Origin of the sequence: Nocardioides bigeumensis (assembly GCF_039531755.1) — a bacterium.
In the GTDB taxonomy this organism is placed as follows: Bacteria; Actinomycetota; Actinomycetes; order Propionibacteriales; family Nocardioidaceae; genus Nocardioides; species Nocardioides bigeumensis.
This window is the reverse complement of sequence record NZ_BAAAQQ010000012.1, coordinates 1-111980: the sequence shown is the minus strand read 5'-3', so window position 1 is coordinate 111980 and position 111980 is coordinate 1. Positions and strand designations below refer to the sequence as shown.

Annotated in this window: 114 protein-coding genes, 4 tRNA genes and 1 pseudogene (1 of these 119 running past the window's edge); 46 read left to right on the top strand and 73 right to left on the bottom strand. The window is 71.4% G+C overall.

Going from position 1 to position 111980, the window contains the following annotated elements; genetic code table 11:
- Positions 1–471, top strand: partial view of a sulfate adenylyltransferase subunit 1 gene (locus ABD295_RS13015; RefSeq protein WP_344304175.1) — the final stretch only. Its footprint begins 852 nt before the window's first position; only the last 471 of its 1323 coding nucleotides appear in the window; its start codon lies off the left edge, out of view; the stop codon is at positions 469–471.
- On the opposite strand, the gene ABD295_RS13010 is transcribed toward ABD295_RS13015, so the two are convergent.
- The 13 genes from ABD295_RS13010 to ABD295_RS12950 all read right to left on the bottom strand — a co-directional run bounded on the left by ABD295_RS13010 (position 455) and on the right by ABD295_RS12950 (position 14764).
- Positions 455–1747 carry a lipopolysaccharide biosynthesis protein gene (locus tag ABD295_RS13010; RefSeq protein ID WP_344304174.1) on the bottom strand — a complete coding sequence of 431 codons (1293 nt, stop codon included), beginning with the start codon at positions 1745–1747 and terminating at the stop codon, positions 455–457. The two genes, ABD295_RS13015 and ABD295_RS13010, sit on opposite strands and share 17 nt — an antisense overlap.
- Positions 1748–1866: 119 nt before the next feature.
- Positions 1867–2982 (bottom strand): glycosyltransferase, encoded by a 1116-nt coding sequence (locus ABD295_RS13005; RefSeq protein ID WP_344304173.1) that lies wholly within the window; start codon positions 2980–2982, stop codon positions 1867–1869.
- Positions 2979–4289, bottom strand: coding sequence for an O-antigen polysaccharide polymerase Wzy (locus ABD295_RS13000; RefSeq protein WP_344304172.1), 1311 nt, complete (start codon positions 4287–4289; stop codon positions 2979–2981). Before ABD295_RS13000 ends, ABD295_RS13005 begins: the two co-directional genes overlap by 4 nt.
- Positions 4286–5542 carry a glycosyltransferase gene (locus tag ABD295_RS12995; protein WP_344304170.1) on the bottom strand — a complete coding sequence of 419 codons (1257 nt, stop codon included), beginning with the start codon at positions 5540–5542 and terminating at the stop codon, positions 4286–4288. The genes ABD295_RS13000 and ABD295_RS12995 overlap by 4 nt, the downstream gene beginning before the upstream one ends.
- On the bottom strand, positions 5535–6671 hold the full coding sequence (gene wecB / locus ABD295_RS12990) for a non-hydrolyzing UDP-N-acetylglucosamine 2-epimerase (protein ID WP_344304169.1): 1137 nt from the start codon (positions 6669–6671) through the stop codon (positions 5535–5537). Before wecB ends, ABD295_RS12995 begins: the two co-directional genes overlap by 8 nt.
- Positions 6668–7786 carry a polysaccharide biosynthesis C-terminal domain-containing protein gene (locus ABD295_RS12985; protein ID WP_344304168.1) on the bottom strand — a complete coding sequence of 373 codons (1119 nt, stop codon included), beginning with the start codon at positions 7784–7786 and terminating at the stop codon, positions 6668–6670. Before ABD295_RS12985 ends, wecB begins: the two co-directional genes overlap by 4 nt.
- Positions 7783–8736, bottom strand: a complete 954-nt coding sequence (locus tag ABD295_RS12980) for an NAD-dependent epimerase/dehydratase family protein (protein WP_344304167.1) — start codon at positions 8734–8736, stop codon at positions 7783–7785. Before ABD295_RS12980 ends, ABD295_RS12985 begins: the two co-directional genes overlap by 4 nt.
- The gene (locus ABD295_RS12975; protein ID WP_344304166.1) at positions 8733–9968 is read right to left on the bottom strand and encodes a glycosyltransferase family 4 protein; all 1236 of its coding nucleotides are present in this window, start codon (positions 9966–9968) and stop codon (positions 8733–8735) included. Before ABD295_RS12975 ends, ABD295_RS12980 begins: the two co-directional genes overlap by 4 nt.
- Entirely contained in the window at positions 9965–10942 is a 978-nt protein-coding gene (locus ABD295_RS12970) for an MraY family glycosyltransferase (RefSeq protein ID WP_344304165.1), read from the bottom strand. The genes ABD295_RS12975 and ABD295_RS12970 overlap by 4 nt, the downstream gene beginning before the upstream one ends.
- A complete protein-coding gene (locus ABD295_RS12965; protein ID WP_344304164.1) occupies positions 10942–11994 on the bottom strand; it encodes a polysaccharide biosynthesis protein in 1053 nt (350 codons plus the stop codon). The genes ABD295_RS12970 and ABD295_RS12965 overlap by 1 nt, the downstream gene beginning before the upstream one ends.
- Before the next feature lie 89 nt (positions 11995–12083).
- Positions 12084–13025 (bottom strand): nucleotidyltransferase family protein, encoded by a 942-nt coding sequence (locus tag ABD295_RS12960; RefSeq protein WP_344304163.1) that lies wholly within the window; start codon positions 13023–13025, stop codon positions 12084–12086.
- Positions 13015–13299: a PqqD family protein gene (locus ABD295_RS12955; RefSeq protein ID WP_344304162.1), complete on the bottom strand. Its 285-nt coding sequence runs from the start codon at positions 13297–13299 to the stop codon at positions 13015–13017. Before ABD295_RS12955 ends, ABD295_RS12960 begins: the two co-directional genes overlap by 11 nt.
- A 4-nt stretch (positions 13300–13303) precedes the next feature.
- The gene (locus ABD295_RS12950; RefSeq protein ID WP_344304161.1) at positions 13304–14764 is read right to left on the bottom strand and encodes a tyrosine-protein kinase domain-containing protein; all 1461 of its coding nucleotides are present in this window, start codon (positions 14762–14764) and stop codon (positions 13304–13306) included.
- A 96-nt stretch (positions 14765–14860) separates the two neighbouring features.
- On the opposite strand from ABD295_RS12950, the gene ABD295_RS12945 reads away from it, so the two are divergent.
- Together ABD295_RS12945 and ABD295_RS12940 are read left to right on the top strand one after the other, a co-directional pair.
- Complete coding sequence (locus ABD295_RS12945) at positions 14861–15685, top strand: hypothetical protein (RefSeq protein WP_344304160.1); 825 nt, start codon at positions 14861–14863, stop codon at positions 15683–15685.
- Entirely contained in the window at positions 15682–15960 is a 279-nt protein-coding gene (locus ABD295_RS12940) for an RNA-dependent RNA polymerase family protein (RefSeq protein ID WP_344304159.1), read from the top strand. The genes ABD295_RS12945 and ABD295_RS12940 overlap by 4 nt, the downstream gene beginning before the upstream one ends.
- A gap of 110 nt (positions 15961–16070) precedes the next feature.
- On the opposite strand, the gene ABD295_RS12935 is transcribed toward ABD295_RS12940, so the two are convergent.
- From ABD295_RS12935 to ABD295_RS12910, 6 genes are all read right to left on the bottom strand, one after another.
- On the bottom strand, positions 16071–16367 hold the full coding sequence (locus tag ABD295_RS12935) for a DUF1416 domain-containing protein (protein WP_344304158.1): 297 nt from the start codon (positions 16365–16367) through the stop codon (positions 16071–16073).
- Positions 16367–17215: a sulfurtransferase gene (locus ABD295_RS12930; protein WP_344304157.1), complete on the bottom strand. Its 849-nt coding sequence runs from the start codon at positions 17213–17215 to the stop codon at positions 16367–16369. The genes ABD295_RS12935 and ABD295_RS12930 overlap by 1 nt, the downstream gene beginning before the upstream one ends.
- Before the next feature lie 9 nt (positions 17216–17224).
- A complete protein-coding gene (locus tag ABD295_RS12925; RefSeq protein ID WP_344304156.1) occupies positions 17225–17743 on the bottom strand; it encodes a DUF4395 domain-containing protein in 519 nt (172 codons plus the stop codon).
- A 211-nt stretch (positions 17744–17954) separates the two neighbouring features.
- Positions 17955–18419: a TlpA family protein disulfide reductase gene (locus tag ABD295_RS12920; RefSeq protein WP_344304155.1), complete on the bottom strand. Its 465-nt coding sequence runs from the start codon at positions 18417–18419 to the stop codon at positions 17955–17957.
- A 34-nt stretch (positions 18420–18453) separates the two neighbouring features.
- Positions 18454–20274, bottom strand: a complete 1821-nt coding sequence (locus ABD295_RS12915) for a polysaccharide biosynthesis protein (RefSeq protein WP_344304154.1) — start codon at positions 20272–20274, stop codon at positions 18454–18456.
- A 188-nt stretch (positions 20275–20462) separates the two neighbouring features.
- Positions 20463–20768: a MoaD/ThiS family protein gene (locus ABD295_RS12910; RefSeq protein WP_344304153.1), complete on the bottom strand. Its 306-nt coding sequence runs from the start codon at positions 20766–20768 to the stop codon at positions 20463–20465.
- Positions 20769–20822: 54 nt separating this feature from the next.
- Between ABD295_RS12910 and ABD295_RS12905 the strand changes: the two genes are divergently transcribed.
- Both ABD295_RS12905 and mshD read left to right on the top strand, forming a co-directional pair.
- A complete protein-coding gene (locus tag ABD295_RS12905; RefSeq protein WP_344304152.1) occupies positions 20823–21551 on the top strand; it encodes a response regulator transcription factor in 729 nt (242 codons plus the stop codon).
- 6 nt (positions 21552–21557) lie between these two features.
- A complete protein-coding gene (gene mshD / locus ABD295_RS12900) occupies positions 21558–22391 on the top strand; it encodes a mycothiol synthase (RefSeq protein WP_344304151.1) in 834 nt (277 codons plus the stop codon).
- 12 nt (positions 22392–22403) lie between these two features.
- On the opposite strand, the gene ygfZ is transcribed toward mshD, so the two are convergent.
- From ygfZ to ABD295_RS12885, 3 genes are read right to left on the bottom strand one after another with little or no spacing between them, the layout of a single operon-like run.
- Positions 22404–23369 carry a CAF17-like 4Fe-4S cluster assembly/insertion protein YgfZ gene (ygfZ, locus tag ABD295_RS12895; protein WP_344304150.1) on the bottom strand — a complete coding sequence of 322 codons (966 nt, stop codon included), beginning with the start codon at positions 23367–23369 and terminating at the stop codon, positions 22404–22406.
- Positions 23366–23788 (bottom strand): Fur family transcriptional regulator, encoded by a 423-nt coding sequence (locus ABD295_RS12890; RefSeq protein WP_344304149.1) that lies wholly within the window; start codon positions 23786–23788, stop codon positions 23366–23368. The genes ygfZ and ABD295_RS12890 overlap by 4 nt, the downstream gene beginning before the upstream one ends.
- Before the next feature lie 7 nt (positions 23789–23795).
- Positions 23796–24287, bottom strand: coding sequence for a heme-binding beta-barrel domain-containing protein (locus ABD295_RS12885; RefSeq protein WP_344304148.1), 492 nt, complete (start codon positions 24285–24287; stop codon positions 23796–23798).
- A gap of 22 nt (positions 24288–24309) precedes the next feature.
- Here ABD295_RS12885 and ABD295_RS12880 point away from each other — a divergent pair, with 22 nt between their 5' ends.
- From ABD295_RS12880 to ABD295_RS12865, 4 genes are all read left to right on the top strand, one after another.
- Positions 24310–24672 carry a DsrE family protein gene (locus ABD295_RS12880; RefSeq protein ID WP_344304147.1) on the top strand — a complete coding sequence of 121 codons (363 nt, stop codon included), beginning with the start codon at positions 24310–24312 and terminating at the stop codon, positions 24670–24672.
- A gap of 91 nt (positions 24673–24763) precedes the next feature.
- Complete coding sequence (locus ABD295_RS12875; RefSeq protein WP_344304146.1) at positions 24764–26965, top strand: RNA degradosome polyphosphate kinase; 2202 nt, start codon at positions 24764–24766, stop codon at positions 26963–26965.
- Positions 26966–27085: 120 nt separating this feature from the next.
- Entirely contained in the window at positions 27086–27706 is a 621-nt protein-coding gene (locus ABD295_RS12870; RefSeq protein ID WP_344304145.1) for a DUF47 domain-containing protein, read from the top strand.
- A 4-nt stretch (positions 27707–27710) separates the two neighbouring features.
- Complete coding sequence (locus tag ABD295_RS12865) at positions 27711–28715, top strand: inorganic phosphate transporter (RefSeq protein ID WP_344304144.1); 1005 nt, start codon at positions 27711–27713, stop codon at positions 28713–28715.
- Positions 28716–28731: 16 nt separating this feature from the next.
- Here the strand turns inward: ABD295_RS12865 and ABD295_RS21200 are convergent, their stop codons facing one another.
- From ABD295_RS21200 to ABD295_RS12840, 6 genes are all read right to left on the bottom strand, one after another.
- A complete protein-coding gene (locus ABD295_RS21200; RefSeq protein WP_425574079.1) occupies positions 28732–28842 on the bottom strand; it encodes a winged helix-turn-helix domain-containing protein in 111 nt (36 codons plus the stop codon).
- Between the two features lie 135 nt (positions 28843–28977).
- Positions 28978–29748, bottom strand: a complete 771-nt coding sequence (pstB, locus tag ABD295_RS12860; protein WP_344304433.1) for a phosphate ABC transporter ATP-binding protein PstB — start codon at positions 29746–29748, stop codon at positions 28978–28980.
- Between the two features lie 125 nt (positions 29749–29873).
- Positions 29874–30785, bottom strand: coding sequence for a phosphate ABC transporter permease PstA (gene pstA, locus ABD295_RS12855; protein ID WP_344304143.1), 912 nt, complete (start codon positions 30783–30785; stop codon positions 29874–29876).
- The gene (gene pstC, locus ABD295_RS12850; protein WP_344304142.1) at positions 30785–31717 is read right to left on the bottom strand and encodes a phosphate ABC transporter permease subunit PstC; all 933 of its coding nucleotides are present in this window, start codon (positions 31715–31717) and stop codon (positions 30785–30787) included. The genes pstA and pstC overlap by 1 nt, the downstream gene beginning before the upstream one ends.
- A gap of 40 nt (positions 31718–31757) precedes the next feature.
- Positions 31758–32711: a PstS family phosphate ABC transporter substrate-binding protein gene (locus tag ABD295_RS12845; RefSeq protein ID WP_344304141.1), complete on the bottom strand. Its 954-nt coding sequence runs from the start codon at positions 32709–32711 to the stop codon at positions 31758–31760.
- Between the two features lie 193 nt (positions 32712–32904).
- Positions 32905–33780 carry an NUDIX hydrolase gene (locus ABD295_RS12840; protein WP_344304140.1) on the bottom strand — a complete coding sequence of 292 codons (876 nt, stop codon included), beginning with the start codon at positions 33778–33780 and terminating at the stop codon, positions 32905–32907.
- A 50-nt stretch (positions 33781–33830) separates the two neighbouring features.
- Between ABD295_RS12840 and ABD295_RS12835 the strand changes: the two genes are divergently transcribed.
- Positions 33831–34892 (top strand): hypothetical protein, encoded by a 1062-nt coding sequence (locus ABD295_RS12835; RefSeq protein ID WP_344304139.1) that lies wholly within the window; start codon positions 33831–33833, stop codon positions 34890–34892.
- Positions 34893–34931: 39 nt separating this feature from the next.
- On the opposite strand, the gene ABD295_RS12830 is transcribed toward ABD295_RS12835, so the two are convergent.
- A complete protein-coding gene (locus ABD295_RS12830; protein WP_344304138.1) occupies positions 34932–35081 on the bottom strand; it encodes a hypothetical protein in 150 nt (49 codons plus the stop codon).
- 242 nt (positions 35082–35323) lie between these two features.
- Positions 35324–35527, bottom strand: a complete 204-nt coding sequence (locus tag ABD295_RS12825; RefSeq protein ID WP_056863399.1) for a cold-shock protein — start codon at positions 35525–35527, stop codon at positions 35324–35326.
- Positions 35528–35831: 304 nt separating this feature from the next.
- Here ABD295_RS12825 and ABD295_RS12820 point away from each other — a divergent pair.
- Positions 35832–35904 (top strand) — tRNA-Lys (locus tag ABD295_RS12820).
- Positions 35905–36024: 120 nt separating this feature from the next.
- Positions 36025–37647, top strand: coding sequence for a flagellar biosynthesis protein FlhF (locus tag ABD295_RS12815; RefSeq protein ID WP_344304137.1), 1623 nt, complete (start codon positions 36025–36027; stop codon positions 37645–37647).
- Positions 37648–37675: 28 nt separating this feature from the next.
- Here ABD295_RS12815 and ABD295_RS12810 read toward each other — a convergent pair whose 3' ends face one another.
- Entirely contained in the window at positions 37676–39142 is a 1467-nt protein-coding gene (locus tag ABD295_RS12810) for an NAD(P)/FAD-dependent oxidoreductase (RefSeq protein ID WP_344304136.1), read from the bottom strand.
- A 274-nt stretch (positions 39143–39416) separates the two neighbouring features.
- Between ABD295_RS12810 and ABD295_RS12805 the strand changes: the two genes are divergently transcribed.
- The 3 genes from ABD295_RS12805 to ABD295_RS12795 are packed head-to-tail and all read left to right on the top strand — an operon-like array spanning position 39417 to position 41132.
- A complete protein-coding gene (locus ABD295_RS12805; protein ID WP_344304135.1) occupies positions 39417–40352 on the top strand; it encodes an ATP-binding protein in 936 nt (311 codons plus the stop codon).
- A 1-nt stretch (position 40353) separates the two neighbouring features.
- Positions 40354–40770, top strand: a complete 417-nt coding sequence (locus tag ABD295_RS12800) for a fluoride efflux transporter FluC (RefSeq protein ID WP_344304134.1) — start codon at positions 40354–40356, stop codon at positions 40768–40770.
- Entirely contained in the window at positions 40767–41132 is a 366-nt protein-coding gene (locus tag ABD295_RS12795) for a fluoride efflux transporter FluC (protein ID WP_344304133.1), read from the top strand. The genes ABD295_RS12800 and ABD295_RS12795 overlap by 4 nt, the downstream gene beginning before the upstream one ends.
- Here the strand turns inward: ABD295_RS12795 and ABD295_RS12790 are convergent.
- The 3 genes from ABD295_RS12790 to ABD295_RS12780 all read right to left on the bottom strand — a co-directional run bounded on the left by ABD295_RS12790 (position 41123) and on the right by ABD295_RS12780 (position 41939).
- A complete protein-coding gene (locus ABD295_RS12790) occupies positions 41123–41470 on the bottom strand; it encodes a metallopeptidase family protein (RefSeq protein ID WP_344304132.1) in 348 nt (115 codons plus the stop codon). The two genes, ABD295_RS12795 and ABD295_RS12790, sit on opposite strands and share 10 nt — an antisense overlap.
- Before the next feature lie 174 nt (positions 41471–41644).
- Positions 41645–41721: transfer RNA gene (locus tag ABD295_RS12785), tRNA-Asp, on the bottom strand.
- Between the two features lie 145 nt (positions 41722–41866).
- Positions 41867–41939, bottom strand: a tRNA-Glu gene (locus tag ABD295_RS12780).
- Between the two features lie 93 nt (positions 41940–42032).
- Between ABD295_RS12780 and ABD295_RS12775 the strand changes: the two genes are divergently transcribed.
- Positions 42033–42109, top strand: a tRNA-Phe gene (locus tag ABD295_RS12775).
- 40 nt (positions 42110–42149) lie between these two features.
- Here ABD295_RS12775 and ABD295_RS12770 read toward each other — a convergent pair.
- Together ABD295_RS12770 and ABD295_RS12765 are read right to left on the bottom strand one after the other, a co-directional pair.
- Complete coding sequence (locus tag ABD295_RS12770; RefSeq protein ID WP_344304131.1) at positions 42150–43379, bottom strand: DUF480 domain-containing protein; 1230 nt, start codon at positions 43377–43379, stop codon at positions 42150–42152.
- Positions 43376–44098, bottom strand: coding sequence for a tyrosine-protein phosphatase (locus ABD295_RS12765; RefSeq protein ID WP_344304130.1), 723 nt, complete (start codon positions 44096–44098; stop codon positions 43376–43378). The genes ABD295_RS12770 and ABD295_RS12765 overlap by 4 nt, the downstream gene beginning before the upstream one ends.
- 77 nt (positions 44099–44175) lie before the next feature.
- On the opposite strand from ABD295_RS12765, the gene ABD295_RS12760 reads away from it, so the two are divergent.
- Complete coding sequence (locus ABD295_RS12760) at positions 44176–44775, top strand: alpha/beta hydrolase family protein (protein WP_344304129.1); 600 nt, start codon at positions 44176–44178, stop codon at positions 44773–44775.
- 193 nt (positions 44776–44968) lie between these two features.
- On the opposite strand, the gene ABD295_RS12755 is transcribed toward ABD295_RS12760, so the two are convergent.
- The gene (locus tag ABD295_RS12755) at positions 44969–46552 is read right to left on the bottom strand and encodes a xylulokinase (protein ID WP_344304128.1); all 1584 of its coding nucleotides are present in this window, start codon (positions 46550–46552) and stop codon (positions 44969–44971) included.
- The gene (locus ABD295_RS12750) at positions 46549–47988 is read right to left on the bottom strand and encodes a pyridoxal phosphate-dependent decarboxylase family protein (RefSeq protein ID WP_344304127.1); all 1440 of its coding nucleotides are present in this window, start codon (positions 47986–47988) and stop codon (positions 46549–46551) included. The genes ABD295_RS12755 and ABD295_RS12750 overlap by 4 nt, the downstream gene beginning before the upstream one ends.
- A gap of 63 nt (positions 47989–48051) precedes the next feature.
- Here ABD295_RS12750 and ABD295_RS12745 point away from each other — a divergent pair, with 63 nt between their 5' ends.
- The gene (locus tag ABD295_RS12745) at positions 48052–50520 is read left to right on the top strand and encodes an SCO7613 C-terminal domain-containing membrane protein (protein ID WP_344304126.1); all 2469 of its coding nucleotides are present in this window, start codon (positions 48052–48054) and stop codon (positions 50518–50520) included.
- 60 nt (positions 50521–50580) lie between these two features.
- Positions 50581–51951, top strand: a complete 1371-nt coding sequence (locus tag ABD295_RS12740) for a hypothetical protein (RefSeq protein WP_344304125.1) — start codon at positions 50581–50583, stop codon at positions 51949–51951.
- Between the two features lie 454 nt (positions 51952–52405).
- Here ABD295_RS12740 and ABD295_RS12735 read toward each other — a convergent pair whose 3' ends face one another.
- Positions 52406–52975: an RNA polymerase sigma factor gene (locus ABD295_RS12735; RefSeq protein WP_344304124.1), complete on the bottom strand. Its 570-nt coding sequence runs from the start codon at positions 52973–52975 to the stop codon at positions 52406–52408.
- A gap of 69 nt (positions 52976–53044) precedes the next feature.
- On the opposite strand from ABD295_RS12735, the gene ABD295_RS12730 reads away from it, so the two are divergent.
- Positions 53045–54019 carry a serine/threonine-protein kinase gene (locus ABD295_RS12730; protein ID WP_344304123.1) on the top strand — a complete coding sequence of 325 codons (975 nt, stop codon included), beginning with the start codon at positions 53045–53047 and terminating at the stop codon, positions 54017–54019.
- A 104-nt stretch (positions 54020–54123) separates the two neighbouring features.
- Entirely contained in the window at positions 54124–55245 is a 1122-nt protein-coding gene (locus ABD295_RS12725) for a Glu/Leu/Phe/Val family dehydrogenase (protein WP_344304122.1), read from the top strand.
- Positions 55246–55523: 278 nt separating this feature from the next.
- Here ABD295_RS12725 and ABD295_RS12720 read toward each other — a convergent pair whose 3' ends face one another.
- The 4 genes from ABD295_RS12720 to ABD295_RS12705 form a co-directional block, all read right to left on the bottom strand.
- The gene (locus tag ABD295_RS12720; RefSeq protein WP_344304121.1) at positions 55524–55718 is read right to left on the bottom strand and encodes a DUF3073 domain-containing protein; all 195 of its coding nucleotides are present in this window, start codon (positions 55716–55718) and stop codon (positions 55524–55526) included.
- 204 nt (positions 55719–55922) lie between these two features.
- Positions 55923–56984, bottom strand: coding sequence for a phosphoribosylformylglycinamidine cyclo-ligase (purM, locus tag ABD295_RS12715; RefSeq protein WP_344304120.1), 1062 nt, complete (start codon positions 56982–56984; stop codon positions 55923–55925).
- A gap of 30 nt (positions 56985–57014) precedes the next feature.
- A complete protein-coding gene (gene purF / locus ABD295_RS12710; RefSeq protein ID WP_344304119.1) occupies positions 57015–58478 on the bottom strand; it encodes an amidophosphoribosyltransferase in 1464 nt (487 codons plus the stop codon).
- Positions 58479–58535: 57 nt separating this feature from the next.
- Positions 58536–59870 (bottom strand): dipeptidase, encoded by a 1335-nt coding sequence (locus ABD295_RS12705; protein WP_344304118.1) that lies wholly within the window; start codon positions 59868–59870, stop codon positions 58536–58538.
- Between the two features lie 35 nt (positions 59871–59905).
- Here ABD295_RS12705 and ABD295_RS12700 point away from each other — a divergent pair, with 35 nt between their 5' ends.
- Together ABD295_RS12700 and rocD are read left to right on the top strand one after the other, a co-directional pair.
- Positions 59906–60745 carry an alpha/beta fold hydrolase gene (locus ABD295_RS12700; RefSeq protein WP_344304117.1) on the top strand — a complete coding sequence of 280 codons (840 nt, stop codon included), beginning with the start codon at positions 59906–59908 and terminating at the stop codon, positions 60743–60745.
- A gap of 52 nt (positions 60746–60797) precedes the next feature.
- The gene (rocD, locus tag ABD295_RS12695; protein WP_344304116.1) at positions 60798–62057 is read left to right on the top strand and encodes an ornithine--oxo-acid transaminase; all 1260 of its coding nucleotides are present in this window, start codon (positions 60798–60800) and stop codon (positions 62055–62057) included.
- Positions 62058–62108: 51 nt separating this feature from the next.
- Here rocD and ABD295_RS12690 read toward each other — a convergent pair whose 3' ends face one another.
- Positions 62109–62471: a sterol carrier family protein gene (locus tag ABD295_RS12690; RefSeq protein ID WP_344304115.1), complete on the bottom strand. Its 363-nt coding sequence runs from the start codon at positions 62469–62471 to the stop codon at positions 62109–62111.
- Positions 62471–63325 (bottom strand): alpha/beta hydrolase family protein, encoded by an 855-nt coding sequence (locus tag ABD295_RS12685; RefSeq protein ID WP_344304114.1) that lies wholly within the window; start codon positions 63323–63325, stop codon positions 62471–62473. Before ABD295_RS12685 ends, ABD295_RS12690 begins: the two co-directional genes overlap by 1 nt.
- Before the next feature lie 50 nt (positions 63326–63375).
- Here ABD295_RS12685 and ABD295_RS12680 point away from each other — a divergent pair, with 50 nt between their 5' ends.
- Positions 63376–64098, top strand: a complete 723-nt coding sequence (locus ABD295_RS12680) for a hypothetical protein (protein ID WP_344304113.1) — start codon at positions 63376–63378, stop codon at positions 64096–64098.
- Here the strand turns inward: ABD295_RS12680 and ABD295_RS12675 are convergent.
- Entirely contained in the window at positions 64095–65045 is a 951-nt protein-coding gene (locus ABD295_RS12675; RefSeq protein WP_344304112.1) for a helix-turn-helix transcriptional regulator, read from the bottom strand. The genes ABD295_RS12680 and ABD295_RS12675 overlap by 4 nt on opposite strands.
- Positions 65046–65107: 62 nt before the next feature.
- On the opposite strand from ABD295_RS12675, the gene ABD295_RS12670 reads away from it, so the two are divergent.
- Positions 65108–66142 carry an ATP-binding cassette domain-containing protein gene (locus tag ABD295_RS12670; RefSeq protein WP_344304111.1) on the top strand — a complete coding sequence of 345 codons (1035 nt, stop codon included), beginning with the start codon at positions 65108–65110 and terminating at the stop codon, positions 66140–66142.
- On the top strand, positions 66139–66912 hold the full coding sequence (locus ABD295_RS12665) for an ABC transporter permease (protein ID WP_344304110.1): 774 nt from the start codon (positions 66139–66141) through the stop codon (positions 66910–66912). The genes ABD295_RS12670 and ABD295_RS12665 overlap by 4 nt, the downstream gene beginning before the upstream one ends.
- A gap of 20 nt (positions 66913–66932) precedes the next feature.
- On the opposite strand, the gene purL is transcribed toward ABD295_RS12665, so the two are convergent.
- Entirely contained in the window at positions 66933–69185 is a 2253-nt protein-coding gene (purL, locus tag ABD295_RS12660; RefSeq protein WP_344304109.1) for a phosphoribosylformylglycinamidine synthase subunit PurL, read from the bottom strand.
- 190 nt (positions 69186–69375) lie between these two features.
- On the opposite strand from purL, the gene ABD295_RS12655 reads away from it, so the two are divergent.
- On the top strand, positions 69376–70722 hold the full coding sequence (locus tag ABD295_RS12655) for a glycoside hydrolase domain-containing protein (RefSeq protein WP_344304107.1): 1347 nt from the start codon (positions 69376–69378) through the stop codon (positions 70720–70722).
- Between the two features lie 107 nt (positions 70723–70829).
- On the opposite strand, the gene purQ is transcribed toward ABD295_RS12655, so the two are convergent.
- Both purQ and purS read right to left on the bottom strand, forming a co-directional pair.
- On the bottom strand, positions 70830–71498 hold the full coding sequence (purQ, locus tag ABD295_RS12650) for a phosphoribosylformylglycinamidine synthase subunit PurQ (protein WP_344304106.1): 669 nt from the start codon (positions 71496–71498) through the stop codon (positions 70830–70832).
- On the bottom strand, positions 71495–71755 hold the full coding sequence (gene purS / locus ABD295_RS12645) for a phosphoribosylformylglycinamidine synthase subunit PurS (RefSeq protein WP_344304105.1): 261 nt from the start codon (positions 71753–71755) through the stop codon (positions 71495–71497). Before purS ends, purQ begins: the two co-directional genes overlap by 4 nt.
- A 32-nt stretch (positions 71756–71787) precedes the next feature.
- Here purS and ABD295_RS12640 point away from each other — a divergent pair, with 32 nt between their 5' ends.
- Positions 71788–72288, top strand: a complete 501-nt coding sequence (locus ABD295_RS12640) for a YflT domain-containing protein (RefSeq protein WP_344304104.1) — start codon at positions 71788–71790, stop codon at positions 72286–72288.
- 59 nt (positions 72289–72347) lie between these two features.
- Here ABD295_RS12640 and ABD295_RS12635 read toward each other — a convergent pair whose 3' ends face one another.
- The 4 genes from ABD295_RS12635 to ABD295_RS12620 are packed head-to-tail and all read right to left on the bottom strand — an operon-like array spanning position 72348 to position 75482.
- Entirely contained in the window at positions 72348–72548 is a 201-nt protein-coding gene (locus ABD295_RS12635) for a hypothetical protein (protein WP_344304103.1), read from the bottom strand.
- A gap of 7 nt (positions 72549–72555) precedes the next feature.
- Entirely contained in the window at positions 72556–74121 is a 1566-nt protein-coding gene (locus ABD295_RS12630; protein WP_344304102.1) for a long-chain-fatty-acid--CoA ligase, read from the bottom strand.
- Between the two features lie 9 nt (positions 74122–74130).
- On the bottom strand, positions 74131–74577 hold the full coding sequence (locus ABD295_RS12625) for an SRPBCC family protein (RefSeq protein ID WP_344304101.1): 447 nt from the start codon (positions 74575–74577) through the stop codon (positions 74131–74133).
- Positions 74574–75482 carry a phosphoribosylaminoimidazolesuccinocarboxamide synthase gene (locus ABD295_RS12620; RefSeq protein WP_344304100.1) on the bottom strand — a complete coding sequence of 303 codons (909 nt, stop codon included), beginning with the start codon at positions 75480–75482 and terminating at the stop codon, positions 74574–74576. The genes ABD295_RS12625 and ABD295_RS12620 overlap by 4 nt, the downstream gene beginning before the upstream one ends.
- Before the next feature lie 76 nt (positions 75483–75558).
- On the opposite strand from ABD295_RS12620, the gene ABD295_RS12615 reads away from it, so the two are divergent.
- On the top strand, positions 75559–76176 hold the full coding sequence (locus ABD295_RS12615; RefSeq protein WP_344304099.1) for a hypothetical protein: 618 nt from the start codon (positions 75559–75561) through the stop codon (positions 76174–76176).
- 48 nt (positions 76177–76224) lie between these two features.
- On the opposite strand, the gene ABD295_RS12610 is transcribed toward ABD295_RS12615, so the two are convergent.
- From ABD295_RS12610 to ABD295_RS12590, 5 genes are all read right to left on the bottom strand, one after another.
- Positions 76225–76662, bottom strand: a complete 438-nt coding sequence (locus ABD295_RS12610; protein ID WP_344304098.1) for a hypothetical protein — start codon at positions 76660–76662, stop codon at positions 76225–76227.
- 166 nt (positions 76663–76828) lie between these two features.
- Positions 76829–78247 carry an adenylosuccinate lyase gene (purB, locus tag ABD295_RS12605; RefSeq protein ID WP_344304097.1) on the bottom strand — a complete coding sequence of 473 codons (1419 nt, stop codon included), beginning with the start codon at positions 78245–78247 and terminating at the stop codon, positions 76829–76831.
- Positions 78244–79029, bottom strand: a complete 786-nt coding sequence (locus ABD295_RS12600; RefSeq protein ID WP_344304096.1) for a ribonuclease FAU-1 family protein — start codon at positions 79027–79029, stop codon at positions 78244–78246. Before ABD295_RS12600 ends, purB begins: the two co-directional genes overlap by 4 nt.
- Complete coding sequence (purD, locus tag ABD295_RS12595; protein WP_344304095.1) at positions 79026–80291, bottom strand: phosphoribosylamine--glycine ligase; 1266 nt, start codon at positions 80289–80291, stop codon at positions 79026–79028. The genes ABD295_RS12600 and purD overlap by 4 nt, the downstream gene beginning before the upstream one ends.
- Before the next feature lie 113 nt (positions 80292–80404).
- Complete coding sequence (locus ABD295_RS12590; protein WP_344304094.1) at positions 80405–81703, bottom strand: adenylosuccinate synthase; 1299 nt, start codon at positions 81701–81703, stop codon at positions 80405–80407.
- Between the two features lie 84 nt (positions 81704–81787).
- Between ABD295_RS12590 and ABD295_RS12585 the strand changes: the two genes are divergently transcribed.
- On the top strand, positions 81788–82699 hold the full coding sequence (locus ABD295_RS12585) for a diacylglycerol/lipid kinase family protein (RefSeq protein ID WP_344304093.1): 912 nt from the start codon (positions 81788–81790) through the stop codon (positions 82697–82699).
- Here ABD295_RS12585 and ABD295_RS12580 read toward each other — a convergent pair.
- Entirely contained in the window at positions 82696–83709 is a 1014-nt protein-coding gene (locus tag ABD295_RS12580; protein WP_344304092.1) for a LuxR C-terminal-related transcriptional regulator, read from the bottom strand. The two genes, ABD295_RS12585 and ABD295_RS12580, sit on opposite strands and share 4 nt — an antisense overlap.
- 190 nt (positions 83710–83899) lie before the next feature.
- Between ABD295_RS12580 and lysS the strand changes: the two genes are divergently transcribed.
- The 4 genes and pseudogenes from lysS (at position 83900) to ABD295_RS12565 (ending at position 87301) form a co-directional block, all read left to right on the top strand.
- Positions 83900–85612 (top strand): lysine--tRNA ligase, encoded by a 1713-nt coding sequence (gene lysS, locus ABD295_RS12575; RefSeq protein WP_344304091.1) that lies wholly within the window; start codon positions 83900–83902, stop codon positions 85610–85612.
- Positions 85613–85684: 72 nt separating this feature from the next.
- A complete protein-coding gene (locus ABD295_RS12570; RefSeq protein WP_344304090.1) occupies positions 85685–86098 on the top strand; it encodes a DUF3151 domain-containing protein in 414 nt (137 codons plus the stop codon).
- Between the two features lie 204 nt (positions 86099–86302).
- Positions 86303–86440: pseudogene (locus ABD295_RS21195) on the top strand (type IV toxin-antitoxin system AbiEi family antitoxin domain-containing protein); the annotation flags it as partial.
- A gap of 78 nt (positions 86441–86518) precedes the next feature.
- Positions 86519–87301 carry a hypothetical protein gene (locus ABD295_RS12565; RefSeq protein ID WP_344304089.1) on the top strand — a complete coding sequence of 261 codons (783 nt, stop codon included), beginning with the start codon at positions 86519–86521 and terminating at the stop codon, positions 87299–87301.
- Between the two features lie 102 nt (positions 87302–87403).
- Here ABD295_RS12565 and fbaA read toward each other — a convergent pair whose 3' ends face one another.
- Complete coding sequence (gene fbaA / locus ABD295_RS12560) at positions 87404–88438, bottom strand: class II fructose-bisphosphate aldolase (protein ID WP_344304087.1); 1035 nt, start codon at positions 88436–88438, stop codon at positions 87404–87406.
- Between the two features lie 135 nt (positions 88439–88573).
- Here fbaA and ABD295_RS12555 point away from each other — a divergent pair, with 135 nt between their 5' ends.
- Together ABD295_RS12555 and ABD295_RS12550 are read left to right on the top strand one after the other, a co-directional pair.
- Positions 88574–89413 (top strand): hypothetical protein, encoded by an 840-nt coding sequence (locus tag ABD295_RS12555; protein WP_344304086.1) that lies wholly within the window; start codon positions 88574–88576, stop codon positions 89411–89413.
- Complete coding sequence (locus tag ABD295_RS12550; protein WP_344304085.1) at positions 89410–89904, top strand: SigE family RNA polymerase sigma factor; 495 nt, start codon at positions 89410–89412, stop codon at positions 89902–89904. The genes ABD295_RS12555 and ABD295_RS12550 overlap by 4 nt, the downstream gene beginning before the upstream one ends.
- 25 nt (positions 89905–89929) lie before the next feature.
- Here ABD295_RS12550 and ABD295_RS12545 read toward each other — a convergent pair whose 3' ends face one another.
- Complete coding sequence (locus ABD295_RS12545) at positions 89930–90613, bottom strand: TrmH family RNA methyltransferase (protein ID WP_344304084.1); 684 nt, start codon at positions 90611–90613, stop codon at positions 89930–89932.
- A gap of 125 nt (positions 90614–90738) precedes the next feature.
- Here ABD295_RS12545 and ABD295_RS12540 point away from each other — a divergent pair, with 125 nt between their 5' ends.
- On the top strand, positions 90739–91482 hold the full coding sequence (locus ABD295_RS12540) for a DedA family protein (protein WP_344304083.1): 744 nt from the start codon (positions 90739–90741) through the stop codon (positions 91480–91482).
- Positions 91483–91564: 82 nt separating this feature from the next.
- A complete protein-coding gene (locus ABD295_RS12535) occupies positions 91565–91741 on the top strand; it encodes a hypothetical protein (protein WP_344304082.1) in 177 nt (58 codons plus the stop codon).
- Between the two features lie 19 nt (positions 91742–91760).
- Here the strand turns inward: ABD295_RS12535 and pyrE are convergent, their stop codons facing one another.
- A complete protein-coding gene (pyrE, locus tag ABD295_RS12530; protein WP_344304081.1) occupies positions 91761–92294 on the bottom strand; it encodes an orotate phosphoribosyltransferase in 534 nt (177 codons plus the stop codon).
- An 18-nt stretch (positions 92295–92312) separates the two neighbouring features.
- Between pyrE and ABD295_RS12525 the strand changes: the two genes are divergently transcribed.
- The gene (locus ABD295_RS12525; protein ID WP_344304080.1) at positions 92313–93479 is read left to right on the top strand and encodes a pyridoxal phosphate-dependent aminotransferase; all 1167 of its coding nucleotides are present in this window, start codon (positions 92313–92315) and stop codon (positions 93477–93479) included.
- Positions 93480–93487: 8 nt separating this feature from the next.
- The gene (locus ABD295_RS12520; RefSeq protein WP_344304079.1) at positions 93488–94618 is read left to right on the top strand and encodes a glycosyltransferase; all 1131 of its coding nucleotides are present in this window, start codon (positions 93488–93490) and stop codon (positions 94616–94618) included.
- Here ABD295_RS12520 and ABD295_RS12515 read toward each other — a convergent pair.
- From ABD295_RS12515 to ABD295_RS12505, 3 genes are all read right to left on the bottom strand, one after another.
- Positions 94608–95687 carry a hypothetical protein gene (locus ABD295_RS12515; RefSeq protein WP_344304078.1) on the bottom strand — a complete coding sequence of 360 codons (1080 nt, stop codon included), beginning with the start codon at positions 95685–95687 and terminating at the stop codon, positions 94608–94610. The two genes, ABD295_RS12520 and ABD295_RS12515, sit on opposite strands and share 11 nt — an antisense overlap.
- A gap of 27 nt (positions 95688–95714) precedes the next feature.
- Complete coding sequence (clpB, locus tag ABD295_RS12510; RefSeq protein ID WP_344304077.1) at positions 95715–98321, bottom strand: ATP-dependent chaperone ClpB; 2607 nt, start codon at positions 98319–98321, stop codon at positions 95715–95717.
- Between the two features lie 113 nt (positions 98322–98434).
- Positions 98435–98701 carry a PKD domain-containing protein gene (locus ABD295_RS12505; RefSeq protein ID WP_344304076.1) on the bottom strand — a complete coding sequence of 89 codons (267 nt, stop codon included), beginning with the start codon at positions 98699–98701 and terminating at the stop codon, positions 98435–98437.
- Between the two features lie 54 nt (positions 98702–98755).
- Here ABD295_RS12505 and ABD295_RS12500 point away from each other — a divergent pair, with 54 nt between their 5' ends.
- Complete coding sequence (locus tag ABD295_RS12500) at positions 98756–99184, top strand: hypothetical protein (protein ID WP_344304075.1); 429 nt, start codon at positions 98756–98758, stop codon at positions 99182–99184.
- Positions 99185–99189: 5 nt separating this feature from the next.
- Here the strand turns inward: ABD295_RS12500 and ABD295_RS12495 are convergent, their stop codons facing one another.
- From ABD295_RS12495 to ABD295_RS12475, 5 genes are all read right to left on the bottom strand, one after another.
- Positions 99190–99621: a heat shock protein transcriptional repressor HspR gene (locus tag ABD295_RS12495; RefSeq protein WP_344304074.1), complete on the bottom strand. Its 432-nt coding sequence runs from the start codon at positions 99619–99621 to the stop codon at positions 99190–99192.
- On the bottom strand, positions 99621–100814 hold the full coding sequence (dnaJ, locus tag ABD295_RS12490) for a molecular chaperone DnaJ (RefSeq protein WP_344304073.1): 1194 nt from the start codon (positions 100812–100814) through the stop codon (positions 99621–99623). Before dnaJ ends, ABD295_RS12495 begins: the two co-directional genes overlap by 1 nt.
- 38 nt (positions 100815–100852) lie before the next feature.
- Positions 100853–101416 carry a nucleotide exchange factor GrpE gene (gene grpE, locus ABD295_RS12485; protein ID WP_344304071.1) on the bottom strand — a complete coding sequence of 188 codons (564 nt, stop codon included), beginning with the start codon at positions 101414–101416 and terminating at the stop codon, positions 100853–100855.
- Positions 101413–103305 (bottom strand): molecular chaperone DnaK, encoded by a 1893-nt coding sequence (gene dnaK / locus ABD295_RS12480; RefSeq protein ID WP_344304070.1) that lies wholly within the window; start codon positions 103303–103305, stop codon positions 101413–101415. Before dnaK ends, grpE begins: the two co-directional genes overlap by 4 nt.
- A 197-nt stretch (positions 103306–103502) precedes the next feature.
- Positions 103503–104054 (bottom strand): hypothetical protein, encoded by a 552-nt coding sequence (locus ABD295_RS12475; RefSeq protein ID WP_344304068.1) that lies wholly within the window; start codon positions 104052–104054, stop codon positions 103503–103505.
- 80 nt (positions 104055–104134) lie between these two features.
- Between ABD295_RS12475 and ABD295_RS12470 the strand changes: the two genes are divergently transcribed.
- Both ABD295_RS12470 and ABD295_RS12465 read left to right on the top strand, forming a co-directional pair.
- Positions 104135–104653, top strand: coding sequence for a SigE family RNA polymerase sigma factor (locus ABD295_RS12470; RefSeq protein ID WP_344304067.1), 519 nt, complete (start codon positions 104135–104137; stop codon positions 104651–104653).
- Entirely contained in the window at positions 104650–105651 is a 1002-nt protein-coding gene (locus ABD295_RS12465) for a hypothetical protein (RefSeq protein ID WP_344304066.1), read from the top strand. Before ABD295_RS12470 ends, ABD295_RS12465 begins: the two co-directional genes overlap by 4 nt.
- Here ABD295_RS12465 and ABD295_RS12460 read toward each other — a convergent pair.
- A complete protein-coding gene (locus ABD295_RS12460; protein ID WP_344304065.1) occupies positions 105648–106733 on the bottom strand; it encodes an SAM-dependent methyltransferase in 1086 nt (361 codons plus the stop codon). The genes ABD295_RS12465 and ABD295_RS12460 overlap by 4 nt on opposite strands.
- Positions 106734–106813: 80 nt before the next feature.
- On the opposite strand from ABD295_RS12460, the gene ABD295_RS12455 reads away from it, so the two are divergent.
- Together ABD295_RS12455 and ABD295_RS12450 are read left to right on the top strand one after the other, a co-directional pair.
- Positions 106814–109741: an ATP-binding protein gene (locus tag ABD295_RS12455; RefSeq protein WP_344304064.1), complete on the top strand. Its 2928-nt coding sequence runs from the start codon at positions 106814–106816 to the stop codon at positions 109739–109741.
- 117 nt (positions 109742–109858) lie between these two features.
- A complete protein-coding gene (locus ABD295_RS12450; RefSeq protein WP_344304063.1) occupies positions 109859–109987 on the top strand; it encodes a hypothetical protein in 129 nt (42 codons plus the stop codon).
- A gap of 225 nt (positions 109988–110212) precedes the next feature.
- On the opposite strand, the gene ABD295_RS12445 is transcribed toward ABD295_RS12450, so the two are convergent.
- A complete protein-coding gene (locus ABD295_RS12445) occupies positions 110213–110647 on the bottom strand; it encodes an SRPBCC family protein (protein WP_344304061.1) in 435 nt (144 codons plus the stop codon).
- 109 nt (positions 110648–110756) lie between these two features.
- Between ABD295_RS12445 and ABD295_RS12440 the strand changes: the two genes are divergently transcribed.
- Positions 110757–111140 (top strand): hypothetical protein, encoded by a 384-nt coding sequence (locus ABD295_RS12440; protein WP_344304060.1) that lies wholly within the window; start codon positions 110757–110759, stop codon positions 111138–111140.
- A gap of 156 nt (positions 111141–111296) precedes the next feature.
- Here the strand turns inward: ABD295_RS12440 and ABD295_RS12435 are convergent.
- On the bottom strand, positions 111297–111980 hold a 684-nt coding region (locus tag ABD295_RS12435), incomplete at its 5' end, for an HNH endonuclease signature motif containing protein (RefSeq protein ID WP_344304059.1).

Sequence of the window (111980 nt, the reverse complement as noted above, 5' to 3'; positions counted from 1 at the left end):
GGCATGACCTCGACCATCGAGGGCATCGACCTGTTCGACCGCGAGGTCGAGGAGGCCTTCCCGCCGATGTCGGTGACCGTGCGGCTCGCCGACGACGTCGACGTCTCGCGCGGCGACATGATCGCCCGGGTCAAGAACGCTCCCAAGCCGAGCCAGGACATCGACGCGATGGTCTGCTGGATGACGACGGCGCCGCTCAAGCCGCGCCAGAAGCTCGCCATCAAGCACACCACCCGCTCCGGCCGGGCGCTGGTGAAGGACATCCAGTACCGCCTGGACGTCAACACCCTGCACCGCGACCAGGACACCAAGGAGCTTGGTCTCAACGAGATCGGGCGCGTCCAGCTGCGCACCACGGTGCCGCTGCTGTGCGACCCCTACTCCAAGAACCGCACCACGGGCTCGTTCATCCTCATCGACGAGGCCACCGGGGTCACCGTCGGCGCCGGGATGATCAACAGCGCCGGCTGATCGCCCACGCCCCCATCGAGACGGCGAGCAGGACGTACGCCGGCGCACCCCAGCCGACGCGTCCGGCGAGGGCCTGCGCCGAGGTCAGCAACGCCAGGGCGGCCAGGACCAGCAGCCATGTCGGGAGCAGCCGGTCGGCGGTGACACGATCCGCCCACGCGATCGCAGCGGTCGCGGTGACGGCGGTGCCCAGCGCGAACCCGCTCGCGACGCCCCCGATGCCGCCTAGATCGCCCAGCCAGGCCAGGCCCCACACCGCGACGCCGACCGCCATCCCGAGCCAGGCCGCCCCCGACATCCTGGCCACCGACCGGTTGGGGCCACTCGTCATGACGGCGACGCTGGGGGCTGCAACCGTGGTCGTCACCGCTGCCAGCGCCATGACGGACAGGGGCTCGACCGCTTCGCGATAGGCCTCACCGAGGACGAGCGGCACGAGCGTGGGCGCGAGCACGAGGAACGCGGCCAGCGCCCAGAAGAGGTACCGCACCAGCTGCCGGAAGACAGACCTGCGCAGCCGGCGCACGCCGGCGTCGTCGGCCCTGCCGACCAGCTGCGAGACGCGGGGGTACAGCGCCATGCTCGTCGCGGCGCTGGCGAGAGTGAGGGTGGACGCGAGGTTCGCGGCGGCGGACAGCACTCCGGCCTCGTGGTCGTCGAACCTCAGCTTGCCCGCGACGACCAGCAGCTGGACGAAGCCCGCACTGGCCAGCGAGCCCACGGCGGCCAGCCAGACGAAGCGGTCGACACCGGGCGGCGCGGCGCCTCCGGCGGGCGCCGACCGGGGCCAGGTCAGCAGCCCGCACAGTGACATCGCGCCGCCGTACACGAGCGCGACGACGCCCGGACCGACGTCGTCGCGGAGCTCGATGATCGCGAGCGCGCTCAGTGCCAGGACCCCGCACGTCGCCTGCAGCACGAACTCGCGCAGCAGCTGCCCCGTGGCGAGGTGCACACCTCGGCCGAAGGTCTGGAGCGAGTAGCCCCACGACATCAGCAGCAGCCCCCAGGCCAGCGCTGCGCCGCTCGAGACGAGGAGGCTGCCTGCCCACAAGAGCGGTGTCACGACAGCCAGGAAGCGGACCAATCGTCCGAGCAGGTGACGCAGCACCGCGGAGGCGTCGGCAGGTCGGTCGCCGCCCCAGGCGATCCGGACGTACTTCACCACGGCCGATCCTGCTGAGGCGGGCCACACGATCGCGACCAGGACCGAGACCGCTAGCGCGACGCCGAAGTCGGCGTAGCCTGCCGGCCCGAGCACCCTGGCCGCTGACACGGTGAATCCCAGCCGGAGAGCGCCCTGGATGCCCAGGCTGGCGACGTTGAGAGCGACACCTCGCCGAAGTGAGCCGGTCTCGGGTGGTCGTGCGACGTCCGGACGCGCGAGATCGTCGATCACGAGCCGACGTCCGTGACGCTCCGGTAGGCCGCCATCCAGGATGTCGCGCTGCGCTCGAGAGAAAGGGCAGGGAGGTCGAGGACTGCACGTCGTGACTCGAGTGGCTGCACCATTTCTCGGACGCCGGAGAGCGCCCTTGCCAAGGCCCCGGGGTCGTGCGCCGGCACGAGCAGCGCCGGACCCGGATCAAGCTCCCGGGTCCCCCCGGCGTCGGTGGCGATGATGGGCAGACCCGCGGCGGTCGCCTCCAACAGGATCACCGGAAACCCCTCCCAGTGCGAGGACTGCACGTAGGCATCCGCTGCCGACAGCACCGCGGGCACGTCGTCGCGCGCGCCCGGCATCAGCACCCGGTGACGGAACCCGCGGCTGACCCTGGCGCTCTCGAGCTCGGGGCGCATCTCACCGTCGCCGACCACGGCGACCACGAGGCGACGACCCGCCAGGTCGAGGTCGCCGCGGGGCGCGACCTGCGACAGCGCGACCAGCAGCGTGTCGTACCCCTTGGCAGGAGTCATGCGACCGACGCTCACGACGAGGACGTCGTCGTCCGACACGCCCCACTCGGCTCGGACAGCAGTGCGTGCGTCGTCGGAGAACCGATGCCCGTCGACGTCCACTCCGTTGTGGATCACCCGGGCGTCGATCACGCCGTGCGCGTCTCGCACCGCCGCGCTGACGCAGACCGTGAGGTCCGCGAGGGGACTGGTCAGGCCGCTGATCCTGGCCTTGAGGGCTCCGCCTTCCCTGACGCTGTGCAGGGTCCTGACGACAGCAGGGCGCGGCGGCGTTCGCCATGCGGTCAGGGCGGTCAGGGCGGCCAGGGCGGCCAGGGCGTTGGCGTGGAAGGCGTGCGCGTGAACCACGTCCGGGTGGAAGTCGACGATCACCCGCCGCAGGCGGCGCCCGCAGCGCCAGGCGTCCCGGCCACGCAGCCCGTCGAAGCCCAGCTCCCAACGTCGCACGGACGGGGGCGTCGCCACCTGGTCCCGTCCCGTGAGGGAGACGACCCCGACGTCGTGCCCCTCCTGGGCAAGCCGCGTCGCGAGGTCACGCACCATCGTCTGGACCCCGCCGACCGACATCGACGTGGTGACCATGAGGACCCTCATGCCGATCTCGACAAGCGTAGGGAGACCCGGCTCGCGGTCCAGATCAGCGCCACGAGGACGACACAGAGGGTGGCGGTCGACACCATCGTCGCGACGGAGCCCCGCATGACGACGAAGCTCAGGTAGCCGATCACCACGAAGTACGACGCAGTGCCGATCGCGACCGTCGATGGAGGTCGCCTCGACTGCGACGGCACCAGCTTGCGCCGTGCGAAGCCGAGCACGATCCCCAGTCCGGTGAACACGATCACCACGCCCAGGGCGCCGTCGGCCTGGTAGCCCTCGGCGACCGGGCTGTAGCCGTAGCCGAAGCCGGGTTCCCAGTTCGGCCAATAGCTCTTGGCGAAGCCGACGCCGAGGTCCTCCACCGCATCGACGGGCCGCAGGAACGAAGGCAGCCAAAGGAACGCTCCCGCGATCGTCGGGTCGAACGAGCCCACGCCCTCCGGTCTCTGCAGCTCGACGGCCAGCACCCCACTGGGCCCTGCGGGATCGATGTTCGTGAACAGACCGTCATAGAGGTACTCGTCCAAGGTCGCCCGGGTCACCTCCTCGCCCGCACGCGACGTTCCGTACGCCGCTGCGCTGATCCCGACGACAGGGAGCAGCACCAAGGCACCCAGCACGAGCCCGCGCCAACGGGCGAACGGCTGCGCCACGAGCTCTCGGAAGCCCCAACCGGTCAGGGCCAACCCGGCGACCAGGAGCGGGTCCTTGTCGTTGGAGTAGATGGACCACGCCAGGAGGGGGACGAGTAGCGGGAGCTGTCGCCACTTCCGCTTGCTGGTGGCGAGTGCCAGGAAGGCGAAGACCCCGTAGCTCAGGTAGGCCCATCGGTTGAGGACGAAGTAGCCGACCGAGCCGCCACTCGTGGTCTGCGCGACGTTGGCGAGGTAGTCGGTCGCGGCGACCACGTTGCTCCGGTACAGCGCGGCGATGAGCAGGACTGCCAGGACGCTCACCAGCAGCGCGGCCCGCGACGCTGCTCGTGCCCCTTCGAGTGAGCCGACGGTGGGGAGCTGGGCGCCTGGACCCGCGACAAGCTGGAAGGCGAGTGCCAGGCACGCGAGGGAGACGACCGCGAGGACGACGACGGTGGTGCCGGTCGCTTCGGGGAGCTGGAACCCGGTGAACCCGATGACGGAGTCACCACGGAGCACCAGCTCGACCGGGACCGTGACGACGTAGAACAGGATCGAGAACACCGCGACGGAGACGGGCGAGAAGCGCCCGTCGAACCGGGAGTGGTGGCGAACCGCCAGGATCCCCACCCCCGCGTAGACCACGGCCCAGATCAACGTGTTCATCGCGGCCCCCTGCTGGTCACGGGGCTCGTCACGGGGCTGGTCACGGGGCTGGTCACGGGACTGGTCACGGGGCTGGTCACGGGGCTCGTCACGAGGGCCCCGTGCTGGTCCTGGAGCAGGTAGTCGAACAGGCTTCTGCCGTCCACGCTGCAGCGCCACGACTCGTAGGCAGCGGAGGCGGCGCGGCCCCGGGCCTCCAGCGCTGCCACCGGTTCGGCGAGCATCCGGTCCAGGGTCTCGCCCCAGGCCTGCGCCGTGGACTCCTCGACGATCTCCCCGCCGCCGCGGAGGACGTGCGCGGTCCATGGGGTCACGTCCATGATCACGACGGGGCAGGAGCTGGCCAGAGCCTCCGCGACGACGTGGCCGAAGTTCTCGCCCGCCGTCGGGAAGCAGGCGATGTCGGCCTCGGTCAATCGTTCGAAGACCTCCTCGCGACTGGCTGGTCCGTGCCAGCGCACGCGGTCGCCGAGTCCGCTCGCGAGTGCCTGCAGGCGCCGGAGGTAGGCAGCGTCGTCCGCGGCGCCGACGATCTCGAGCCGGAAGTCCCGCCGGACGCGGGCGAGTCCCTCGAGGAGGAGCTCGAGCTGCTTCTTGGGCGAGATCCGGCCGACGTAGACGAGCGAACGTGGCTGCGACCTCGGCCTGGCGGGCCTGGGCAGCGCCTGGCGCGGGAGGACCGTCTCGTTCTCCTTGACGAGGATGCGTCGCGCGGACCGGAGCTCCGCAGCGACGAACGTCGCCTCGGTGTCCGTCGACGCGTGCCAGGTCGCTCGCGAGAAGAAGCCCAGGCGTCGGGCCACCGCCAAGTAGGTGCGCTTCTTCGGTGTCTTCAGCCTCAGCGCGCCGGGGTCGAGCTCCCCCCGCGGCGCGATGACGAGCTCGGCTGCTCCCCACGCCCCCAGCCGCTTGAGCAAGATCGGCAGGATCGCGAAGACGGGGTGGAAGACGCTGTTCAGGTACACGTAGCGCGGCTTCAGGCGAGCGGCCTCGCGCATGGTCCGAGCAACCTGCAGGAGACCGCCCGAGGAGTACCACGTCCAGGCTCCCGCGCGCGTCAGCCAGGCGTTGCTCTCCACCGGAAGTGGCGAGTCGGCGCCGTGGTCGCGGTCGGCGGTGACGATCGCGACCTTGGCGGGAGTCGCGCAGGCGTCGACCATGCCCTCCAAGGTGCGCGCCGGACCTCCGCCCAGGACTGCAGGCGGGTAGTGCGCGACGAAGCAGAGGATCTCGACGTCGTGGACGTCAGCCACCTGGGCCGTCCCACGTGCGAAGCCCGAGCCAGCCGGCGTGCCTGCCGACGGTCGACACCATGAAGCGCACGACGCGACGGCTGGTGTCGGCCACCTCGTACCCGAGGGGCATGGTCGCCGGCTCGTCACGTCCGGCGATCACAAGAGGGATCGCTCGCTCCACGTCAGCCGCATCGAGGCTCGTCATCACGATCGCGCCGGCGTCCAGCGCTTCGGGTCGCTCGATCGAGTCGCGCAAGGTGATCGCCGGGAAGCCCAGGATCGAGGACTCCTCGGAGATGGTGCCCGAGTCCGAGAGGACGCACGCGGCTTCGATCTGGAGCTTGTTGTAGTCGTGGAAACCGAAGGGCTCCAGCCAGCGGATGTCCCCCTCGACCTTCCGGCCGAGCGCCTCGATGCGGTTGCGCGTGCGGGGGTGGGTCGACACGACCAGCGGCAGACCCGTCGAACGGTGCGCCCGCTCCAGGCAGTCGAGCAGGTTCTCCAGCCGCGCCGGCGCGTCGACGTTCTCTTCTCGGTGAGCGCTGACCAGGAGGTATCCCCGCGCCGTGAGGTCGAGGCGCTCCAGCACGTCCGACCCCTCGATCCGATCGCGGAAGTGCTCCAGGACCTCACGCATGGGCGAGCCGGTGACGAGGACGCGACGAGGGTGCAGCCCCTCGGCGAGCAGGTTGCGCCGGGCGTGCTCGGTGTAGGCCAGGTTGAAGTCCGCGACGTGGTCGACCAGGCGCCGGTTGGTCTCCTCGGGGACGTTCTCGTCGAAGCAGCGGTTGCCTGCCTCCATGTGGTACGTCGGGATCCGTAGCCGCTTGGCCATGAGGACCGCGATGCACGAGTTGGTGTCCCCGAGCACGAGGAGGGCGTCAGGTCGCTCCTCGAGGAGGACCCGCTCGACGGCGATGAGCACCCCGCCCAGGACGGCACCCAGGCTCGAGGTGTCGACGTCGAGGTAGTGGTCCGGCGCGCGCAGGCCGAGGTCGTCGAAGAACACCTGGTTGAGCCGGTGGTCGTAGTTCTGGCCCGTGTGGACCAGGACGTGCTCGATCCCCTCGGTCGTCTCGAGCCGGTCGATCACCCGGGCCAACCGGATGATCTCCGGACGGGTGCCGACGACGGTCATCACCTTCATGGCAGGTCCTCCCCCGCGACGAGCTCCGGATACTGGTCGGGGTCGTTCGGGCCCAGCAGCTGGTCGCTCCAGAAGACCGTGACCAGCTCGGTGTCGCCGACGTTGCGGATGTTGTGCACCCACAGGGTCGGCATGTCGACGAACTCCGGACGATCCCCGCTGAGGCGGAAGGTCACGACCTCGTCGTGCAGCAACCGGCGCACCTCGATCTCGGCATCGCCGGCGACGACGACGAACCGCTCCATCTTGTGCAGGTGGTAGTGCTCGCCGCGCTTCTGCCCCGGCAGGGTCGTCGACGCGTACGCCATGCCGGTGCCGCCATGGGACCGGACCGTCTCGAACAGGCGGCCGCGCTGGTCCGCGTGCACCTGCGAGCCCATCGGCCACAGCTGCGGGAACGTCGCAGCACGGTAGGTGTTGAAGAGGTTGAGCTCGAAGGACGACGTGAGCGGAGGCACCTCGCCCCGCGTGGCGTAGAGCCGGTGCGTTCGCTCGAGCAGCTCGGCGACCTCGCTGATCGAGTGGGGCTCGCCCGACACGACGGTCCGTCCGTCGTCGCCCATGGCGGCGATCAGGAGCGCGGCGGCTTCCTGCGCATGCAGAAGGGGGATCTCCCGGTCGTTCGTGACCGAGGGCGTCCCGCCGCAAGCGACCTCATGGACGAACGTGGCCACGAAGGAGTTGTGGTGCGGACGTCCGTGCTCTCCGAAGATGTTGGGCAGCAGCAGGTCCTGGAAGCGTCCGCCCCTGGCGTGGACGGCGTCGGCGAGCAGGTCAGCGGCGCCGGCCTTGCCCCGACCGTAGGCGTTGTCGAGCTCGGCCTGGACCGAGTTGGCGTAGACGAGGTCGACCGGGCGATCCGCGGGCAACGCCCCGACGAGGGTCCGCGCCAACGAGACGTTGCCCTGCTCGACCTCGGCGTCAGTGTGCGCCCGGTTGACGCCGGCGACGTGCAGGACGACGTCGACGTCGGCCAGTGACCTGGCCAGGCGTGCGGGATCGGCGTAGTCGTCCCGACCGACGCGGAGCGGTTCGATGCCGTGCTTCGCGCGCAGTCGGCACGCCAGGTGCCAGCCCAGGAAGCCGAACCCACCGGTGATGGCCACTCGTGTCATGCCAGCTCCTTCCATGCCGTCTCCTTCCACGCCGCCTCCTTCCATGCCGCCTCCTTCCAGGCCTGTCGGCCGGCCGGAGCCGTCCACCGGCCGTCGAGCCAGCCACGCTGTTGCGACTGGCCGAACCACAGCAGCTCCAGTCGCCGGGCCACGCCGGCGGCGGGGGCGGACCAGCGGCCGACCACGCGACCAGCGCCCACGACGACCCGCGCGGCCGGCGTCGGGATCCTGCGGGGCTCGCGCCCGCCCAGCAAGCGGACCAGCTCGGCGGTGGTCAGTCCCTCGCTGGGATGGAGCACGACGGACGGCGGCTGCTCGTCGACCAGGGCCAGGAAGGCACAGGCGTCGGCGACGTTCTGGACGAGCACCTGGGGGGTCGGCCGGTCACCCCGTCCGGCGACGGAGGCGAGGGGCGAGGCGAGGACCCGGACGAGCTGCTGCGTGACCGGGCGGCCCGGGCCGTGCACGGACGTCGGTCGGAAGCAGACCGTGCGCTCGTTCACGGCCGACGCCAGCCGCTCGCCGAGGCTCTTGGCCTGTGAGTATGGGCTGAACGGGTGGTGGGCGCCCGCCTCGTCGAGCACGGCGATCCGTCCCTGCACAGCGGCCGAGCTGACGTGCACGAAGCGTGCGGGGTCCGGCGTCGCAGCGGCGACGACACCCGGCAGCAGCGCGTCGGCTCCGAAGAGCTCGTCACCCGACGCGGTCGCGTCCGCTCGGCCCGCGGCGTTGACCACGGCGCTGCAGCCCGCGAGCTCGTCGGCAAGCCTGTCGCGCTCCCGCTGGGACCCGGGGCTCTGCAGGTCCGCAAGGAGCGCCTCCAGGTCACGGCCTCCCGTGCTCAGGCGCGGCGCCGGGACCGGGTGCACGGTCGCGCCCCTGCCGACCAGCGCGCGTGCGACGCGCTGGCCGAGGAAGCCCGAGGCGCCGAGCAGGCCCACGATGGTCATCGCCGGCGCCTTCGTACGGCGTCCACCAGGACCGCCTCCAGACGTGCGCTCCCCGCCGCCGCCGACAGCTCGTCGGCGTAGGTCCGCCTGCCGGCCGCAGCCCAGGCGTGCCGCTCCTCGAGGCTGAGCCCCACGACACGCTGGAAGGCGGCCGCGAGCTCGTCGGGCGACTCAGGTCGCACCACCAACCCGCAGCCTGACCGTCGGACCAGGTCGGCCGCATCTCCGGCGACGGCACACACGACCGGGGACCCGGAGGCCATCGACGCCTGCAGCTTGCTCGGGATGGTGCCGCGGAAGAGGGGGAGGTCGCGCAGCGAGACCAGCTGGGCCGCCGACTCGGCCATCAGCGCGGGCATGTCCTTCAGGGGACGGCTGCCCAGGAAGATCACCCGGTCCTCGAGTCCCAGGTCGCCCGCCAGCCCTTCCAGCCTCGGACGTGCGACACCGTCCCCCACAAGCACCAGGCCTGCGGTGCTCTCCGACGGCAGGAGGGACATGGCCCTGACGGCGTGCTCCAACGCCTGGACGTCGCCGATCCCGCCGGCGTACATCACCCAGTCCCGGCCGGCGGGAAGCAGGCCCGACGCGGCGGCCGGGGTCGGCTTGAACACCTGCTCGTCGACCCAGTTGGGGATCGACACGGGGCTGACGCGGCTGCCGCGGCCGGCGATGGTCGCCGCCATGGTCGGACTGATCGCGGCCACCCCGGACGCCCGCGCGTAGAGGCGCTTGAGCAGCACCGCGAGACCGCGCTCGATCACTCGCGTCGAGTGGCTGCCGCGGACGAAGCCGCTCGCGGTGACGGTCTCCGGCCACAGGTCCTGCACGTAGAGCACATAGGGCACGCCCGCGAGCCGCTCGAGGGTCCACGCGGCCAGCCCGACCGTCGCGGGGGTGAGGTAGGTGAGCACCGCGTCGGCGTCACGCAGGACACCGGCGTTCGCGGTGGCGGACGCCGCGAACGAGCCCAGGCTGAGCGCGCGGTGCAGCGGGCTCTGATCGTGGCTGGGGACGTCGGGGACCCGGATGACCTCGATGCCGTCCCGTCGCTCCCGCAGCCGCGGCCGCATCCGGTAGCCGGGATGGATACGACCCGTGGGATAGCTGGGGAACGCGGTCAGCACCCGGAGATCGTGGCCACGCTCCGCGAGGGCGCGAGCAATCGCCGTGGGATGGGCGGCCGCCCCGGGCTCGGGCTCGTACCACTGGCTGAGCATGCCGATCTTCATGCGTGCACCGCCTTCTGGCGCGTCGCGAGCCGGGGCAGGCTCAGGTACGCCGCCGCCACGGCGACCGCGACGGTCACGGACAGCACCGGCACGTCCCGGCCGAGCCACGCGGCGAGGCAGACCAGGGCGCTGGCCAGGGCAGCGGCGGTCGCCGCACCCAGGTGGCTCCACCCCAGCCCGTCGACCAGGCGCTGGTAGACGTGCTCCCGATGCGCCTCCATCAAGGGGCGCCGACCGCGTGCGCGCTTGACCAGGACCCACGCGGTGTCGGCGCCGTAGACGACCAGTGGAGCGACCGCGAGCGGCAAGGCGGCGCCGCTCACCCAGGCCCAGGCGCACATGGACGCGATCACCAGGCCCACGCCATAGCTGCCGACGTCGCCGAGGAAGACCCGCGCCCGCGGCGCGTTCCACGGGAGGAATCCGAGCAGTGCGCCGGCCAGGGCCAACCCGAGGGTCGACAGCCCGGGCTCGTCGACCCGCCCGCCGACGTACCCGAACCACAACCCCGCCACGGTCCCGCTCAGCGCCGAGATCCCGTTGACGCCGTCCATGAAGTTGAACGCGTTGACGAAGCCGACCACCAGCACGACGATCGCCGTCAGGGTCACCCACCTGCCCGCGGTCGCCTCGACCGATTCGGCCGCCCAGGCGGCGACGCCGATGCCGGCCAGGACCTGGAGGACCAGCCGGGTGGGTCCGCTGAGTCCCCGCAGGTCGTCCACGAGGCCGACGACTGCCAGGCCCAGGCCCACCAGGAGCGGCACCCGGCCGACCTCGCCGCCCACCGCGGCTGCGACCCCGCAGGCGACCAGGAGGGCGGCGTAGACACCGATCCCTCCGCCGCGGGGAATCGGGGCAGCGTGCGAGGAGCGAGCGTTCGGCACGTCCATGACGTCGGCGCGGCGCAGGACCGGGAGGAGCACGCCCGTGAGGCCCAGCGCAGCGAGGAGCGCGACCAGGAACGGCGACATCAGCACTGCTCGAGGAGGCGCCGGAACGCCGGCATCCCCGTCAGCAGGGCCACGACACCGTCGGTGTCGAGGCGTTCCGTGTTGTGCGAGTGGTAGTCGTCGATCACCGAGTCGTGCTGGTCGTCCCCATCGAAGCCCCCGTCGAAGCCCCCGTCGAAGTAGGTCTCGTAGTTCAGGTCGCGCGCGTCGACCGCGACCTTGAAGTAGTCGCCCTGGTCCTGGCTGCGGGCCAGCTCCTCGCGCGTGGCCAACGTCTCGTAGAGCTTCTCCCCGTGGCGGGTTCCGATCACCCGGATCTTCGGCTCGGCGCCCATCGCCGATGCGACAGCGACCGCCAGGTCGGCGATGGTGCTGGCCGGCGCCTTGCGGATGAAGAGGTCGCCCGGCTGGGCGTGGAGGAACGCGTGCTCCACCAGCAGCACGGCCTCGTCCAGCGACATGAGGAACCTCGTCATGCCCGGGTCGGTCACCGTCAGCTCACGACCCTCGCGCAGCTGCTCGACGAAGAGCGGGATGACGGAGCCCCTGGACATCATCACGTTGCCGTAGCGGACGGTCGAGACGGTCGTGGCCGCCGTCGGGTTGTTACGGGCGAATGCCTGCGCGACCTTCTCCATCATCGCCTTGCTCATGCCCATGGCGTTGATGGGGTAGGCCGCCTTGTCGGTGCCGAGGCAGACGACCGACCTGACGCCGTTGGAGTTGCTCGCCTCGATGACGTTGGCCGAGCCGAGGATGTTGGTGCGGACCGCCTCGAGGGGGAAGAACTCGCAGCTCGGGACCTGCTTCAACGCGGCTGCGTGGAAGACGTGGTCGACGCCCCTGGTCGCTCGATCGACGCTGTCGTAGTCGCGGACGTCCCCGATGTAGAAGCGCATCCGCGCGTCCTTGAGCTCCCGGCGCAGGTGGTCCTGCTTCAGCTCGTCGCGCGAGAGGATCCGCACCTCGTCGACGTCTGTGTCCAGCATTCGGCGGACCATCGTCGAGCCGAAGGAGCCGGTTCCACCGGTGATCAGCACCGTGCCCTCGTTGATTGCGCTCGACGTGGCCAAGGCGTCCCACTTCCGCTCCACAGAGGTTGCTGCTTGCAAGGGCGACGATGCGCCACCGACTGCCGAACCCGGCCTGTCTCCGACGGACGTCACGTCGGTCTCCAGACCCTCAGGACCCACTCGCGAGCCTTCTGTCGCCAAAGGTCGAACGCGGCGCGCGGCACGCTGCGAAACCCTCGGCGGAGCCGCCTGACGCGTGCTCTCAGCAGGCTCTCCCCGTCGCCCCCGTGAAAGGTCCGGATCTCGTCGTCGCTCAGCAGGACGGCGCGCCAGATCAGCTGGGGCCACCGTCGCAAGGGCGAGCTACCGAGCTGGTAGATCCACGTGGACGAGCGAGGGGAGCTGACGCGCTTGTTCCACGACGCCAGCTGAGCATGGTGACCCGGCCCGGTGACCGTCCCGCTGGGCCGGCCGAGCGCCTCCAGGAACGGTCCGAGGGTCACCGCAGCGCCCGTCACCTCGGCGAAGTCCACGAGCTCGTCGAGGTCGTGCACCGACAGGGTCCGCGCGGCCCGCTGCACCAGCAGCTCCAGCTCGAGATCGTCCGTCTCCGGTCGCTTCTCACGCAGCAGGTGCAGGGCAGCGATCGCGGCGTGCGCGACACGATCGGGAGTGAGCACGGGAGCGCCCGCCAGCTCGACGGTGGTCCGGCGGCACCACAGCGCCTCGAACACCGCGTCGGGCGGCGCCAGGAAACCCGGGAAGTAGTGGTGGGCGTCGATGGAGAGGGGCCACCAGTCGTTCAGCAGGTTGACCGAGTGCGCGGGCAGGAGCGTGGGCGCCGTCGACTCCAGCGCTCGACGCCAGCCGATCTCCTCCATCATGGCGACGACCGCGTCCAGGTCCGAGGGCGCCGCCAGGACGTCGATGTCGGCGTGCGGGCGAGGGTCCCGGAGCCCGAGCACCGCGAGCGACGGGCCCTTGATCGCGAGCACGCGGAGCTGGTTGGCCTCTGCCTCGTGGTGCACGACCGCCTGCAGGAGGGGAGCCCCCTCCTCCAGCGTGATGCGGGCTGCCAGGTCAGGGCTCACGGGTCAGCACGCCTTCGTCCTCGAGCCGGTGGAGGAACCGGCTCACCTCGTCGGCGATCACGTCGGGGGCGCCGTCGAAGCGCTCGACCAGCGCGGCGACGATCGCCTCGGCCGACCGGCCGCCGTCCGTCTCGGACCAGATGGCGGCCGCCGTGCCGTCGAGGATGCGCGGAGGCTCCCCTGGCGAGGTCAGCCTGACGATCGCGACCCGCTCGCCGGAGGACACGACGGCCAGGTGTGCCTGCCGCCGCCACGTGGTCGTGTCAGCTGTCATCAGGTCACCCGACATCGGCTCTGAGCCGGGATGCCCGGCGCTTGCCCTGAGCGCGGCGCCCCAGGGAACGGCCCGGCTGCTCGGTGGTCGACGAATACCCGTAGTAGCCGCCGTACGTCCCCTGGTCGCGCCGCGAGACCTTGTTCAGGACCACACCCAAGGTGGTGGCGTCGACGGCGTCCAGGTGGTCGAGCGCCTGGCGCAGCTGCTCGTCGAGGGTGCGTCCCGCCGAGATCACGACGAAGGCACCGTCCGCGCGGGCGGTGAGCACGGCGGCGTCGGTGACCGGGAGGAGTGGTGGTGCGTCCACGACGACCAGGGCCCCGGCCGCGAGCTTCTGCAGCAGCTGCCGCATCGACTTCGAGCCGAGCAGCTCGCTCGGGTTGGGAGGGATCGAGCCGGCTGCCAGCACCGCGAGGTTGGGATGGCCGGCCGCCTGCTGGACCGCCTCGTCCAGGGCGATCCGGCCGGCCAGGACGTCGGACAGGCCGGCGCCCTCGGCGAGCCCGAAGGACGCCGCGACCGTGGGCCGACGGAGGTCGCCGTCGACCAGGACGACGTCCTCCCCCGACGTCGCCACCGCAGCCGCCAGGTTGGCGGCGACGGTGGACTTGCCGTCACCGGGCAACGGGCTGGTGACGACGACGACGCGAGGCGGGTTGTCGACGTTCATGTACATCAAGTTGGTGCGCAGCTTGCGGAAGGCCTCGGACGACGACGCCTGCTCGACGGTCGGGCCACGAAGGCCAACGGCGAGCTCGGCCCGCTGCTGCGCCTCGCGGTCCAGGCCTGGGGAGGAGGGGATCTGACCGACGACGTTGACCGAGAAGTGCTCCTCGACGCCCTCCTTGGTCCGCAGCCTGCGGTCGCTGCTGTGCCTGATGCGGGCGTAGCCGAACCCCAGGAGCACGCCCACCCCTGCCCCGAGCACGAGATTGCGGGGCGGGTTGGGCGAGACGGGTGCGGTCGGGAGCGCGGCGGTCTCGACGGGCCGCACCCGCAGGGTGCCGGCGGCCTGCTTGCCGTCGGGGTCCTCGATCGCCTGCACCTGGTTCGCGATCCCGCGCACCCACGCATCTGCCAGGCGCTGAGCGTCCTTGGGCGTGCCGGCCCGTGCGGTCACCTCGAGGTTGACCGTGTCCAGGGGCTGCTCGACGGTGATGCTGCGGACGAGTGTCGACGGGCTGACGTCCAGCCCGAGCTCGTCGATGACGTCCTGCGCAGTCGCGCGGCTGGTGGCGATCCGGACGTACGACGTCGCCCGCGACTTCGCCAGCGAGTCGTTGATCGACGCCGAGGCGGCGTCCATGGCGGGTCCGGACGAGACCAAGCCGCTGGAGTTCGCGGCGTACACCTTCGGCTGGGTCCAGGTGTAGATCCCGGCCAGGACCACGGTGGCCGCGACGATCGCTCCCACGCCGACCCAGTGCGCCCGGAGGATGCGCCAGTACTCACGCAGTTCCATGATGGCGAGGGTTCTCCTGACAGGCGTAGGGCGAACAGGTAAATAAGACGGGCGTATCACACTATAAGTCGGTCACAGGTCCTTACACTGCGACTTGTGCCGATCTCCGCGGTTTGTTCGGTCTCCCTCTCCCTGCTCGGCACACCAGTGGTCGTGCAGGTGCTCGGAAGCGGCGCGGAGGGCCTGGCCGCCGGGGTCGAGCGAGCGTGGCGGCGGTGCGTGGCGGACGCCCCTCCCGGCGTCGAGCCGCACCCCGTGACAGCGGTGCTCGACGAGGATCCCGGCGTCGTGGCCGCGGCCCAGAGCGAGGGGCACCTCGCCGGCTCCGACGAGCTGTCGATCCTCGACTGGCTGTCGAGCCGGCTCACCCTCGAGGCGATCGAGTCGAGGCTCGGCCAGCTGTGGATGTTGCACGCGAGCGCCGTCGCCGACCCAGCCACCGGCAGCGCCATCGTGCTGGTGGCACCGTCCGGCACCGGCAAGACGACGGCGGCGCGCGCGCTGGGTCAGCACTTCGGCTACCTGACCGACGAGACCGCGGCGATCGCGGCCGACGGGACCGTGCTGCCCTACCCCAAGCCCCTCTCCGTGCTCGTCGACGGCCACCGGCCCAAGCGCCAGCTCTCGCCCGACGAGCTGGGCCTGCTCCCGACGCCGACGACGGCGAGGGTCGCCGCCGTGGTGCTGCTCGATCGGCGCCGGGAACCCACCGCACCCGAGGTGACCCACGTCCGGACGATCGAGGCCCTGCCGGCGCTGGCGGAGCAGACCTCGGCCCTCAAGCGACTGCCGCGCCCCCTGCACCTCGTCGCCGAGCACCTGCACGCCGTGGGCGGGCTGCGCCGGCTCACCTACTCCGACGCCGAGGACCTGCCCCCGGTGGTGGGCGAGCTGCTCTCGGCCGGACCGGACCGCTCGTGAGGTACTCCACGACAGCCGTGCACGACGTGTACGACGACGGCGACGAGTGCGTGGTCTTCGTGGGAGACGACGTGCTCGCCCTGTCCGTCCGGGCGACAGCGGCGTACCGCGCGGTGAGCGGTGGCCATGGTTCCGTGGAGGGCGTCGCCCGGGCCTTGCAGGAGGCCCTGGGTGAGCCACCGCCGGACGTCGCCCTCCTGGACGTCACGAACGAGACGCTACGCGAGCTCGCGGAGATCGGGCTGATCAAAGGAAGCGGCCGAGGAAGAGGCTGAAGACGGGCCTGAAGCAGGGTCCGTCCGCACGAAGCCGTGCACGACAAGGGCCCGACCACTCCTCTCGGAGTGACCGGGCCCTGTCGTCCTTCGGGTGGCAGTCGTGGGCCTCAGAGGCTGACCGTCACCTCCGCGATCTCACCGACGGCCGCGTCGACGGCCGTGTCGACCGGGTCCGCCTTGGGCGCCAGTGTGCGCAGGGTCCAGGAACCGTCCGCGGCGAAGAACCGGAAGTGCCCGGTCGCCGAGGTCGGGACCTCGGCGGTGAACTCACCGGTGCGGTCGAGCAGGCGCACGTAGGCGTTCGGCACCGGCTCGCCGTCGCGCACGACCTGGCCCTGCACGACGGCTTCCTTCTTGGTGTCGACGCCGTCGAGCGACAGCCCACCGCGCGTCACGCCGCACATCAGGCCTCACCGCGCTCGTCGCCGAGGGCGATCGGGACGCCGACGAGGGAGCCGTACTCGGTCCACGAGCCGTCGTAGTTCTTCACGTTGTCCTGTCCGAGCAGCTCCTTCAGCACGAACCACGTGTGCGACGAGCGCTCGCCGATGCGGCAGTAGGCGATGGTGTCCTTGCTCCAGTCGACGCCAGCCTCGGTGTAGAGCTCCTTGAGCTCGTCGTCGGAACGGAAAGTCCCGTCGTCGTTGGCGGCCTTGCTCCACGGCACGCTGGCCGCCGTCGGGATGTGCCCGGCGCGCTGGGCCTGCTCCTGCGGCAGGTGCGCCGGAGCCATCAGGCGCCCGGCGTACTCGTCGGGGCTGCGCACGTCGACGAGGTTCTGGGTGCCGATCGCGGCGACCGTCTCGTCGCGGAAGGCGCGGATCGACAGGTCCTGCTCCTGCGCGGTGTACGACGTCGCGTCACGCGACACGGCGTCGGCCACGAGCTCGCGCGAGTCGAGCTCCCACTTCTTGCGGCCGCCGTCGAGCAGGCGGACGTCGGCGTGCCCGTAGAGCTTGAAGTACCAGAAGGCGTAGGCGGCGAACCAGTTGTTGTTCCCGCCGTAGAGGACGACGGTGTCGTCGTTGGCGACGCCGCGCTCGGAGAGCAGCGCCTCGAACTGCTGCTTGTTGACGAAGTCCCGGCGGACCTGGTCCTGGAGGTCGGTCGTCCAGTCGAGCTTGATGGCGCCCTTGATGTGACCCTTGTCGTAGGCGGTGGTGTCCTCGTCGACCTCGATGAGGACGACCTTGTCGTCGTCGAGATGGTCCTCCACCCACTGGGCGGTGACGAGTGAGCTGTCTCGGGACATGCGGTTCTCCTAGGTGGTGGTGCTGGTGCGGTGGACGGGCGGCGTCAGGCCGACCGCTGAGCGAGTACGGGTCCGGGCGCGGACGGCCAGGAGGTAGATCTCACAGCCCAGGCAGAAGCCGAAGACCGCGTTGAGCAGCGCCGCGACCAGGGCCAGGCCGGTCGCAACCAGGCCGACGATGTCGGCGCCGGCGATGAAGCCGATCAGCCCCACCACCGCGAAGCCCAGGCCCACGGCCTGCGCGAACTGCGGCGGCGTGGCGTCCTCGAGGTGGTGCGGCGCCCTGAGCCGCGGGCGGACGAGACGGCGGAACAGCCAGGCGTGCGGCGTCCGCGTCACGCCCAGGGTCGCCCCGATCCCGAACAGCACGGCCTGGATCCCGAGGAGCGCCACGGCCCAGGGGCCGGGCGCGGTCAACAGGACAGCGGCGAGCACGAGGGACGTCAGCCCCGCCGCGAGCTGCGGTGCGCGCGGGTCGATCTGCCCTCGCGTGGCCGCGGAGGCTCCCACTTGTGACAAGGGGCTCATGAAAGTCCTGACGTGAGAAGTCGAGTAATCCACTCGACAATAGCAACGGGAAACGTGGCTGCTCAGACGGACATGCGACACAGCGACGAGCGCACGCGGCAGTGATCCACCGCGCGGCGCTTGGTCAGCCAGGTCGTCGACATGACAGCCAATGTAGGGCGCGGAGTCTCCCCCGTCCGCCGGACGTCCCAAATGGTGGGACTCTTGTCCATCATCCGAGACCCGCAACGGACTCGAGCGCCACCAGCACCTGCTCACGGCGGGGGGCACCCGTCGCGCGGGTCGACTCACGCCCGTGCGCGTCGAGCACCAGCGTCGTCGGGGTCCGGACCACGCCGAGCCGGCGGACCAGCTCGAGGTGGTGCTCGGCGTCGATCTCGACGTGCGCCACTCCAGGGACGCGCTCCGCCACGAAGGCCAGGGTCTGCCGCGCAGCCCGGCAGGGAGCACAGAACGCCGTCGAGAACTGCAGCAGCGTGGCCCGCTCGCCCAGCGCATCGGCGTACTCCGTGCTGGCGAGCACGTTGACCGAGGGCCCCGGAGGAGCGCCCTCGTGAGCGCTCGCACCGCGGACCTCGTGCGTCCCGCGGAACCGTCCGTCCGACCACGCCCGCCACAGCCCGAGCGCCACCGCCGCCGCGACGGCGACGACCAACACCCAGCCTCCAGTGGTCACGCCGGTTCGAACGCTCGCGGGGCCTCGGAGATTCCTAGGCCAGGACGGACACCTCGCCCTGCGACAGCCGGGCCAGCGCCGACGTCACGACGTGGGCGTGGCCCGCGTCGGGGAGCAGGTCGAGCTCATCGAGCGCGACGTCCGGAACCGGGACGTGGTTGATCAGGGGGTGCACGGTCCGCACCGACCGGGGCTCGTCGTCGCCGAAGAGCTCCTCCTCGAGCTTCTCGCCCTGGCGCAGGCCGGTGAACTCGATGCGCACGTGCTCGCCATGCATCTCGATCAGCTGGTGCGCGACGTCGAGGATGCGCACGGCCTCGCCCATGTCGAGCACCAGCGCCTCCCGTGAGGAGCCGATCGCACCCGCCTGGACGACGAGCTGGCAGGCCTCCTCGATCGTCATGAAATAGCGAGTCACATCGGGGTGCGTCACGGTCAGCGGGCCGCCGTTCGCGATCTGGCTGGCGAACGCGGTGAGCACGGAGCCGCGGCTGCCGAGCACGTTGCCGAAGCGCACCGAGACGCTCGTCATGTCGGGCGCCAGGGCGGCGTAGGAGGCGGTGATGCGCTCGGCGAGCCGCTTGGAGTAGCCGAGCACGCTGACCGGGTTCGCCGCCTTGTCGGTGGAGATGTTGACGAAGCGCTCGACGCCGGCGGCACGAGAGGCGTCGAGGACGTTGCGGGTGCCGATGACGTTGGTCTTGACCGCCTCGGCGGGGTACTGCTCCAGCATCGGGAGATGCTTGAGCGCCGCTGCATGGAAGACGACCTCGGGACGGCGGTCCTCGAAGATCCGCGTCAACGTCGCCACGTCGCGGATGTCGCACAGCACGACCCCGTCGTCGTCGAGCAGGGCGCGCCCGCTCAGCGAGAGCTGCACCGCATGGAGAGCGGACTCGTCGCGATCCAGCATGATCAGCTGCTCGGGGGAGAAGCGGGAGATCTGCCGGCAGAGCTCGGAGCCGATGGAGCCGCCGGCGCCCGTGACCAGGATCCGCCGGCCGGTGAGATAGCCGGCGATGCCGTCGATGTCGGTGTCCAGCTGGTTGCGGCCGAGGACGTCGGTGAGGTTGAGGTCGCGCACGTCGCGCACGCCGACGCGGCCGGAGATCAGCTCGGTGCTGGCGGGGAGCACCTTCAGGTCGACCCGCAGCTCGCTGGCGACGCTGCTGATCTCGCGGACGAGAGCCTGTCCGGCGCTGGGCATCGCCAGGATCACGGTACGGACCTGGTGACGGCCGACGACGCCGCGCAGCTCGTGGGTCGACCCGCTGACGGGGACGCCGCGGATGCGCAGGTGCCGCTTGCGCGGGTCGTCGTCGACCATGGCGACGGGCTGCCAGCGTCCGTCCGGGTCGCGCAGCATCGAGCTGATCAGCTCTCGGGCGGCCTCCCCGGCGCCGACCAGCACGACGGGTTCGCTCGCGCCGCGCCCGCGGCGTACGTTCTCGGCGCGCCGCTCCGCGAGACGCCGCACAGTGGCCCGGCCCCAGCAGGCGAGCACGACGAAGCAGAGCGTGGCGATGGCCGGGACGCTGCGCGGGACGTCGATGGCGACGAGGTTGACCGCGAACACCAGGCTCCCGGCGACAGCGGCGACGGTACCGATCAGCAGCATCTCGTCGAGACTGGCCAACCGGGCACGGCCCTCGTGGAGCCGCGGTGCCATCCCGGCGACGAGGTAGACCGCTGCGATGACCACACCGACCAGCAAGGTCGGCTGCCAGCGGATGTCCGAGAGCTCCTGCATGCGCAGCACGACGGCGCTGCTGACAGCCAGGACCCACATGGCGACGTCGAAGCAGATCAGCATCGCGGTCTGCCACTGCCGCAACGTGAGCAACCTCTGCCTCATCGGGAACTCTCTAGGACGGAACGGTTCGATCGGGTGGTCCGTCACCGTCCCGAGCCGACGTTCGAACCGCTCATCACGGTAGGGGCGAGGGGGAGCGCGCGTAGCGTGCGCGGTTCATCGAGGTGAAAGTCAGTACTTCGGCTCCCACGTCCATGGAGTACTGATGCACTAGGCCCCGCGCAGGGCGCTCAGCCGCCGGCGAAGGGCGGCAGGAACTCCACGGTCTGCCCGGGAGCGACGAGCACGTCGGCGGGGTCGCGGGTGGAGACCGGCTGGTCACCCAGCAGCACCGAGCAGCCGGCCAGGACGGCTCCCAGCCGCTCCGGCCTCCCGACCAGCACCCGCTCGACCAGCTCCGCCAGCGTGAGCGGCTCGGAGGCCTCCACCCTCACCTCCGCAACGCCTGCGGCGGCTCGCGCAGCAGCCCAGAAACGGACCGAGACGGCCGTCGCAGCGGTCTCATGTTCGTCGGGCGCACGGTCGGTGGAGGGCATCGCCGGATATTCTTGCCCATCGCGCCTGACGACTAGCAGGGACCGAGGAGGCACATGAGCACGCTGCTGCTGCTCACCAGCGCCCTCCAGCCGTCGGTGGAGGTGCTGCCCGGCCTCGCGCTGCTGGGGCACTCGGTCAAGATCCTCCCGGCCCAGGGCAGCGCCCTCCTCGACGCCCCTGACAGCGACCTGCTCCTCGTGGACGGCCGTCAGGAGCTCGCCCACGCGCGCGACCTGTGTCGCCTCATCCGCACGACCGGCACCGACGTCCCGGTCCTCCTCGTGGTCACCGAGGGCGGGCTCGCCGTCGTCGCGCACGACTGGGGGATGGACGACGTCGTCCTGCACACCTGCGGGCCTGCCGAGCTCGAGGCCCGCATCCGGCTGGCCATCGGTCGCCTCAACGCCCGGCGCGACGCCAACGACCCCGAGTCGCACGTGATCCGGACGGGCGAGGTCACGGTGGACGAGGCGACCTACACCGCCAAGATCAGCGGCCGCCCGCTCGACCTGACCTTCAAGGAGTTCGAGCTGCTGAAGTTCTTGGCCCAGCACCCGGGCCGGGTGTTCAGCCGTCAGCAGCTGCTCTCCGAGGTCTGGGGCTACGACTACTTCGGCGGCACCCGCACCGTCGACGTGCACGTCCGGCGCCTGCGCGCCAAGCTCGGCCCCGAGAACGAGACCCTGATCGGCACCGTCCGCAACGTCGGTTACCGCTTCGTCCTGCCGGCCAAGGAGCGCGCGGACCAGCCGGCCGTCGCGACCGAGCACACCGACGCCTGACCTGTCGTGACCAGCTCGATGCCCGACCTGCGGGCCGTCGCCGAGATCTCGGCCGCGGCGGCCGCCACCGACGGCGTCGAGCCTCTCGATGAGGCGACGTGGCTCGCGCTGCGCCACCCCGAGCAGCACGAGATCGACCTGGTCGTCACCGAGCACGGCTTCGCCGTCGTCCTCGACGGCTCGCTGAGCGTGGTGGTGCGGCCCGGCTCACGCCGCCAGGGGTACGCCGCCGCGCTGCTCGACGCCGTGCTCCCCCGCCATCCGGGGCCGCTCGACGCGTGGTCGCACGGCAACCACCCGGGTGCCGCGGCCCTGGCCGCCCACCACGGCTTCGACAGGGTGCGTGACCTCTGGGTGATGCGCAGGCCGGCGCGGCCGGCGCCCGCGCCCCACCTCCCGCCGGGCGTGACGATCCGCGGCTACCACCCCGGCGACCGCGACCAGCTGCTCCGCGTCAACGCGGCGGCGTTCGCGAGCCACCCCGAGCAGGGCGCCATGGACAGCGCCGACCTGGCCGCCAGGATGGCCGAGCCGTGGTTCGACGCCGACGACCTGCTCGTCGCCGTCGACCCCGACGGCGTCCTCCTGGGCTTCCACTGGACCAAGGTGCACTCACGCGAGGTCGGGGAGGTCTACGTCGTCGGCGTGGCCCCCGAGGGCCAGGGCCGCGGCCTCGGCCGGCTGCTCACCGCCGAGGGCCTGCACCACCTCGCCGAGCGCGGGGTCGACGAGGTGCACCTCTACGTCGAGTCCGACAACGCGCCGGCCATCGCGGTCTACGAGAAGGCCGGCTTCACCCACACCCCCGCCGACACCCACGTGATGTACGCGCGGAGGTAGGGCACTGTCGACCTAGCGAAGCTTGGGCCGCACGTGCAGCCCGACCTCGGGGTCGACCAGCACCTCCTGCGCCGCAGGCAGCCCGTCGACCTCGAGCTGGACGTCGAGCGGCACGTTGCGCTTGACCAACGCCAGTGCGATCGGGCCGAGCTCGTGATGGCGTGCGGAGGTGCCGACGAAGCCGACGCTGCGACCGTCGTGGAGCAGCTCGGCCCCGACGGCGGGCAAGCGGTTCTCCGAGCCGTCGAGGTGCAGCAACGTCAGCCGGCGCGGCGGCCGGCCGAGGGTGTGCACCCGCGCCACCGTCTCCTGCCCTCGGTAGCACCCCTTGTCGAGGTGCACCGCGGGGCCGATCCACCCGGCCTCGTTGGGGATCGTGCGATGGTCGGTGTCGAGCCCCAGTCGCGGCTCGCCGCGGGCGATGCGCAACGCCTCGAAGGCCCACAGCCCGGCGGCCGGGCCGGCTGCGGCGGCGTACGTCGCCAGCTGGTCGCGCGGGACCAGCTCGTACGCCGCGTAGGGCCCGCCGTCGACCGGGTCGGTCCCGTCGCGCGGGCGCCACGTGACGGCGAGCTCGGACGTCGCCTCCGCGACCTCGACGCGCATCATGAAGCGCATCCGGTCGAGGAACTGCACCAGCGCCGCGGCGGCGCCGGGCTCGGTGTGCGCGAGGAACGCCTCGCCGTCGTCGTACCCGTAGAACGCGTGCTCGACGTGGCCCTGCGGGCTGAGCACCAGCACGCCGGTCCACTGCCGTGGTGGCAGGTCCGTGAGGTGCTGGGTCGTGAGCGAGTGCAACCAGGTGAGCCGATCGGGCCCGCTCACCCTGATCACGTCGCGGTGGGAGAGATCGACGAACCCCTCACCCCGGGCCAGCGCTATCTGCTCGCCGTAGAGCGATCCGTAGTGCGCGGCGACCCCGGCGTCGACGCCCTCGGCGGCGACGGCGCCGGGCAGGGAGAGCAGGGGGCTCGTCACGACCCGTCCTCCGAGGAGCAGTCCGCGCAGTGACCGAAGACGGTCAGGTGACCGACGTCGACGACGAAGCGGTGCTCCTGGCGCAGGGCTGCAGTCAGGGTGGCGAGCATGTCCGGGTCAACAGACACGACCTTCTGGCAATTCCTGCAGACGATGTGGAAGTGCTCGTGGTCGGTGACGGTGTGGTACGTCGGCGCCCGGTCGCTGATGTGGGCGTGCCTGACCAGCCCGAGCTGCTCCAGCACCTCGAGCGTGCGGTAGACGGTCGAGGCGTTGACGGCGTTCGAGTGCTTGCGCACCTCGGCGAGCACGGCGTCGGGGGTGGCGTGGCCGAGCGTGTCGACGGCCGCCAGGATCAGCTCGCGTTGCGGCGTGAGGCGGTAGCCGCTGCTGCGGAGCTTGGCCTGCAGGTCGCTCATCGGCTGCTCACGCTCGCTGGAGTCGCGCCCAGAGGTGCGGTTGGAGCGGCTGGCCGACGGCCGACATGTCGTAGGCGTAGAGAAGGTCGCCCTCGACGTTGCCGTAGAGCCGGTGGCCCGCGGTGACCTCCTTGGCCGACTCGGTGCGGGCGATCGCGTCGGTCGCCAGCTCGAGCTTGCCGTCACCGGCCTCGCCGTACCAGATCTCGGCGAAGCCGGTGTGGTGCGCCAGCACGAGCTCCATCTTGCCCTCGGGACGACATCGCAGGAAGCCGGTCTCGATGGCTGCCTCGCGCACCTTCTCGTTGTTCTCGTCGACGATCCAGGCGCGCGCCATGTAGTGGAAGAACGGGCGGCCGTCATGCGCGAAGATCAGCTCCTGGCCGTACTCGTAGGGCTCGATCGTCGGGTAGTCGCCGCGGCCGTTCCCGCGCCACGTGCCGAGCATCCACGCGACCGGCCCGCAGTCGGGATGCAGGTTGTCGGGCAGCTCGAACATGGCTCCACACTAGTGTCACGGGATGGTTCGTTCACTCGTCGTCAAGGTCACCTGCGGGACCGAGGAGCCCGAGCGGCTCAACCAGGCCTTCACCGTCGCCGCCGCGGCGGTCGCCTCCGGGGCGGAGGTGTCGCTCTGGCTCACCGGGGAGGCCGCCTGGATGGGCGTGCCCGGTCGGGCCGAGGAGTTCTCGCTCCCGGAGGCCGCCGCGCTGGCCGACCTCCTCTCGGCCGTGGTCGGGGCCGGACGCGTCACGGTCTGCACCCAGTGCGCGGCCCGCCGCGGCATCGGGGAGGGCGACCTGCGCGAGGGCGTCCGCATCGCAGGGTCGGCGGCCTTCGCCGAAGAGGTGCTGGCGGACGGAGTGCAGGCGCTGGTCTACTGACCGCGTCGCTGGTCGAGCGGCGAACGGAGCGAGCGTTCAGTCAAGGCCGACGATCATCCGTCGTTCACGTTCCAGTGCCACACTCTCTGGCATGCCGGAGAGCCTCGACCTGCAGCACCGCGCGTCCAGCACGCGCGACGACGGCCCCGAGGGCGACGCGCTCTACGGCCATCCGACGGAGACCTTCGACGTCGAGCCGCCCTACGAGCCGGACGACGCCGAGCTGGCGGCGGTCGAGAAGTACGACGACCGTTTCCTCGACCGCGAGCTCTCCTGGCTGCAGCTGAACCAACGCGTCCTCGAGCTGGCCGAGGACGAGACGCTGCCACTCCTGGAACGGGTGCGCTTCCTGGCGATCTTCGCCAGCAACCTCGACGAGTTCTTCATGGTCCGGGTGGCGGGTCTCAAGCGCAGGATCGCGGCCGGAGTGGCCGTGCGGGCGGCGTCCGGGCTGCTCCCCCGTGAGATCCTCGAAGGACTGTGGGCGCGCAGCCGCGAGCTGATGGAGCGGCAGTCCGCGCTCTTCCGCGAAGGGATCGTGCCGGCCCTCGCCGAGCAGGACATCCGCCTGGTCCGCTGGGCCGATCTCGACCGCGACGAGCAGAAGATGGCCAAGCGTCACTACAAGGAGCGCGTCTTCCCCGTCCTGACGCCGCTCGCCGTCGACCCGGCGCACCCCTTCCCCTACATCTCCGGCCTGTCGCTCAACCTCGCCGTCCTGGTGCGCAACCCGAAGACCAAGACCGAGCACTTCGCACGGGTGAAGGTGCCGCCGATCTTCGACCGGTTCGTGCCGCTGGGCAACCAGCGCTTCGTGCCGCTCGAGGACGTCATCGGCGAGCACCTCAAGCGCCTCTTCCCCGGCATGGAGGTGCTCGGCTCCCACACCTTCCGGGTCACCCGCAACGAGGACCTCGAGGTCGAGGAGGACGACGCTGAGAACCTCCTCAAGGCCCTCGAGAAGGAGCTGCTACGACGCCGCTTCGGCCCGCCGGTGCGCCTCGAGGTCGAGGAGTCCATCGACCAGCGGGTGCTCGACCTCCTGATCTCCGAGCTCGGCATCCGTCCGGAGGAGGTCTTCAAGCTCCCGGGACCTCTCGACCTGACCGGGCTGCACGTCATCGCCGACCTGGGCCGCGAGGACCTCAAGTACCCCGCCTTCGTGCCGACCACCCACGCCCAGCTCGCCGAGGTCGAGTCCGCCTCACCGGTCGACGTCTTCGAGGCCGTACGCCGCCACGACGTGCTGCTGCACCACCCCTACGACTCGTTCGCCACCTCCGTGCAGCGCTTCATCGAGCAGGCGGCTGCCGACCCGCACGTGCTGGCGATCAAGCAGACGCTCTACCGCACCTCCGGTGACAGCCCCATCATCGATGCGCTCGTCGACGCGGCCGAGTCCGGCAAGCAGGTGCTCGTGGTCGTCGAGATCAAGGCGCGCTTCGACGAGCAGGCCAACATCCGCTGGGCGCGCAAGCTGGAGCAGGCCGGCTGCCACGTCGTCTACGGGCTCGTCGGCCTCAAGACCCACAGCAAGCTCTCCATGGTGGTGCGGGACGAGGCGCTGTACGGCGCCGGCATCCGGCGCTACACACACATCGGCACCGGCAACTACAACCCCAAGACGGCGCGCCTCTACGAAGACCTCGGACTCCTCACCGCCGACGACGCCATCGGCGAGGACGTCGCCCACCTCTTCAACAACCTCTCAGGGCTCTCGCTCAACACGACCTACGACTCGTTGCTCGTGGCGCCGGAGTCGGTGCGCGACGGGCTCGTCGACCGCATCCACCGCGAGATCCAGCACCACCAAGCAGGTCGGCCGGCGCGCATCCGCTTCAAGGCCAACGCGATCGTCGACGAGGGGGTCATCGACGCGCTCTACCTCGCCTCGCAGGCGGGCGTCCCGGTGGACCTCGTCGTCCGCGGCATCTGCAGCCTGCGCCCCGGCGTACCCGGTCTCTCCGAGACGATCCGGGTGCGTTCGATCCTGGGGCGCTTCCTGGAGCACAGCCGGGTCTACTGGTTCGCCAACGGCGACCCGGAGCATGTAGCCGAGAGCTGGATCGGGTCGGCCGACATGATGCACCGCAACCTCGACCGCCGCGTGGAGGTGCTGGTCCGGATCCCCGGTGAGGACAACTCGGGAGAGATCGGCCGCCTGCTGGACCTGCTCCTCGACGAGGAGACGGCGGCCTGGGAGCTCCAGTCCGACGGAGGCTGGGTGCGCAATGACGGCACCCGCCACCTGCACGAGGCACTGATCGCCGAGCAGCGCCGCCGCCGATCCTGAGGCTGTCCGGTCCGGTCCGGTGACCGGACGGCGTACGCCGACCCAACCGCGAGTTGCCGTCCGGTGACCCGATGGCCCTAGGCTGTTCGCGGCCCTGACCCCTTGACCTGGAGTTCCCCTGTGGCTTTTCGGTTCCGACCGGTCGATGCCTCGTTCTACGACCTCTTCCGCGAATCTTCCGAGCACCTCGTGGTGGGTGCTGACCTGTTGGCCGAGATGCTGGCCGCCGAGGATGTCGACCGCGAGGACGTCGCCCGCCGGATGCGCGAGGCCGAGCACGCGGCCGACGAGACCATGCACGCGATCGTCAAGCGGGTGAACTCCACCTTCGTGACGCCGTTCGACCGCGAGGACATCTACTCGCTGGCGTCCGGGCTCGACGACATCATGGACATGATGGACGAGGCCGTCGACCTGATCCTGCTGTACGAGGTCAAGCACATGCCGGCCGAGCTCTCCAACCAGGTCGAGGTCATCCAGCGCTGCGCCGAGCTGACCCGCGAGGCGATGCCGCGGCTGCAGTCGATGGGCGCCCTCGAGGAGTTCTGGATCGAGATCAACCGCCTCGAGAACCAAGGCGACAAGAGCTACCGCCGCACGCTCGCCAACCTCTTCAGCGGCGACTTCAAGGCCATCGAGGTCCTCAAGCTGAAGGACATCGTGACCTCGCTGGAGGGCGCCATCGACGCCTTCGAGAAGGTCGCCAACATCATCGAGCAGATCGTGGTCAAGGAGTCCTGACCCGATGGAATTGGCGATCGTCATCGCCGTGGTCGTCGTCGCCCTGGTGTTCGACTACACCAACGGCTTCCACGATGCCGCGAACGCCATCGCGACCTCGGTCTCGACGAGGGCGCTGACCCCGCGCGTCGCGCTGGCCATGGCCGCGGTGATGAACTTCGTGGGCGCCTTCCTGGGCCAGGAGGTCGCCAACACTGTCGGGTCGGTCATCTCGCCGCCGTCGGGCACCCACGGCCTGGTCGTCGTGATGGGCGGCCTGATCGGCGCGATCACGTGGAACCTCATCACGTGGTACTTCGGGCTGCCGTCGTCGTCGTCGCACGCCCTGATCGGCGGCCTGGTCGGCGCGGCGGTGGCGTCCGGCACGAGCGTGGCCTGGTCGACGGTGGTCGACAAGGTGCTGCTGCCGATGATCGCCTCGCCGCTCTTCGCCTTCTCCGCCGGCTTCGTGCTGATGCTGGCGATCATGTGGGGCTTCCGGCGCGCCAACCCGCACAAGGTGGGCCGGGGCTTCCGGATCGCCCAGACGGTCTCCGCGGCGGCCATGGCGCTCGGCCACGGCCTGCAGGACGCGCAGAAGACGATGGGCGTGATCTTCCTGGCGCTCCTGACCGGTGGCTTCGTCGGAGCTGACGACGACCTGCCGTTCTGGGTCATCTTCGTGTCCGCCGCCGCGATCTCGCTCGGCACCTACTCCGGCGGCTGGCGCATCATGCGCACCCTCGGCCGCCGCATCATCGCCCTCGACCCGCCGCGGGGCTTCGCGGCCGAGACGGTCGCGGCCGGCGTCCTCTACACCACGGCCTTCGTCTACGAGGCCCCCATCTCGACCACCCATACCATCACCTCGGCCGTGATGGGCGTCGGCGCCACCAAGCGCTTCTCGGCCGTCCGCTGGGGCGTCGCGCGGTCCATCCTGACCGCCTGGGTGCTGACCTTCCCCGCTGCCGGTCTCGTCGCTGCTGCGGCGTACTGGGTCTGCCACTTCCTGCTCGAGGTCGTCGGCTGACCGGCCACGGTCAGCGTCAGTCGAGCGCCAGCGCGTAGCCCCGGCCGCGGACCCTCCTGATGCGCGCGGTGCCCTCGAGCCTGCAGCGCAGCCGCGCGACGTGCACCGCGAGGGCGTTGTCGAGGATCAGCCCTCCCCCCGGTCGCCGTGCACCTCACGGCGAACGCACGTGCGTCGAGCTCCAAGGGACCGACGACGACGAGCGCGGCGTCGTGCAGCGGGTAGCAGGTGGCTTGGCCCGAGCGCTCCGCCCATGTGGTCCTCAGCCGAAGCGGCCAGAGATGTAGTCCTCGGTGCGTCGATCGCTCGGGTTGGAGAAGAGCGTCTTCGTCCGGTCGAACTCCACGAGGAGCCCGGTGCGGTTGCCCGTGGTCTCGTCGGCCTTGGCGGTGAAGAAGGCGGTGCGGTCGGAGACGCGCGCCGCCTGCTGCATGTTGTGCGTCACGATGATGATCGTGTAGTCCGAGCGCAGCTCCATCATCAGGTCCTCGATCCGCGAGGTGGCGATCGGGTCGAGTGCCGAGCACGGCTCGTCCATCAAGATCACGTCCGGCCTGGTCGCGATGGTGCGGGCGATGCACAGGCGCTGCTGCTGACCGCCCGACAGGCCGTACGCCGACTGCTTGAGCTTGTCCTTCACCTCGTCCCACAGTGCCGCGCCCCGGAGCGCCTGCTCGACGAGGTCGTCCATGCTGTCGACCTTCATGCCCGTCACGCGCGGGCCGTAGGCGATGTTGTCGAAGATGGACTTAGGGAACGGGTTGGGCTTCTGGAACACCATGCCGATGTGCGTCCGCACCGCGATGGGGTCGACGCCGCGGTCGTAGATGTTCTTGCCGTGGTAGGTCACCTCGCCCTCGACGCGGGCGCCGGCGACGAGGTCGTTCATCCGGTTCAGGCATCGAAGCACCGTCGACTTGCCACAGCCGGAGGGTCCGATGAGGGCGGTGATCTCGTTCTTGCCGAAGCGGAGGTCGACGTCGTGGACGGCGTGGAAGTCGCCGTAGAAGACGTTGAGCTTGTTCGCCTCCATCACGGGCTCGGGCGGGAGCTCCGGGAGCGTGCCCTGGTCCTCGCCGGCGACCGACGTCATCAGGTCCTCCTGGGGGTCCTTCGGCCGCGTGCTGAACGTCGCGGGGGTGGTTGCCACGGGTGCTCCTACCAGGATCTCTGGAACTTGTTGCGGATGAAGATGGCCAGGGCGTTGAGGCCGAGGATCATGACGAGCAGCACGATGATCGCCGCGGACGCCGCCTCTCGGAGCTCGGCTTGGGACTGCGACGTGAGCGAGTAGATCTGCATCGGCAGGGCCGTGATCGGGCTCAGGACACCCGTCGGGCTGAAGAGAAGCGAACCCGCGAGGCCGACGACGATCAGGGGTGCGGCCTCACCGATGGCGCGCGACAGGCCGAGGATCGTGCCGGTGGCGATGCCCGGGACAGCTGATGGAAGGGTCTGCCGCCAGGTCGTCTGCCAGACGGTCGCCCCCAGAGCGAGCGATCCCTGCCGGATGTCCTGAGGGACCGAGCGGACGGCCTCCCGCGTGGTGATGATGATGACCGGGAGGATCAGCAGGGCCAACGCGATCGCGCCCCCGAGCACGATTCCGGTCTGCTGGAAGCCGATGAGCGCCATCACGGCAACCGCGAGGAGTCCGTAGATGATCGACGGCACGGCGGCGAGGTTCTGCAGGTTCAGCTCGATGAGCCGGTTGTACCAACGGTCCTTGTCGGCGAACTCCTCGAGGTACAGAGCTGCCGCGATGCCGAGCGGCACCGCCATCAGGGCGGTGAACGCCATCAGCCACAGCGACCCGATGATGCCGGCTCGGAAGCCGGTCGTCTCGGGGCGCACCCGGGAGGAGTAGTCGGTGATGAGAGCGGCGTCGAACCGGCCGGCGCCCTGGATCGCGGTGTCGACGATGAGCGCGACCAGGACCATGACGCCGAAGAAGAGGGAGAACCACAGCAGCGCCAGGAAGATCAGGGACCGAGGCGTCCGGTCCCGGCTCCTTCCCGTGGCGACCACGCTCGCTGTGACCTCGCGGGCGGTGGTCGAGGCGACACTCATCAGTAGACCTGCCTGTAGCGACGGACGAGCGCGATGCTCACGATGTTGATGACCAGGGTCATCACGAACAGCAGCAGCCCGACGGCGAACAGCGCGTTGTACTCGACCGAGCCGACGGGGTTCTCACCTCCGGCGGTCTGCGCGATGAACCCGGTCATCAGCTGCATCCCCTCACGCGGGTCGGCACTGAGGTTCTTCTGTGCCCCCGACGCGAGCGCGACGATCATGGTCTCCCCCACTGCTCGCGAGAGCCCGAGGACGATCGCGGCAGCGATCCCCGACAGGGCAGCGGGAAACACGACACGCAGGGTGGTCTGCATCCGGTTGGCACCCATCGCGAACGATCCCTGCCGCATCGCCTGCGGAACGGCCGACATGGCGTCCTCGGCGAGCGACGCGATCGTCGGGATGATCATCACGCCGAGCACGAGACCCGCGGAGAGCGCGTTGGTGAAGTTGACGTCGAGGTCGAGGATGCCTTGCAGCAGCGTCGGCGTCACGAAGGTCAGCGCGAAGAAGCCGTAGACGACCGACGGGACACCGGCCAGCAGCTCGACGGTGGGCTTCAGGAGCTTCCGGGCCCGCCGGGACGCGTACTCGGACAGGTACATCGCAGCACCCAGGCCCAGCGGGATGGCCACCAGCAGCGCGATGACGGTGACCATCAGGGTTCCGGCCACGAGCGGGAGGACGGCGAACCGACCCCCGGTCGCGAAGAACTCGCCGAACGGAACCTGACCGAAGAAGTGCAGCACGGGCTCGATCAGCGCGATGAGGATCCCGATCGTGATGACCACGGACAGCATCGCCGAGAGCATCAGAACCGTCTCGATGACCCGTTCGCCCGGGCGCGACCTGCCACCGAGGTTGGGCGCCGCAGACGGGCCCGTCCCGGAGGGCGAGCCCGCTGCGGCAGTGCTGATGCTGCTCATGGCGGCGTCAGGAGTCCTTCTGTCGACGTGCGGCGGTGCTTCAGGACGCGATGCCCTCGAGGTTCGACTGCGTCTCGGCGTACAGGTCGTCGCTCAGCGGGATGAACTGGCCGACCTCGGCGATCTCGGCGAGGTTCTCGATGTAGAAGTCGACGTACGCGGCGACCGCAGGGTTGTCGTTGTACTTCGCGTTGTTCACGTAGATGAACAACGGCCGCGCCAGTGGGGTGTACTCGCCTGCCTGAGCGGTCTCGGCGGACGGCTCGATGCAGCCGTTCCCGTTGTCGATCGCGAGAGCCTTGAGGCTGTCGGCGTTCTCCTCGTAGTAGGTGTAACCGAAGTAGCCGGTGGCGCCCTCGGTGCCGGCCACGCCCTGGACCAGGACGTTGTCGTCCTCAGAGGCCTCGTAGTCGTCACGGGTCGCCTCCTCCTCGGAACCGATCACGTCGTTGGCCATGTAGTCGTAGGTGCCGGAGTCGGTGCCGGGGCCGAAGAGAGCGACCTCCTGGTCGGGGAAGCTCGGGTCGAGCTGGTTCCAGTTCGTGACATCGGAGCCGGGCTCCCACAGCTGGATCAGCTGACCGGTGGTCAGGCAGTCGACGGCGAGGTCGGGGTGGACGACGACGGTCAGGGCGTCGGTCGCGACCTGGAGCTCGGTGTACTCGATGCCCTTCTCCTCGCACGCCGCGACCTCGTCGTCCTCGATGGGACGAGAGGCGTCGGAGATGTCGGTCTCCTCGTTGCAGAAGCGCTCGAAGCCTCCGCCGGTGCCGGCCTCGGAGACGGCGACCTTGACGTCGGGGTTCTCCTCGTTGAGGAGCTCTTGAGCGGCGCTGCTCATCGGGAACACGGTCGACGAGCCGTCGACGACGACGTTGCCGCTGGCGCCACTCGAGCCGTCGTCGTCGCCGGCGTCCGCGCCACCGCAAGCGGCCAGGGCGAGCACGGCGACCATCGCGATCGGCGCGAGGAAGATCTGGGTCTTTCGCTTCACAGGGAAAGTGCCTCTCGAGTAAGGGCGCACCGCAGACGAGCGCCCAACTGTCCTGTTGACATCAGTGACGCTAGGGAGCCCCGATGGCCGCGAGACCTGTCGACCCTGAACGGAAAGTGAACAAACATGAAGCAGTGCGCGGTGGCGCGTATCTCAGGTCACACCCGCACCGGGGGCGCGCCCGCGGGGAGCCTCAGGGACGGTGCTGCTCGACCGCCGTGACGCGACCCTTGCGGTGGTGCACGACGATCAGTCCGCCGGGCTCGAGCTTGACCTTCTCCAGGCCCAGCGCCTCGAAGACATGGGGCAGGACCGGCCGGTGTGTGCACAGCACTGCGCCGGCGCTGGCGTCCAGCAGGTCCTCCACCACCTCGTCCACGCTCGACTTGGTCGCGTCCTCCTCGGACAGCCCGTCGTGGAGGCCGACGTCGAAGCCGGTGAGCGCGGCGTACGGCGCCACGGTCTGCACGCAGCGGATGCTGCTCGAGCTGGCGACCGTCGTGACGTCGTAGGCCGCCAGCAGTGGCACGAGCCGCTCCGCCTGCACCGTCCCCGTCTTGAGGAGCGGCCGCAGCCGGTCGTCCTTGCGCCAGGACTTGCGGGCGCGGGCGTCGCCGTGCCGGAGCACGAGCAGTGCCTGCGTCTTCTCGCGTCGCTTCACCGCCTCGTCGAGGGTGTCGCGGTCGAACGAGTAGGTCAGCTTCTCGGCCGCCTCCCGCACGGATATCCAGACGAGGTCGTCGATCTCGGCGTTCACGAGGTAGCCGCTCACGTCGTCGTCGCCGACACACCGGCCGACCCAGTAGTGCACGACCTTCGTGCGCCCGCCCGCCACGAGGTAGGACTGCGGGGTCAGCGGCGCGCCGAGCCGGACGTGCAGCCCGGTCTCCTCGGCGGCCTCGCGCACGGCAGCGGCGGTGATGTGCTCGCCGGGGTCGAGCTTGCCCTTGGGGAAGGACCAGTCGTCGTAGCGTGGTCGGTGCACGAGGAGGACCTGCTGCCCTCTGCGCAGGACCACGGCTCCCGCGGCGATCACGTCGCGTGTCCGCGGGCTCGGCGGCTCGGGCATGATCCGTAGTGTCACATCACGCAGCCCGAGACGGGAGAGGCGGTCCGCCGATGGTCCTGGACCGACCGACGGTCAGGTCCCGGTCGCGGCTGGTCGTGGCTCTTGTGACGGTCACCCTCGTCCTGGCTGCCGCGGCGCTCGTCGCGTGGCGGACCCTCGAGCGCGGCACCGACTTCTCGGAGGCCGTCGCCCTGGCTCCGGCCGGCACCGAGCGGGTCGGCTGGACCGACTGGGCGGCGGTCCGGGACGGCGACGAGCCGGGGTCTGCCGCCGACCTCGACCGGATGCTCGAGGCGGCGTACGACTCCGACCTGGACGCCGCGTCGGCCCTGGTGACCTCGGCAGAGACGCTGCGCGACCGCTTCGAGGTGTCCCCCGCGAACCTGGACTGGGAGCTGTTCACGCAGTCGGCCGAGGGTGCCGCGCTGCTGCTGCGGCTCCCGGAGGGCTATTCCTTCGACGACCTCGGCGACCGGCTCGCGTCGCTCGGCTTCACCAGGCCGCACTCCGAGACCGGCGTGTGGCGGGGCGGTGCCGACGTGGTGGCCACGATCGGGGCGCTGACGCCACAGCTCCAGCACTGGGTCCTGCTCGAGGACGACGGACTCGTCGTCACGTCGGACACCCCGGAGTACGCCGCCGCGGCGGCCGCCGCGGCCCGCGGCGAGGGGGAGCGCGTACAGGGGCTCGAGGACGTGGTCGACGCGACCGGTGCGCCGGTCTCGGCGCTGGTCTACGCCGCGGCGTACGCCTGTGAGCGGCTGGCGATGGCGCAGGCCGACGGCCGCGACCAGGACCAGGCGGCCGAGCTGGTCCGCGCGGCCGGCGGGGTGAACCCGCTGACCGGGTTCGCGCTCTCCACGCAGCCCGACGGCGACGTGCGCGTGGTGATGTCGTTCGAGACGGAGGACCAGGCGCGCGCGAACGCGGACTCCCGCGCGATCCTCGCAGCCGGGCCTGCGCCCGGTCAGGGAGGCGACTTCACCGATCGGTTCTCGGTGTCCTCGGCGACCGCCGAGGGGCGGGTGGTCGTGCTCGCGCTCCAGCCGGTCGACGGCGTCTCGGTCGTGTCCGACCTGGGTGCCGGTCCGGTGCTGTTCGCGACGTGCTGAGGACGATGATCGGGCCGCGGGGGGGTGCAGGGGATACCGTCAGTCGACGCCGATGCCGAGGATCTTGTCGATCTCCTCGTCGGTGAGACGCCCGTCGGCCTCGCTCGCGGCGATGATGAGGTTGGTGGTCAGCTCCACCTCGCCCAACAGGTCGCTGTCCTCGAGCGTGACGTCGAACTGGTCGTGCACGCGGACTCCCTCACTTCGCGGCGGACTCTGCTCTGGGTAGAGCACCGTTCACCATCTTCCCACTTGAGCGACTGCTCAAACCCCCCGGTTCACTGACGATGGTAGGGAGATTTGCCTTCGTTCGGGAGGTTTGGCCGAGGTCCGGTTGTCGGCGTGCCGTCCCGGGCGCCGCGTCGGAGCCGCGGGGGACAAATGGGACGAGGCCCCATCCAGTCGGACGGGGCCTCGTAGGTGTGGCGAGATCAGACCGGGCGAACGTTCTCCGCCTGCGGGCCCTTGGGGCCCTGGGTCACGTCGAACTCGACCTTCTGGTTCTCGTCGAGGGACTTGTAGCCCTGCGTCTGGATGGCCGAGTAGTGCACGAAAACGTCGTCGCCGCCGTCCTCCTGCGCGATGAAGCCGAAGCCCTTCTCAGCGTTGAACCACTTCACGGTGCCTTGAGCCATGTTGCTCTGTACTCCTGTTTTCGGAACGAGAGCCGCCACTTCGGCGACCCGCACCAGATGCGGTGACACGTCGCTCCGACTTGCGTACTGGCTTGCACACGAGAAGAAACGCCGTTGGCTCACAAACTCCGCGGGCGTCGACCTGCTGGAACTTGCACCTGCTGCGGTCCAGACATTACCAAGAACCGGCCCGTCGCCAAGGATCGGTGAGAAGTTGTTCTGCGGTAGTCCACTCCTCGGCCGCCCGGCCGTGCCTTCGCTAGGCCCGGCGAAGCCTCGGCGATACTGTCCAGGGCTGACGTGCGGGCCTCTAGCTCAATTGGCAGAGCAGCGGACTTTTAATCCGTTGGTTCAGGGTTCGAGCCCCTGGAGGCCTACCGATCACGGGATTTCGCCTCGGGCGCGCCCGCGGAGACGTCTCCCACGTGTCCAGACGTGCGGGGAGCCATATTGACGAACTCGCCCCGAGGCGGCCCTCGCGGGTCTAGATTTTACGTGTGAGTGATCGCTCGGGAAGCAGCGAGCCTGCTTCTGACCTCTTCGACCGCTGGATGGCGAGTCGACCTGCGCCGGCTCCGGAGGAGCCGGCCGAGGAGAGCGCCCCCGCACCGGCGGCTGACACGAACGGTCAGGAAGCCGCGGCCCCGGGGTCGTTCAGGTCGCGCCTGCTCGGCCGTCGGGACCCCTACGACGAGGCGTACGAAGCGCTCGCGCTGGAAGCGCCGACCCCGGCCGGAGCCGCCATCAACGCGCCCGCAGCCCGCGTCGCACCGCCCGAGCCCACCGTCCCTCGCCCGATGCCGGCGCCCGACCCGGTGGCCCGGTCCGTGGAGCCGGAGCCTCTTCCCACGCGGCCGACCGCCCAGCCCGAGCCGGAACCGGAGGGGCAGTTCACCTCGTGGCTCCAGCGTTCGGTGCCGAACCCGTCGACCATTGAGGTGCCGGCGGCCGACCCGCTCCCCGTCGCGGCGACCGAGCCCGAGGTCGAGGCAGTCGTCGACACACCGGTCGAGCCAGCCGTCGAAGCGGAGCCCGAACCCACCGCTGTGGTGGAGCCCGAGCCGGAGCCGGAGCCGGGGCCGGAGCCTGAACCCGAGCCGGAGCCGGAGCCTGTCGAGGCGGCCCCGGTCGCCAGGAAGGCGCCCGCCAAGCGGCGACGTCGCAAGGCCGACCCCCTCGTGGAGGCGGAGCCCCAGTCCGAGTCCGAGCCCGAGCCAGCCGCCGAGACGGCTGTGGAGCCGGAGCCCGTTGTCGAGCCCGAGCCGATCGCTGAGCCGGAGCCGGAGCCCGAGCCGCTCGCTGAGACCTTCGAGCCGGAGCCCGAGCCGGTCGCTGAGACCTTCGAGCCGGAGCCGGAGCCCGAGCCGGTCGCGGAGACAGTGGCCGCGGAGCCGGAGGCCGTCGTCGAGCTCGAGCCGGAGCCCGTCGTCGAGCCGGAGCCCGCGCCTGAACCGGAGGTTCACCTGACCCCGCCGTCCGGGCTGACCGAGGCGTTGCTCGCGGCTGCGAAGGAGCCGGCCCGGACAGCGACGCCGGCCGTTGCCAAGAAGACCGGCCGCCCGGGTCAGTCCCGCCTCGACGACGAGGAGCTCGACGCTGTCGACGTGGAGCCGGAGCCGGCCCACATCACGGCCGCCCGCGCCGGGTTCGTGGCGACGGCCAAGCCCAGCCAGCCGCCGAAGGCGGACAACTGGCCGGCCGTGACCGAGTTCGAGCCCCGCCAGGGCACCCGCGTCATCGCCGGCATCCTCTTGCTGGCCGCCCTGATCGCTGCGGCGATCGCGGGTTATCTCGCGTGGTACGAGCAGTCGTCGGCGACGTTGGGCATCCTGATCACGCTCTTCATCCTCGTGCTGGTGATCTGGGCGAGCCGCGCGAGCAGCGCGCCGACGCACCTCAAGATCAACAGCGGGCACCTCACGGTCCAGCAGACCAGTGGGATCAGGCACTTCGACCTGGCGAGCAAGTACACGCCGGTCACGGTGAAGGGCCGGCCCGGCCTGCCGGGGTGGAAGGTCATCATCGAGCAGCGCGAGCACGACCCGTTCGTGATCAACTCCTCGATGGTGGAGCCCAAGGCCTTCATGCGGGTGCTGCGCTACTACCGCCCCGACCTCTGACGCAGCGCCGCGGCCACCCGTCCCGGGGTCAGCGCTCTTCGGTCTTGACGCCGCGCTCTCCGGCGTCGGTGAGCCGCGCCTCCTCGGACGCCCGGTCCTCCAGCTCCTGCTGGCGCCGAGAGATCTCGAGCATCGCCTGCGCCGCGTCGTACGCACCGGGCGACGACACCAGGTCGGCCGCGCCGCCCTTCAGGCGACCCAGGGCCGCGCGGGCGTAGACCTGCTGCTCGGTCGTGGTGCGCTCGGAACGGCCGCGTCCCAGGAACGACACGAACCAGTGCAGCAGCGCGGTGACGCGGCTCTTGAAGCCGGTGATGTAGATGAGGTGCAGCGCGAGCCACATCAGCCAGGCGATCACCCCGGTGAGCCGCAGCTTGCCGATGAGCGCCACGGCCCGGAAGCGGCTGATGATCGCCATCGAGCCCTTGTCGAAGTACTTGAAGGGCTCGAGCGGCTGGCGCCCCTTCAGGCGGCCGTCGATCGTCTTGGCGGCGTACTTGGCGCCCTGGATCGCCACCTGCGCGACCCCGGGCAGGTTGTCGAGGGCGATCATGTCGCCGACCACGAAGACCTCGGGGTAGCCGGGCAGCGTGAGATCGGGGTTGACCGCGATCCGCCCGGCCCGGTCCAGCGGCGCCCCGGACTGCTCCGACAGCGTGCGGCCCAGGGAGGAGGCCTGAACGCCGGCCGCCCAGATCTTGGTGGCGCAGACGATGCGCTCAGTGCGGCCGTCCTTGTGCTGGACCGTGATCGCGCCCTCGTCGACGTCGGTGACCATCGCCCCGAGGACGACCTCGACGCCGAGCTTCTCCAGCTCCTGCTGTGCCTTCGCACCGAGCTTGACGCCGAAGGGCGGCAGCACCTGCGGCGCGGCGTCCAGCAGGATCACGCGCGCGCTGCGGGTGTTGATGGACCGGAAGTCGCGGCGCAGCGTGCGGTGGGCGAGCTCGGCGATCTGGCCCGCCATCTCGACGCCCGTCGGGCCCGCGCCCACCACCACGAAGGTGAGCAGGCTGTCGACGTCCTCACCGCGATTGGCCCCCAGCTCGGCCATCTCGAAGGCGCCGAAGATCCGGCCGCGCAGCTCGAGGGCGTCGTCGATCGACTTCATGCCGGGGGCGTACTCGCTGAACTGGTCGTTGCCGAAGTACGACTGCTTCGCCCCGGCGGCCACGATCAGGGAGTCGTACGCCGTCACCGTCTCGCGGCCGAGCACGTGCGAGGTGACCGTGCGCGCGTCGAGGTCGATGCCGGTGACGGTGCCGAGCAGCACCTGGGCGTTGCGCTGGCTGCTGAGGATCTCGCGGGTGGGCGGAGCGATCTCGCCCTCGGAGAGGATCCCGGTCGCGACCTGGTAGAGCAGCGGCTGGAAGAGGTGGTGGGTCGTCTTGGCGACCATGGTCACGTCGACATCAGCACCCTTGAGCGCCTTGGTGCCGAACAGCCCTCCGAAGCCTGATCCGACGACGACGACGCGGTGGCGCGGGGCGGCCATGGGCTGGTTCCTCCTGAAGGTCCCGGGGACACGTGGGCGTTCTATTGAATGAACGCCTCCGCTCGGGGCCATCATCCCCTGCCGCGCGTGAGGGCCGACACGTGGGCGGGAACGCGGACGGCCGCGCATCGGGTTGCGGACACGCGCGGACGGAGCGAAGCGACGGACACGCGACACGTCTCGAAATACTTCGCGTTTCGCAGTTTGGACCCGCTAAGAACGGGGTAGACCCACCGAGAGAGGTCTGCCCGCCCACCGATTCCGCAGGGGACTTGTGCCGCTGAACGAGCCCGCCCTGGCCCTCGACCCCGACCCGCGCTCCGTGCAGGAGGCGCGTCGCTGGGTGGGGTCGGTGTGCCGTCGGCTCGGCCGCCAGGACCTCCAGGAGTGCGCCGAGCTCGGCATCTCAGAGCTGGTGACCAACGCTCTGCTCCACGCCGACGCGCCGATCTCGGTGCGGCTGCGCGGCACGAGGGAGCACCCCCGCGTCGAGGTGTCCGACGGCACCGCCCAGATTCCTGTGCTGACCCGGCACGGCGCGGACGGTGACGACCTGGACGAGCTGATGGCGACCGTGGGTCGCGGGCTCGACATCGTCGCGATGTGTGCGGTGGCCTGGGGAGTCACCGTCGAGACGTCGGGCAAGTGCGTCTGGTTCGAGCCGGCCCAAGTCCCGCACGCCGACATGGGTCCCGAGGCGCTGCTCCCCAGCGACGAGGAGCTGGACCCGCCGGACGACGTGGCGGACGACGGCCGGGTGCGCATCGTGATGCACGGCCTGCCGATCTCCCATCTCACGGACTTCCGCAGGCACTACCAGGAGCTGCGCCGCGAGCTGCGGCTGCTCTCGCTCGCACACCAGGACGACTACCCGCTCGCGTCGGACCTGACGGAGGTCTTCCAGCGCTTCGAGGCGTCCTTCCCGCTGAGCCTGCGCACGCAGTACCTCGACGCCGTCGACCGGGGGTTGCCGGCGTTCGACCTCGAGACGAGCCTCGACCCGGCGGCAGCCCTCGTGATCGAGCAGATGCTCGAGCTGCTCGACCTCGCCGACGAGTTCTGCCGGGCCAAGCGCCTGCTGGCGCTGGCCCGCACGCCCGCCCAGCGGGAGTTCCAGCAGTGGTACTTCGGGGAGTTCGTCCGCCAGGCCCGCGGCGAGGCACCCACCGCCTGGCCACCGTCTCGGCCCGGCGCGCAGCACGTGTCGTGAGGTGACGGTGGCCAGATCGTCGGCGGTGCCCGTCACCGCGACGCAGCTGACGGCCGTGGCGGCCGGGGGCGCTGTCGGAGCGGTGGCGCGCTGGGGCCTGACCGATGCTGTTCCCGACGGCGCCGGCTTCCCCTGGACGACGTTCGCGATCAACGTGCTCGGCGCCGGCCTGCTCGCCCTCCTGCCGGCGATCGCGGAGCGCCGGCACCCGCTCCTCGCCCTGGTCCTGGGTCCCGGCGTGCTCGGCGGCTTCACCACCTTCAGCCTGTACGCCGAGCAGGCACGCGCCCTCGTCGCCGACGGGTCGGTGCTGCTCGCGGCGGCGTACGCCGTCGGGACGCTGCTCGCCTGCCTGCTGGCCGTCCACGGGGCGACCGCGCTGGTGCGCCGGCGCAACGAGCCGGACGTGCTCTCGTGACCGCGCTCCTGGTGGCGCTGGGCGCGGCGGTGGGGGCACCGCTGCGCTTCCTCGTCGCCCACCATCTCGACAGGCTCGGCGCACCCCACCCGGAGCGGCACTGGCCGCGCGGGACGCTGCTGGTCAACCTCGCGGGTTCGGCGGTGCTCGGCTTCTGCGCGGCTCGCTCCCTCGACGGGAACGCACTGGCGCTGGTCGGCACAGGTTTCTGCGGCGGCCTGACGACCTACTCGGCCTTCGCGGTGCAGGTGCATGACGTGGGTCGGCTCCGCGGGGCGGCGTACGCCGCCGTGTCAATCGTCCTCGGCGTGGCCGCGGCGGCCCTGGGGTTCGTGCTAGGTCAGGCCCTTGGTCAGGCGTAGCCGAGGTCGTGGAGGCGGGTGTCGTCGATGCCGAAGTGGTGCGCGACCTCGTGCACGACGGTGATCCGCACCTCGTCCTCGAGCTGCTCGAGGGTGTCGCAGAAGTCGAGCAGGGGCTCGCGGAAGAGGAAGATCCGGTCCGGCAGCTGAGCGGCGAAGTTGGACTCGCGCTCGGTGAGCGCGACGCCGTCGTACAACCCGAGCAGGTCGGGGTCGTCGGGCGGCGCCTCGTCCTCGACGAGCACGACGACGTTGCGGATCAGCGCCGCGATCTCGTCGGGGATCTCGTCGAGAGCACGGTCGACCAGCGCCTCGAAGGCCTCGCGGTCCAGGTCCACGGACCCATCCAACCCGACCGCTCGGTCAGAGCCAGCGCTGGTCGCCGATCACGATCTCGATCTGCGGCTCGGCCAGCGCGGCGCACTTGGGGTCGCGAGCACCTCCATGGGTGGACGGGGCGAGAAAGCAAACAGCCCCTGGATCGCGTTTCCGCTGTCCAGAGGCTGTTGTCGTGGCGACCCCGACGGGACTCGAACCCGCGGCCTCCGCCGTGACAGGGCGGCGCGCTAACCAACTGCGCTACGGGGCCAAAGGTGCTTCCACGACTCAGTGTGCCGCGTGAAGCGTGGGAACTCTAACGCACGCGGGGAGACGTCTCCCAATCGAGGCTCGGGGACCCGGCGTCAGACCCCTGCCAGACTCGCTGGACGCCGCGCAGGCGGGAACCGGCTGAGCACCCCCAACGGGATTCGAACCCGTGCTACCGCCGTGAAAGGGCGACGTCCTAGGCCGCTAGACGATGGGGGCCTGAGAGGGATCAGCATAGGGCGACTCCCCGCGGACACCGATTTCGGACGTCGTCGCGGTGACCGGTATGGTGTCCGCTCGCGTAGGAAACACGGCCAGGTAGCTCAGTTGGTACGAGCGTCCGACTGAAAATCGGAAGGTCGGCGGTTCGACCCCGCCCCTGGCCACCACACTTCTGGTCTCGGAGCAGGTCTCAGGGCAGCGCCAGGATCAGGAGGCGCGCCGGGCCAGCACGTACAACCGTTCGGTCTCGACCTCGACGTCCTCGTAGGCACCGCGGAGGTACCACTCCACGTCGACCAGGCCGGCGGCCCGCACGGCAGCGAGCACGTCCGCCGGGTCGTGCAGCACGAAGTCGACGTCGACCTGCTGCTCCCACCACTCCTCCACATGGCGCACCTCGGCCCCTGCGTGCAGCGCCAGGGCGAGGCGGCCACCGGGGACCAGCACCCGCGCCAGCGACGCGACGGCAGGACCCAGCTCCGAGGCCGCCAAGTGGACCAGCGAGTACCACGCGGTGATCGCCGACCAGCCCGCCGCGTCCGGAGGTCGCAAGAGGGTGTTCAGGTCACCCACGGCGAACCTCAGCTCCGGGTAGCGACGCCGGGCCTCCTCGACCATGGCCGGCGAGAGGTCGACACCGGTCACGGTCGCGCCGGCAGAAGCGAGGTACGCCGCCACCTGGCCCGGTCCGGTGCCGACGTCCACGACGGGACCGGCGCCTGCTTCGGCTGCCACCCGCTCCAACACCCAGCGGTCGAACGGCTTGCGGGTCAGCTCGGCGTCGAGCCACTCGGCGTACGACGCGGCCACGGTGTCGTAGGTCGCCACGACCCTGGCGTCCCGCGCGGCGCGACCCCCTGCCAGCACGGCCTCGCGGTCGACGCCCGGGGGCACCGCTGCCGCGGGGCCCGCCTCGACCGGCACCGGCCCCAGGAGATGCACCCAGCGGTTGTCGTGCTGTCCCGGTCGGCGCTCGAGCTCGCGCACCAGTGGCGTGGGGAGTGCCGCGAGCCGGCGCAGGACCGCCTCGACCTCGCCACGGTCGGCGAAGGGGTGCAGGCGCTCGGTCCGGGTCTTCAGCTCACCGGCCGCCTGCGGTCCGCGCAGCAGCAGCACGGTCAGCACCGCGCGCTCGTCCGGATGGAGGGACAACCGCTCGTCCAGGAGCTGGTGGTACTTCAACGTCCGCGGTCCGCGGTCGGCCCACACCACGCGCACCAGCCCGCGGTCCTTGAGGCCCTTCACGGCCGCGTGGAGCGTGGGTTCGTCGTAGTCGGAGACTGGCTCGCGGCTGTTGCTCTGGTTGCACGCCGTCCGCAGGGAGTTGAGGGTCAGCGGGTACGACGCCGGGACCGTGCGCTGCTTCTCCAGCAGGCTGCCGAGGATGCGTTGCTCGATCTCGTCGAGCTCCAGCTGGTCGGCTGCACCGGTGGTCATGCCGGCTCCACTAGCCGCCCCCGCAGCGCGTCGAGCTGGGCGTCGGTCAGGCCGCCGCGGCGCAGGTAGGCCTCCGCGCCGCCGTACCGCTCGTCGAGGTGCCGCAGCACGACGCGCAGGTTCTCCGGAGGCGTCGCCTGGTAGGCGCGCGCCCGCTCGCGTTCCTCGTCGCTCTCGAGGCCGTCGAGGTGGCGCCGGAAGTGGTCGGCGAAGCGCTCCTCGGTCAGCGCGTAGTCGGCGGCCACCTCGTCCGGCTCGACGCCGGCGACGGTGAGCGCCAGCCCCACGACCAGGCCGGTGCGGTCCTTGCCGGCCGCGCAGTGCACGACGACCGCGCCCGGCGGGGCCTCGGCGATCGCCGCGACAGCCGCGGCGAAGAGGTCGGGTCGCACGTCGAGCATCTCGAGATAGAGGTCGAGCATCGTCGAGCTGACGTTCTTGGGGTCGGCGGGGTCCTCGACGGGGAGGTTGACGTACGTCGCGTCGTCGTCGGCGAAGGGGTGCTCGTCGGGTGACTCCCCCGGCCGACGCAGGTCGAGCACGCGGCTGACGCCGGCCGAGCGGAGGACGTCGGCCCCGCCCTCGTCGAGACGCGTCAACGACTCAGAGCGGATCAGCGCGCCCTCGCGGATGCGCCGACCGTCGCTGGTGGGCAGACCGCCCAGGTCGCGGGCGTTGTCGAGGCCGGGCCAGTCGAGGTGGAGGGGTGTGTAGGCCACGGACACCAGCCTACGTAGACGAGCGCGCCCACGTAGCCGAGCGGGCCCGAGATAGGCGAGCGGCCATACTGGGGCGCGTGCCGGGCATCGAGGTCGCGACGCCGTCCGGGCCGGCGCGGATCCATCCCGCCCCCGTCGACGACGCGCGCGCGGTGCTGCTGCTGGGCCACAGTGCCGGCGGCGGCGTCGACGACCGCGCCCTCCAGGCGGCGCGCACCGGAGCGGCCGCCGCCGGCGTCTCCACCGTGCTCCTGGAGATGCCCTACCGGGTCGCGGGGTCCAAGCGCCCGCACGGCCCGGCCGAGGCGGACGCCGCGTGGCTGGCCGTGGTCGCGCACCTCCGCGAGCACGTCCCGGACCTGGTCCTGGTCAGCGGCGGTCGCTCGTACGGCGGCCGCATCGCCTGTCGGACGTCGGCGGCGGCCGGCGCGGCCGGGGTGCTCTGCCTCGCCTTCCCGCTCGACCCGTCGTACGGCAGCTCGCGGCAGCACGAGCTCGACGCGGTGTCAGCTCCGATGCTGGTGGTGCAGGGCGAGCGCGACCCCTTCGGCAGGCCCGCGCCCGCTCCCCCGCTGCGTGAGGTCGTCCTGGTCCGCGGCGACCACTCGCTGCGCACCGCCCTGCCCGACGTCACCGCCCACGTCCGCGAGTGGCTGGCTGGTGTGCTGGGCGGCTGAGGTTTGCGGGTAACGCCCCTTGAGGGGTGCTCCCGCCCCGCCATATCGGGGCGGGAGCGACCTCAGAGGGGCGTTACCCAGAACCCACCCGCACCCTCAGTGGGTCCGGGCGGCGGTGGTGGGTAACGCCCCCTCCGGGACCCTTCTGGGCCGTCGTGACGGGCCAGGAGCGCATCCCAGGGCGCGTTAGCCATCACCCGTTCAGCCGCGCGAACATCCGCTTCTGGCGGCGGTAGAGGCGCGGCAGCTCGGCGGAGAGGGCGTCGTACGTCGCGCGGGTGGCGGGGTCGGGGGTGAAGACCCGGTCCACCGGCACCAGGGCGCGCAGCTCGTCGGCGCGTACGTCGCCGAGCGCGAGACCGGCGTAGAGGCCGGCGCCGCGCAGCCCGCCCACCAAAGGGTGCTCGACACGCTCGAGGGTGCGGTCGAGCACGTCGGCGACGACCTGGCACCAGAGGTCCATGCGCGCGCCGCCCCCGAGGACCCGGATCGGGTCGAGGCGGGACTTCGTGAAGTGCTCGGCGCCCTCCAGGAGCCAGCGCAGGTTGTGCGCGACGCCTTCGAGGACAGCACGCGCGAGGTCTCCCCGCGAGGTCGACAGCGACACGTTGTGGAAGCCCGCGCGGGCGTGCTTGTCGTCGACAGGGCTGCGCTCGCCGGTCAGCCAGGGCGTGAAGAGCACACCGCCGGCGCCCGGCGGCGCGGACGAGGCCAGCGCCTCGAGGTCGTCGTACGACGCCTCCGGCAGCACCGTCTCCCGGAACCACTCGAGCGCCCGGCCGGCGTTGTCCTGGTTGTTGCCGAGCAGGTAGGGCCCGGCCCCTGACGAGCGGCCCAGAGAACGGCCCAGAGAACGGCCCAGAGAGCGGCCCAGAGAGGGGCCCAGCCCCGGCAGCGACGCCATCTGCCGCACCACGTCGGACTTCTTCGCCGGCACCGGGCAGCTGATCCACGCGGTGGTGCCGAGCGTCAGGTGGGCCTCGCCCAGGCCGACGCAACCGGACCCCACCGCGGCGTTGTGCAGGTCCGGCGTCCCGGTCACGACGACGGCCGAGGCCGGGATGCCCAGCTCTGCAGCGACCTCCGGCAGGACGGTGCCGACGACCGAGCCGCCCGGCACCAGCGGGGGCAGCTTGGACGCGTCGACGCCGGCTGTGGCGACCAGGCGGTCGTCGTACGCCATCCGGTCGAGGTGCCGGTTGTCGGTGAGCCAGGCGGCGGTCATCGACATGTGCGTCGCCGCGGCCACGCCGGTGAAGCGCATGGTGAGGTAGTCGACCGGCTCGAGGTACCACCGCGCCACGGCCGCCACCTCGGGCCGGTCCCGCGCGAGGTGCAGCATGTGCGCCACCGGGTCGCAGCCGTGTGGACTGGGGATGCCGCCGGTACGCCGCAGCCACAGGGCGAGCGGGCCGGGCGCGTAGCCCGACACCGGTCCCCCGAAGACCTCCTTGGAGTACGCCGCCCCGCGGGTGTCGCTCCACATCAGGCACTCGGCGACGGGGCGGCCCGAGGCGTCGACCGGCACCGTGCTCGCCCACTGACCGGTGACGGCGACGGCGACGACGTCCGCTCCCGAGACCCCTCCTTCGGCCTGCCCGCGCAGCGCGGCCGAGACAACGGTCCGCCACCACTCCTCGGCGTCCTGGGTGGCCACCGACTCGAGGGCGTAGGCGCGTTCGTACCACCACCACACGGGGTCGCCCCGGGTGGTGACGTAGCCGATCTTGGGGCCGCCGCTCCCGAGGTCGACGGTGAGGACGAGTCGGCGACTCACTGCGGTGGCAGGCTCATCTGGGCGTCCAGCATCGAGTCCATGATCTGTTCGATGAAGTCGGTGACGTCGTCGGTGAGGCCCGCCAGACCACCCGGCACGCCGCCGTAGATCGCGCCGGACTCGGCGGCCACCCCCGCCGCGGACCGCTCGCGCGCGTAGGCGATCGCCTCGACGAGGTCGGCCTCGAACGCCTCGACCACACCCGGCTGGGTCTGCGGCCGCGTGACGGCCATGTGGATCGCGTCGGGGTACTGCTGCCCGTTGAAGCGCCAGCCCTTCGGGCGCATGTGGTCGGCCACGTGGTAGATGTCGAGCTCGTCGCTGGCGAAGGAGAAGCAGAACGTCGGCGAACCCATGATCCGCAGGTCTTCCTGGGCCCGCACGACCTTCATCATCGCCTCGGCCGTGCTGAAGATGTCGGCGGCGTACCGGCGGTAGCCGTCGCGACCGAGGTGCACCATCGACGCCCACGTCGCGGCCAGCAGGCCACCGGACCGTGACCCCTCGATCGAGGGCGACATGTACTTGCCGCCGCTCCACGAGACCTGGTGGAAGTACTGCCCGGCGCGGAGCGCCTGGTCGCGGAAGAGCAGCACCGACGTGCCCTTGAGCGCGTAGCCGTACTTGTGGGTGTCGGCCGAGATCGTGGTCACTCCGGGGACGCGGAAGTCGAACTCGGGGACGTCGTACCCCAGCTCCTCGCCGAAGGGCAGCACGAAGCCTCCGAGGCAGCCGTCGACGTGCAGCCCGATGCCCCGCTCGAGGGCGAGCTCCCCGAGCGACGCGATCGGGTCGATGGTGCCGTAGGGGTAGTTGCCGGCCGAGCCGACCAGGGCGATGGTGTGCTCGTCGATCGCGTCGGCCATCGCGGCGGCGGTCACCAGCGTCGTGGCCGGGTCGACGGGCACCACGCGCAGCTCGACCCCCAGCAGGTGACAGGCCTTGTCGAAGGCGACGTGGGCGGTCTCGGGCTTCACGAGGTTGGGGCTGCGGTTGCCGGCGGCGTACGCCTGCTCCCTGTAGGCGAGCACGGCATGCAGGATGCTGCCCGACCCACCGGTGGTGACGAGGCCGCCCGGCTCGGTCCCCGTCACGGCCTCGCCGTGCATCAGGTCGAGCGTCATGGCGATGATCTCGCCCTCGAAGCGAGTCATCGACGGGCAGATGTCGCGCTGCAGTGCGTTCACGTGGGCGAACCTGCCGAACGCCTCGGTGAGGTAGGCGTAGTGGTCGTGGTCGCCGCAGTACATCGTCCCGGAGACCTTGCCGCCCTCCCAGGCGCGGTCCTCCTCGGTGGCGATCTGCTCGAGCTCGGCGAGCACCTCGGCGCGCGGTCGGCCCTGCTCGGGCAGCCTGCGGTTCACGGGGAAGCGGTCGGCGTAGGGGTGGTCGCTGGACGCTGTCCCTGAGTGGTTCGGGCCTGATTCGTTCGGCACGGATGCCAGTCTTGCGCACGCGTACTCAGGCATCGAGGGTCTCCGAAGGCCGACCCTGGGTGCATGGCCGTCTACGCCGACCCGACCCGCTGCCCCGACTGTCGTACGACGCTCCCCCCGTCGCCCCCCACCTGCCCCACCTGCGCCCTGCCGTTGACCGGCCCGGTCGTCGAGGACCTCTTCGCGACGCTCCAGAAGGCCGACCGGCTGCTCGCCGACGTCCGCGCCTCTGCAAGCCCCGCTCCGATGGCCGCGACGCCCGGCGCCGTCCCCGCTCCCCACCCCGTGATCGCGTCCCTCGAGCCGCGACGCCGTGGCCTCAGCGCCCCGTCGGTGCCGGTGATCCTGCTCGGCCTCGGTGCCGTCTGCCTGCTCGTCGCCGCCGTGACCTTCCTCGCCTTCGCGTGGGCGTGGCTCGGGGTGGGCGGCCGGACGGCCGTCCTCGTCCTGCTCACCGCGGGCACGGGCGTCGCCTCCGAGCTGTTGCGCCGACGGCGGCTGCGCGTGGCCGCGGAGTCCCTGTCCCTGGTGGCCCTCGGCCTTCTCGTCCTCGACGTGCTGGGTGCCGAGAACGCCGGGTGGCTGGGGGACCCGGGCGCTGCGGGCGTCCTCGTCGCGCTCGGAGTGGCCGTCGCCGTGCCGTCCCTGACCTGGACGCTCGCGACGCGCGGCAGTGCGCCGCTCTCGACACCACAGCTGGCCTCGGCCGTCGCGCTCTCCCTCGTCGTGGCGGGCTGGATGCTCCGCACCGAGGAGCCGTACGCCGGTGCCGCGATCGGCGCCGCGCTGCTCCTCGCCGTCACCGCGGCAGCCCGTCGGCTCGGCCTGGCGCCGCTGGTCGTCGCCGCGACCGCCTCGGCGACCCTGTGGTGGCTGCCCCTGACCTTGAGCGCCTTCGTCCGGGCAGCGGACCACGCCACGCTCGCCGAGCTCGTGGGCCAGGTCGAGGCCTGGCCGCTCGTCGTGTCGGCCGCGACCTTGGCGGCGGGCTCGTGGCTCGTGCGCGACTCGACCGCGGTCGCCGGCGCCGGCTTCGGCGGGGCAGCGACACTGGCCACCCTCCTGCCCGTCATCGCCGCGGCCGACAACAACGGAGCCGACCTGGCCCTTGTGCTGGTCGCGGCCACCCTCGTCTGGAGCGTCGCACTGGTCCGGCTGCGGTCCGGCCACCGGCTCGCGGCGGCCGTCCCGCTGTCGGCGGTGACCGCCGGCACCGGGTTGCTCGCGACGGCGCTGGTCGCCGAGGCGGCCACGGCGGCGGCAGACCTCTTCGCCGACCCGTGGACGCACCCGTGGGCGGTCCGCCTCGGGCCCGTCGAGAGCATCGAGCCGACGGGTGCACCCGCCGCGATGCTGGCTCCGCTGGTCGTCGCCGCCGCCGTGGCGGTGCTCGCCGGCCGGCTCGCCTTCCGCGGCAGGTCCCCTGCGGTGCCGAACCTGCTCGTCCGCGCGGCGGCCGGCGGAATGCTCGTCGTCGCCGCCGTCGCGGCAGCGTCCGAGGTGCCGCTGGCGGTCGTCCTCGCCCTCGCGGTGGCGGCCGGGGTGGGGCTGGTCGCGTGGGGCGTGCGCCGCGGGGACCGGACTTCTGTCCCGGACGTCGCCGTCGGCGCCGCGACGCTGGCGACGGCGCTGCTGTGCGCCCTGGCCAGCGCCGGCCTGACCGCCGTCGTGGCCGGTCTGCTGCTCCTGGTGGCGGTGGGTGTCGTGCTGCGCCCGGCCCGCGACGACGTGGCGATGCTGGCTGTCCTCGTGGCACCGCCGCTCTTCGCGCTCGCCGGCTGGGCGGGGACCGAGCTGGCCCCGGTCCCCGACGCGTGGCGCGCGGCGCCGCTGGTGCTGGCGCTCGGGCTGGTGATCACCCGCTTCCCGATGCCCGAGCTGGAGATCACCGCGATCGCCGCCGGGGCCACGGTGGCGGCGCTCAGCGTCGTGTCCGCGGTGCACCCGGAGGACGCGCTGGCGGCGTACCTGACCCTGGGCGGGGCGCTGCTCGTGGCCTCGTCGATCGTCAACGTCGAGCGCCGCTTCCTGGCCTGGGCGGGTGGTGCGCTGCTGGCCGCGGCCACCTGGGTGCGGTTGTGGGACGCCGGCGTCACGACGCCGGAGGCCTACACGATGCCCACGGCCCTCGCGCTCCTCGCCGTCGGCGCGACCCGCCTGGCGCGGGACCGGGCCGCCGACACCTGGTCGACCATCTCCGCAGGTCTGCTCCTCGCCACCGTGCCGTCGCTGGTGACGGTGGTGACAGCAGCGACAGGAGGACCGGTGTCGCTGCGCTCCCTGCTGCTCGGGCTCGGCTGCCTGGCCCTGGCCCTGGCCGGCGCGGCCATGCGCTGGAGTGCGCCGTTGCTGGTCGGCGCCGGCGTCGGGCTGGTGCTGGTGCTGCGCGAGTGGGGTCCGTACGCCGCTGCCGTTCCGCCGTGGGTGGTCATCGGCGTGGCCGGCTCGCTGCTCCTCGTGGTCGGCGTGACCTGGGAGGCACGACTCCAGGAGCTGCGCCGCGGCGCGGCGTACCTGGCCCGGCTGCGCTGACACCCCGCCGCCCGTCCACCACCCTCCGCCCGCCCACCGCCCGCGCGACATAGTGGGCGGGTGCACGGGCTCGAGGTCACCTTCACCGAGGTCGCCCGGCATCGTCCCTTCGAGCTGCTCGCCCCCACCGCGCCCGCCGTCCCGGTCGGTGCCGACGAGACGCCGGCGCCCCAGCCCGCGCCTTACGTGTCGCTCGTCGCCGACCTGCTCGGCACCGACGCCCGGCTCACCCTCGCGTCGGGAGCGACGAGGTTCACGGCGGCCTACGACGCCGAGTCACGACGGGTCTGGCTCGAGGTGGGCGACGGCCCGAGCAGCACCCTCCACCGCAGCCGCCGGTTCGGCCGCTGCCCGGAGCCTCCTGCGCGACTGGCGCTGACGCTGACCGGACTGCACCTGACCGCCTTCGTGCATGACGGCGAGCGTTGGCTCGCGCGCAGCCGGGTGGACCTGCGAGACCGCCTCGAGACCCGCACCGACGGGTTCGTGGCAGCACTGACCGCGTCGGCGGACGGCGTCGCCGGGGCCGTCGTCGGCCCCTTCGGCCAGCTGGGACTGCGCGACCTGCGCTTCGTGACGACCGCCGACGGCGACCCCGTGTGCGACGACGGAGCCTGGCTGCTCACCGCGACCCACGCCGGTCCGGGCTTCTTCGACGCCGCGCACACCGGCGTATGGTCCCTCGCCCCGCAGACGCTCGAGTGGCAGCACCGGGCCGACCTGTTCTTCCGGCGCCCGGGCGAGGTGGAAGGTGGGGTGTACGGCGACCACGCCACGCACCTGGTCCGCGACGGCTCGCGCTGGCTGGTCGCCACCTCGACCTGGGGCGACCTCGACGTCACCACGCCGCAGCGCCGGCGACGGGCGACGGTCTCGGTGGTGCTCGCCGAGTCGACCGCCGACCTCACCCAAGGGCCGCACGTGCTCGACGCGCACCCGCTGCCGCTCCCCACCGACGGGTTCGCCTCGGTGGCGACCTGGGACCCGCACCTGGTCCGCGACGCGACGCCTGACGGCCCGCGCTGGCTGGTCGGCTTCGTCAGCTCGCCCAAGCTGTTCCGCTTCCACCCCGCCCTCGCGGCCGGCCCCTCGCTCGACGACCTCACCCTGCTGGCGGCCGACCCCGACCGGCGCGCCACCGAGGGCACCACGCTGGTGCGCACCGACATGGGCTGGCGGGTCGTGGCCAGCGACGGCCGGGACGGCCGCCGCGGCCAGCGCCGGGCCTACCCCGTCTTCGACGTCGACCTGCGCCAGCTCGGCGCCCTCGACGCGGCGTACCTCACCAACCTGCCGTGGCCCGCCCTCGCCCGCGACCCCGCCCGCCCCGGGACCTGGTGGCTGGTCGCGTTCAACGGCCGGCGCGCCGGCGGCGAGGTCCTGGGCTACGGGACCCACGGCGACGTCGTGGTGATGCGGGGCGGCTCGTGAACCTCTCAGCTCGACGAAGCGTCTGATCCGACGTGGACCGAGAGCTCGCCGCGTGGTTGATCGCAGCTGCGCTGCTTGGCGTCCTCTCCGGCGCGCTTCTTGCTCTCCTCACTCGTTGACCCCTGCGGGGGGCTTCTGCGTTTCCCGTCGGGTCGGTTGTCTGTGGGGTCCTCGCTCTTGCGCTGTGCGCCGGGCCCTGTCGAGATAGGCCCCGACAGAACCCGGCTTCGCGCAGCAGCGAGGACCAACGCTGGCGGCCGACTTGCGGGTCCGCGCGTGGGAGGAGCACGCACCAGGCCGGGCACGGCGAGACGCCCGTCGGCGGCTGGCGGGCAGCCGCCAACGGATGTGCGCGCGGGGCCTTGGTGGGCCGGGGCCCGGCGCACAGCGCATCGACGAGGACCCCAGAAGACCACCCGACCCGACGGAAGACGCAAAGCCCCCCGCCGGGGAATCAGTCGGTGACCCGCAAGAGGGGCCGGACGACCTGGCGTGCCTGGTGGATGCGCGACTTCACCGTGCCGAGCGGGATGTCGAGCAGCTCGGCGATGTCGGAGTACTCCAGCTCCTGGACGTCCCGCAGCACGAGCGCCTCGACGAGGTCGGGGTGGGTGCTGCCGACCACCTCGAGGGCGTCGAGCAGGTCGAGCCGGGAGCCGGCGATGACGCTGGTGGTGCGCGGGTCGGCGTTGACGGGCAGCTCGTCGGTGGTGCGTTCGGCAGAGCGCCGCTTGAGCGTGCGGTAGGTCGAGCGGGCGCTGTTGGAGGTCACGGCGTGCAGCCAGGTGGTGAACTTCGACCGGCCGGCGAAGCCGCCGATCTTGGTCGCGACCAGCATCAGCGCGTCCTGCGCGGCCTCCTCGGCGTCCTCGGGATAGAGGAGCATCCGCCCGCAGATGCGCTGCACCCGCGGCTGGATGGCGGCCAGCAGCTGCTCCAGCGCCTCACGGTCGCCCGCCGCCGCCTGCTGGGCCAGAGACTCCAGGTCGGGCTCGCCCGATGGGTCCGGCGTCAGGTCTGCCACGACGTCCTCTCCGGCCGCCCGGGTCGGGCGACCGCGTTGCTCCAGCGGTCCTGCGGCACAATACCGAGGGTGTCCCTCCCGGAGCGCCTTGGCCGTCTGCGCCGGGTGGACCGACTCGGGGAGGGCGGCTTCGCCACCGTCTGGCTCTACCACGACGACGACCTCCGCTCCGACGTGGCGGTCAAGGCGCTGGCCGAGAACTGGGCCCAACGGCTCGACATCCGGGAGCGTTTCCTGGAGGAGGCACGGATCCTGCGCGCCGCCGACTCCGACCACGTGGTGCGCGTCTACGACATCGGCGAGGAGGACGGCACGCCGTACTTCGTCATGACGTACGCCGACCAGGGCTCGCTCGCCAAGCTGGTCGCCCCCGGCGAGCCCGTCCCCACCGAGCGGGTGGTCGACCTGCTCTGCCAGGCCTGCGACGGCGTGGCCGTGCTGCACGCCAACGGGGTGATCCACCGCGACATCAAGCCGCCCAACCTGTTGCTGCGCAGCAAGGGTGACGACGGCACCCGCCTGCTCGTGGCCGACCTCGGCGTCGCCAAGGCGGTGCTGCACGCGAGCGGTCTGACCCAGGTGGTCGGGACCCCGGCGTACATGGCCCCTGAGCAGGCGGGCGGTCTCGGCGTCGACACCCGCGCCGACATCCACGCCCTGGCCGCGGTGGCCTACCAGCTGTTGACCGGCAAGCCCGTCCGCGAGGGCACGTTCGCCGCGCTTGCCGACGCCACGCTCCCGCCGGCTCCCTCGGAGCTCGCCGACGTGCCCGCCGCCCTCGACGACGTGCTGCTGAGGGCGCTGCAGCCCGACCCGGACGACCGGTACGCCGAGGTCGGGGACTTCGCGGCAGCGCTGCGCCAGGCCGTCCCGACGCCGGAGGAGCACACACCGACACCGCGGCCGACGAGCGTGCGCGGGGATGGCTGGGGCGGACAGCCGGCCCCTGGCGGCCGATCGTCCCTCCGCGTCGCCGCGCTGTTCGTGCTGGTGCTGGCGGTGACTTTCGCGGCGGCGTACGTCGTCGTGGGATTGCTGCTCTGAGCGCCGACCGCACGCGTTACGGTGGGAGGGTGGCCTCCACACCCTCGGCGGCCCGCCCGACCTCGTCGCCCACCCGCGTGACGAACCGAACCGAAGGAACCGCTGTGAGCATCGACCCCCTCGCCGGGAGCGCATCCACCGACGTCTTCGAGCTGGCCTCGGAGCACGAGCAGGTCGTCTTCTGCAACGACCCCGCCACCGGGCTGCGCGCCATCGTCGCGATCCACTCGACCGCACTCGGACCGGCGCTGGGCGGCACCCGCTTCTATCCCTTCGCGTCGACGGCGGCGGCGCTGACCGACGTGCTGAACCTCTCGCGCGGGATGTCCTACAAGGCCGCGCTGGCCGGGCTCGACCTCGGCGGCGGCAAGGCCGTCATCATCGGCGACCCTGCGAAGGACAAGAACGAGGCGCTGCTGCGGGCCTACGGCCGGTTCGTCCAGTCGCTCGGCGGGCGCTACTACACCGCTTGCGACGTGGGCACCTACTCCCCCGACATGGACGTCATCGCCCGCGAGTGCTCCTACGTCACCGGCCGCTCCGCCTCGCACGGCGGAGCCGGCGACTCGTCGGTGCTGACGGCGTACGGCGTGTTCCAGGGCATGCGCGCGGCCGCCGAGGTGGCCTGGGGCGAGCCGACCCTGGCCGGTCGGACCGTGGGTGTCGCGGGCGTCGGCAAGGTCGGCCACCACCTGGTGCGGCTGCTCGTCGAGGACGGCGCCTCGGTCGTGGCGACCGACGTGTCGCCGGCCGCGATCGCCCGTGCAGTGGCCGAGAACCCCGCACATGTGCGCGTCGTCGGCAGCACCGAGCAGCTGGTGGGCGCCGAGCTCGACGTCTACGCGCCGTGCGCGCTCGGCGGTGCACTCACCGACGGGGTGGTCGAGGTGCTCTCGGCCAAGATCGTCTGCGGCGCCGCCAACAACCAGCTCGCCCACCCCGGCGTCGAGAAGATGCTCGAGGACCGCGGCATCCTCTACGCGCCCGACTACTGCGTGAACTCCGGCGGTCTGATCCAGGTCGCCGACGAGCTCGAGGGGTTCAACTTCGAGCGGGCCAAGCAGCGCGCCGCGGGGATCTTCGACACCACGCGCGAGGTCTTCCGCCTGGCCGCGGCCGACGGGGTCGCCCCCGCCATCGCAGCCGACCGCCTGGCCGAGCGCCGGATGCGCGACGTCGGCCGTCTGCGCGGGGTGTGGCTGCCTGATGAGACGCGCAGCCGATAGCGAGGAACGAGCTGTCGGCGTGGGCGCGGCCAGATTGAGTAGCCCTCGCGCCTGAGGAACGAAGGCGCGAACAGGGCGTATCGAAATCCGGTGAGCCAGGAAGCGATAGCGGGGACGCCCCAGAGCACCTCGCCGGGTTTCGAGACGCTCGCTAGCGCTCGCTCCTCAACCACCGGAGTGGGATCGGTCGCTCCTCACGACCGGAGGAGGCCCTCAGGGCGCGCGGAAGCGCGCCAACGACCCCGGGAAGTCAGGGCCGGCGTGACCTCGGCGTGGGGTCAGTCTCGACGGCTGTCGGCGTACGCCGACCACTCGTCGTCGTCGTCATCGGGCGCAGGGGCGTCCGGTGGCGTGTCGTCTCGTTCGTCGCCATGCAGCTCGCGTGCCAGCGCCCCGAAGTCCGTCTCGTGAGTGCGGTACTTCAGGTCGCGGGCGACCTTCGTCTGCTTAGCCTTCGCTCGGCCGCGCCCCATAGGGTCCGACCCCCTCGCACTTGGCCGGGGCACGGCGTGGCAACAGCCTCTGCCGCGGAGCCCGGTCTGATCGGTCACATATCGTGAGGGCAACGCTACCTGTTGGGTGGGTGTTCCCGCACACCACCTGGCCGGATCGGGACCAATCTCACTCAGGGCTCACTCACGGGTCACCCAGGGCTCACTCACGGCTCACCCAGGGGCTCACCAGCCGGGGTGCTGACCGACCAGGCGCACACGACCCTCGTCGCCGCTCGGAGCCGCGCTGACCTCGCCGCACGCCCACGCGTCGACACCGTGCTCGGCCAGCAGCGCGAGCGCGCGGTCCGCGCCGGCGGGGTCCAGGATCGCGACCATGCCGACCCCGCAGTTGAGGGTCTGCTCGAGGTCCTGCTGAGGCACCTCGCCGACCTGGCGGACCAGGTCGAAGACAGGGTGCGGCGTCCAGGTCGCCCGCGCGATGGTCGCGGTCAGCTCGACGGGCAGGACCCGCTCGAGGTTGTTCGCCAGCCCGCCGCCGGTCACGTGGGCCATCGCGTGGGCAGCACCGGTCGCCGCGAGGGCCAGGCACGCCTTGGCGTAGATCCGGGTCGGCTCGAGCAGCTCCTCGCCGAGGGTGCGGCCGAGCTCGTCGACGTGGCGGTCCAGGGACCAGCCGGCGTCGCGGAGCAGGACGTGCCGCACGAGCGAGTAGCCGTTGGAGTGCAGGCCGGACGCCCGCATGGCGACCACCAGGTCACCGGGACGCACCCGTCCCGGACCGAGCAGCCGAGCACCCTCGACCACACCGGTCGTGGACCCCGCGACGTCGTACTCGTCCGGCTCCAGCAGCCCTGGGTGCTCCGCGGTCTCACCGCCGATGAGCGCGCAACCTGCCTCGACGCACGCCTCTGCGATGCCCTTGACGATCGACGCGATCCGCTCGGGCACCACCCGCCCGGTCGCGATGTAGTCGGTCAGGAAGAGTGGTTCGGCACCGCACACCACGAGGTCGTCGACGAGCATCCCGACCAGGTCGAACCCGATGGTGTCGTGCTTGTCCATCGCCTGCGCGATGGCGACCTTGGTGCCCACGCCGTCGGCGGACGTCGCGAGCAGCGGCTGCTTGTACTCCTTCAGCGCGCTCGCGTCGAAGAGCCCCGCGAACCCGCCGATGCCGCCGATCATCTCCGGGCGCCGGGCCTTCTCGACCCAGGTCCTCATCAGCTGGACGGCTCTCTCGCCGGCCTCGATGGACACGCCCGCAGACTCGTAGGCGTTCGTCATGTGACTCCTCAGGTGGGCGGGCTGAGACAACTAGGGGTTGTTCAGGACGGGCAGGGCCTTGCCGTACGCCGGCGACTGCAACGACACCTCGAGCAGGTGCTTGCCCAGGAGGCTCTCGTCGGGGAGCTCGACGGGGTACTCACCGGTGAAGCAGGCGGTGCAGAGCCGGTCGGCCGCCTGCCCGGTCGCCTCGACCATGCCCTCGAGCGAGATGTAGCCGAGGCTGTCGGCGCCGACACTGGCGGCGACCTCGTCGACGTCCAGGCCGTTGGCGATCAGCTCGGCGCGGGTCGCGAAGTCGATGCCGTAGAAGCAGGGCCACTTCACCGGCGGGCTGGAGATGCGCACGTGCACCTCGAGGGCTCCGGCCTCACGGAGCATCCGGATCTGCGCCCGCTGGGTGTTGCCGCGCACGATGGAGTCGTCGACGACGACGATCTTCTTGCCGCGGATCATGTGCTCCAGCGCGTTGAGCTTGAGGCGGATGCCGAGCTGGCGCAGGGTCTGGCTGGGCTGGATGAACGTGCGGCCGACGTACGCGTTCTTGACGAAGCCCTGGCCGAAGGGGATCCCGCTCTCCTCGGCGTAGCCCGCCGCCGCCGGCGTGCCCGACTCGGGGACGGGCATGACGAGGTCGGCCTCGACGGGGTACTCGCGAGCCAGCCGGCGGCCCATCTCGACGCGCGCCTCGTGCACGCTGCGGCCGCTGATGGTGGCGTCGGGGCGGGCGAGGTAGACGTACTCGAAGACGCAGCCCTTCGGCTCCGGCTCGGCGAAGCGGTGCGACCGCAGCCCGCCGTCGTCGATGACCAGCATCTCGCCGGGCTCGACCTCGCGGACGACGCTCGCGCCGATCGTGGCCAGCGCGGCGCTCTCGCTCGCCACGACCCAGCCGCGGTCGAGGCGGCCCAGGACGAGCGGACGGATGCCCTGGGGGTCGCGGGCGGCGTACAGCGCGTCCTCGTTCATCCACACCAGGGAGAAGGCGCCTCGCAACGTGGGGAGCACCTCGAGGGCTCGCTGCTCGAGGGTCGTGTCGGGGTGGTGGGCGAGCAACGCGGTGAGGAGGCCGCTGTCGTTGGTGGAGCTGGCCTCGAGCTCGCGGGCGTGCAGGTCGAGCTCGCCGGGGTCGCTGGGCAGCGCGGCGACGGCCTCGAGCAGCTCGTGGGTGTTGATGAGGTTGCCGTTGTGGCCGAGCGCGATGGAGCCGGCGGCGGTCGGACGGAAGGTCGGCTGCGCGTTGTGCCAGGTCGACGCGCCTGTCGTGGAGTAGCGGCAATGGCCGATCGCGACGTGCCCCTTGAGGGCGTCGAGCGTCGACTCGTCGAACGCCTGCGAGACCAGGCCCATGTCCTTGTAGACGAGGATCTGCCGGCCGTTGCTCACCGCGATGCCGGCCGACTCCTGACCGCGGTGCTGAAGGGCGTACAACCCGAAGTAGGTGAGCTTCGCGATGTCCTCACCAGGGGCCCACACGCCGAAGACGCCGCACACGTGGCCGAGTCTACGGACCGGTCCGTCGTACGCCGCATCGACGCGCACCTGGTCGGGTCAGGACCCCAGCTTCTGCAGCAGCAGCGCCTCGGCGAGCACCACCCGCTCGAACTCCGCCAGGTGCAGACCCTCGTTGGCGCCGTGGGCGCGGGTGTCGGGGTCCTCCACGCCGGTGACCAGGACACTGGCCGAGGGGAACGCCTCCAGGAACTCCGCGATGAAGGGGATCGACCCGCCCACGCCCATGTCGATGGGGGCGGTGCCGTCCCAGGCCTCGGTGAAGGCGGCGCGCGCGGCGTCGTACGCCGGTCCGGTGGCGTCGATCTGGGTGGCCTCGCCGGTGTCGACGACGGTCATGGAGACCTCCGCGCCCCACGGCGTGTGCTGGTCGAGGTGGGCGCGGAGGCAGTCGAGGGCGTTGGCGGTCGTGTCGCCGGGCGCGAGACGCAGCGAGATCCGCGCCCGGGCGGACGGAACGAGGGTGTTGGACGAACCGTCGACCTTGGGTGCGTCGAGGCCGATGATCGACAACGACGGCTTGGTCCAGAGCCGCTCGACGGCCGAGCCGTCGCCGATCCACTCGACGCCGGCCGTCGCTCCGGACTCGGCCCGCAGCCGCGCCTCGGGGTAGTCCACGTCGGCGGCGGGTCCGCTGTGCAGCCCGGCCACGGCGACGTTGCCGCGGTCGTCGTGCAGGCTCGCGATCAGGCGGCTCAGGGTGATGAGCGCGTCGGGCACCAAGCCGCCCCACATGCCGGAGTGCACGGCGTGGGTGAGGGTGCGCACCTCGACGTTGACCCGCACCAGCCCGCGCAACGACGTGGTCAGTGCGGGGACCCCGATGTCCCAGTTGCCGGAGTCGGCGATGACGATGACGTCGGCACGCAACCGGTCCTTGTAGGCGTCCAGGAACGGGACGAGGGACTCCGAGCCGACCTCCTCCTCGCCCTCGACGAAGACGTTGAGGTGGACCGGCAGGTCGTCGCCGAAGACCCGCGCCGCACCGAGGTGCGCGACGATGCCGGCCTTGTCGTCGGCGGCGCCGCGGCCGTAGAGGCGTCCGTCGCGCTCGGTCGGCTCGAAGGGCGGGGAGTCCCACTCGGCGTGGTCGTTCTCGGGTTGCACGTCGTGGTGGGCGTAGAGCAGCACCGTCGGGGCGTCGGCGTGCTTGCTGCGCTTCGACGCGACCACCGCCGGCGCACCACCCGCCGCGAGGATGTCGGCCTCGAAGCCCTCCGCCGCGAACAGGTCGCGAACGGCCTCGGCGCTCCGCTGCACCTCGGACAGGCGCTCGGGATCCGCACTGACGGACTGGATGCGGACCAGGTCCTCGAGGTCGCGGCGTACACCGGGGAGCACATCCTGGACTCTGGCGCGAAGGTCGTCGGTCATGGCGCTCACCCTAGGACGGTCCCTAGGGTCTTGAGATGACGGTCGAGCGGTTCGAGGTCCTGGTCGAGGGTGGCGCCCTCGCGGGCACGGTGCAGGGCGAGGGGCCCCGGGTGCTGCTGCTGCACGGCGGGCCGGGACTGCCCGACTACCTCGACGGTCTGCTGCCGGAGCTCGACGGCCTCCGGGTGGCGCGCTACCAGCAACGTGGGCTCGCCCCCTCGACCGCGCGGGAGCCCTTCGACGTCGCCGTGCAGGTCGCCGACGTCGTCGCCGTGCTCGACGAGCTGGGTTGGGAGAGCCCGGCGATCGTCGGGCACTCCTGGGGCGGCCACCTGTTGATGCACGTGCTGGCCGCCGAGCCCGGACGGGTCGGGGCGGCCCTGGTCGTCGAGCCGTTGGGAGCCGTCGGTGACGGCGGTGGCGAGGAGTTCGGGGCCGAGCTCGAACGCCGCCTCCCCGAGGACGTCCGCGCCCGCGCCGTCGAGATCGACCAACGCGCGATGGTGGGCGAGGCCAGCGCCGAGGAGGCGCTCGAGTCGTTGCTGCTGATGTGGCCGGCGTACTTCTCGGCTTGGGAGGCCGCACCTCCGGCGCCGGACATCCACATCGGCGCCGAGGCGTACGCCGGCACGATGATGTCCATCGCCGCCGAGCTGCCCCACCTGGCCGGGCGGCTGACGGGCTGCCGAGTCCCGACCCGGTTCGTCCACGGGGCGATGAGCCCGATGCCTCTCACCGCGTCGACCGACTCCGCAGCCGTGCTCGGAGCAGAGGTGGACGTCGTCGATGGGGTCGGGCACTTCGTGTGGATCGAGGCACCCGGCGCCGTACGCCGCAGCCTGGACGCGCTCCTGGCCGACGCAGGCCTCGGCTGAGGCGTTCGGAAGGGATTGGAGTTCCCCCGGGGGCGGTGCGACGATGCGGCGCATGAGCAACACCGAGACGACCGGCCCCGACCTGACCCACCTGGGCATCCCCGAGGCCGAGTCCGAGACCGAGACCCACATCGGCCTGACCGAGACGTACGCCGCGCACAACTACCACCCGCTCCGCGTGGTGCTCGCCAAGGGCGAGGGCGCCTGGGTGACCGACGTGGAGGGCCGGCGCTACCTCGACTGCCTGGCCGGCTACTCGGCGCTGAACTTCGGGCACTCGCACCCGCGGCTGGTCGCGCGGGCGCACGCCCAGCTCGACAACCTGACGCTGACGTCGCGGGCGTTCTACAACGACCAGCTCGGCCCCTTCGCGAAGGCGCTGGCCGAGCTCACGGCCAAGGACATGATCCTGCCGATGAACTCCGGCGCCGAGGCCGTCGAGACCGCGATCAAGGTGTCGCGTCGCTGGGGCTACTCCGTCAAGGGCGTCCCCGAGAACCGCGCCCACATCGTCGTCATGGAGGGCAACTTCCACGGGCGCACCACCACGATCGTGTCCTTCTCCAACGACCCCGACGCCACGCAGGGCTACGCGCCCTACACGCCCGGCTTCACGATGGTGAAGTACGGCGACCTCGACGCGCTCGAGTCGGCGATCAACGAGCACACCGTCGCCGTGCTGCTCGAGCCGATCCAGGGCGAGGGCGGCGTGGTCATCCCGCCCGATGGCTTCCTGCGGCAGGTGCGTGAGCTGTGCTCGGCGCGCGACATCCTGATGGTGGCCGACGAGATCCAGTCGGGTCTCGCGCGGACCGGCAAGACCTTCGCGTGCGACCACGAGGGCGTCGTGCCCGACATCTACATCCTCGGCAAGGCGCTCGGCGGCGGGCTCTACCCCGTCTCCGCGATCGCCGCCGACACTCGCGTCCTCGGCGTGATCACGCCGGGCTCGCACGGCTCGACCTTCGGCGGCAACCCGCTCGCGGCGGCGATCGGCCACGAGGTGGTGCAGATGCTGCAGACCGGTGAGTTCCAGGAGCGGGCGACGGTGCTGGGTGAGCGGCTGACGGCCGGGCTCGAGGCGCTGGTCGGCCACGGCTTCGACGCCGTCCGCAGCCGCGGGCTCTGGGCGGGCATCGACATCGACCCGTCGCTGGGCACCGGCCGCCAGGTCACCGAGGCGCTGCTCGCCGACGGCGTCCTCGCCAAGGAGGCGCACGGCCAGACCGTCCGCCTCGCGCCCCCGATCGTCGCCTCCGAGGACGACATCGACCTGCTCGTCGGGGCGTTCGAGAAGATCTGTCGCGGCTGAGGTCTCGACTTCGCTCGACCACGGTGGTCGAGCAGCGAGCGAAGCGAGCGATCAGTCGAGACCGCCGCCGGTGAGCGGCAAGAAGGGCGAGAGGTCGGCGCGCTGACCGGAGGCGCGGACCCGTCCGGCGGACTCCGCGGCCGACCAGGTGAGGTCGCCGGTCGCGAGGGCGACCCAGGTGTCGGCGTCGAGCTCCACCACGGCCGGAGGGGTGCCCCGGGTGTGCCGGACGCCGGGGACGACCTGCACGGCGGCGAACGGCGGCACCCGCACCTCCACCGACGTGCCGGGCGCGCGCTCGGCGAGGAGGGCCAGGAAGTGCTTGGTCAGCAGCTTGAGGTCGGCAGTGGATCGCTCCCCGGCGAGCGCCGCGGTCACGGCCGCGGGATCGGCCACCCGGAGCCGGGCGGGCATCAGCCCAGCCCGTCGAGGATCGTCACGATGCGGGACCACGGGTCGGAGCCGGTGTCGATGACGACGAAGTGGTCGCCCTCGACCTCGACCAGCTCGGCCTGCGCGCCCGCCGCCGTCGCCCGCGACACGTAGTCGGCCGACTGCGACAGCGGTACGACGTCGTCGTCGCGGCCGTGCACGCACCAGACCGGCACGTCGAGCGGCAGCTGACGGGCGGGGTCCACCTGGTCGTACGCCGGCCCTGGAGGCGAGCCCACGAAGGCCTCGACAGCCCCCGAGCCCAGCCCCGCGTCGTACGCCGCCTCCAGGTCCAGCACGCCGGCCTGGCTGATCACCGCGGTGACCGGGACGCCGCCGGACCAGCGGTCGAAGCGGGTCCGGGCCGCGGCCCACGTCGCGAGGTGCCCTCCCGCAGAGTGACCGAGCGTGACGACGCGCGTGAGGTCCACGTCGGCGGAGCGCAGGACGTCGATGGCCGCGGCGACGTCGTCGAGGGTCTCGGGGACGCCGCCGCCGTTGCCGACCCGGCGGTACTCGACGTTCAGCGTGGTCCAGCCGCGTGCCGCGAGGTCGGCGGCGAGCGGGGCACCGAGCTCGGCGCCGTACGCCGCCTTCCAGAAGCCTCCGTGGACGACCACGACGACGCCACGGGAGTTGCTGTCGGGGCGGGTGAGCTGGACGAGCTGAGAGGGGTCGTCGCCGTACGTGATCGTCTCGCTGCCCGGCACGTCCGCCACCTCTCCCTCGACCGGCTCGTCGACCGGCTCGTCGACCGGGTCATCGTCAGCGCAGCCGGTCGCGAGCATGGCACCGCCCGCGACGCCCACGCCGAGGAGGGTCCGCCGGGTCAGCACCCGCCCATCATCCCCCGCCTGCCCCGACGACCGGTCTACGCTGCGGTCGCATGACGGGGCGCATGACGGGGACGGGCTCCTTCGAGCGCCTGGACGTCGCGCCCGTGCGGGAGATGGTCGGCCAGCTGGAGACGCGCATCGCGACCCGCTTTCCCGAGCGCGGCTTGCGCAAGGTGGCAGGCGACCTGGTGCAGATGGCCGACGAGGTCGCCGACAACGCCCTCGAGACCCAGCGGCGGCTGCGTCTCGTGCAGACCGTCGCGCGCGCGTCGATCGTGCTCATCGTCGTGGCCACGATCGTGGTGCTGCTGGTCGCGCTGAAGGACGCGGTGCAGCACGACGAGCTCGCGTCCTTCGAGTGGGTGCCCCTGATCGAGAGCATCATCAACGACCTCGTGTTCGCGGCCATCGCGGTCTTCTTCCTCTACGCGTTGCCCGGGCGGATGGCCCGCGAGCGGCTGCTCGCCCAGCTCCACCGGCTGCGGTCGCTCGCCCACATCGTCGACATGCACCAGCTGACCAAGGACCCCGAGCGGCTGCGCCCCGGCTTCCGGTCGACGCACGACTCGGTGGATCCGCACCTGGATCGCGACGACCTCGAGCGCTACCTCGACTACTGCTCCGAGCTGCTCAGCCTCATCGGCAAGGTCGCCGCCCTGTGCGCGGAGGAGTCGCAGGACGCGGTCGTGCTCGACACGGTCTCCACCATCGAGACCCTCACGACGTCGATGTCGCGCAAGATCTGGCAGAAGATCTCGCTGCTGCCGGACTAGCGCGACGTGCTGAGCCGGGCGGCGAGCGAGCGGACCTGCTCGGCCAGCTCGGGCGGCGAGAGCACGGTGAAGTCGGCCTCGACCGCCGTGATCCCGAGGATCGGCCAGCCCAGCCAGTCGGTGCTCATGCGGAAGTACGACGCCTCGGCGTCGTCCGGGTCGGGCGTGACGGTCGCCCAGCGTCCGACGGCGCGCTCGACGACGTCGGCGGGTGCGGCGAACCTGATGTGGACGTCGTACGCCTGCGGCATCTGCTTGATGCCGGCCTGCACGAAGGCGAGCGCGTCGGCGGCGGGCAGCTCGCGCGGGCGGTAGCGGGTCCCGGTCAGCTCGGGGGTGGACATCCGGTCGACGCGGAAGGAACGCCAGTCCTGGCGAACGCGGTCGTAGGCGACGAGGTACCACCGACGGCTGAGCGACACGAGCCGGTGCGGCTCGACGTGCCGCTGGGTGGCCTCACCCTCCCGCGCGGTGTAGCCGAACCGCAGCGTCTCGTCGTCGCGACAGCCGGCCGCGATCGTGGTGAGCGTCATCGCGTCGACCGTCGGGCCGTACGACGGCGCGGCGACCGTCGCGCTCTGCAACGCGTCCATCCGGCGCCGCAGCCGGGGCGGCATCAGCCCGACGACCTTGGTGAGCGCCTGGAGCGACTGCTCGGCGCCGTCGACCGCCGAGGCCGCCGCCGTCCGCAACCCGACCGCGATCGCCACCGCCTCCTCGTCCTCCAGCAGCAACGGCGGCAGCGTCGACCCGGCCCGCAGCTGGTAGCCGCCGGAGACCCCGCGCACCGCGTCGACGTCGTACCCCAGGTCGCGGAGCCGGTCGATGTCGCGGCGCAGCGTGCGCGCGCTCACCTCGAGGCGGTCGGACAGCTCCGCGCCGGGCCAGTAGCGGTGCGTCTGCAGCAAGGAGAGCAGTCGGAGCATCCGCGAGGAGGTGTTCGCCATGTTTTCCAGACTAGATGCGATTGCGGACAGAAAGTGACCGCATGCTTCGGGAGGCTCGATCCATGACGACCACAAGAGACGCAGCACCAGCGATCGTGACCCGCGGGCTGACCCGCCACTTCACGGTCAAGAAGCAGACCGTCGAGGCAGTCCGCGGCCTCGACCTCGAAGTCGGCGCGGGCGAGCTCGTCGCCTTCCTCGGGCCCAACGGCGCGGGCAAGTCGACCACGCTCCGGATGCTCACCACGCTGATCGCACCGACGGCGGGCACCGCCGAGGTGGCGGGGCACGACGTGGTGCGCGACCAGCGCGCGGTCCGGCGCAGCATCGGCTTCGTCGGGCAGGGCAACGGCGCCGGCCTCCAGCAGCGCGGCCGCGACGAGCTCGTCAGCCAAGGGCGCGCCTACGGGCTTTCCAAGGCCGACGCCATCGACCGGGCCGACCTCCTGGTGCGCGACCTCGACCTCACCGAGGTCGCCGACCGCGTGGTCTCGACGCTGTCGGGCGGTCAGCGGCGGCGGCTCGACATCGCGTTGGGGATGGTGCACGAACCGGGTGTGCTCTTCCTCGACGAGCCGTCGACCGGTCTCGACCCGCAGAACCGCGCCAACCTCCAGGAGCAGATCCGCCGCCTCCACGAGGAGCGCGGCACCACGATCGTGCTGACCACCCACTACCTCGAGGAGGCCGACGCCCTCGCCCGGCGGGTGATCGTCATCGACCACGGACTCGTGATCGCCGACGACACCGCGAGCCGGCTCAAGTCCGAGCTGGGCGACCTGGTCACCCTCGGCTTCGGCTCGTCCGACCACGCCGCCGTCGCCGCCGAGCGCGCGAGCCGGCGTACGCCGGACGCGACCGTGACCCGCGACGGCGACGTCGTCTCGCTACGGGTCGCCCGGGGGGTCGAGCTGGCAGCGGGCATCGTCACCGACCTGGCGGCGACCGGCGTTCCCGTCAGCCGCATGCAGGTCGTCGGGCCGACCCTCGACGACGTCTTCCTCCACCTCACCGGCCGCAGCCTCCGCGAGGACGGCGGCGCCGAGCAGGCCGAGGCCACCGAGAGCAGCACCGTCCTGGAAGGGGCAGCAGCATGAGCACCGTCACCACCACCCGCACCGGCAGCTTCATGTCCGACACCGCCAACGTGCTCACCCGCGAGCTGAGGCCGCTCCTCCGGGAGCCGTTCGGCATGGTCATCTCGCTGATGCAGCCGCTGGTCTTCCTTGCCCTCTTCGCGCCGCTGCTGCCCGACCTGGGGCCGGGGATGTCGGCGCTGCAGTGGTTCGTGCCCGGCATCGTGGCGATGTCCTGCCTGATGGGCAGCTCGATGGTCGGCGCCTCCTTGATGCAGGAGATGGTGTCCGGCTCGCACGAGCGGCTGCTGGTCTCGCCGCTGTCGCGTTCGTCGCTGCTGGTCGGCCGGGCGCTGCGCGAGATCGTCCCGACCATGGCGCAGACCCTGGTGATCCTCGCGATCGTCACGCCGTTCTCCTTCGACCTGCACCCGGTCGGCGTGCTCGTCGGCATCGCGGTGCTGGCGGTCTTCTGCATCGGCGTCGGCGGGCTGTCCTTCGCGCTCGCGCTCGCGTCGAAGGACCAGGACTGGCTGTTCTGGACCGTCCAGCAGATCTTCATCTTCCCGACCCTCCTGCTGGCGGGCATGCTGCTCCCCGTCAACGACGGCCCGGGCTGGCTGCGGTTCCTGTCGCAGCTCAACCCGCTGACCTACGTCATCGAGGCCGAGCGGGCGCTCTTCGCCGGCAGCTTCCCGGCGGGCACGGTCCTGGCCGGGGTCGCCGCCGCAGCGGTCGTCGCGGCTGCCGGACTGACGATCGGGCTGCGGTCGATGAAGCGCTCCAGCTGAGGCGCGATGGCGCCGCGCCGTCAGCCCAGCGCGGCCGGTAGCGTCGAGGACCAGGCGGCGCGCAGCTCGGCGAGCGGGATGCCGAACTCCCCCTCGACCACCAGCTGGTCGCCACCGGTGCGGCCGATCTCGCCGACGGGTACGCCGAGGCTGCCCGCCATCAGCAGGAACTGCTCGACGTCACCGTCGGGGACCGTCACGATCGCGCGCGGCGCGGACTCGGCGAAGAGCCCGACGAACGGGTCGCCCTCGAGCCGCACCGAGACCCCGATGTCGCGGCGCAGGCACGACTCCACCAGCGCCTGGGCCAGGCCGCCGTCGGATAGGTCGTGCGCCGAGGTGATCAGACCGGCCCGGCCGGCGTCGATCAGGAGGCGGGCGAGGTTGCGCTCGTCGGGGAGGTCGACGCGCGGCGGCGTACCTCCGAGGTGGCCGTGCACGACGTGGGCCCACTCCGAGCCGGAGAGCTCCTCACGGGTCTGCCCGAGGTGCAGCACCCGCTCGCCGGCCGCCACGAAGCCGGTCGGGGTGCGCTTGGTGACGTCGTCGATCACGCCCAGCACGGCGACCACGGGGGTGGGCAGGATCGCGGTCTCGCCGGTCTGGTTGTAGAGGCTGACGTTGCCGCCGGTGACCGGGATGCCGAGCGTCGCGCACGCGTCCTTCAGGCCCCGGCAGGCCTCGGCGAGCTGCCACATGACGTCGGGGTCCTCGGGGGAGCCGAAGTTGAGGCAGTCGGAGACCGCGATCGGGGTCGCCCCGGAGGTCGCGACGTTGCGGTAGGCCTCCGCGAGGGCCAGCTGCGCGCCGGCGTACGGGTCGAGCTTGGCGAAGCGGCCGTTGCAGTCGGTCGAGACCGCCACCCCGAGGCCGCTCTCCTCGTCGACGCGGATCATCCCGCTGTCGCTGGGCTGCGCCAGCACGGTGTCGCCGCGCACGTAGCGGTCGTACTGGTCGGTGATCCACGACTTGTCGCAGAGGTTGGGGCTCGCCGCGAGCCGCAGCAACGTCGCCCGCAGCTCGTCGCCTCCGTGCGGCCGGGGCAGGGCCTCGGCGCCGTCCGCCTGCAGCGCGTCCTGCCACTCCGGCCGGGCGAAGGGCCGTTCGTAGACGGGGCCGTCGTGGGCCACGGTGCGCGGGGGTACGTCGACGACCCGGTCGCCGTGCCAGTCGATCTGCAGGCGGCCGGTGTCGGTCACCTCGCCGACGACCGTCGCGTCGACCTCCCACTTCGCGCAGATCGCGAGGAACGCCTCCACGTCGGCGGGCTCGACGACCGCCATCATCCGCTCCTGCGACTCGCTCATGAGGATCTCCTCGGGCGCGAGCGTGGAGTCGCGGAGCGGCACCCGGTCGAGGTCGACGTGCATGCCGCCGTCACCCGCGCTGGCCAGCTCGGACGTCGCGCAGGAGAGGCCGGCGCCGCCGAGGTCCTGGATGCCGGCGACCAGCCCGGCGGCGAACAGCTCGAGGGTGCACTCGATGAGCAGCTTCTCCATGAAGGGGTCGCCCACCTGGACGCTCGGCCGCTTGGCCGGCCCGTCGGCCGCGAACGTCTCGCTCGCGAGGACGCTGACCCCGCCGATGCCGTCGCCGCCGGTGCGGGCGCCGTAGAGCACGACCTTGTTGCCGACGCCCGACGCCTTCGCGAGGTGCAGGTCCTCGTGGCGCAGGACCCCCACGCAGAGCGCGTTGACCAGCGGGTTGCCGACGTAGGTCTCGTCGAAGACCGCCTCGCCGCCGATGTTGGGCAGGCCGAGGCAGTTGCCGTAGCCGCCGACCCCCGCCACGATCCCCGGCAGCACCCGGTGGGTGTCGTCGGCGTCCAGCGGCCCGAAGCGCAGCGGGTCCATCACCGCCACGGGGCGCGCACCCATCGCGAGGATGTCGCGCACGATGCCGCCCACGCCGGTCGCCGCGCCTTGGTAGGGCTCGACGTACGACGGGTGGTTGTGGCTCTCGATCTTGAAGGTGACGGCGTAGCCCTGGCCGATGTCGATGACGCCGGCGTTCTCGCCGATCCCGGCGAGCGTCTTGCCGACCGGCGTCTCCTGGGACAGCTCGCCGAACTGCTTGAGGTGCACCTTGGACGACTTGTAGGAGCAGTGCTCGCTCCACATCACGGAGTACATCGCCAGCTCGCTGCTGCTCGGGCGGCGGCCGAGGATCTCGCGGATGCGGGCGTACTCGTCGGCCTTCAGCCCGAGCTCGGCCCAGGGCTGCTCGCGGCCCGGGTCGGCGGCGGCCGCGGCGACGGTGTCGAGATCAGGCACGGCAACAACCTATCGGCGCAGGTCAGGTCGAGTGCGCAGGTGGTCGCCGGAGCGAGCACTTCAGCACTCGACTTGGTTGTCCACAGCTAATTACACACCTGTGATTACACGAATGACCTGTTACTTGTGTGATTCATGGTTCTAAAGTGACGCTCGCTCGAGTTCTTCCCTGACCCTGGAGCCCTTCCCGATGCCACGACCGGTACGCCGATTCGCCGCGACCCTCGCGATCGCCCTGGCGACCACGCTGGCCGCGCCCACGTCCTCGCCCGCGGCGGCACCCGTCGTGGCCGCTCAACGCGAGGGCAACCCGGTCACTCCCGGCGACCTGACCGGCTACGGCTTCGACCAGTGCCTGGCACCGACGCAGAGGTCGATGAACAAGTGGATGAAGCACTCGCCGTTCCTGGCCGTCGGCATCTACATCTCCGGCAAGTCGCGCGCCTGCCGCTCGCAGCCCAACCTCACGCCCGAGTGGGTCAGCACCCAGCTGGCCAAGGGCTGGCGGCTGCTGCCGATCACGCTGGGCCCCCAGGCCAGCTGCCAGCCGCGCTTTCCCCGCTACTCCGACGACGTGAAGATCGACCCCACGCCGGGCGCCGACAAGACCTACGCGATCGCCCGGGCGCAGGGGTACGCCGAGGCGGGCACGACCGTCACGGACGCGCAGGCGCTCGGCATCGTGCCCGGCAGCACGCTCTGGTACGACCTCGAGGGCTTCGCCCTCGGCAACACCCACTGCCGCGAGTCCGCGCTGCGCTTCCTCGACGGCTGGACGGTGCGGTTGCACGAGCTGGGCTACGTGTCCGGCGTGTACTCCTCGGTCGGCAGCGGCATCAAGATGCTCGACGACGCGCGGGTGCTCCGGCCGGGCACGTTCACGCTGCCCGACCGGATCTGGCTGGCCCGCTGGGACGGGATCGCGAACACGTCGTCGTCGTACATCCGCGAGGACGGGTGGCGTCCCGGCGGGCGGATGAAGCAGTACCAAGGTGGTCATAACGAGACATGGGGCGGGGTGACCATCAACATCGACCGCAACTACCTGGAGCTCGGCCAGGGTTCGGTCGCGACGCCGGAGACCCACTGCGGAGGCGTCCGCGTGGACTTCCGGAGCTACGGGCGACTCACGGCCGAGTCGTCCGGGCGACGCATGGAGGCGCTGAAGTGCCTGCTGAAGGAGCAGGGCTACCCGGTCGGACGGTGGACGAAGGCGAGCCGCGGGTCCCTCCCGCCCGCGGTCCAGAGCTGGCAGACGGCTCACGGCTTCGCCGCGACGACGACCTGGCAGCGCCAGCACTGGATCGCCCTGCTCTCGCAGGGAGCCCGGCCGGTGCAGAAGGTCGGATCGGCGGGTGAGGGCGTCTTCAGGCTGCAGAGAGCCTTGAACGCCGCCGGTTCACGCCTGAAGATCACCGGCGTGTTCGACGCGTCGACCGAGGCTGCTGTGCGAGCCTGGCAGCAGCAGGCAGGACTCCCGGCGACGGGAGTCATCGCCCCTCGCAGCTGGAAACAGCTGCAGACCGGGGGGCGATAGGACAGCTTGCTCCCCCTCCCCCCACGAGTCGGCGCGAGTCAATCTGAAACGGCCTCGCACCCCCCGGGACCGGGGACTCGCGCCGACTCGCCCCCTTCGGGCGGGCGTCAAGCGGTGGCGGCGGACTCGAGCAGGCTGGTGAAGAAGCCGATGCCGTCGGTGCCGGGACCCGTGAGGTCCTCGACGGCGTGCTCGGGGTGGGGCATCAGACCCACGACGTTGCCGCGCTCGTTGGTGACGCCGGCGATGTCGCGCAGGGAGCCGTTGGGGTTGCCGACGTACCTCACCACCACGCGGCCCTCCCCCTCGAGGCGGTCGAGCGTGACCTCGTCGGCGACGTAGGCGCCCTCGCCGTTCTTGAGGACGATGGTGAGCTCCTGGCCCTGCGCGTACGACGACGTCCACGGCGTCGACGTGTTCTCGACGCGCACGCGCTGGTCGAGGCAGCCGAACTTGCGGTGGTCGTTGCGGATCAGCGCACCGGGCAGCAGGTGGGACTCGCAGAGGATCTGGAAACCGTTGCAGATCCCCAGCACCGGCATCCCGCCCTGGGCGGCGGTGAGCACCTCGCTCATCACCGGCGCGAAGCGGGAGATGGCGCCGCAGCGGAGGTAGTCGCCGTACGAGAACCCGCCCGGCAGCACGACGGCGTCGACGCCCTTGAGGTCGTGGTCACCGTGCCACAACGAGACGGCGTCGTGGCCGGCGAGCCGAGCGGCACGAGCCGCGTCGACGTCGTCGAGCGAGCCGGGGAAGGTGACGACCCCGACCTTCACTCCGCGGCCTCGTCGGATTGCGCGTGCACCTCGAAGTCCTCGATGACCGGGTTGGACAGCAGCGTCTCGGCCATCGCCCGCACCTGCTCGAGCAGGGCCTCGCTCGACTCGCCCTCGACCTCGAGCTCGAAGCGCTTGCCCTGGCGCACCTCGGTGACCCCCTCGAAGCCGAGCCGGGGCAGTGCGCCGAGCACCGCCTTGCCCTGGGGGTCGAGGATCTCGGGCTTGGGCATCACGTCGACGACGAAGCGGGGCACGGCACCATCCTAGGGTCGGGCAGACTCGTCCCATGAGCGCGACTCCCCTGCCGGGCACCAACCCTCTCAAGCTCCAGTTCCCCCAGTCGCTGGCGGTGTACGACGACTACGCGGCCGCCCAGAAGGCCGTCGACTTCCTCGCCGACGCGAAGTTCCCCGTCGAGCAGCTGATGATCGTCGGCACCGACCTCAAGCGCGTCGAACGCATCACCGGCCGGCTCACCACCGGCAAGGTCGCGCTCGGCGGGCTGGTGTCGGGCGTGTGGCTGGGTCTCTTCGTCGGCCTGATCTTCAGCATCTTCACCGAGGAGGGGGTGCTCGCGGTGATCGGGTCGACCGCTGCGCTGGGTGCGGTCTTCGGCGTGGTGTGGGCGCTGATCGGCTACGCGTTCACCCGCGGCCAGCGCGACTTCTCGTCGGTCACCCAGGTGGTGGCCACCAAGTACGAGGTGCTGGTCGAGCACAAGTCCGCGGCGCAGGCCCGCGAGCTGCTCGCCACGCTGCCGGGCGCCCTGCCCGACCCGTTCGCCTGAGTCGCCCGGTCTCGTGGCGGTCGCTGCGCGACCTCCTCGACCACCGATGTAGCGAGCGATCAGTCGGGACCGCCGCCGCGCACGCCGACGAAGACCAGCGCGACGCCGAAGCCGGCGATGATCGGGCCGACGATGGCCCAGAAGGTCTCGTCGGTCATCACGGACCCGCCGACATACCCGAGGCCTTGCAGGGTGAACAGCCCGCCGGCCAGCACGAGCACCAGCCCGACGACGACGGCGATCGAGCGGCCCGCGTTCAACGACGCCTCACTTCAGCTCGCGCTTGAGGATCTTGCCGGTGGCGGTCATCGGCAGGGCGTCGACGAACTCCACGATGCGCGGGTACTTGTGGCCCGCCATCTGCTCCTTGCCCCAGGCGACCAGCTCGTCCTCGGTCATCGAGGCGCCCTCGACGAGGATGACGACGGCCTTGACCTCCTCGCCGTGGCTCTCGTGCGGGACGCCGATGACGGCGGCCAGCGACACCGCCTCGTGGGTCATCAGCACCTCCTCGACCTCGCGGGGGTACACGTTGAAGCCGCCGCGGATGATCAGGTCCTTCGACCGGTCGACGATGTAGTAGTTGCCGTCCTCGTCGCGGCGGGCCAGGTCACCGGACCGGAACCAGCCGTCGCGCAGCACCTCCGCGTTGGCGTCGGGCCGGTTGAGGTAGCCCTTCATGATGTTGTGGCCCTTGATGGCGATCTCGCCGATCTCGTCCGCGCCCTCGACGGTCTTCCACTCGGTGTCGCCCGGGCCCTCGGCGGCGATCAGCTTGACCTCGACGCCCCAGATCGGGATGCCGATCGAGCCGGGGACCGGTGGCCGGTCCGGGTCGGAGAAGGTCGCGACCGGCGAGGTCTCCGAGAGGCCGTAGCCCTCGAGGATCTGCACGCCCAGCTTGTCCTGCACGTCCTTGATGATCTCGACCGGCAGGCTCGAGCCACCGGACGCGCCGACGCGCAGGTTGCCCGCGATCTTCTTCACGTCGACGCTGTCGTCGATCGCGTGCAGCAGCCCCCACCACATCGTGGGGACGCCGGCGAAGAAGGTGATGTCCTCCTTCTGCATCAGCGCGACGGCCTGCTGCGCGTCGAAACGCGGCAGCAGCACCAGCGTGGCCGCCGTCGAGAACCCGGCGTTCATCTGCACCGTCGAACCGAACGAGTGGAAGAGCGGCAGCGTCACCAGGTGCGTGTCGGACGCCGGCTCGTTGCCGAAGAGCCGGTTGCAGGTCAGCGCGTTCATGACCAGGTTGCTGTGTGAGAGCTCGGCACCCTTCGACCGGCCGGTCGTGCCGCTGGTGTAGAGGATGACGGCGGTGTCGGTCTCGTCGGTGACGGCGCTGTCGTACGTCGCCGGCTGGTCCTTCACGGCCTCCGCGAAGGTCGTCTCGCCCTCGATCGAGGCCGGCGCCGACGGGTCGGCCATGATCAGGAAGAAGTGCTCGCAGCTCTCGGTGGCGTCGTACCCGGCCTTGCCCTCGGCGCCCATCGCGAGCTCGGGAGTGCCCTGGAAGCAGAAGTAGGCCTTGGCGCCGGAGTCCTCGAGGAAGTAGGCGTTCTCACGGCCCTTGTTGAGCACGTTGAGCGGGACGACGACCGCGCCCGCCTTGAGGATGCCGTAGTAGACGATCGGGAAGTACGGCAGGTTCGGGCAGGTGAGCGCCACCTTGTCACCGCGACCGATCCCCCTCGACGTCAGCAGGTTGGCCACCTGGTTCGCCGCCGCGTCGACCTGGCCGTAGGTCAGCCTCGTCTCGCCCAGGACCAGGGCGACACGGTCGGGATATCGGCGGGCGCTGTCCTCGAGGAGGACGGAGAGATTGAGCATGCAGCCAACCTAGGCGCGTGGTCCCCGGTCGGCCAGCACTCGGGACGCCCGTTCGAGGTCGGACCTGATCGATCGCCCGGCGAGCAGGGCCGCGGCGCGGGCGGCGTACTTGAAGGGGCCGGAGGCCTCGACGTGTCCCTCGCACGTGAGGCGGGTGCCCTTGGGAATGCCGACGAACCGCATCCGCAGGAACCCCTCCACGCCGCCCCAGCGACCGCGCTCGGCGAAGATCCGGTACGGCTCCAGCTCGGTGATCTCCATCGCCGGCTTCACTCCGACGACCGTGGTGTCGTGCCACGTCAGACCGACCGCCGGCTCGGCGTCGCGGTCGTCGAGGCGCACCGACAGGAGGGAGGCCTGCCACTCCGGGCGGTTGCGTGGCTCGACGAGATAGGTGAAGAGCGCCTCGGGCGGGTGCGGCAGGTCGACGCTGACCGTGAAGGGGTAGCGCGTCATCGGAACGAGTCGCCCGTCAGCAGCTCGTAGGCCTCGACGTACCTCGCTCTCGTGCGCTCGACGACCTCCTCGGGCAGGGCGGGGGGCGGACCGCCGGCGGCCCGGTCCCAGCCGGACGCCGGGGAGAGCAGCCAGTCGCGCACGATCTGCTTGTCGTACGACGGCTGCGCGCGACCCGGCTCCCACTCGGAGGCCGGCCAGAAGCGGGACGAGTCGGGAGTGAGCACCTCGTCGCCGAGCACGACCGTGCCGTCGGGCCGGGTGCCGAGCTCGAGCTTGGTGTCGGCCAGGATGATGCCGCGCTCGCGGGCGATCTCGTGGGCCCGGCCGTACACCGCGAGCGTCAGGCCACGCAGCGTCTCGGCGGCCTCCGCGCCCACGGTCGCGACGACGGTCGCGAAGTCGACGTTCTCGTCGTGCTCGCCGAAGTCGGCCTTGGCGGCCGGCGTGAAGATCGGCGTGGGGAGGCGGTCACCGTCGACGAGGCCGGCGGGCAGCGCGTTGCCGCAGACCTCTCCAGTGGCGCGGTAGTCGATCAGCCCGGTACCGGTGAGGTAGCCGCGGGCGACGCACTCGACGGGATACATCTCGAGCGCCTCGCAGATCACCGCGCGGCCGCGTACGCCGTCGGGCACGTCGGTCGAGACGACGTGGTTCGGCACCAGGTCGGCCAGCTGGTCGAACCACCACAGCGACATCCGGGTCAGGAGCTCGCCCTTGTCGGGGATGGTGCTGTCGAGGACGTGGTCGAACGCCGAGATCCGGTCGCTCGCGACCATCAGCAACCGGCCGGCGTGCTCGCCCGACTCGATGCGATAGAGGTCGCGCACCTTGCCCGAGTGGACGTGGGTCGCACCCTCGATCGGCGGGGCCTCCGGGAGCGTCGCGGGCTGCTGTCCGGCCATGCGGGAACACTATCCGCCCGCGCCGCGGCGTCGACCCGGCGGCGCTGCGCGCCGGGGCGGATGTTGGGATGTGGCCATGCCGGAGTCTGCCGAAGAGGTCTACGCCAGGGTCGTCGCGGCCGTCGGGGAGGACGGGCGGCTGCCGATGCCGCCCGTCGGGGAGTGGGACATCTTCCCGTGGGAGATGGTGGACGGGGAGCTGAAGCCCAAGGTGCTCCAGGCGCCCGGTGACGAGCCGGTGCGCTGGGGCGAGGCACCCGACAAGCCCTGCGGGGCGTGCTCGGCCGATCACGAGCACCTGAGGATCTGGGCGAACGAGCGGTGGTACGTCACCCGGGGCGAGAAGCCGACCGGCCTGCCCCTTCTGCTCTGGCTGCACCCCGTCGAGCACGTCGACCTCACCGACCTCTCGGACGCCATGGCCGCCGAGCAGGGGGTGATCTCGACCAGGCTCGCCCGGATCATGTCGCACCTGCCGAACATCGGGCGGGTGCACGTGTGCCGCTGGGGCGACGGCGGCTCGCACCTGCACTGGTGGTTCATCGCGCGGACCGCGCGACTCCCGCAGATCCTCGGCTCGATGGCGGTCGAGTGGGACGAGATGCTCCCGCCGGTCCCGGTCGACGTGTGGGAGGCCGACTACCGCGAGGTCGCGAGGCGGCTCGCCACCCACGACGGCCGGGCCCTCGTCTGAGCCCTCCGGGCCAGGGTCCTACTGGGTCCTACTGGGTCCTACTGGGTCCTACTGGGCGTCACTGGGATAGACCGTGTACTGCATCAGCGGCGCCGGGACGCTGCCCGTGACGACCACGAACCAGTCATCGGAGGTGAAGTCGGCCGTCGAGCTGTCCGGTCCGGCGCTGATCACGTCCTTGCCCATCTCGAACCCCGCGCCGGTGAGCTGGGCGGTGGCGTCGGAGAAGGCGACCTGGAAGCTGGTGTCCGGCTTCACCTCGATCAGATAGCTGCCCAGGCCCTCGTTCTCGAGCACCTTGGTCACCTCGCCGCCGACCAGCGGCACCTCCTCGGTCGGGAAGCCGGCCGGGAGCTCCTCGCCCCGCAGCGCTTCCGTCGAGCTGTCGCTCGGGGTCGGGTCGGCCGTCGGCTCGTCGTCCCCGCTGCACCCGGCGAGGGCGAGGAGCAGCGAGGCGGCCAGTGCGGCGGCGTACCGAGACGTCATGCCCCCATCCTCTCCGACCGTCCCACCTTGAAACGCAGCGCGGCCTCGTCTCCGGACATGTGACCACGAAAGGCACGTGTTGCCTCGACCAGAATCGTGCCTTTCGTGGTCAGGTAGCGACCGGCCGGACGTCGACGGCAGCCATGACCGATCTAGGGACCAGGCCTCAGAGGATGCCGCCCGGCGAGTACGCCGCCGCGTCGGGATGCGCCGCGACCACGGCCTCGACCCGGCGCACGACCTCCTGGGTCTGCGCGACCGCCGCGCCGGTGAAGGTGATCGGCTCGTCGAGCAGCCCGCCGAGGTCCGCGCGCGACAACCCGAGACGGGAGTCGGCGGCGAGTCGGTCGAGCAGGTCGTTGTCGGCCTGGCCCCGGCGCATGTCGAGGGCGACGCCCACGGCCGCCTCCCTGATCGCCTCGTGCGCGGCCTCGCGCCCGACACCCGCCCGCACCGCCGACATCAGCACCTTGGTCGTGCCGAGGAAGGGCAGGTAGCGGTCCAGCTCGCGCTGGATCACGGCGGGGAACGCGCCGAACTCGTCGAGCACGGTGAGGAAGGTCCGGAACAGCCCGTCGGCGGCGAAGAACGCGTCGGGCAGCGCGACCCGGCGTACGACGGAGCAGGAGACGTCGCCTTCGTTCCACTGGTCGCCGGCGAGCTCGCCCACCATCGACAGATAGCCGCGGAGCACGACGGCCAGGCCGTTCACGCGCTCGCAGGAACGCGTGTTCATCTTGTGGGGCATCGCCGACGAGCCGACCTGGCCCTCTGCGAACCCCTCGGTGACCAGCTCGTGTCCCGCCATCAGGCGGATCGTGGTCGCCAGGTTGGACGGCGCCGCGACCAGCTGCACGAGCGACGACAGGACGTCGAAGTCGAGCGAGCGCGGATAGACCTGGCCGACGCTCGTCAGCACCCGCTCGAAGCCGAGGTGCGCGGCGACCCGCGACTCGAGCTCGGCCAGGTGCGAGGCGTCGCCGTCGAGCAGGTCGAGCATGTCTTGGGAAGTGCCCATCGGGCCCTTGACGCCGCGCAAGGGGTAGCGGGTCAGCAGGTCCTCGACCCGCTCGACACCGATCAGTAGCTCCTCGGCGACCGTCGCGAACCGCTTGCCGAGCGTGGTCGCCTGGGCGGCCACGTTGTGCGATCGCCCGGCCAGCACGGTGGTCTCGTGCTCGCTCGCGAGCCGAGCCAGCCGCGCCAGCGTCGCCACCGCGCGGTCGCGCAGCATCGCGAGCGAGGCCCGCACCTGCAGCTGCTCGACGTTCTCCGTCAGGTCGCGCGAGGTCATGCCCTTGTGGATGTGCTCGTGGCCGGCCAGTGCGCTGAACTCCTCGATGCGCGCCTTCACGTCGTGGCGGGTGACCCGCTCACGGGAGGCGATCGAGTCGAGGTCGACCTTCTCGACGACCGCCTCGTAGTCCTCGACGACACCGTCCGGCACAGCCACACCGAGGTCGCGCTGGGCGCGGAGAACCGCGATCCACAGCCGGCGCTCGAGCACGATCTTGTGTTCCGGGGACCAGATCGCGGCGAGGTCGGCGCCGGCGTACCTCGTGGCCAGGACGTTGGGGACGCTCACATCTCCATCGTCCCACGCGGGAACGTGAGCGGATCGTCCCAGCCCGGCGGCGGACGCCAGGTCTCCCAGCCCTGGTCGAGCGGCCAAGCGCGCGGCGCGATCAGCTCGTGCCTGGCCTGCTCGGCGACCTCGCGGATGATCCCTGCCTGCTCACGCGTCTTCGCGCCGCCGGTGACGGCCGCGTCCAGCTCGTCCTCGTCCTTGAGCCATACGTCGCCGTCGGCATCCACCCAGATGTCGAGGGTCAGGTCGCGCGTGAACGTGCGCGGACCTCCGTCGGCGGCGCGCAGGTGCGGCAGCTCGAGGTTGACGTAGTGGCCCTCGAACGTGCCCCCTTCGTCGTAGAAGTACCAGATCGACCACGGCTTCCCCGCGGGCGCGACCCGGAGGATGCCCGGCCCCTGCCAGGGCTTCACCACCATGTCGTAGTCGCGCTGGATCGACAGCCGCACCCGATCAGCCAGCGGCCGGTCGCGCAGTCCCAGCCCGTCGCGCGGGGTCGCCACCTCGGTCTCCGAGCCGGCCGGCAGCCACGCGACCAAGCCGCGCTCGTCGTCGCTGACCACCCGCAGCAGCTGCACGAACAGGCCGTAGCGCCAGGTGACCACGTCGCCTGGGGACAGGTACGCCGCCGCACCCACCGGGACGGTCGGCTCGTCCACCGGGAGCCGCATCGGCTCGAGCGCCGCCAGGTCGGGGGCGGCGGATCGGGTCGGACCGTCGAGCCGGACCATCGTCCCGCCGCTCTCTGACACCTTCGTGTCGTCGTGCTCCGAGGTCACGGCAGCCCGGCGGCGGGCGCGGCGATGTCCCGGCGCCACTGGGCCCCGGGGAACGAGATGGTGGCGACGCCCTCGTAGGCCTTGGCGCGGGCGTCGGCGACGTCGGTGCCGACGGCGGTGACGGCGAGGACCCGCCCTCCAGCAGTGACCAGGCGGCCGGCCGCGTCGCGCGCGGTCCCGGCGTGGAGGACGGCGACGTCGCTCTCGCGGTCGAGGGTCTCGGTGCCGACGATGACGTCGCCGGACGAGGACGACGCGGGATAGCCGGCCGACGCCATCACGACCGCGACGGCGGCTCCGGACTTCCAGGCCGGAGGCGGCACGGACGCGAGCGTCCCTGTCGCGGCGCCCATCAGCAGCGGCGAGAGCGGCGAGTCGAGGAGCATCAGGAGCGGCTGCGTCTCGGGATCGCCGAAGCGGGCGTTGAACTCGATCACGCGGACGCCACGCGAGGTGAGTGCGAGCCCGGCGTACAACAGGCCGACGAAGGGCGTCCCGCGCCGCGCCAGCTCGTCGACCGTCGGCTGCAACACGTCGCGCAGCACCTCCTCGACCAAGCCGGCGGGTGCCCACGGCAGCGGGGTGTAGGCGCCCATGCCACCGGTGTTGGGGCCCTGCTCGCCGTCGTGGATGCGCTTGAAGTCCTGGGCCGGCTGGAGGGGGTAGACGGTCGCGCCGTCGGCCTCACTCCATCCACACAGCGCGAAGAGCGAGACCTCGGGGCCGTCGAGGAACTCCTCGATCACGACGCGCTCGCAGGCGACGGCGTGGGCGAGCGCCTCGTCGCGGTCGTCGGTCACCACGACCCCCTTGCCGGCGGCGAGGCCGTCGTCCTTGACGACGTACGGCGCGCCGAGCTCGTCGAGCGCGGCGGCCGCCTCCTCGGCGGTCGTGCAGACGAAGGCCCGGGCGGTCGGGACGCCGGCGGCGTTCATCACGTCCTTGGCGAAGGCCTTGGACCCCTCGAGCTGCGCGGCCTCCGCGCTCGGTCCGAAGACGGCGATGCCCCGCGCGGCGACAGCGTCGGCGACGCCGGCGACCAGCGGGGCCTCGGGGCCGACGACGACGAGGTCGACGCCGAGCCGTTCGGCGAGGTCGGCGACCGCCTCGCCGGAGAGCGGGTCGACCTGGTGGAGCGTGGCGTGGGCGGCCATGCCCGGGTTGCCGGGAGCGGCATGGACCTCGGTCACGCCGGGGTCGCGGGCCAGCGACTCGACGAGCGCGTGCTCACGACCACCGGTGCCAATGACGAGGGTCTTCACGTCGGCCAATCTAGAGAGCGGCACCCTCGCGAGGGTCACGGGCCTGCTTGCGGAGGAAGGTCAGCGCGGCATCGGCGACCTGGGGGTCGAGCACGCCCGGAGACCAGGCCGTCTCAGTCGTCGTGGACGAGGACCGTCTCCTCGCGGCCAGGTCCGACCCCGACGCCCCAGATGCGGGTGCCCGACATGTCCTCGAGCGTCTTCACGTAGTTCTGCGCGTTGACCGGCAGGTCGGCGAAGGTCCGGCAGGCCGACAGGTCCTCCCACCACCCGGGCAGGTACTCGTAGATCGGCTTCGCGTGGTGGAAGTCCGTCTGCGTCATCGGCATCTCGTCGTGGCGCACACCGTCGACGTCGTAGGCCACGCACACCGGCACCCGCTCCCAGCTCGACAGCACGTCGAGCTTGGTGAGGAACAGGTCGGTCAGGCCGTTGACGCGGGTGGCGTAGCGGGCGATCACGGCGTCGTACCACCCACAACGACGGTCGCGGCCGGTCGAGACCCCGACCTCGCCGCCGATCTTCCAGAGCTTCTCGCCGTCCTCGTCGAACAGCTCGGTCGGGAACGGTCCCGACCCGACACGCGTCGTGTAGGCCTTGATGACCCCGATGACCCGGTCGATCCGGGTCGGGCCGATGCCCGCGCCCGTGCACACGCCGCCCGCGATGGCGCTCGACGACGTCACGAACGGGTAGGTGCCGTGGTCGACGTCGAGCATCGTGGCCTGGGCACCCTCGAAGAGCACGGTCTCGCCACGGTCGAGCGCGCCGTTGATCAGGAGCGAGGTGTCCTGGACCATCGGGCGCAGCCGGTCGGCGTACGACAGCAGCTCCTCGACCACCGCGTCGACTTCGACGGCGCGCCGGTTGTAGACCTTCGCCAGCAGCTGGTTGCGCACCTCGAGCGCGCCCTCGACCTTCTGCCGCAGGATCTTGTCGTCGAAGAGGTCGGCGACGCGGATGCCGAGGCGGTTGACCTTGTCGGCGTACGCCGGCCCGATGCCGCGACCGGTCGTGCCGATCTTGTTCTTGCCGAGGAACCGCTCGGCGACCTTGTCGATCGTCGAGTGGTACGACGCGATGACGTGCGCGTTGGCGGACACCACCAGGCTGGCGGAGACGTCGCGACCGCGTGCGGCGAGCGCGTCCACCTCACGGAAGAGCGCCTCCGGCGAGACGACGACGCCGTTGCCGATCACGCTGGTGACGCCGGGCGTCAGCACGCCGCTGGGCAACAGGTGGGTGGCGAACTTCTCCCCGTCGATGACGATCGTGTGGCCGGCGTTGTGACCGCCGCTGGTGCGCACGACGTAGCCGATCTCGCCGGCCTCGCCGGTCTGCGCCAGCAGATCGGTCGCCTTGCCCTTGCCCTCGTCGCCCCACTGGGCGCCGAGGATGACGATGGCGGGCATCGAGTCTCCCTCTATGTCTGCGCTGTCCTGCGGCGGCCCCGAGCGGGGCCGAGGCTATCGCACCCCGTGACATAGGCTCCCCGCGTGGACCCGCTGCTGGTGATCATGAATGCCGACGCCGGCACCGCCGAGGAGGAAGCGCTCGAGCGCGGCCTCGCGATCCTGCGGGAGCACACCTCGGTCGAGCTGGCGCAGACCTCCAACCCCGGCGAGCTCGACGGTGTCCTGCACCGTGCCGGCTCGCGCCGCATCGTGGTGGCGGGGGGCGACGGGAGCCTGCACGCCGTCGTGGCGGCCCTGCACCGCCGGCACGACCTGGCCGACGCGGTGCTCGCGCTGCTGCCCATGGGCACCGGCAACGACTTCGCGCGCGCCATGGACGTCCCGCTCGAGATCGAGGACGCCGCCAGGCTGGTCCTCGAGGGCGAGGTCCGGCGCGTGGACCTGATCCTCGACGACACCGGCCAGGTCGTGGTCAACAACGTGCACGTGGGCGCCGGCGCGCAGGCATCTCGCCGGGGCGCCCGCTGGAAGGAACGCCTCGGCTCGATCGGGGTCGGCAACGTCAACCTCGGACGCATCGGCTACCCGATCGGTGCGGTCCAGGCGGCCTTCAAGCCGCCGTCGCTGCACCTGCGCGTCGAGGTGGACGGCTCGGTCGTCAACGACCTCGACCAACCCGTGCTGATGGTGGCCCTCGGCAACGGCACCAGCGTCGGCGGCGGCGCCGAGCTCACGCCGGAGGCCGACGCGGAGGACGGGCGCATCGACATCATGGTCAGCCGCTCCATCGGGCCGCTCGCCAAGCTGGGGTACGCCGCCCAGGTGCTGCGCCGCACCCACCTCGAGCGCGACGACGTCCTCCAGGTCCGCGGGACCCGCGTCTCCATCTCCGGCGACGAGTTCTACTGCGCGGCCGACGGCGAGATCAGCGGGCCCGAGCGTCAGCGTTCGTGGCGGATGGAGCCGGCGGCGTACTCGATGGTGCTGCCCTAGATCCACCCGCGCCTGATCGCCTCGACGCCGGCCTGGAACCGCGAGTCGGCACCGAGCTCGGACATCACGTCGGCGATCCGGCGGCGTACCGTCCGCAGGCTCATGCCGAGCGTGCGCGCGATCTGCTCGTCCTTCTGACCGGCCGCGAGGAGCTGCAGCAGGAAGCGGCGCAGGTCGGGACGCGCCTCTCCGCCGGCGAGGTTGTCCATCTCGGGCACGGGCGACGCGCGCGCCCAGAGCTCCTCGAAGAGCAGGATCAGCGACTCCACCAGCGCCCCCTGGCGCACCAGCAGCCGCGGCTCGTCGGCGTACCCCAGCGGCTCCGGCACCACCGCGTGCGTCGTGCCGATCACCATCAGCCGGGTCGGCAGGTCCGGCAGCAGCCGGATCTGCTCGCCGGCCCTGGCCCGTGCGCGCAGCACGTCGGGGGCCTCGCTCAGTGCGACCACGGGGTAGATGGCCCGCGAGCGGCGTCCCTTCGCGATCGCCGCCGTGATGACCTCGACCATGGCGCCCTCGCGCGGCATCCGCCACGCGTCGGGACGCAGCCACAGCAGGTCGCCGCGGCTCTCGCTGATCAGGTTGGAGAGCAGCTGCAGCGCGTTGCCACCAGAGCTGACCTCCCCCTCGATGGGCACCACGTCGTCGACGTCACCGGTGCCCGGCCGGCTGACGGACGCGGCGAGGAGCGGGACGGCCTCGGCCAGCCGGGTCAGCCGCGCCTCGGCCGAGGCGGCCCGCGCGGCCTCGCGCCGGATCAGCAGGGACAGGGCGTCGGCGAGCGCGAGCACCACGAGGTGGCCGTCGTCGATCCGGCAGATGCCGAGCCGGGACAGCGGCTCGATCTCGGCGGCGAGCTCGCCGGTGGGCAGGTTGAGGGCGGCGGCCACCGAGGCCACCGACCCGCCGGACAGGGGGAGCAGGCGGGCGTACAGCCGCTCCTCGGCGCCGGACAGCCCGAGCGAGGACAGCGGGGTGGCGAGCGCGCTCGCCGGGGAACGGGGGGGCATCCTGGCAGGTTAGTGCCACCGGCATCGGAGGGCCAGGTGGCAGGGAGTTGACATGGGACACTGGACGAGCCCGAAGCCGGGCCACATCGAGGGCTTCGGAATCGCCACAGGGGACGATTCCGAAGCCCTCGTCCTTTGTCGCTAGCCTTGCCGCTCCGGACAACACAACAGCGGCGAGGAGGCGAGAGCGGTGGCACGTGGCAAGGGTGGCGAGGACAAGCACGGCGAGAAGCCGCTGGTCGACTGGGTCTCCAAGGCCGCCGACGACGCGATCCGGCACGCCGGCCCCGATGCGCAGGTCGTGACGTGCTCCTCGGGCGTCTCCCCGTCGGGCCGGGTGCACCTGGGCAACATGCGCGAGTTCATCACGGTGCACTTCGTGGCCGACGAGCTGCGCCGTCGTGGCGTGCCGGTGCGGCACCTCCACGTGTGGGACGACTACGACCGCTTCCGCAAGGTCCCGGTCGGCACCGACCCGTCGTACGCCGAGCACGTCGGCAAGCCGTTGAGCGCCGTCCCCGACCCCGAGGGCTGCCACCCCTCGTGGGCCGAGCACTACAAGGTGCCCCTGCGCGACGCCCTCCACGCGATGGGCATCGACATGGAGGAGGTGTCCCAGACCGAGCGCTACCGCAGCGGCTTCTACCGCGAGGACGTGCTGCACGCCGTTCGGCACCGCCACGAGATCGAGGAGGTGCTGGCCCGCTACCGCACCAAGAAGCCGGTGGCCCCAGCGTCCGACCAGGAGGCCGCGGCGCTCGCCGACTCGGTGGCCGACGCCGACGAGCAGGCGACCGGCGGCGGCGACCTCGCCCGGTTCCCCTTCAGGCCCTACTGCCGGGGCTGCGGACGCGACACGGTGACGGTGACGGCGTACGACGACGAGACGACCGACCTCACCTACACCTGCGAGTGCGGCGACACCCACACGACCAACCTCGCCACGCAGGACGAGGGCAAGCTGGTGTGGAAGGTCGACTGGCCGATGCGGTGGGCCAAGGAGCACGTCGACTTCGAGCCCGCGGGCATGGACCACGCCACGCCCGGCTCGTCCTTCACGGTCGGGCACGAGCTGGTCGAGAAGATCTTCGGGATGCCGCGGCCGGCGTGGTTCGGCTACGCCTTCGTCGGCTTCGCGGGCGTGCAGAAGATGTCGTCGTCGGCCGGCGGCGCCCCCACCGCGAAGGACGCGCTGCGGATCCTCGAGCCCTCGATCCTGCGCTGGCTCTACGTCCGTCGCAGCTACAAGCAGGCCTTCGACATCGACTTCGGGCCGGAGGTCGTGCGGCTCTACGACGAGTGGGACGCCCTGGCGCGCAAGGCGGGCGACCCGGCCAAGCGCGACCTGCAGGTACTGGCCTACGAGCGGGCGTCGGCGACGGCCGCCGGGCCGCTCCCGACCGCCGAGGTCGTCGTCCCCTTCCGGACGCTGTCGTCGGTCGCCGACGTCACCGCGGGCTCGGCCGAGCAGATCAGCCGGATCATCGGCGACGTCGGCTACCCGCACGAGCGCGTCGACCAGCTCGAGCCCCGGCTGGGCAAGGCGATCGCGTGGACCAGCGAGTACGTCGCCCCCGAGGACCGCACGACGGTCCGGTCCGCCCCCGACGCGGAGCGGCTGGCGGCGCTCACCGAGCAGGAGTCGGCGTGGCTGACCCTCTTCCTCGACCGCCTCGGCGACGCGAGAGACCTCGACGACGTGACCGCCCTGGTGTACGGCGTCCCCAAGCTCGCCCTCGGAATGTCGCTCGAGGACAAGCCGACCGACCAGGTGAAGGCGGACCAGAAGCAGTTCTTCGGGCTGCTCTACCACCTTCTCGTCGACGCCGAGCGCGGGCCGCGGCTGCCCACGCTGGTGATGGCGCTCGGCGCGGACAAGGTGCGGTCGCTGCTCACACCGTGACGGGCGCCGTCCCTGCGGCGTGCGCCGAGGCGTCCGCGCCCGGGCCGACCGTGCGGTGAGAGGGTGGGGCTCATGAGCTCCCACGTCGACCTGATGGCCGGACCCCCGCCCACGCTGCTGCCCGAGGACCCGGCGACGGACGCCCTCGCCACGCAGCCGCCCGGCGCGGTCGTCCGGGCGTTCCCGTCGTCCCCCACCGCCTGGGCCGCCCTCGCCGACGCCGCCCGGGCCGAGGGCGCCGACGACGTGACCGTCTACGCCTACTCTCGGGTCGGTTACCACCGCTCCCTCGACCTGCTGCGCCGCAACGGCTGGAAGGGCCACGGGCCCGTCCCGTGGGAGCACGAGCCCAACCGCGGCTTCCTGCGCTGCCTCGCCTCACTCGCCCTGGCCGCCCGCGCGATCGGCGAGACCGAGGAGTGGGAGCGCTGCGCGGCCTTCCTCCGCGACAGCAGCCCCGCGGCGTACGACGCCCTGCTGGCCTGACCTTGGTGCGGCCACTTTTTGGGTAACGCGGACCTTCTGGCGCTCCTGCCCCCGTATATCGGGGCAGGAGCGGGAGCAGCCCCGCGTTAGCCACAACATCTGACCTGGCCCACCAAACGTCCACACTCCGGCACTCCGAAGAGCTGTCCACAGGTCTCCTCGGCGGAGAGGACGCGGCGGACCACGGCGGCCGAGGGTGGCCGGATGATCGGACATGCCGCCGCTCGGATGCGGAGCCAGCACGGGCTCATCACCTTCGCCCAAGCCGTGGACTCCGGACTGCGTCCTGCGCAGATCAACGCGCTGCTCAAGCAGGGGCGGTGGGTGAGGGTGAGGCCAGGTGTCTACGCAGAAGCAGACCTGTGGGCGAGTCTCGACCCGTGGATCGGTCAACCAGCGCTGAGAGCGAGGGCCACGCACATGGTCGTCCGCATCCAGCATTGGCTCAGCCACGACTCCGCCATTGCGCTCCATGGACTGTCGCTCATCGCACGCAAGCACGAGCGGGTGCACCTGACTCGTCCCGACCGGCGCGGTCGGCAGGTGCGTGAGGGCCTCACCCAACATGGCGCCAAGGTCCACGAGACCGAGATGGCAGACCTGGACGGGCTCCCAGTGTTGTCCCTCGCGAGGACCGCGCTCGATGTGGTCAGAGAGCACGGCTTCGCTGTCGGGCTGGGCGCCTGCGATCAGGCGCTGCGAGCTGGCGTGACGCGCGACGAGCTCGAGCACGCGGCAGCGATGATGTGGGGTTGGCCATTCTCCGTGTCCGTGCGCGAGGCGGTGCTGTTGGCGGATGCGCAGGCCGAGAATCCGTTCGAGTCGGCCGCACGTGCGCTCGTCCTGGAGCTCGGCATCGGGATTCCCGAGACCCAGTTCGGACTGTCCGACGGGAACCGCTCGGTGTACTGCGACATGCGTGTCGGCCGGCACGTGTTCGAGGCCGACGGCAAGGTCAAGCTCACCCCCGTAGCGCTGGGGGGATACGCGCCAGATCCCACCCGGGCACTCTGGGAGGAGAAGAAGCGCCAGGACTTGGTGACCGGGTTCAAGTTGGGCATGTCACGGATCACCTACGCCGACCTGTTCTCGCAGCGCGACGTCGCGAAGCGGCGGCTCACTCGTGAGTACGACGACACGGTCGCACGCTTCGGCACCTCGATCGCCGATCTGGCGCCGTACATCCTGCGCCGCGCCGCCTAGGCGTGGGCATCTAGGGGTAACGCGGGGATTCTGATCCTTCTGCCCCCATATATCGGGGCAGAAGGACCACCCGCCGCGCGTTACCCAAGAACCCCGGCGACCTCAGCCAGCGAGGGAGTGCCCGGTGGAGCGGAGGTTCTCGCAGGCCTCGACGATGCGGGCGGCCATGCCGGCCTCGGCGGCCTTGCCCCAGGCGCGGGGGTCGTAGGCCTTCTTGTTGCCGACCTCGCCGTCGACCTTGAGCACGCCGTCGTAGTTGCTGAACATGTGTCCGGCGACCGGGCGCGTGAAGGCGTACTGGGTGTCGGTGTCGACGTTCATCTTGACCACGCCGTAGTCGACGGCCGCGCCGATCTCGTCGGCGGTGGAGCCGGACCCGCCGTGGAAGACGAGGTCGAAGGGACGCGCGTCGGCGCCGAGACCGAGCTCGGACGCGGCGGCGGCCTGGGCCTCGCGGAGGATCTCGGGGCGCAGCTTGACGTTGCCGGGCTTGTAGACGCCGTGCACGTTGCCGAAGGTCAGCGCGGTGAGGTAGCGGCCGCGCTCCCCTGAGCCGAGGGCCCTGATCGTGGCGATGGCGTCCTCGGGCGTCGTGTAGAGCTGGTCGTTGATCTCGTTGGCGACGCCGTCCTCCTCGCCCCCGACGACCCCGACCTCGATCTCGAGCACGATGTGCGCGGCGGCCGCCTTGGTCAGCAGCTCCTCGGCGATCTGGAGGTTCTCCTCGAGGGGGACGGCCGACCCGTCCCACATGTGTGACTGGAAGAGCGGGGCCTCGCCGCGCGCGACCCGCTCGGCGGAGATGTCGAGCAGCGGCCGGACGAAGCCGTCGAGCTTGTCCTCTGGGCAGTGGTCGGTGTGCAGCGCGACGTGGACGGGGTAGTTCTTGGCCACCTCGGCGGCGTACGCCGCGAACGCGACCGAGCCGCTCACCATGTTCTTCACCGTGGGTCCGGAGAGGTACTCGGCGCCGCCGGTCGACACCTGGATGATCCCGTCGGAGCCGGCATCGGCGAAGCCCTTCAGGGCGGCGTTGAGGGTCTGCGACGACGACACGTTGATGGCCGGGAAGGCGAAGCCCTTCTCCTTGGCCGTGTCGAGCATCTGCGCGTAGATCTCGGGGGTGGCGATGGGCATGGCGGGAACTCCTCAGGGAAGAACAGGATGAGGTCTGGGGTGACTCGGCAACGACCCTAGTCGCTGACAACCGATGCGCCGCCCGTCCCGTCTCAGTGGACAAGAGGCACCACTGCCGGCTCGAGGAGGGATCACGTGGACGTCACCGCCGAACTGGAGCGGGCGCTGTCGGCAGCCCCCGACGAGCCGCCGCACCGCGACCTCGGCGGGCTCCTCGACAACGCACACGGGGCGCTGCGCCGCCGGCGACTTCGCCTCGGGGCGGTCGCGGCCGCGCTGGTGCTCCTCGTCGGTGTGGGCGCCGCCGCCACACTGTCCCCCGAGCCCGACGCCAGTCGCTCGATCGCCACCGACCCGACGCCGTCACCCTCCGAGTCGGTGTCGACGCCGGGGGCGCCTGGGCCGCCCTACGCGAGGTACGACGCCGGGACGCTCGCCCTCGACGAGGGCGTGGAGGTGCTCGACCAGGTCGACAACCCGCTGGGCTACGCGCTCCCTGACGCCTCCGTCGCCCTTCGACTCGACGTCCAGGGCCAGGAGCGTTGGGAGCTCGCGACCTGGGACGGTGACAACGACACGAGCTTCGGTGTCCACGTCTCGCCTCGCGAAGTGGAGCAGCGGACCTTCGACGGCTGGGTCGAGGTCCAGCAGCTCATCTACGGCGACGCCGACTGGCTGGTGGTGTCGAAGCCTGGCCCCGGCGGGAGGGTGCTCGTGCCCCGCGAGGGCGCCACGATCGTCGAGCAGCGCGGTGACCTCTACATCGACGACGAGTTCACGCCGGAGGGGTGGCTGGCGCACGTCGCCGTCGCGGACGACGCCAGCGGCGAGCGGTACTTCGTCCTCGTGCGGACATCGGAGCAGACTGAGGAGACTCACTACTTTCCGGTCCGCGCGAACCAGATCGACGCCGACACCATCGACGAGTTCCTGACCTACGTCAGAGAACGTCTCGAGCTCAGGCAATTCCCGTGAGCACCCGCGACGAGCAGTTCTCGACCTTCGTCACCGCTCGGCGCACCCACCTGCGCCGGGTGGCGTACGCCGTGTGCGGCGACTGGCACAAGGCCGACGACATCCTCCAGACCGCATTGCTCAAGGCGTACGTCGCCTGGCCGCGCATCCACAACCGCGGCGGCGAGGAGGCCTACGTGCGCCGCATCATCGTGCGGACCACGATCGACGAGTCCCGCCGGCCCTGGCGCCGCGAACGGCCGGGCCTCCCTGCAGAGGAGCGGCCGACCAGGGAAGGCCTCGCACCCGAGGAACGCGACGCGCTGATCGACGCCCTGCAGGAGCTGCCCGAGATGCAGCGCAAGTGCGTGGTCCTGCGGCATTGGCTTGGCCTCTCCGTCGAGGAGACCGCCTCCGAGCTCGGGGTCGCCACCGGGACGGTCAAGAGCCACACCTCGCGCGGGGTCGCCCGGCTCCAGGACCTGCTCGCCACACCCGGAGGAGCATCTTGACGGAGGCGTCGGGTGGGGGCTGCTCTCAGCCTCGCCAGGCGGCTTCGCCGCGGAGGTCGGCGTGCGCACGGATCCAGGTGTGCATGGCGATCGCCCCGGCCGCCGAGGCGTTGATCGAGCGGGTCGACCCGAACTGCGCGATCGACAACGTGCCGTCGCAGGCCTCGCGAGCGGCGCCGGAGAGGCCCGGGCCCTCCTGACCGAAGAGCAGGCACACGTGGCGCGGGAGCGTGGTGGTCTCGAGGTGCTCGCTGCCCGGCAGGTTGTCGATGCCGAGCAGCCGGACCTGCGGGGCGAGCTGGTGCAGGTACGCCGCCAGGTCGGCCGGCGTCGCGTGGTGCCGGACGTGTTGGTAGCGGTCCGTCACCATCGCACCCCGGCGGTTCCACCTCCGGTTGCCGACGATGTGCACCTCTGCGGCAAGGAACGCGTTGGCGGTCCGCACGATCGTGCCGATGTTGAAGTCGTGCTGCCAGTTCTCGATCGCGACGTGGAAGTCGTGCCGACGGGTGTCGAGGTCGGCCACGATCGCCTCGAGCGACCAGTAGCGATAACGGTCCACGACGTTGCGCCGGTCGCCGTGCTCGAGCAGCTGGGCGTCGTACTCCTCCCCCTCCGGCCACGGACCCTCCCACGGCCCGACGCCCACTTCGGCGGGACCGTGCGGCATCGGGTCGTACGGCGCCCGCTCGTCGTCGGCGCTGGCCATCGACTCAGAACGCCGAGATCGAGGCGGGCGCCAGGAACGGCTCGGCGATCGGGAGGCTCATGCCCGGCAGGCTAGCCCTGCACGCCACCAGGCTCGCCCTCATGTCCGGCGGCTAGGGTGGCGTCGTGACGGGGCCGCTGCAGCTAGTGCCCGTCCAGCCCCTGCTGCTGGGCATGGACTGGATGGACCCCAACTGGCTGCTCGACCGGTTCGACAGCCAGTTCTTCTGGATCAGCCTGCTGATCATCTTCATCGAGTGCGGGCTGTTCTTCCCGTTCCTGCCGGGCGACACCCTGCTCTTCGCGCTCGGGCTCTTCATCTCGGCCGAGAAGGTCAACCTCTTCCCGGGCGGTCCGCACGCGGAGATCGCCATCGCCGCGGTGCTGCTGACCGGCTCGGCCTTCCTCGGCAACGTCGTGGGCTACGAGATCGGCCGCAAGATCGGGCCACCGATGTACGAGCGGGACGGCCGCATCCTCAAGCGGAAGTACTTCGACCAGACCCGGGTCTTCTTCGACAAGCACGGCAACAAGGCGCTGGTGATCGGCCGGTTCGTGCCCTTCGTCCGGACGTTCATCACGGTCGTCGCCGGCGTGACGCGGATGCCGCGGCGCCGCTTCTTCTTCTGGAGCTTCGTCGGTGCGGTGCTCTGGGTGTTCAGCATCCTGCTGCTCGGCTACTTCCTCGGCAGCGCCTTCCCGTCCCTGGGCGAGAACATCGACAAGGCGATCATCGTGATCCTGGCCTTCTCGGTGATCCCGATCGCGTACGAGTGGTGGCGGCACCGGCGTACCTCGTCTCAGGCTGCTGAGGACAACGACCTCGACGGCCGTCCCGACCGCGACGTCATGGGGATCGACGCCGACTAGAGATTTGACCTTGTGCCTCTATCCCCAGGCGCAGGGCGGCCCTAACTTAAGTAGGGTCCGAGCGAGCCGGGGGGCCGAGCCAATGACGAACGTGACCATCGCGAACATCTTCTTGTTCATCACGATCCTGTGCCTCGCCGTCAGCGCGCAGCTCGGCAGCATCATGTTCTTCTTCTACTCCTTCGCCGCCATCGTGCTCGCCGGCATGATGCGTCACACCGAGCTCGAACGCGTCCAGAAGGCCCGCCCCCGCAGCTGAGCGCCGTCGCGCCGCGCGGCTACCGCGCGCGCGCCGCGTCGAGGTCGGCCTTGGTGAGCACCGGCCGCACCTCGAGGCCCACGTCGGCGAGGGGGTTCTCCCCGGCCGGGCTGCGGTCGATGGCGCAGACGACGACCTCGACGACCGCACCCGCCTCCCGCAGCGCCCGCGTCGCGTCACGGACGGCGCCGCCGGTCGTGATGACGTCCTCCACGAGCGTCACCCGGCGCCCGGCGACGTCAGGGCCTTCGGCCAGCTTGCAGGTGCCGTACTCCTTGGCCTTCTTGCGGACGAAGAGCGCCGGCAGGCCGGTGCGGGCGCTGACCATGGTGGCGATCGGGATGCCGCCCAGCTCGAGACCGCCCAGCAGCTCGGTGTCCGCCGGCAGCAGCGACTCCATCTGCTCGGCCACCCGGACGAGCAGTGCCGGCTGGGACTCGAAGAGGTACTTGTCGAAGTACTCCGACGACACCTGGCCAGACCGGAGCGTGAACTCGCCGGTCAGCCGGCAGATCGCGTCGATGTCGGAGGCGAGGTTGGGGTCCGGGATCACGCGCGTAGTCTCGCAGCCGTGCTCGCCAAGCGACTCGAGGGCATCGCGCCCACGATCTTCTCGCGGATGTCGGCCCTCGCGATCTCGACGGGATCGGTGAACCTCGGCCAGGGGTTCCCCGACGTCGACGGCCCACCGGACGTGATCGCCGCCGCCGTGGCCGCCCTGCACGAGGGCCGCAACCAGTACGCCCCCGGCCTCGGCGTGCCCGAGCTCCGGCACGCGGTCGCCCGGCACCAGCAGCGCCACTACGGCATCGAGCTCGACCCCGACACCGAGGTCGTCGTCACCACCGGCGCGACCGAGGGCGTCGCGGCCGCGCTGCTCGGACTGGTGGACCCCGGCGACGAGGTGGTCGTCCTTGAGCCCTACTACGACTCCTACGTCGCGATGATGCAGATGGCGGGCGCCGTACGCCGCCCGGTGACCCTGCGCGCACCGGACTTCCGCCTCGACGCCGACGAGCTCCGTGCGGCGGTGACGCCACGCACCCGCTTCGTGCTCCTCAACAGCCCGCACAACCCGACCGGCACCGTGCTGACGCGCGCCGAGCTGGAGGCCGTCGCGGCGATCGCGGTCGAGCACGACCTGGTCGTGATCACCGACGAGGTCTACGAGCACCTGGTCTTCGACGTCCACGAGCACGTGCCGATCGCGACGCTGCCGGGCATGCGCGAGCGGACGCTGACGCTGTCGAGCGCCGGCAAGTCCTACAGCTTCACCGGCTGGAAGGTCGGTTGGGCGACCGGCCCGGCCGCGCTGGTCGGCGCGCTGCTGGCCGCGAAGCAATGGCTCACCTTCACGTCGGGCTCGCCCCTCCAGCCGGCGATCGCGCACGCGCTCGACCACGAGCCGGACTTCCCGCGCGAGCTCGCACGAGACCTCCAAGGGCGGCGCGACCTGCTCTGCGCCGGCCTCGGGAAGGCCGGCCTGACGCCCCGGATCCCGGAAGGCACCTACTTCGCCGCCACGGACGTGGCCCCTCTCGGCTGGGACGACGGCCTGGAGTTCTGCCTGGCGCTGCCTGATCGGGCCGGGGTGGTGGCGGTGCCGGCGCAGGTCTTCTACGACGACCCGGACGCGCCCGGCGCCGGACGGCACCTGGTCCGTTGGGCCTTCTGCAAGGACTCCGCGGTGATCGAGGACGGCGTACGCCGTCTGCAGGAGGCGGACCTGCGGAAGTAGATGGCACGATGACCGGCGTGAAGGTGCTCTTCACCTCGTGCCCCGCGTACGGGCACGCACTCCCGATGCTGCCCCTGATCCGCGCCGCGATGGCAGCGGGCGCAGACGTGCGGGTCGCCACGGGTCCCGATCTGGTCGACCCGCTGCGCGACCGCGGGCTCGACGCACGGCCGGCCGGGCCGCCGTGGACCGAGAGCTGGGCCGAGCACAACCGCATCTGGGCCGACCCGGGCCACCCGGGCGACAAGATGCTCGACGGGGTCATCGCGCTCTTCGGGTCGCCTGCGGGACGACGGCTCGACGACCTGACGGCGATGGCCCGTGACTGGCGACCTGACCTGGTGGTCCACGAGGTCCTCGAGCTGGGCGGCTCGATCCTCGCCGGGCGCCTCGGCGTGCGCAGCGTGGTGCACGGCTTCGGGCCGATGTTCCCGTTCTACGCCCATCTCGCCGGACCGGCCGGGGCCGCCGCCGGTGACGACGACCTGTGGGCGACCCTCTCCCAGGAGACCTATCTCGACATCTGCCCGCCCGCACTCCGGCCCGACGGCCCACCCGCGTGGACGGCGAGCCTGCCCCTGCGACCGAGCTCGGGCGAGCGCGGGCCGGTCTCTCCCGACGTCGCCGAGCTGTTGCGCCGTGAGAGGTCGCTGGCCTACTTCACCCTCGGCACGGTGAAGAACGAGGACGCCGCCGACCTGGCCACCGGGCTCGCGGGACTGGCGGAGTACGACGGCCACGTGCTCGCGACCACCGGGCGGCCGGTGGACCCCGACGAGCTGGGCCCCCTGCCAGCCAACGTCACGCTCGCCGCCTTCGTGCCCCAGGGTTCCGTGCTGCCCCACGCCGACCTCGTCGTGTCGCACTCGGGGTCCGGCACCATGCTCGGCGCCTTTCGCCACGGCCTCGCTCAGGTCGCCGTCCCCCGCGGGACGGACCAACCGGAGAACGCCGCACTGATGGCGAGGACTGGAGCCGGGGTAGTCGTCCCTCCCGAGAACTACACCGTGGAGGCGGTGCGCGCGGCCGTCGAGACGGTGACCTCGGGACCGGAATGGTTCGCTGCCGCCCAGCGGGTACGTGACGAGATCGACGTGCTGCCCGACGCGGACGAGGTGTGGAGCAACCTCAGCGGTTGACCGGCGGGCGATCGACGGGCGGGCGGTTGACGGGCGGGCGGTTGACCCAGGCGGCCGACTCGGGGCGGAGCAGCATCGAGAAGGTCAACGCGGCCGCGACGAACGGCACGATCAGCGCCCACTGGGTCAGCGCACCGAAGGCCAGCAGGCCGACCGCGCCCCCGGTCGAGATCAGCAGCACCAGCCGGGACCACGAGACGCCGCGGTAGAAGAGGAAGGCGAGCACCATCGCGGCCATCGCCCACACGATCGCCGCGAAGCCGATCAGCAGGGTCGCCGCCACGATCATGTCGTCGGTGAGGCCGGCTTCGCCGACCTCGGGATTCTGGGCGCGGATCTCGGCGAGCATCGGGTCGCTGTTGGCGACGAAGTAGACCAGCCCGATCGCCATCAGCACGATGCCCAGGCCGGAGAAGAGCCAGGTCAAGGAGCACGCCCACACGACCGACTGCGGGCGGGTGCTCGACGGCGCCCAGAACGGCGTGGTGGAGGACGCCGGAGAGCCGCCGGCCTGCGCGCCGAACCCGCTCATGGGGCGCGGCTCGCCGGTCTGCGGGGCGATCGCGGACGACTGCTGCTCACCTGCCGACCCGCCGGGCGGCGCCAACGCCGGATGCACCGGCTTGACCCGCTTCGGCGGCTCGCGCCCCTCGAACCAGTCGCGCGCGGGCGGCAGCCAGAGCAGGAAGGCCGAGGCCGCCACCAGCGACGAGAAGAAGCCGCCGGTGACCATCCCCGTGACCAGCAGCGGGACGGCGAGCACGGTCAGCGCGATCCGGGCCGGCTTGTGCCGCCGGAGCACGTGGTAGCCGAGGATCCCGGCCGCCGTCGCGCACCCCGCCGCCACCATCGCGAAGGTCCTCATCACGGTCAGCGCGCTCTCGACCGAGATGCCCAGGCCGTCACCGGGGGGCTCGTCGAGGAAGGTCTGCACCGACTCCCGTGTCTGCAGGGAGTGCAGGTTGCTGATCAGCTCGACGGTGAGCAGCAGGACGATGAAGGAGCCGCCCATGATCGTCCACGCGGCCAGGGTCACCTGGCGCGGGCGCTCGGGAACGGCTTCAGTCACGGGGTCCTCACATGGTCATTGCATCATTTAGGTGGTGAGCGTGAGACCGTCGCCGGCCCCGGGCTCCTGGGAGCGATCGACGGTGACGCTCCCGCCGTCGCCGACCTTGCCGCCGATCAGCAGCTTGGCCAGCGGGTCACCGATCGCGGTCTGGATGAGGCGGCGCAGCGGCCGAGCGCCGTACGCCGGGTCGTAGCCGGTGTCGGCGAGCCAGGCCCGCGCGGCGTCGGTGACGGTGATGACGATCCGGCGGACGGCCAGCCGCTTCTCCAGCAGCGCGAGCTGCAGGTCGACGATCTTGGCCAGCTCGTCCCTGGTGAGGGCGTCGAAGAGCACGACCTCGTCGAGACGGTTGAGGAACTCGGGCTTGAAGCTCGCCCGCACCAGCGCCAGCACCGACTCCTTCTTCTTCTCCGGGTCCAGGGTCGGGTCGACGAGATACGCCGAGCCGAGGTTGCTGGTCAGGATCAGCAGGGTGTTGCGGAAGTCGACGGTGCGGCCCTGTCCGTCGGTCAGGCGGCCGTCGTCGAGGACCTGGAGCAGGATGTCGAAGACCTCGGGGTGGGCCTTCTCGACCTCGTCGAGGAGCACCACGGAGTACGGCCGGCGCCGGACGGCCTCGGTGAGCTGGCCGCCCTCGTCGTAGCCGACGTAGCCGGGAGGCGCCCCGACCAGCCGCGCGACGGCGTGCTTCTCGGAGTACTCGCTCATGTCGATGCGGACGATCGCCCGCTCGTCGTCGAAGAGGAAGTCGGCCAGGGCCTTGGCCAGCTCGGTCTTGCCCGTGCCGGTCGGACCGAGGAAGAGGAACGAGCCGGTCGGCCGGTTGGGGTCGTTGATGCCTGCGCGCGAGCGGCGTACGGCGTCGCTCACCGCGTTGACCGCGGCGGACTGGCCGATCAGCCGCTTGCCGATGACCGACTCCATCTCGAGCAGCTTGGCGGTCTCGCCCTGCAGCATCCGGCCGGTGGGGATGCCGGTCCAGGCCTCGACGACGTCGGCGATCTGCTCGGGGCCGACCTCCTCGCCGACGAGCTTCTCGAGCGTCTCGGCCCCGACGTCGGCCTTCTCGACCTCGGAGATCTTCTTCTCGAGCTCGGGGATGCGGCCATAGCTGATCTCGCTGGCGCCGGCGAGATCGCCTTCGCGGAGCTTGCGGTCGGCCTCCATGCGCAGCTGGTCGAGCTGGCGGCGCAGCTCTCCCTCGCCCTCGAGCGAGGTCTTCTCCTGCTCCCAGCGGGCGTCGAGGGCGCGCAGCTCCTCCTCGGCGTCGGCCAGGTCGGAGCGCAGCTTGGCGAGCCGCTCGACCGACGCGTCGTCGGTCTCCTTGAGGAGCGCGAACTCCTCCATCTTGAGTCGGTTGATCGACCGTCGGAGCTGATCGATCTCCTCCGGCGACGACTCGATCTCCATGCGCAGCCGGGACGCCGCCTCGTCGATGAGGTCGATGGCCTTGTCGGGCAGCTGCCGGCCGGTGATGTAGCGGTCGCTCAGGGTCGCGGCGGCCACCAGGGCGGCGTCGGTGATGCGGACACCGTGGTGTGCCTCGTACTTCTCCTGGATGCCGCGCAGGATCTGGATGGTGTCCTCGACGCTGGGCTCGCCGACGAAGATCTGCTGGAAGCGGCGCTCGAGGGCGGGGTCCTTCTCGATGCGCTCGCGGTACTCGTCGAGCGTGGTCGCGCCGATCATGTGCAGCTCGCCGCGGGCCAGCATCGGCTTGAGCATGTTGCCCGCGTCCATGGCGGAGTCGCCGCCGGCACCCGCTCCGACCACGGTGTGCAGCTCGTCGATGAACGTGATGACCTGGCCGCCGGCGTCCTTGATCTCCTCGAGGACGGCCTTGAGCCGTTCCTCGAACTCACCGCGGTACTTCGCGCCCGCGACCATCGCGGCCAGGTCGAGGCTCAGCACCCGGCGGCCCTTGAGGGAGTCGGGCACGTCGCCGGCGACCACCCGCTGGGCGAGGCCCTCGACGACGGCGGTCTTGCCGACGCCGGGCTCGCCGATGAGCACGGGGTTGTTCTTGGTACGCCGCGAGAGCACCTGGATGACGCGGCGGATCTCGGCGTCGCGGCCGATGACCGGGTCGAGGCGGCCGTCCTCGGCGGCCTTCGTGAGGTCGACGGAGTACTTGTCGAGGGCCTCGTACGTCGACTCCGCCTCCGGGCTGGTCACCCGGCGGTTGCCGCGCAGGGCGCTCAGCCCGTCACGCAACCCGTCGGCGGTGAGCCCCGCGTCGGTCAGCACCTTGCGCGCCGTCGACTCGACGGTCGCGAGCGCGATGAGCAGGTGCTCGGTGGCGACGTAGTCGTCCTTCATCGAGCTGGCCAGGTCGAGAGCGGCGGCCAGCACCCGGGTGAGGGCGGCGGAGGCGGCGGGCTGCTGGACGGTCTGGCCGGTGGCGCTCGGCAACGCGTCGAGCGCGGTCTGCGCCTTCGCGGTGAGCGCGTCGGCGTCGACGCCGGCCTTGGCGACGAGCGCGCGGGCGGTGCCCTCGACCTGCTTCAGCAGCGCGACGAGCAGGTGGATCGGCTCGGTGTTGGTGTTGCCGCCGGTCGTGGCGGACAGCTGGGCGGCCTCGATCACCTCGCGGCTGCGGGTGGTGAACTTCTCGGCTCCGAACTGGCTCAACTCAAGATCCTCCCTGGTTCACGGTGGTCGAGCGAAGTCGAGACCACTGTTGTGTCTGAGAGGAGAACACGCCAGAAGTTGAGTCGATTCCCCTCAACTCTGGGAATTCGGGATCAGCGGCGCACCGTCACGACGACGGTGTCGCTGGCCGAGCCGCCACGCCCGTCGGTGACCGTGAGGGTGAACACGTACTTCCCGGCCGCACGCTGCAAGGAGACCTGACTGGTGGTCCCGACCACGGCCCCGGTCGACGAGCGCCAGGTGTAGCCGAGCGGGTCGCTGTCGGCGTCGCGGTAGAGCCCGCCGTCGAGCACGAACGTCGCGAGCTTGGTCTTCCTGGCCAGCTGGACGTTCTGATCCCCGGGGCCGTGTAGAGACAAATCGTGGCTGGTACAGACAACCGACCGACCCCGCTTCGCGATCACAATGGGGTCATGGACCCCGTCGACCTGACGCCCGACTGCGACAGCTGCTTCGGCCTGTGCTGCGTGCTGCTGCCGTTCCGGACGCAGGACGGGTTCGGCGCCGACAAGGTTGGCGGAGAGCCTTGCGCCAACCTCGAGCTCGTCAAGGGGGCCGACCGCTGCCGGATCCATCACCGGCTGGAGGAGTCCGGCTGGCCGGGCTGCGTCGCCTTCGACTGCCGAGGCGCCGGCCAGCAGGTCGCGCAGGTGACGTACGGCGGGGTGTCCTGGCGTGAGCGCGACGAGCCCTGGCTGCGCGCCGAGATGGGCGCGGTCCTGTCGGTGATGGTCACCCTGCACCGCCGGCTCGCGGACCTCGACAGCGACGACCCGGCGTACGCCGAGATCGCGGCCTTGCGGGACGGCAACCCCGAGGAGCTGCTCGCCCTCGAGCTGTAGTCGCCCTAGGAGTGCTGGCGGCGCCAGACGACGACCGACTGGCCCGGCGAGGGGTCGCGCAGCATCGGCAGCCGGCTGGCGGGCAGCACCGGCCCGCTGCCGGAGAGCGCCTGGCGCAGCGCCTCACGGGTGGCGTCGAGCTCGGCGACCAGCTCGCCGTTGCGCCGCTGGAGGGCCGCGACCTGGTTCTCGAGGTCGAGGATGCGGCGAACGCCCTCGAGGCCGATGCCGGCCGAGGTGAGGTCGGCGATCAGCCGGAGCAGCTCGAGGTCGCGCAAGGAGTAGCGACGGCCCCCACCGCCGGTGCGGCCGGGGGTGATCAGGCCCATCCGCTCGTAGGCCCGGAGGGTCTGTGGGTGCAGGCCGGTGAGCTCGGCGGCGACGGAGATGACATAGACGGCCGACTCGGGGTCTGGCGGCGACCCGAAGCCGGACATCACGACGCCTCGCCGCTGCTGGCCGAGAAGAGGTTGGCCCGCAGCGGCTTGGCAGACGTCGCGGCACGGTAGGCCTCGACTGCTTGGCGGGCGGTCGTGTCGAGCTGTGCGGGCACCTGCACCTCGACGGTGGCGAGCAGGTCGCCCTTGGTGCCGTCGGACTTCTGGGCGCCCTTGCCCCGCACCCGGAAGGTGCGGCCGTTGGGGGTGCCGGCGGGCACCTTCAAGGTCACCGGCGCGCCCCCGAGCGTCGGGATGCGCACCTCGGCGCCGAGGGCTGCCTCGTCGAAGCTGATCGGCACGTCGAGGGTGAGGTTGTCGCCCTTGCGTCCGAAGAGGCGGTGCGGCGTCACCTTCACCGACACGTAGAGGTCGCCGGGCGGACCGCCGTTCTCCCCCGCCGCGCCCTTGCCGCGCAACCGGATCCGCTGCCCGTCCTTCACGCCGGCCGGGATGCGGGCCTGGATGGTCCGCGACGACAGCCCGCGCCCGGACCCGTGGCAGGTCGGGCAGGGCTCGTCGTACACCAGTTGGCGGCCACCGCAGCCGGGGCAGGTCTCGTTGACCTGGAACGCGCCGCCCATCGAGGCCACGACGAACCCGGCGCCCTCGCAGGTCGGGCAGATGTGCGGCTTGGTGCCGGGCTTGCCGCCGGTGCCCTTGCACGTCTCGCAGGGCGCGTCCGAGCTGAGCCGGAGGCTGATGGTGACGCCGTTCATCGCGTCGGTGAAGGAAAGGGTGGCGCTGGTCTCGACGTCGCCGCCCCTCGTGGGACGAGCCGCCTGGGGCCGCGAGCGCCCCCCGCCGAAGAGGTCGCCGAACATGTCGCCGAACCCGCCGGACCGGTCGCGCAACAGGTCGTTGATGTCGAACCCCGGACCGGCGTTCCCGCCGCCGCCGCGATAACCGCCGAACCCGCCGCTCATGGCCGGACCCAGCGCACGCATCTCGTCGTACTTCTCGCGCTTGTCGGGGTCGCCGACGACGTCGTAGGCCTCGGCCACGGCCTTGAACTTCTCGTGCTTGGCGGTGTCACCGGGGTTGGAGTCGGGGTGGTTGGCGCGCGCCAGCTTGCGGTAGGACTTCTTGATCTCCTCCGCGCTCGCCTCCTTGCCGACACCGAGAACCTTGTAGAAGTCCTTGGTCAGCCAGTCGTTGCGGAATCCCGACCCGTCGGAACCACCGTCAGCCATGCGCGTTCACCTCCCCTCGTCCTGTCGTTGCGTGGTGCTCACTCCTGCGGGGGGTCGACCACCAGGACCTGTGCGGCCCGCACGACGCGGTCGCCGATCTTGTAGCCGGCCTTGGCCACCACCTTCGCCGTCGGCACGCTCACCTCGGGGTCCTCACCGATGTGCGAGAGCGCGTCGTGCAGCGTCGGGTCGAACGGATCACCGGGCTCCCCGAACTTGGTGAGCCCGAGCCCGCCGACGATCCGCTCGAGCTGCTCGGCGACGGCCTTGAAGCCCTCGTCGAGCGGCCCGTGCTCCCGTGCCCGGTCGATGTTGTCGAGCACGTCGACGATCGGCGTGAGCACGGCGTACGTCGCGTTCTCGCGGATCAGGTCACGGTCGCGGTCGACGCGGCGCTTGTAGTTGAGGTACTCCGCCTGCAGCCTCTGAAGGTCGGTCGTCCGCTCCGCCAGAGCCTGCTCGAGCTGGGCCGTGTCGGGAGGCTCGACGCCCTCGAGCGCCGAGTCCTCCACGACCTCTTCGACCTCTTCGACCCCTTCGACCTCGGTCTCGTTGGCCATCTCGGCGGCGGCGTCCCCGAAGGATCCGTCGCGCTTGGTCACTTGTCCGAGCCCTCGCTCTTCTGGTCGTCACCCGCGTTGTCAGCGGCGTCACCGGCGGCGGGCTCGTCGACGATCTCGGCGTCGACGACGTCGTCGTCGGCCTCCCCCGTCGCGCCCGTGGACCCACCGGCGGCGGCCTGGTCGGCCTCGGCGGCGGCGTACATCGCGGCGCCCATCTTCTGGCTGGTCTCGCCGAGCTTGGTCGTCGCAGCCTGGATCTCCTCAGGCGTCGCGTCGTCCTTGGCGAGGACCGCCTTCAGGGCGTCGAGGTCGGCCTGCACCTCGTCCTTGACCTCCGACGGGATCTTGTCGGTGTTGTCGGTCAGGAACTTCTCGGTGGTGTAGACCAGCCCGTCGGCCTGGTTGCGCGACTCGACGGCCTCGCGGCGCTTGGCGTCCTCCTCGGCGTACTGCTCGGCCTCGCGGACCATCCGGTCGATCTCGTCCTTGTTGAGCGCGCTGCCGCCGGTGATCGTCATCGACTGCTCGCGGCCGGACGCGTGGTCCTTGGCGGAGACGCTGACGATGCCGTTGGCGTCGATGTCGAAGGTGACCTCGATCTTCGGCACCCCGCGCGGCGCCGGCGGGAGGCCGGTCAGCTCGAAGTTGCCGAGGGGCTGGTTCTCCGACCAGATCGCGCGCTCGCCCTGGGCGACCTTGATCTCGACCGACGGCTGGTTGTCGTCGGCGGTCGTGAAGATCTCGGACCGCTTGGTCGGGATCGTGGTGTTGCGCTCGATGAGGTTGGTCATCACGCCGCCCTTGGTCTCGATGCCGAGGGAGAGCGGGGTCACGTCGAGGAGCAGCACGTCCTTGACCTCACCCTTGAGCACGCCGGCCTGCAGCGCGGCGCCGACGGCGACGACCTCGTCGGGGTTGACGCCCTTGTTGGGCTCCTTGCCGCCGAGCAGCTCCTTGACGACCTCGGTCACGGCGGGCATGCGGGTGGAGCCGCCGACGAGGACGACGTGGTCGATCGCGCTGACGTTGACCCCGGCGTCCTTGAGCACGGACTTGAACGGCTCGCGGGTGCGGTCGAGCAGGTCGGCGGTCAGCTTCTGGAACTCGGCGCGGGTGAGCTTCTCCTCGAAGTGGAGGGGGCCGGACTCGCCGTGCGTGATGTAGGGCAGGTGGACGGTGGTCTCGCTCGAGGACGACAGCTCGATCTTGGCCTTCTCGGCGGCCTCCTGGAGGCGCTGCTTGGCGATCTTGTCGGCCGCCAGATCGACGCCGTTGCCGTCCTTGAACTTCTTGACCATCCAGTCGACGACGCGGTTGTCCCAATCGTCGCCACCGAGGTGGTTGTCACCCGAGGTGGCCTTCACCTCGACCACGCCCTCGCCGATCTCGAGCAGGGACACGTCGAAGGTGCCGCCACCGAGGTCGAAGACGAGGATCGTCTGGTCGTCGCCCTTGTCGAGGCCGTAGGCGAGCGCGGCGGCGGTCGGCTCGTTGACGATGCGCTGGACGTTGAGGCCCGCGATCTCGCCGGCCTCCTTGGTCGCCTGGCGCTGGGCGTCGGAGAAGTACGCCGGCACGGTGATCACCGCGTCGGTGACGGTCTCGCCGAGGTAGGCCTCGGCGTCGCGCTTGAGCTTCTGCAGCACGAAGGCGCTGATCTGCTGAGGGGTGAACTTCTTGTCATCGATCTCGACGGACCAGTCCGTGCCCATGTGGCGCTTGACGGAGCGGATGGTCCGCTCGACGTTGGTGACGGCCTGGCGCTTGGCGACCTCACCGACCAGCACCTCGCCGGACTTGGCGAACGCGACCACCGACGGGGTGGTGCGGGCGCCTTCGGCGTTGGCGATGACGGTGGGCTCGCCGCCCTCCAGGACGGACACGACGCTGTTCGTCGTGCCGAGGTCGATGCCGACGGCTCGTGCCATGAGTGGTTCCTCCAGAACTGGGACTGTGGGAGTTGCGAGCGCCATCCTGCGCCGGGCACGGCGAGTCTGGCAAACAAGTTGAGCCAACTCAACTCAACTTCGTTCATGGGCTCTAACGCAAGTCTTCCAGCGGGTGTTCCCGGGTCAGCAGAAAGTTCTGCGAAGTCACCGGCGCCGATCGTCGCCGGACTCGGGACTCACTCGTCGGACTGCTGCTCGTCGACCTTGCGCTTCATGCGGCCCAGGCCGGGGACCTTGCCGAGCATCGCGTTGAGCTCACGAGTCAGGTCGAGGAGGTCGTGCACGTCGGGGGCGACGCTGGAGAGCGAGCGCATCACCGGGAGCACGTCGCCCTCGACCTGGCCGGCGAGCACCGGGAGCGTGTCGATCAGCGCGACGAGGGCGTCGACCTCGGCTGGATCGGTGGTGTCGGCCAGTCGTTCCAGCGTCGGCTGCAGACGCTCGAGCGGGCCGAGGTGCGGCTCGAACGCGGCGACCAGCTTGTCGGCGCGCAGACGGGTGTTGTCGGTGAGCCGGACCACGCGCTGCGCCTCCGCGCGGGTGGTCTCGATCCGCTGCACCAGCCCGTCGGCCTCACCGACCAGCCGGTCGATCTCCCGCACCAGCCGGTCGGCCTGCGCGAGCAGCGCGGCCAGCCTGGGTCCGGCCGCGAGCACCTGCTCGACCAGACCGGTCAGCTCGGCGACGCCGGGGACGTGGGAGACGGCGGGGATCGAGGGCAGGCGCACGCTCTCAACCTAACCAGCCGCCCCTGCGTACTTGAGACTGTGGAGGTGAGTCCAGGGATGAGTCCAGGATGAGTCCCGGCGTGAGCAGGCAGCCCGACGGGTTCGACGAGTTCGCGGTCGCCGCGTGGCCGCGGCTGCTGCGCTCGGCGTACCTGCTCTGCGGCGACCACCACCTCGCCGAGGACCTCGTGCAGACGGCGCTGGCGCGGACCTACGCCCGTTGGCGGCACGTGCGCCGCGACGACGCGATGGCCTACGCCCGCACCGTCCTGGTCAACCTCAACATCGACCGCATGCGCCGAAAGCGACCGGTCGAGGTGCGCGACGCGCTGCCTGACCGCGCCGACCCGGCGCGTACGTCGGCACGGACCGAGGACCGCGACGAGGTGGTCCGGTTGCTCGCGGCCCTGACCGAGCGCGAGCGTCGCGTGGTCGTGCTCCGCCACTACTTCGATCTCTCCGAGGCCGACGTCGCCCGCGAGCTGGGCGTGGCCGCCGGCACCGTGAAGAGCACGCTCTCCCGCGCTCTCGCCAAGCTCCGCGTCGATGCGCTGAGCGTGGAGAGGGCCCAGTCGACCGGCACAGGAGGTGCCCGATGACCCGAACGCTTCTCGAGCTGGAGCGTGAGCTCCGCGGTGACGGTGACGACCACTCGGCGCTGCCTGGCCCGGACCGCCTCGACGCGATCCACCTCGCCGGCCGGCGCTACCGCCGGCGGCGCCGCCTCGCCTCCGCCGGGGCCGGCGTCGCCACGCTGGCGTTGGTGGCCGGTCTCGGCTGGGCGGTCACCGGCCTGGGCGACGGCGCTGCGATCGGTCGTGACCGGAGCGCCGACCGGCCGGTGCCGACGAAGCTGTCCCCGCTGGCCGAGCGAGCCCTCCGCGAGATCCCCGGTGCCCGCAAGGTGTCGGCGTACCAGGTGGTGCTCCCGGACCCCGACGTCGTGTCGGAGCCTGAGCTGCCGATCGATCCGGAGGTCCTCGTGGGAGAGCCGATCGCGCTCCCTGCGACCAGCTATGCAGGAGTGACGAGCTTTCCCGAGGGGACCTTCCCCGAGTGGCTGCACGACGGCGTCCAGCGCATCGAGCGTGGCGGGGCGGACCCCGAGGAAGGCTGGTCCGTCGGCACCTTCGCCGCGGGCATCCACGTGTCCGAGGGCACCGCGTGGCTGGGCTGCGTCGCCCCCGGCGACGGGGCCGGGCCGAGCGGCGAGCACGACCCCTGCACACCGACGCTCATGCACCGCACCGGCGACGACTTGTACGTCGATTGGGGCATGGGTACCGACGACTTCCTCGAGGAAGGGTCGGGCATGGAGATCTTCGGCGGTCGGGACGACTTCACGACGAGTCGACCGACGAAGTTCTGGATCGCCGGCGTCGACGGCGAGGTGGCCCGGGTCGACTTCCTCCTCACCGACGGTGGTGTCGTGCCGGGCCAGGTCGCCTACGACACCGTGTCCCCCGGTGACTCGATGTTCTGGGCGAACGTGCCGGGCGAGCTCGCGCGGGTGGTGACCTACGGTCCCGACGGCGCGATGCTGGAGGTGCACCCGCTGAAGGACTGCAGCACTCCCGTCGAGTGCGAGGTTCGCTAGACCAACCGGTAGAACCGGAACATGTCGTGCTCGACCGGGAGCACCTCGGCGTCGGCGAAGCCCGCCGCGCGGGCGTAGCCGCGCAGCGTGTCGTGGCGCATCACCGTTCCGGTGCCGACCGAGTCGCGGTGCGACATGCCGTCGGGCAGGCAGACAAGCATCGAGATGCCGTACATCAGCTGCTCGACGGGGTCGCCGGGTCCGGTGAACTCGTCGGGCACCTTCTCGTCCATCACGAGGACGCAGCCGTCCGGGCTCGCCATCTGGCGCGCCGAGCGCAGCACCCCGACGGGGTCGGGCATGTCGTGCACGCACTCGAACATGGAGACCAGGTCGTAGTCACCGGCCGCGGGGACGGTGCCGGCGTCCGCGAGGACGAAACGGACCCGGTCGGCCAGCCCCTCGGCCTCCGCCTGCGCCCGACCCGCGTCGATCGAGTCGGCGTCGACGTCGTACCCGTCGACGGTCACCTGCGGGTACGCCCGTGCGATGGCGAGGGACGACCAGCCGTCGCCGCAGCCGATGTCGGCGACCTTGCCGCCGTCGCGCAGCAAGGCGTCGAGACCGGGCACCGACGGCAGCCAGTCCGAGCCGAGGACCTGGAGGAAGAGCGGCCGGTTGGCGTCCGCCTGCGCGGTGCGCATCAGGGGGCCGAAGTCGCTCCAGCCGACCCCGCCACCGGTCCGGTAGGCGTCGAGCAGCTCGGGCAGTCGCATCGCCGCGGCGGCCAGCATCCGCGCGAAAGGAGTGAGGTAGGTCAGGCTGTCGCGGTCGCAGAGCACCGAGGCGTGCTCGTCGGTGAGGTGATAGCGGCGTACGTCGGCGGCTGCGCTCGCGTCCTCGGTGGAGACGAGGCCGGCGACGGTCTGCTGCTCGAGCCACTCACGGGCGTAGCGGGCGTCGATGCCGGCGCCGGCCGCCACTTCGGCGGCGGTGAGGGGGCCGCGGCGGTGCAGGAGGTCGTAGAGACCGAGCTGGTCGCCGACGTGGATGGTCAGCACGTCGAGCGTGCCCAGCATCGAGTCGAAGAGCCGGTCGGCGAGATCGGTCGTCACGGTGGGGTCCGGAGTGAGGGTCGTCATGACCGGAGCGTCGGCCCGGCCGCTGACACTGGGCGCACACGACGCTGACAGTGCGCGACCGAGTACGGCATCCTGCGGGCATGGACGGGACCGGCCCGGGAGACTTCGAGGTCGGCGTCGTGCTGCGGGTGCTCGGCAGCCCCCTCCTCGAGCTCGATGGCCGGGCGCAGCCGCTGCCGCCGGGGCGGCCCGGCCGGCTGGTCGCCGCGCTCCTCGTCGCCCGCGGACGCGTGGTCACCGACGACCGGCTCGTCGACGAGGTGTGGGGCGAGGACCTGCCCGCCGACGCCCGGGCGGCACTCCACACGAATGTCGGTCGCGCCCGTCGGGCGCTCGGAACAGCAGCGGCCCGGCTCGAGCGGGTGGCGGCGGGCTACCGCTTCGACCTCGCCGACGTGTCCGTCGACGCGGACGAGTTCGTCGCCACGCTCGCCCGCGCCCGTGGGCTGGTCGCCGGCGACCCGGTCGGTGCGCTGGCGGCGTACGACGCGGCGCTGAGGCTCTGGCAAGGACCGGCCTGGGCGGGGTTCGCCGACGACGTCGCCCAGGGCGAGGCGCTGCGCCTGGAGGAGTCGCTGCTGGCGGCGCGGGAGGAGCACGCCGAGACGCTGCTCGCGCTGGGGAGGGCCCAGGAGGCAGCCGACGAGCTGCGCCCGCTGGTCTCCGGCGAGCCGTTGCGTGACAGGCCGGCGCTGCTGCTGATCCGCGCGCTGCACCGGCTGGGCAGCTCGGCGGACGCCCTCGCCGTCTTCGCTGCCCACCGCGCGGCGCTGGCCGAGGAGCTCGGGCTGGATCCCTCCCCCGAGCTCGAGGAGGCGCAGCGGGAGGTGCTCGAGCGCACGCCGGCGCCCACGCCCGCCGTCGCTGCTCCGGTGGTGGTGCGAGCCTCGGCACTCGTCGGCCGCGAGGCCGACCTGGAGCAGGTACGCCGTCTGCTGACCCTGCACCGCTGCGTGACCGTGCTCGGTCCGGGCGGCGTCGGCAAGACCTCGCTCGCCCGCGAGGTGATGGCGTCCACGACCCCCGCCTGGTGGGTCGACCTGACCAGCGTCACCACGGAGGCGGGCGTGCGCGCCCAGGTGGCTGCTGCGCTCGACGTGGAGGTCTTCGTCGGCGGCAGCCTGGAGGCCGCGCTGGAGGGCAGGCTCGCGGCCGCGTCCGGGCTGCTGGTGCTCGACAACTGCGAGCACGTGCTCGGCGCGGCCGCGGACCTGGTCGCGTGGGCAACGGCGGTAGGCGGCGGCATCCGCGTCCTGGCGACCAGTCGCGAACGGCTCGGTGTACCCGTCGAGCAGGTCTGCCCCCTCGCCCCCCTGCGGCTGCCGACCGACGACAGCGCCGACCCTGACGTGCCCGCGGTCGCGCTGTTCCTCGACCGCGCCCGGGCGGCGGCGCCCGAGCTCGAGGTCACGCCTGACGTGCTGGGCGAGGTGAACGAGCTGGTCCGTCGCCTGGACGGGCTCCCCCTCGCCATCGAGCTCGCAGCCAGCCGGGTGGGTGTGGTGCCGCTGCGCACGCTCCGCGACCGGCTCGACCACCGGCTCGACCTGCTCCGTTCGCACCACCGGCGGGGTCCGGCCCGGCACCAGACGCTGGCCGACACGATCGACTGGTCCTACGACCTCCTCGACGAGGACCAGCGACGGGCGCTGCGGTGGCTGTCGGTCTTCGCCGGCCCCTTCGACCTCGACGCCGCGGAGGCGGTGCTCGGCCCGGACTCGGCCGAGCAGGTCCTGGGACTCGTCGAGCGCTCCTTGGTGGTGCGGCCCGCGCGGTCGGACGACCTGGACTACCGCCTGCTCGAGACGGTCCGTGCGTTCGCCCGCGACCGGCTCGAGGGTGCCGAGGCCGAGGCGGCGAGCCTGGCCCACGCGCGGTGGGCGCGGGACCAGGCCGCCCTGGCCCGCGTGGGACTCGCGGGGCGCTACGCCGGCTGGTGGGGCGGGCAGGTCGAGCGGTTGCTGCCCGAGCTCGCGCTGGCGGTGCTCTGGGCCGTCGAGAGCGGCCACGCCGACGAGGCCGTCGAGATCGTGCCCGACCTCTACGAGTGGGGCTACTGGCGAGTCCGCGCCGACGTCCTCGGTTGGGCCACGATGCTGCTCGAGTCCGGCCACCCCGGCGTCGCGACGACCCGGGTGCTGGCCACCGCCACGGCGTACTGGTGGATGGCCGACGACCAGGTCCGCGCCACCGCGCTGTCCCGGCAGGCGATCGAAGCGGCCGGGGGTGAGGACGACCCGTCGGCGTACCTCGCGCTCGAGACCGCGGGCGACGTCGCGCTGGCGACCGGCGACCTCGACCGTGCGTACGCCGTGTACGAGCGCGCGGCCCAGCACGCCCTGAGGGCCGAGCGGCACAGCGACGCCGTGCAGGCCGTCGCGGGGATGCTGCTGGCCCGCACGTACGCCGAGGGGCCGACCGCGGCCGAGCTCGCCCTCCTCCGCGAGCACGAGGGCCTGGTAGTGAACCCGTCGGTGCGTGCGATGGCGCTCTACGCCGAGGCCGAGGCGGTGGCGGCCGACGAGCCCGAGCAGGCGCTGGAGCTCTTCGCGAGGGCGCGGGCGATCGCGCGTGAGACGGGCAACCGGCTGGTGGTCGGCGTCTCCATGGCTGCGGAGACGGCGTTGCGCGGGCGGGTCGGCGGCCTCGACGACACCACGCTGTCGCGGACCATCGAGGCCGTGGAGCTGTGGCTGGGCTCGGGCAACCAGAACCTCTTCATCACCTGCCTGCGCAACGCGGTCTCCCTGCTCGACCGGCTGCACCTCTTCGAGACGGCGGTGGAGGTGGTCGCCGCCACGACCGCGCACACGCCGGACCGGCCGTCGTACGGCATCGAGGCGGAGCGGATGACGCGCGCGATGAACCGGGCCCGCACCGTGCTGGGAACCGACCAGGTCGACGCGGTCTGGCGCCGGGCCCAGGGCCTGGATCTCGAGACCGTCGCGCGGCGGGTCGTCGCCGACCTCGCGGGCGTGCGTCAGGGGGGTGTCAGCGCGGGCGACTGAAGTGTCTGCTCGCCGACACTTGCGCGTCAGTCCGTCGACAGCGGAGTGGCAGCGGTGGCGCGCAGCCTTCGTCGTACCGGCCCGAACACGCGGGCCGGCCGACAAGGAGACACCACCATGTTGCTCGACTACACCCTCGCTGTTCACCAGGCCCGCCAGCGCAACGACGAGCTCGCCCGTCGCGCCGAGGCCCGCTCCCGGTTCGAGGAGACCGGGCGCCGTCGCCGGCGCAAGCGCCGCGGATGAGCCCCGCGACCCTGGCCGGTTCGGCCAGCACCGTCCTCTTCGTGAGCAGCTCGCTGCCCATGGTCTGGCGGGCGATCACGACCCGGGACGTCGCGTCCTACAGCCGCGGCAACCTGGCGCTCGCCAACGCCGGCAACCTCGTCTACACCGTCTACATCGCCAGCCTGCCCTTCGGGCCGGTGTGGTTCTTGCACGGCATCAACGGCGCCGTCGCCGCCTTCATGCTCACCGCCCACCTGCTGTGGGTGCCGGCCCAGAAGTCTGCCCAGAAGACTGCTCCCGCTCCGCGAGCGCACCCAGCCGTCGCAGCCCCAGCTCGACGACCGGCACGTACGCCGGCGCCCACCACGGCGTCGCGAACCGCACCCGTGACGCCTCGCCGCCCAGGTCGAGGACCTCGTGTCGGGTGGCCGGCACGCCCGCGACCTTCCAGGACCACGACCCTCCAGCAGCGTCTGCGCGTAAATACGTGACGGTGAAGGGCAGCCAGGCGCCGACCGGTGTGCGCACCCGCCCGGTGGCGCCCTGGCGAATGCTGGTGCCGGCCTCCAGCTGCGCCTCGGCGACGGTCGGCCCCCACTCGGGCCACCGGCGTACGTCGGTCAGCAGCGTCCAGACGACGGCGGCCGGTGCGGCGACCTCCCGAGAACGAGTCCACATGAGGACGATCCTAGAAACGCACCCTTGCGGGACCTGCCTGCAGAGCGCCAGAGGTGGACTAGGAGTGGAGTGCCATGATCTAGGGATTACTGCACTCGAGTTGACCGCTGTGCGTGTCCATCCAGACGACGCGGACCTCGAGGACGCCCTTTTCCGGGTGGAGGGGCTGGAGGGGGCGCCCTCTGACGAGGACACTTGGGCCGCGATGGTCGTGCTCGCGAGGACCGTCGCCGGAATCGGCCCGGACTCTCCGGTGAAGGAAGACCGCAAGTGGGGCTCGGTGCAGGCCGGCGCTCCCGTGCTGGTCGACGTCCTGAACCACGGGCAGAAGGTCTACGTCTTCTGCAGCGACAGCGAGGCGGCCGACCAGGTGCTGCCGGTGCTCCAACGACTGCGCGGTGCTGGCCTGACCGTCTTCCAGCCGCACTCCTTCGTCGAGGTCGCCGCGGGCACCAGCCTGCGCGTGATCATGGCCGAGCAGCTGGACGGCTGACCTGCGCGTGCGCCGATAGCCGTGCGACAGAGACGCGCGTCGGCAGGCTTCCCTCTCGTGACGTTGCAGCTGCGAAGCTTCGACCGCGACGATCTCCCGGACCTGCCGGCGCTGCAGCATGCGACGAGCGCTCCGGCGTGCCCGTTTGGTGCACCGCTAAGCGGCGCGCGGTCTGGCTCTTGTTGATGACGGTCTGGTGCCGTGGTGGTCGCGGAGGTATCGCATGCCGTGGGGGTCGGTCCAGCGCCAGCCGATGTCGAGGGGCAGGCGTTCGTAGGTCCAGGCGGTGTGGGTCTTGAGCCGGTGATGTCGCCGGCACAGTGGGGCGAGGTTGTGGTCGCAGGTCTCGCCGCCTTCGGCGTAGGGCGTGCAGTGGTCCTTGTCGCACTGTCGGGCTGGTCGGGAGCACCAGGGGAACACGCAGGTGGGTTCTCGCAGGGTGGCCCGCAGGGCCATCCGGGCGCCGACTTCGTACCGGTCGACGCTCACGGGCTGGTTGAGGTCGATGACCTTGGTGACCCTCACCTCCGTCTCGGCCCGGCCGCACCAGTTGGCGACCTGTTGGGCCAGCACCGGGCGGCCCGCGCCGCCGGTGGTGGTCTCGACCCGGGCGACCTCACCCCCGAGCGCACCGTGCAGGGACTGCTCGGTGACATGGACGAAGAGGTGCACACCCCGCCGTGACCGCCTCGCGGCCCTCCCCGACCCCGCCCCGGGCGTCTCCTCGGAGGGTGTCTGGGCGCCGGGTGTCTGGGTGCCGGGTGTCTGGGCGGCGGGTGTCTGGGTGCCGGCGGCGAGCAGCGCGGCGGCGTGGGCGGGGTCGGCGAGCACCCCGACCGC

Excerpts from the sequence above, each read along its gene's own strand:
- pstB (WP_344304433.1), bottom strand. The coding sequence starts at position 29,748 with ATGGAGGCGAACAAGCTCAACGTCTTCTACGGCGACTTCCACGCCGTC.
- ABD295_RS12700 (WP_344304117.1), top strand. The coding sequence starts at position 59,906 with ATGACGGTCGAGCGGTTCGAGGTCCTGGTCGAGGGTGGCGCCCTCGCG.
- ABD295_RS12980 (WP_344304167.1), bottom strand. The coding sequence starts at position 8,736 with ATGACCATCGTGGGCCTGCTCGGCGCCTCGGGCTTCCTCGGCCAGCGC.
- ABD295_RS12620 (WP_344304100.1), bottom strand. The coding sequence starts at position 75,482 with ATGGCCGGACAGCAGCCCGCGACGCTCCCGGAGGCCCCGCCGATCGAG.
- ABD295_RS12705 (WP_344304118.1), bottom strand. The coding sequence starts at position 59,870 with ATGACCGACGACCTTCGCGCCAGAGTCCAGGATGTGCTCCCCGGTGTA.
- ABD295_RS12590 (WP_344304094.1), bottom strand. The coding sequence starts at position 81,703 with ATGCCCGCCATCGTCATCCTCGGCGCCCAGTGGGGCGACGAGGGCAAG.
- ABD295_RS12520 (WP_344304079.1), top strand. The coding sequence starts at position 93,488 with ATGACCGGCGTGAAGGTGCTCTTCACCTCGTGCCCCGCGTACGGGCAC.
- ABD295_RS12810 (WP_344304136.1), bottom strand. The coding sequence starts at position 39,142 with ATGGCCGCCCCGCGCCACCGCGTCGTCGTCGTCGGATCAGGCTTCGGA.
- ABD295_RS12625 (WP_344304101.1), bottom strand. The coding sequence starts at position 74,577 with ATGACGCGCTACCCCTTCACGGTCAGCGTCGACCTGCCGCACCCGCCC.
- ABD295_RS12670 (WP_344304111.1), top strand. The coding sequence starts at position 65,108 with ATGACGACCACAAGAGACGCAGCACCAGCGATCGTGACCCGCGGGCTG.
- ABD295_RS12610 (WP_344304098.1), bottom strand. The coding sequence starts at position 76,662 with ATGACGTCTCGGTACGCCGCCGCACTGGCCGCCTCGCTGCTCCTCGCC.
- ABD295_RS12950 (WP_344304161.1), bottom strand. The coding sequence starts at position 14,764 with ATGGAACTGCGTGAGTACTGGCGCATCCTCCGGGCGCACTGGGTCGGC.
- ABD295_RS12570 (WP_344304090.1), top strand. The coding sequence starts at position 85,685 with ATGAGCTCCCACGTCGACCTGATGGCCGGACCCCCGCCCACGCTGCTG.
- ABD295_RS12445 (WP_344304061.1), bottom strand. The coding sequence starts at position 110,647 with ATGTGGACTCGTTCTCGGGAGGTCGCCGCACCGGCCGCCGTCGTCTGG.
- ABD295_RS12655 (WP_344304107.1), top strand. The coding sequence starts at position 69,376 with ATGCCACGACCGGTACGCCGATTCGCCGCGACCCTCGCGATCGCCCTG.
- ABD295_RS12910 (WP_344304153.1), bottom strand. The coding sequence starts at position 20,768 with ATGCCCTCCACCGACCGTGCGCCCGACGAACATGAGACCGCTGCGACG.
- ABD295_RS12955 (WP_344304162.1), bottom strand. The coding sequence starts at position 13,299 with ATGACAGCTGACACGACCACGTGGCGGCGGCAGGCACACCTGGCCGTC.
- ABD295_RS12680 (WP_344304113.1), top strand. The coding sequence starts at position 63,376 with ATGACGGGGCGCATGACGGGGACGGGCTCCTTCGAGCGCCTGGACGTC.
- ABD295_RS12825 (WP_056863399.1), bottom strand. The coding sequence starts at position 35,527 with ATGGCTCAAGGCACCGTGAAGTGGTTCAACGCTGAGAAGGGCTTCGGC.
- ABD295_RS12975 (WP_344304166.1), bottom strand. The coding sequence starts at position 9,968 with ATGAAGATCGGCATGCTCAGCCAGTGGTACGAGCCCGAGCCCGGGGCG.
- dnaK (WP_344304070.1), bottom strand. The coding sequence starts at position 103,305 with ATGGCACGAGCCGTCGGCATCGACCTCGGCACGACGAACAGCGTCGTG.
- ABD295_RS12885 (WP_344304148.1), bottom strand. The coding sequence starts at position 24,287 with ATGTTCGAGCTGCCCGACAACCTGCATCCCGACTGCGGGCCGGTCGCG.
- purM (WP_344304120.1), bottom strand. The coding sequence starts at position 56,984 with ATGACGAACGCCTACGAGTCTGCGGGCGTGTCCATCGAGGCCGGCGAG.
- ABD295_RS12580 (WP_344304092.1), bottom strand. The coding sequence starts at position 83,709 with ATGCCCCCCCGTTCCCCGGCGAGCGCGCTCGCCACCCCGCTGTCCTCG.
- ABD295_RS12875 (WP_344304146.1), top strand. The coding sequence starts at position 24,764 with ATGCCGGAGAGCCTCGACCTGCAGCACCGCGCGTCCAGCACGCGCGAC.
- fbaA (WP_344304087.1), bottom strand. The coding sequence starts at position 88,438 with ATGCCCATCGCCACCCCCGAGATCTACGCGCAGATGCTCGACACGGCC.
- dnaJ (WP_344304073.1), bottom strand. The coding sequence starts at position 100,814 with ATGGCTGACGGTGGTTCCGACGGGTCGGGATTCCGCAACGACTGGCTG.
- ABD295_RS12665 (WP_344304110.1), top strand. The coding sequence starts at position 66,139 with ATGAGCACCGTCACCACCACCCGCACCGGCAGCTTCATGTCCGACACC.
- ABD295_RS12840 (WP_344304140.1), bottom strand. The coding sequence starts at position 33,780 with ATGCCCGAGCCGCCGAGCCCGCGGACACGCGACGTGATCGCCGCGGGA.
- ABD295_RS12930 (WP_344304157.1), bottom strand. The coding sequence starts at position 17,215 with ATGTCCCGAGACAGCTCACTCGTCACCGCCCAGTGGGTGGAGGACCAT.
- ABD295_RS12935 (WP_344304158.1), bottom strand. The coding sequence starts at position 16,367 with ATGTGCGGCGTGACGCGCGGTGGGCTGTCGCTCGACGGCGTCGACACC.
- ABD295_RS12985 (WP_344304168.1), bottom strand. The coding sequence starts at position 7,786 with ATGACACGAGTGGCCATCACCGGTGGGTTCGGCTTCCTGGGCTGGCAC.
- rocD (WP_344304116.1), top strand. The coding sequence starts at position 60,798 with ATGAGCAACACCGAGACGACCGGCCCCGACCTGACCCACCTGGGCATC.
- ABD295_RS12565 (WP_344304089.1), top strand. The coding sequence starts at position 86,519 with ATGGTCGTCCGCATCCAGCATTGGCTCAGCCACGACTCCGCCATTGCG.
- ABD295_RS12500 (WP_344304075.1), top strand. The coding sequence starts at position 98,756 with ATGGACCCCGTCGACCTGACGCCCGACTGCGACAGCTGCTTCGGCCTG.
- ABD295_RS13005 (WP_344304173.1), bottom strand. The coding sequence starts at position 2,982 with ATGAGGGTCCTCATGGTCACCACGTCGATGTCGGTCGGCGGGGTCCAG.
- ABD295_RS12675 (WP_344304112.1), bottom strand. The coding sequence starts at position 65,045 with ATGGCGAACACCTCCTCGCGGATGCTCCGACTGCTCTCCTTGCTGCAG.
- ABD295_RS12835 (WP_344304139.1), top strand. The coding sequence starts at position 33,831 with ATGGTCCTGGACCGACCGACGGTCAGGTCCCGGTCGCGGCTGGTCGTG.
- ABD295_RS13000 (WP_344304172.1), bottom strand. The coding sequence starts at position 4,289 with ATGAACACGTTGATCTGGGCCGTGGTCTACGCGGGGGTGGGGATCCTG.
- ABD295_RS12455 (WP_344304064.1), top strand. The coding sequence starts at position 106,814 with ATGGACGGGACCGGCCCGGGAGACTTCGAGGTCGGCGTCGTGCTGCGG.
- ABD295_RS12925 (WP_344304156.1), bottom strand. The coding sequence starts at position 17,743 with ATGAGCCCCTTGTCACAAGTGGGAGCCTCCGCGGCCACGCGAGGGCAG.
- ABD295_RS12745 (WP_344304126.1), top strand. The coding sequence starts at position 48,052 with ATGGCCGTCTACGCCGACCCGACCCGCTGCCCCGACTGTCGTACGACG.
- ABD295_RS12880 (WP_344304147.1), top strand. The coding sequence starts at position 24,310 with ATGGTTCGTTCACTCGTCGTCAAGGTCACCTGCGGGACCGAGGAGCCC.
- ABD295_RS12630 (WP_344304102.1), bottom strand. The coding sequence starts at position 74,121 with ATGCTCAATCTCTCCGTCCTCCTCGAGGACAGCGCCCGCCGATATCCC.
- ABD295_RS12865 (WP_344304144.1), top strand. The coding sequence starts at position 27,711 with ATGGAATTGGCGATCGTCATCGCCGTGGTCGTCGTCGCCCTGGTGTTC.
- ABD295_RS12970 (WP_344304165.1), bottom strand. The coding sequence starts at position 10,942 with ATGTCGCCGTTCCTGGTCGCGCTCCTCGCTGCGCTGGGCCTCACGGGC.
- ABD295_RS12720 (WP_344304121.1), bottom strand. The coding sequence starts at position 55,718 with ATGGGGCGCGGCCGAGCGAAGGCTAAGCAGACGAAGGTCGCCCGCGAC.
- pstC (WP_344304142.1), bottom strand. The coding sequence starts at position 31,717 with ATGAGCAGCATCAGCACTGCCGCAGCGGGCTCGCCCTCCGGGACGGGC.
- ABD295_RS12465 (WP_344304066.1), top strand. The coding sequence starts at position 104,650 with ATGACCCGAACGCTTCTCGAGCTGGAGCGTGAGCTCCGCGGTGACGGT.
- ABD295_RS12770 (WP_344304131.1), bottom strand. The coding sequence starts at position 43,379 with ATGACCACCGGTGCAGCCGACCAGCTGGAGCTCGACGAGATCGAGCAA.
- ABD295_RS12545 (WP_344304084.1), bottom strand. The coding sequence starts at position 90,613 with ATGGCCAGCGCCGACGACGAGCGGGCGCCGTACGACCCGATGCCGCAC.
- ABD295_RS12890 (WP_344304149.1), bottom strand. The coding sequence starts at position 23,788 with ATGAGCGACCTGCAGGCCAAGCTCCGCAGCAGCGGCTACCGCCTCACG.
- ABD295_RS12915 (WP_344304154.1), bottom strand. The coding sequence starts at position 20,274 with ATGAGGCAGAGGTTGCTCACGTTGCGGCAGTGGCAGACCGCGATGCTG.
- ABD295_RS12535 (WP_344304082.1), top strand. The coding sequence starts at position 91,565 with ATGACGAACGTGACCATCGCGAACATCTTCTTGTTCATCACGATCCTG.
- wecB (WP_344304169.1), bottom strand. The coding sequence starts at position 6,671 with ATGAAGGTGATGACCGTCGTCGGCACCCGTCCGGAGATCATCCGGTTG.
- ABD295_RS12690 (WP_344304115.1), bottom strand. The coding sequence starts at position 62,471 with ATGCCCGCCCGGCTCCGGGTGGCCGATCCCGCGGCCGTGACCGCGGCG.
- ABD295_RS12450 (WP_344304063.1), top strand. The coding sequence starts at position 109,859 with ATGTTGCTCGACTACACCCTCGCTGTTCACCAGGCCCGCCAGCGCAAC.
- ABD295_RS12615 (WP_344304099.1), top strand. The coding sequence starts at position 75,559 with ATGCCGGAGTCTGCCGAAGAGGTCTACGCCAGGGTCGTCGCGGCCGTC.
- ABD295_RS12905 (WP_344304152.1), top strand. The coding sequence starts at position 20,823 with ATGAGCACGCTGCTGCTGCTCACCAGCGCCCTCCAGCCGTCGGTGGAG.
- ABD295_RS12460 (WP_344304065.1), bottom strand. The coding sequence starts at position 106,733 with ATGACGACCCTCACTCCGGACCCCACCGTGACGACCGATCTCGCCGAC.
- ABD295_RS12640 (WP_344304104.1), top strand. The coding sequence starts at position 71,788 with ATGAGCGCGACTCCCCTGCCGGGCACCAACCCTCTCAAGCTCCAGTTC.
- ABD295_RS12495 (WP_344304074.1), bottom strand. The coding sequence starts at position 99,621 with ATGTCCGGCTTCGGGTCGCCGCCAGACCCCGAGTCGGCCGTCTATGTC.
- pstA (WP_344304143.1), bottom strand. The coding sequence starts at position 30,785 with ATGAGTGTCGCCTCGACCACCGCCCGCGAGGTCACAGCGAGCGTGGTC.